105 protein-coding genes, 1 tRNA gene and 11 pseudogenes (2 of these 117 running past the window's edge) are annotated in these 111,678 nt (G+C 63.5%); 56 read left to right on the forward strand and 61 right to left on the reverse strand.

The window, feature by feature from the left end; genetic code table 11:
• The 5 genes from ABIF91_RS12405 to ABIF91_RS12425 form a co-directional block, all read left to right on the forward strand.
• Window positions 1-808: the 3' portion of a TRAP transporter substrate-binding protein gene (locus ABIF91_RS12405; RefSeq protein ID WP_028178498.1), read on the forward strand. 320 nt of this gene lie to the left of the window's left edge; the window shows 808 of its 1,128 coding nt (coding positions 321-1,128); the start codon falls outside the window, past its left edge; its stop codon occupies window positions 806-808.
• Window positions 809-924: 116 nt separating this feature from the next.
• Window positions 925-1,527, forward strand: a complete 603-nt coding sequence (locus ABIF91_RS12410; protein WP_028178497.1) for a TRAP transporter small permease subunit — start codon at window positions 925-927, stop codon at window positions 1,525-1,527.
• Window positions 1,524-2,873, forward strand: a complete 1,350-nt coding sequence (locus ABIF91_RS12415) for a TRAP transporter large permease (RefSeq protein ID WP_028178496.1) — start codon at window positions 1,524-1,526, stop codon at window positions 2,871-2,873. Before ABIF91_RS12410 ends, ABIF91_RS12415 begins: the two co-directional genes overlap by 4 nt.
• Before the next feature lie 31 nt (window positions 2,874-2,904).
• Window positions 2,905-4,305 carry an amidase gene (locus ABIF91_RS12420; protein ID WP_028178495.1) on the forward strand — a complete coding sequence of 467 codons (1,401 nt, stop codon included), beginning with the start codon at window positions 2,905-2,907 and terminating at the stop codon, window positions 4,303-4,305.
• Complete coding sequence (locus ABIF91_RS12425) at window positions 4,302-4,475, forward strand: hypothetical protein (RefSeq protein ID WP_155251853.1); 174 nt, start codon at window positions 4,302-4,304, stop codon at window positions 4,473-4,475. The genes ABIF91_RS12420 and ABIF91_RS12425 overlap by 4 nt, the downstream gene beginning before the upstream one ends.
• Window positions 4,476-4,520: 45 nt before the next feature.
• Here ABIF91_RS12425 and ABIF91_RS12430 read toward each other — a convergent pair.
• The 6 genes and pseudogenes from ABIF91_RS12430 to ABIF91_RS12455 form a co-directional block, all read right to left on the reverse strand.
• Window positions 4,521-5,490 (reverse strand): annotated as a pseudogene (locus ABIF91_RS12430) (ABC transporter ATP-binding protein).
• Window positions 5,487-6,482, reverse strand: a complete 996-nt coding sequence (locus ABIF91_RS12435; protein ID WP_028178493.1) for an ABC transporter ATP-binding protein — start codon at window positions 6,480-6,482, stop codon at window positions 5,487-5,489. The pseudogene ABIF91_RS12430 and the gene ABIF91_RS12435 overlap by 4 nt, the downstream one beginning before the upstream one ends.
• A complete protein-coding gene (locus tag ABIF91_RS12440) occupies window positions 6,482-7,399 on the reverse strand; it encodes an ABC transporter permease (protein ID WP_028178492.1) in 918 nt (305 codons plus the stop codon). The genes ABIF91_RS12435 and ABIF91_RS12440 overlap by 1 nt, the downstream gene beginning before the upstream one ends.
• Complete coding sequence (locus ABIF91_RS12445) at window positions 7,365-8,324, reverse strand: ABC transporter permease (RefSeq protein WP_028178491.1); 960 nt, start codon at window positions 8,322-8,324, stop codon at window positions 7,365-7,367. Before ABIF91_RS12445 ends, ABIF91_RS12440 begins: the two co-directional genes overlap by 35 nt.
• Window positions 8,325-8,353: 29 nt before the next feature.
• Entirely contained in the window at window positions 8,354-10,141 is a 1,788-nt protein-coding gene (locus ABIF91_RS12450; RefSeq protein ID WP_424579178.1) for a peptide ABC transporter substrate-binding protein, read from the reverse strand.
• A 259-nt stretch (window positions 10,142-10,400) separates the two neighbouring features.
• Complete coding sequence (locus ABIF91_RS12455; protein ID WP_424579179.1) at window positions 10,401-11,819, reverse strand: M20 family metallopeptidase; 1,419 nt, start codon at window positions 11,817-11,819, stop codon at window positions 10,401-10,403.
• Between the two features lie 278 nt (window positions 11,820-12,097).
• On the opposite strand from ABIF91_RS12455, the gene ABIF91_RS12460 reads away from it, so the two are divergent.
• From ABIF91_RS12460 to ABIF91_RS12470, 3 genes are all read left to right on the forward strand, one after another.
• Window positions 12,098-13,069, forward strand: coding sequence for a S1C family serine protease (locus ABIF91_RS12460; RefSeq protein WP_028178488.1), 972 nt, complete (start codon window positions 12,098-12,100; stop codon window positions 13,067-13,069).
• Window positions 13,070-13,106: 37 nt separating this feature from the next.
• Entirely contained in the window at window positions 13,107-14,177 is a 1,071-nt protein-coding gene (locus ABIF91_RS12465; RefSeq protein WP_028178487.1) for a phospholipase, read from the forward strand.
• An 81-nt stretch (window positions 14,178-14,258) separates the two neighbouring features.
• A complete protein-coding gene (locus tag ABIF91_RS12470; protein WP_018316294.1) occupies window positions 14,259-14,465 on the forward strand; it encodes a hypothetical protein in 207 nt (68 codons plus the stop codon).
• A gap of 77 nt (window positions 14,466-14,542) precedes the next feature.
• Here ABIF91_RS12470 and ABIF91_RS12475 read toward each other — a convergent pair whose 3' ends face one another.
• From ABIF91_RS12475 to ABIF91_RS12485, 3 genes and pseudogenes are all read right to left on the reverse strand, one after another.
• The gene (locus ABIF91_RS12475; RefSeq protein WP_028178486.1) at window positions 14,543-15,205 is read right to left on the reverse strand and encodes a DsbA family protein; all 663 of its coding nucleotides are present in this window, start codon (window positions 15,203-15,205) and stop codon (window positions 14,543-14,545) included.
• A gap of 86 nt (window positions 15,206-15,291) precedes the next feature.
• Window positions 15,292-16,014, reverse strand: coding sequence for an LrgB family protein (locus ABIF91_RS12480; protein WP_028178485.1), 723 nt, complete (start codon window positions 16,012-16,014; stop codon window positions 15,292-15,294).
• A pseudogene (locus ABIF91_RS12485) lies at window positions 16,011-16,253 on the reverse strand (CidA/LrgA family protein); the annotation flags it as partial. The pseudogene ABIF91_RS12485 and the gene ABIF91_RS12480, both read right to left, overlap by 4 nt.
• Before the next feature lie 39 nt (window positions 16,254-16,292).
• Between ABIF91_RS12485 and ABIF91_RS12490 the strand changes: the two are divergent.
• Window positions 16,293-17,357, forward strand: coding sequence for an IS630-like element ISRj1 family transposase (locus ABIF91_RS12490; protein WP_026192128.1), 1,065 nt, complete (start codon window positions 16,293-16,295; stop codon window positions 17,355-17,357).
• A 1-nt stretch (window position 17,358) separates the two neighbouring features.
• Here the strand turns inward: ABIF91_RS12490 and ABIF91_RS12495 are convergent.
• The 3 genes and pseudogenes from ABIF91_RS12495 to ABIF91_RS12505 form a co-directional block, all read right to left on the reverse strand.
• Window positions 17,359-17,514 (reverse strand): annotated as a pseudogene (locus ABIF91_RS12495) (CidA/LrgA family protein); the annotation flags it as partial.
• Window positions 17,515-17,548: 34 nt separating this feature from the next.
• Entirely contained in the window at window positions 17,549-18,034 is a 486-nt protein-coding gene (locus ABIF91_RS12500) for a PaaI family thioesterase (RefSeq protein WP_035679939.1), read from the reverse strand.
• A 3-nt stretch (window positions 18,035-18,037) separates the two neighbouring features.
• A pseudogene (locus tag ABIF91_RS12505) lies at window positions 18,038-18,465 on the reverse strand (acyl-CoA thioesterase).
• A 108-nt stretch (window positions 18,466-18,573) separates the two neighbouring features.
• Here ABIF91_RS12505 and ABIF91_RS12510 point away from each other — a divergent pair.
• Window positions 18,574-19,122 (forward strand): TetR/AcrR family transcriptional regulator, encoded by a 549-nt coding sequence (locus ABIF91_RS12510; RefSeq protein WP_028182004.1) that lies wholly within the window; start codon window positions 18,574-18,576, stop codon window positions 19,120-19,122.
• A gap of 102 nt (window positions 19,123-19,224) precedes the next feature.
• On the opposite strand, the gene ABIF91_RS12515 is transcribed toward ABIF91_RS12510, so the two are convergent.
• Entirely contained in the window at window positions 19,225-19,716 is a 492-nt protein-coding gene (locus ABIF91_RS12515; protein WP_028182003.1) for a hypothetical protein, read from the reverse strand.
• Window positions 19,717-19,916: 200 nt separating this feature from the next.
• Between ABIF91_RS12515 and ABIF91_RS12520 the strand changes: the two genes are divergently transcribed.
• Together ABIF91_RS12520 and ABIF91_RS12525 are read left to right on the forward strand one after the other, a co-directional pair.
• Window positions 19,917-20,219 (forward strand): PsiF family protein, encoded by a 303-nt coding sequence (locus ABIF91_RS12520; protein WP_028182002.1) that lies wholly within the window; start codon window positions 19,917-19,919, stop codon window positions 20,217-20,219.
• A 99-nt stretch (window positions 20,220-20,318) separates the two neighbouring features.
• Window positions 20,319-21,404 (forward strand): AbrB family transcriptional regulator, encoded by a 1,086-nt coding sequence (locus ABIF91_RS12525; RefSeq protein WP_028182001.1) that lies wholly within the window; start codon window positions 20,319-20,321, stop codon window positions 21,402-21,404.
• Window positions 21,405-21,538: 134 nt separating this feature from the next.
• On the opposite strand, the gene ABIF91_RS12530 is transcribed toward ABIF91_RS12525, so the two are convergent.
• Window positions 21,539-22,081 (reverse strand): disulfide bond formation protein B, encoded by a 543-nt coding sequence (locus ABIF91_RS12530; RefSeq protein ID WP_028182000.1) that lies wholly within the window; start codon window positions 22,079-22,081, stop codon window positions 21,539-21,541.
• Between the two features lie 155 nt (window positions 22,082-22,236).
• On the opposite strand from ABIF91_RS12530, the gene ABIF91_RS12535 reads away from it, so the two are divergent.
• Together ABIF91_RS12535 and ABIF91_RS12540 are read left to right on the forward strand one after the other, a co-directional pair.
• A tRNA-Leu gene (locus tag ABIF91_RS12535) sits at window positions 22,237-22,321 on the forward strand.
• A 714-nt stretch (window positions 22,322-23,035) separates the two neighbouring features.
• Window positions 23,036-23,530, forward strand: a complete 495-nt coding sequence (locus tag ABIF91_RS12540; protein ID WP_080660091.1) for a response regulator — start codon at window positions 23,036-23,038, stop codon at window positions 23,528-23,530.
• A gap of 35 nt (window positions 23,531-23,565) precedes the next feature.
• Here the strand turns inward: ABIF91_RS12540 and ABIF91_RS12545 are convergent.
• Window positions 23,566-24,695 (reverse strand): IS3-like element ISRj2 family transposase gene (locus ABIF91_RS12545; RefSeq protein WP_424579180.1). Its coding sequence is split into 2 segments (ribosomal slippage): window positions 23,566-24,443 and window positions 24,443-24,695, totalling 1,131 coding nucleotides; the frame shifts between segments, so codons are not numbered across the junction.
• Between the two features lie 82 nt (window positions 24,696-24,777).
• Between ABIF91_RS12545 and ABIF91_RS12550 the strand changes: the two are divergent.
• A pseudogene (locus ABIF91_RS12550) lies at window positions 24,778-25,037 on the forward strand (response regulator transcription factor); the annotation flags it as partial.
• A 180-nt stretch (window positions 25,038-25,217) separates the two neighbouring features.
• On the opposite strand, the gene ABIF91_RS12555 reads toward ABIF91_RS12550, so the two are convergent.
• Complete coding sequence (locus ABIF91_RS12555) at window positions 25,218-26,486, reverse strand: IS256 family transposase (RefSeq protein ID WP_038952271.1); 1,269 nt, start codon at window positions 26,484-26,486, stop codon at window positions 25,218-25,220.
• A 219-nt stretch (window positions 26,487-26,705) separates the two neighbouring features.
• On the opposite strand from ABIF91_RS12555, the gene ABIF91_RS12560 reads away from it, so the two are divergent.
• Window positions 26,706-27,770, forward strand: coding sequence for an IS630-like element ISRj1 family transposase (locus ABIF91_RS12560; protein ID WP_026192128.1), 1,065 nt, complete (start codon window positions 26,706-26,708; stop codon window positions 27,768-27,770).
• A gap of 82 nt (window positions 27,771-27,852) precedes the next feature.
• Here the strand turns inward: ABIF91_RS12560 and ABIF91_RS12565 are convergent.
• The 15 genes and pseudogenes from ABIF91_RS12565 to ABIF91_RS12635 all read right to left on the reverse strand — a co-directional run bounded on the left by ABIF91_RS12565 (window position 27,853) and on the right by ABIF91_RS12635 (window position 40,296).
• Window positions 27,853-29,293, reverse strand: a pseudogene (locus tag ABIF91_RS12565) (GntP family permease).
• A 74-nt stretch (window positions 29,294-29,367) separates the two neighbouring features.
• Complete coding sequence (gene yut / locus ABIF91_RS12570) at window positions 29,368-30,375, reverse strand: urea transporter (RefSeq protein WP_028180092.1); 1,008 nt, start codon at window positions 30,373-30,375, stop codon at window positions 29,368-29,370.
• A gap of 55 nt (window positions 30,376-30,430) precedes the next feature.
• A complete protein-coding gene (locus ABIF91_RS12575) occupies window positions 30,431-31,378 on the reverse strand; it encodes an urease accessory protein UreD (RefSeq protein ID WP_028180093.1) in 948 nt (315 codons plus the stop codon).
• The gene (ureG, locus tag ABIF91_RS12580) at window positions 31,375-32,019 is read right to left on the reverse strand and encodes an urease accessory protein UreG (protein ID WP_028180094.1); all 645 of its coding nucleotides are present in this window, start codon (window positions 32,017-32,019) and stop codon (window positions 31,375-31,377) included. Before ureG ends, ABIF91_RS12575 begins: the two co-directional genes overlap by 4 nt.
• 15 nt (window positions 32,020-32,034) lie before the next feature.
• Window positions 32,035-32,754 carry an urease accessory protein UreF gene (locus ABIF91_RS12585; RefSeq protein WP_028180095.1) on the reverse strand — a complete coding sequence of 240 codons (720 nt, stop codon included), beginning with the start codon at window positions 32,752-32,754 and terminating at the stop codon, window positions 32,035-32,037.
• Window positions 32,738-33,424 carry an urease accessory protein UreE gene (gene ureE, locus ABIF91_RS12590; protein ID WP_080659949.1) on the reverse strand — a complete coding sequence of 229 codons (687 nt, stop codon included), beginning with the start codon at window positions 33,422-33,424 and terminating at the stop codon, window positions 32,738-32,740. Before ureE ends, ABIF91_RS12585 begins: the two co-directional genes overlap by 17 nt.
• Window positions 33,425-33,434: 10 nt before the next feature.
• Window positions 33,435-35,156, reverse strand: a pseudogene (locus tag ABIF91_RS12595) (urease subunit alpha).
• A gap of 27 nt (window positions 35,157-35,183) precedes the next feature.
• A pseudogene (locus tag ABIF91_RS12600) lies at window positions 35,184-35,634 on the reverse strand (urease subunit beta).
• A gap of 20 nt (window positions 35,635-35,654) precedes the next feature.
• Window positions 35,655-35,959: pseudogene (locus tag ABIF91_RS12605) on the reverse strand (urease subunit gamma).
• A gap of 769 nt (window positions 35,960-36,728) precedes the next feature.
• A complete protein-coding gene (locus tag ABIF91_RS12610) occupies window positions 36,729-37,286 on the reverse strand; it encodes an HdeD family acid-resistance protein (protein ID WP_028180099.1) in 558 nt (185 codons plus the stop codon).
• Window positions 37,287-37,431: 145 nt separating this feature from the next.
• Complete coding sequence (locus ABIF91_RS12615; protein ID WP_028180100.1) at window positions 37,432-37,917, reverse strand: DUF992 domain-containing protein; 486 nt, start codon at window positions 37,915-37,917, stop codon at window positions 37,432-37,434.
• Complete coding sequence (locus ABIF91_RS12620) at window positions 37,918-38,517, reverse strand: hypothetical protein (RefSeq protein ID WP_028180101.1); 600 nt, start codon at window positions 38,515-38,517, stop codon at window positions 37,918-37,920.
• Window positions 38,514-39,644 carry an AI-2E family transporter gene (locus tag ABIF91_RS12625; protein WP_035693983.1) on the reverse strand — a complete coding sequence of 377 codons (1,131 nt, stop codon included), beginning with the start codon at window positions 39,642-39,644 and terminating at the stop codon, window positions 38,514-38,516. The genes ABIF91_RS12620 and ABIF91_RS12625 overlap by 4 nt, the downstream gene beginning before the upstream one ends.
• Window positions 39,645-39,701: 57 nt before the next feature.
• A complete protein-coding gene (locus ABIF91_RS12630) occupies window positions 39,702-39,938 on the reverse strand; it encodes a hypothetical protein (RefSeq protein ID WP_028180103.1) in 237 nt (78 codons plus the stop codon).
• Window positions 39,939-40,104: 166 nt separating this feature from the next.
• Window positions 40,105-40,296 (reverse strand): DUF6894 family protein, encoded by a 192-nt coding sequence (locus ABIF91_RS12635; RefSeq protein WP_028180104.1) that lies wholly within the window; start codon window positions 40,294-40,296, stop codon window positions 40,105-40,107.
• Window positions 40,297-40,552: 256 nt separating this feature from the next.
• Here ABIF91_RS12635 and ABIF91_RS12640 point away from each other — a divergent pair, with 256 nt between their 5' ends.
• Window positions 40,553-41,263, forward strand: a complete 711-nt coding sequence (locus ABIF91_RS12640) for a Bax inhibitor-1/YccA family protein (RefSeq protein ID WP_028180105.1) — start codon at window positions 40,553-40,555, stop codon at window positions 41,261-41,263.
• Between the two features lie 19 nt (window positions 41,264-41,282).
• On the opposite strand, the gene ABIF91_RS12645 is transcribed toward ABIF91_RS12640, so the two are convergent.
• The gene (locus ABIF91_RS12645) at window positions 41,283-41,786 is read right to left on the reverse strand and encodes a DUF1269 domain-containing protein (RefSeq protein WP_284278148.1); all 504 of its coding nucleotides are present in this window, start codon (window positions 41,784-41,786) and stop codon (window positions 41,283-41,285) included.
• Between the two features lie 701 nt (window positions 41,787-42,487).
• On the opposite strand from ABIF91_RS12645, the gene ABIF91_RS12650 reads away from it, so the two are divergent.
• The 5 genes from ABIF91_RS12650 to ABIF91_RS12670 all read left to right on the forward strand — a co-directional run bounded on the left by ABIF91_RS12650 (window position 42,488) and on the right by ABIF91_RS12670 (window position 47,041).
• Complete coding sequence (locus ABIF91_RS12650; protein ID WP_081494798.1) at window positions 42,488-43,681, forward strand: ATP-binding protein; 1,194 nt, start codon at window positions 42,488-42,490, stop codon at window positions 43,679-43,681.
• A gap of 82 nt (window positions 43,682-43,763) precedes the next feature.
• Window positions 43,764-44,396, forward strand: a complete 633-nt coding sequence (locus tag ABIF91_RS12655; RefSeq protein WP_028180108.1) for a response regulator — start codon at window positions 43,764-43,766, stop codon at window positions 44,394-44,396.
• Between the two features lie 164 nt (window positions 44,397-44,560).
• Window positions 44,561-45,196, forward strand: coding sequence for a response regulator (locus ABIF91_RS12660; protein WP_028180109.1), 636 nt, complete (start codon window positions 44,561-44,563; stop codon window positions 45,194-45,196).
• A gap of 351 nt (window positions 45,197-45,547) precedes the next feature.
• Window positions 45,548-45,850: a hypothetical protein gene (locus tag ABIF91_RS12665; protein ID WP_035669810.1), complete on the forward strand. Its 303-nt coding sequence runs from the start codon at window positions 45,548-45,550 to the stop codon at window positions 45,848-45,850.
• Between the two features lie 957 nt (window positions 45,851-46,807).
• Complete coding sequence (locus tag ABIF91_RS12670; protein ID WP_028180111.1) at window positions 46,808-47,041, forward strand: hypothetical protein; 234 nt, start codon at window positions 46,808-46,810, stop codon at window positions 47,039-47,041.
• Window positions 47,042-47,628: 587 nt separating this feature from the next.
• Here the strand turns inward: ABIF91_RS12670 and ABIF91_RS12675 are convergent.
• From ABIF91_RS12675 to ABIF91_RS12685, 3 genes are all read right to left on the reverse strand, one after another.
• Entirely contained in the window at window positions 47,629-47,868 is a 240-nt protein-coding gene (locus ABIF91_RS12675) for a hypothetical protein (RefSeq protein ID WP_028180112.1), read from the reverse strand.
• 527 nt (window positions 47,869-48,395) lie between these two features.
• Window positions 48,396-48,605, reverse strand: a complete 210-nt coding sequence (locus ABIF91_RS12680) for a cold-shock protein (RefSeq protein WP_028180113.1) — start codon at window positions 48,603-48,605, stop codon at window positions 48,396-48,398.
• Between the two features lie 343 nt (window positions 48,606-48,948).
• A complete protein-coding gene (locus ABIF91_RS12685; RefSeq protein ID WP_011084514.1) occupies window positions 48,949-50,013 on the reverse strand; it encodes an IS630-like element ISRj1 family transposase in 1,065 nt (354 codons plus the stop codon).
• A 692-nt stretch (window positions 50,014-50,705) separates the two neighbouring features.
• On the opposite strand from ABIF91_RS12685, the gene ABIF91_RS12690 reads away from it, so the two are divergent.
• Both ABIF91_RS12690 and ABIF91_RS12695 read left to right on the forward strand, forming a co-directional pair.
• The gene (locus ABIF91_RS12690; protein WP_028181394.1) at window positions 50,706-51,389 is read left to right on the forward strand and encodes a response regulator; all 684 of its coding nucleotides are present in this window, start codon (window positions 50,706-50,708) and stop codon (window positions 51,387-51,389) included.
• The gene (locus tag ABIF91_RS12695) at window positions 51,386-53,323 is read left to right on the forward strand and encodes a sensor histidine kinase (protein WP_028181395.1); all 1,938 of its coding nucleotides are present in this window, start codon (window positions 51,386-51,388) and stop codon (window positions 53,321-53,323) included. Before ABIF91_RS12690 ends, ABIF91_RS12695 begins: the two co-directional genes overlap by 4 nt.
• Window positions 53,324-53,456: 133 nt before the next feature.
• Here ABIF91_RS12695 and ABIF91_RS12700 read toward each other — a convergent pair whose 3' ends face one another.
• Window positions 53,457-53,747 (reverse strand): hypothetical protein, encoded by a 291-nt coding sequence (locus ABIF91_RS12700; RefSeq protein ID WP_027573323.1) that lies wholly within the window; start codon window positions 53,745-53,747, stop codon window positions 53,457-53,459.
• 235 nt (window positions 53,748-53,982) lie between these two features.
• Between ABIF91_RS12700 and ABIF91_RS12705 the strand changes: the two genes are divergently transcribed.
• Complete coding sequence (locus ABIF91_RS12705; protein ID WP_028181396.1) at window positions 53,983-54,207, forward strand: cysteine rich repeat-containing protein; 225 nt, start codon at window positions 53,983-53,985, stop codon at window positions 54,205-54,207.
• A gap of 162 nt (window positions 54,208-54,369) precedes the next feature.
• Here ABIF91_RS12705 and ABIF91_RS12710 read toward each other — a convergent pair whose 3' ends face one another.
• Window positions 54,370-54,792, reverse strand: coding sequence for a GFA family protein (locus ABIF91_RS12710; RefSeq protein WP_035669816.1), 423 nt, complete (start codon window positions 54,790-54,792; stop codon window positions 54,370-54,372).
• A gap of 91 nt (window positions 54,793-54,883) precedes the next feature.
• Window positions 54,884-55,672, reverse strand: coding sequence for a methanethiol S-methyltransferase (mddA, locus tag ABIF91_RS12715; protein WP_028181398.1), 789 nt, complete (start codon window positions 55,670-55,672; stop codon window positions 54,884-54,886).
• Window positions 55,673-55,805: 133 nt separating this feature from the next.
• Between mddA and ABIF91_RS12720 the strand changes: the two genes are divergently transcribed.
• On the forward strand, window positions 55,806-57,353 hold the full coding sequence (locus ABIF91_RS12720; RefSeq protein WP_028181399.1) for a winged helix-turn-helix domain-containing tetratricopeptide repeat protein: 1,548 nt from the start codon (window positions 55,806-55,808) through the stop codon (window positions 57,351-57,353).
• 19 nt (window positions 57,354-57,372) lie between these two features.
• Here ABIF91_RS12720 and irr read toward each other — a convergent pair whose 3' ends face one another.
• Window positions 57,373-57,861, reverse strand: coding sequence for a Fur family transcriptional regulator Irr (gene irr, locus ABIF91_RS12725; protein ID WP_028181400.1), 489 nt, complete (start codon window positions 57,859-57,861; stop codon window positions 57,373-57,375).
• Window positions 57,862-58,401: 540 nt separating this feature from the next.
• Here irr and ABIF91_RS12730 point away from each other — a divergent pair.
• The 11 genes from ABIF91_RS12730 (at window position 58,402) to ABIF91_RS12780 (ending at window position 70,516) form a co-directional block, all read left to right on the forward strand.
• Entirely contained in the window at window positions 58,402-59,952 is a 1,551-nt protein-coding gene (locus ABIF91_RS12730; RefSeq protein WP_028181401.1) for an ABC transporter substrate-binding protein, read from the forward strand.
• Between the two features lie 221 nt (window positions 59,953-60,173).
• Window positions 60,174-61,238 carry an IS630-like element ISRj1 family transposase gene (locus ABIF91_RS12735; RefSeq protein ID WP_011084514.1) on the forward strand — a complete coding sequence of 355 codons (1,065 nt, stop codon included), beginning with the start codon at window positions 60,174-60,176 and terminating at the stop codon, window positions 61,236-61,238.
• A 13-nt stretch (window positions 61,239-61,251) separates the two neighbouring features.
• Window positions 61,252-62,223, forward strand: a complete 972-nt coding sequence (locus ABIF91_RS12740; RefSeq protein WP_028178131.1) for an ABC transporter permease — start codon at window positions 61,252-61,254, stop codon at window positions 62,221-62,223.
• A complete protein-coding gene (locus ABIF91_RS12745) occupies window positions 62,220-63,059 on the forward strand; it encodes an ABC transporter permease (RefSeq protein WP_035669824.1) in 840 nt (279 codons plus the stop codon). The genes ABIF91_RS12740 and ABIF91_RS12745 overlap by 4 nt, the downstream gene beginning before the upstream one ends.
• A 1-nt stretch (window position 63,060) precedes the next feature.
• Window positions 63,061-64,680 carry an ABC transporter ATP-binding protein gene (locus tag ABIF91_RS12750; protein WP_028178133.1) on the forward strand — a complete coding sequence of 540 codons (1,620 nt, stop codon included), beginning with the start codon at window positions 63,061-63,063 and terminating at the stop codon, window positions 64,678-64,680.
• Between the two features lie 366 nt (window positions 64,681-65,046).
• Window positions 65,047-65,223: a hypothetical protein gene (locus ABIF91_RS12755; protein ID WP_162832007.1), complete on the forward strand. Its 177-nt coding sequence runs from the start codon at window positions 65,047-65,049 to the stop codon at window positions 65,221-65,223.
• Window positions 65,220-65,429, forward strand: a complete 210-nt coding sequence (locus ABIF91_RS12760; protein WP_028178134.1) for a hypothetical protein — start codon at window positions 65,220-65,222, stop codon at window positions 65,427-65,429. Before ABIF91_RS12755 ends, ABIF91_RS12760 begins: the two co-directional genes overlap by 4 nt.
• Before the next feature lie 195 nt (window positions 65,430-65,624).
• Window positions 65,625-65,945, forward strand: a complete 321-nt coding sequence (locus ABIF91_RS12765) for a hypothetical protein (RefSeq protein ID WP_028178135.1) — start codon at window positions 65,625-65,627, stop codon at window positions 65,943-65,945.
• 227 nt (window positions 65,946-66,172) lie between these two features.
• The gene (locus ABIF91_RS12770) at window positions 66,173-66,898 is read left to right on the forward strand and encodes an outer membrane protein (protein WP_028178136.1); all 726 of its coding nucleotides are present in this window, start codon (window positions 66,173-66,175) and stop codon (window positions 66,896-66,898) included.
• 164 nt (window positions 66,899-67,062) lie between these two features.
• Window positions 67,063-69,219 carry a methyl-accepting chemotaxis protein gene (locus ABIF91_RS12775; RefSeq protein WP_028178137.1) on the forward strand — a complete coding sequence of 719 codons (2,157 nt, stop codon included), beginning with the start codon at window positions 67,063-67,065 and terminating at the stop codon, window positions 69,217-69,219.
• Window positions 69,220-69,454: 235 nt separating this feature from the next.
• Window positions 69,455-70,516: an MBL fold metallo-hydrolase gene (locus ABIF91_RS12780; RefSeq protein ID WP_028178138.1), complete on the forward strand. Its 1,062-nt coding sequence runs from the start codon at window positions 69,455-69,457 to the stop codon at window positions 70,514-70,516.
• Between the two features lie 296 nt (window positions 70,517-70,812).
• Here ABIF91_RS12780 and aroQ read toward each other — a convergent pair whose 3' ends face one another.
• Entirely contained in the window at window positions 70,813-71,244 is a 432-nt protein-coding gene (aroQ, locus tag ABIF91_RS12785) for a type II 3-dehydroquinate dehydratase (protein ID WP_028178139.1), read from the reverse strand.
• Between the two features lie 335 nt (window positions 71,245-71,579).
• Between aroQ and hemA the strand changes: the two genes are divergently transcribed.
• Together hemA and ABIF91_RS12795 are read left to right on the forward strand one after the other, a co-directional pair.
• The gene (hemA, locus tag ABIF91_RS12790; protein ID WP_028178140.1) at window positions 71,580-72,809 is read left to right on the forward strand and encodes a 5-aminolevulinate synthase; all 1,230 of its coding nucleotides are present in this window, start codon (window positions 71,580-71,582) and stop codon (window positions 72,807-72,809) included.
• Between the two features lie 319 nt (window positions 72,810-73,128).
• The gene (locus ABIF91_RS12795) at window positions 73,129-76,638 is read left to right on the forward strand and encodes a PAS domain-containing hybrid sensor histidine kinase/response regulator (RefSeq protein WP_028178141.1); all 3,510 of its coding nucleotides are present in this window, start codon (window positions 73,129-73,131) and stop codon (window positions 76,636-76,638) included.
• 10 nt (window positions 76,639-76,648) lie between these two features.
• Here the strand turns inward: ABIF91_RS12795 and ABIF91_RS12800 are convergent, their stop codons facing one another.
• The 4 genes from ABIF91_RS12800 to ABIF91_RS12815 form a co-directional block, all read right to left on the reverse strand.
• Complete coding sequence (locus tag ABIF91_RS12800) at window positions 76,649-77,494, reverse strand: SDR family NAD(P)-dependent oxidoreductase (protein ID WP_424579181.1); 846 nt, start codon at window positions 77,492-77,494, stop codon at window positions 76,649-76,651.
• A gap of 16 nt (window positions 77,495-77,510) precedes the next feature.
• Window positions 77,511-78,074, reverse strand: coding sequence for a cytochrome P460 family protein (locus tag ABIF91_RS12805; protein ID WP_028178143.1), 564 nt, complete (start codon window positions 78,072-78,074; stop codon window positions 77,511-77,513).
• Between the two features lie 73 nt (window positions 78,075-78,147).
• The gene (locus ABIF91_RS12810) at window positions 78,148-79,176 is read right to left on the reverse strand and encodes an alpha/beta fold hydrolase (protein WP_028178144.1); all 1,029 of its coding nucleotides are present in this window, start codon (window positions 79,174-79,176) and stop codon (window positions 78,148-78,150) included.
• 35 nt (window positions 79,177-79,211) lie between these two features.
• Window positions 79,212-79,631, reverse strand: coding sequence for an organic hydroperoxide resistance protein (locus ABIF91_RS12815; protein WP_028178145.1), 420 nt, complete (start codon window positions 79,629-79,631; stop codon window positions 79,212-79,214).
• Between the two features lie 194 nt (window positions 79,632-79,825).
• On the opposite strand from ABIF91_RS12815, the gene ABIF91_RS12820 reads away from it, so the two are divergent.
• Window positions 79,826-82,657 (forward strand): ATP-binding protein, encoded by a 2,832-nt coding sequence (locus ABIF91_RS12820; protein ID WP_424579365.1) that lies wholly within the window; start codon window positions 79,826-79,828, stop codon window positions 82,655-82,657.
• A gap of 5 nt (window positions 82,658-82,662) precedes the next feature.
• Here the strand turns inward: ABIF91_RS12820 and ABIF91_RS12825 are convergent, their stop codons facing one another.
• The 4 genes from ABIF91_RS12825 to ABIF91_RS12840 all read right to left on the reverse strand — a co-directional run bounded on the left by ABIF91_RS12825 (window position 82,663) and on the right by ABIF91_RS12840 (window position 87,753).
• Window positions 82,663-83,343: a response regulator gene (locus ABIF91_RS12825; RefSeq protein WP_028178147.1), complete on the reverse strand. Its 681-nt coding sequence runs from the start codon at window positions 83,341-83,343 to the stop codon at window positions 82,663-82,665.
• Between the two features lie 249 nt (window positions 83,344-83,592).
• Complete coding sequence (locus tag ABIF91_RS12830; protein ID WP_038952271.1) at window positions 83,593-84,861, reverse strand: IS256 family transposase; 1,269 nt, start codon at window positions 84,859-84,861, stop codon at window positions 83,593-83,595.
• Window positions 84,862-84,924: 63 nt separating this feature from the next.
• The gene (locus ABIF91_RS12835) at window positions 84,925-87,072 is read right to left on the reverse strand and encodes a DUF294 nucleotidyltransferase-like domain-containing protein (RefSeq protein ID WP_424579182.1); all 2,148 of its coding nucleotides are present in this window, start codon (window positions 87,070-87,072) and stop codon (window positions 84,925-84,927) included.
• A gap of 72 nt (window positions 87,073-87,144) precedes the next feature.
• Window positions 87,145-87,753, reverse strand: a complete 609-nt coding sequence (locus ABIF91_RS12840; RefSeq protein ID WP_028178149.1) for a hypothetical protein — start codon at window positions 87,751-87,753, stop codon at window positions 87,145-87,147.
• Between ABIF91_RS12840 and ABIF91_RS12845 the strand changes: the two genes are divergently transcribed.
• From ABIF91_RS12845 to ABIF91_RS12870, 6 genes are all read left to right on the forward strand, one after another.
• Window positions 87,739-88,302 carry a DUF4212 domain-containing protein gene (locus ABIF91_RS12845; RefSeq protein WP_244429950.1) on the forward strand — a complete coding sequence of 188 codons (564 nt, stop codon included), beginning with the start codon at window positions 87,739-87,741 and terminating at the stop codon, window positions 88,300-88,302. The two genes, ABIF91_RS12840 and ABIF91_RS12845, sit on opposite strands and share 15 nt — an antisense overlap.
• 12 nt (window positions 88,303-88,314) lie before the next feature.
• Window positions 88,315-90,294: a sodium:solute symporter family protein gene (locus ABIF91_RS12850; RefSeq protein WP_028178151.1), complete on the forward strand. Its 1,980-nt coding sequence runs from the start codon at window positions 88,315-88,317 to the stop codon at window positions 90,292-90,294.
• 201 nt (window positions 90,295-90,495) lie between these two features.
• Window positions 90,496-90,816 (forward strand): hypothetical protein, encoded by a 321-nt coding sequence (locus ABIF91_RS12855; protein WP_050994946.1) that lies wholly within the window; start codon window positions 90,496-90,498, stop codon window positions 90,814-90,816.
• The gene (locus ABIF91_RS12860; RefSeq protein WP_028178152.1) at window positions 90,813-91,136 is read left to right on the forward strand and encodes a hypothetical protein; all 324 of its coding nucleotides are present in this window, start codon (window positions 90,813-90,815) and stop codon (window positions 91,134-91,136) included. Before ABIF91_RS12855 ends, ABIF91_RS12860 begins: the two co-directional genes overlap by 4 nt.
• Window positions 91,137-91,237: 101 nt before the next feature.
• Complete coding sequence (locus tag ABIF91_RS12865; protein WP_155251832.1) at window positions 91,238-91,606, forward strand: hypothetical protein; 369 nt, start codon at window positions 91,238-91,240, stop codon at window positions 91,604-91,606.
• A gap of 244 nt (window positions 91,607-91,850) precedes the next feature.
• A complete protein-coding gene (locus ABIF91_RS12870) occupies window positions 91,851-93,476 on the forward strand; it encodes an MFS transporter (RefSeq protein ID WP_193374331.1) in 1,626 nt (541 codons plus the stop codon).
• 63 nt (window positions 93,477-93,539) lie between these two features.
• Here the strand turns inward: ABIF91_RS12870 and ABIF91_RS12875 are convergent, their stop codons facing one another.
• From ABIF91_RS12875 to ABIF91_RS12885, 3 genes are all read right to left on the reverse strand, one after another.
• Window positions 93,540-94,013, reverse strand: coding sequence for a secondary thiamine-phosphate synthase enzyme YjbQ (locus ABIF91_RS12875; protein WP_028178155.1), 474 nt, complete (start codon window positions 94,011-94,013; stop codon window positions 93,540-93,542).
• Window positions 94,014-94,200: 187 nt separating this feature from the next.
• Window positions 94,201-94,716, reverse strand: coding sequence for a hypothetical protein (locus ABIF91_RS12880; RefSeq protein ID WP_028178156.1), 516 nt, complete (start codon window positions 94,714-94,716; stop codon window positions 94,201-94,203).
• Window positions 94,717-94,757: 41 nt separating this feature from the next.
• Window positions 94,758-95,000, reverse strand: a complete 243-nt coding sequence (locus ABIF91_RS12885) for a hypothetical protein (protein ID WP_162131045.1) — start codon at window positions 94,998-95,000, stop codon at window positions 94,758-94,760.
• A 75-nt stretch (window positions 95,001-95,075) separates the two neighbouring features.
• On the opposite strand from ABIF91_RS12885, the gene ABIF91_RS12890 reads away from it, so the two are divergent.
• From ABIF91_RS12890 to ABIF91_RS12910, 5 genes are all read left to right on the forward strand, one after another.
• A complete protein-coding gene (locus ABIF91_RS12890; protein WP_028178157.1) occupies window positions 95,076-95,450 on the forward strand; it encodes an AtpZ/AtpI family protein in 375 nt (124 codons plus the stop codon).
• A gap of 109 nt (window positions 95,451-95,559) precedes the next feature.
• Window positions 95,560-96,309 carry a F0F1 ATP synthase subunit A gene (locus ABIF91_RS12895; RefSeq protein WP_028178158.1) on the forward strand — a complete coding sequence of 250 codons (750 nt, stop codon included), beginning with the start codon at window positions 95,560-95,562 and terminating at the stop codon, window positions 96,307-96,309.
• A gap of 53 nt (window positions 96,310-96,362) precedes the next feature.
• On the forward strand, window positions 96,363-96,593 hold the full coding sequence (locus ABIF91_RS12900; protein WP_007599451.1) for a F0F1 ATP synthase subunit C: 231 nt from the start codon (window positions 96,363-96,365) through the stop codon (window positions 96,591-96,593).
• Window positions 96,594-96,658: 65 nt separating this feature from the next.
• On the forward strand, window positions 96,659-97,225 hold the full coding sequence (locus ABIF91_RS12905) for a F0F1 ATP synthase subunit B (protein WP_028178159.1): 567 nt from the start codon (window positions 96,659-96,661) through the stop codon (window positions 97,223-97,225).
• 5 nt (window positions 97,226-97,230) lie between these two features.
• On the forward strand, window positions 97,231-97,716 hold the full coding sequence (locus tag ABIF91_RS12910) for an ATP F0F1 synthase subunit B (RefSeq protein WP_028178160.1): 486 nt from the start codon (window positions 97,231-97,233) through the stop codon (window positions 97,714-97,716).
• A 158-nt stretch (window positions 97,717-97,874) separates the two neighbouring features.
• Here ABIF91_RS12910 and ABIF91_RS12915 read toward each other — a convergent pair whose 3' ends face one another.
• The 5 genes from ABIF91_RS12915 to ABIF91_RS12935 form a co-directional block, all read right to left on the reverse strand.
• Window positions 97,875-98,525: a hypothetical protein gene (locus ABIF91_RS12915; RefSeq protein ID WP_028178161.1), complete on the reverse strand. Its 651-nt coding sequence runs from the start codon at window positions 98,523-98,525 to the stop codon at window positions 97,875-97,877.
• A 135-nt stretch (window positions 98,526-98,660) separates the two neighbouring features.
• Window positions 98,661-99,248 carry a GNAT family N-acetyltransferase gene (locus ABIF91_RS12920; protein ID WP_028178162.1) on the reverse strand — a complete coding sequence of 196 codons (588 nt, stop codon included), beginning with the start codon at window positions 99,246-99,248 and terminating at the stop codon, window positions 98,661-98,663.
• Between the two features lie 37 nt (window positions 99,249-99,285).
• Window positions 99,286-100,575 carry a M16 family metallopeptidase gene (locus ABIF91_RS12925; protein WP_028178163.1) on the reverse strand — a complete coding sequence of 430 codons (1,290 nt, stop codon included), beginning with the start codon at window positions 100,573-100,575 and terminating at the stop codon, window positions 99,286-99,288.
• Window positions 100,572-101,990, reverse strand: coding sequence for a threonine synthase (gene thrC, locus ABIF91_RS12930; RefSeq protein ID WP_028178164.1), 1,419 nt, complete (start codon window positions 101,988-101,990; stop codon window positions 100,572-100,574). Before thrC ends, ABIF91_RS12925 begins: the two co-directional genes overlap by 4 nt.
• Window positions 101,991-102,536: 546 nt before the next feature.
• Window positions 102,537-103,181: a response regulator transcription factor gene (locus tag ABIF91_RS12935; RefSeq protein WP_028178165.1), complete on the reverse strand. Its 645-nt coding sequence runs from the start codon at window positions 103,179-103,181 to the stop codon at window positions 102,537-102,539.
• Between the two features lie 86 nt (window positions 103,182-103,267).
• Between ABIF91_RS12935 and ABIF91_RS12940 the strand changes: the two are divergent.
• From ABIF91_RS12940 to ABIF91_RS12960, 5 genes and pseudogenes are all read left to right on the forward strand, one after another.
• Window positions 103,268-103,897: pseudogene (locus tag ABIF91_RS12940) on the forward strand (HAMP domain-containing protein); the annotation flags it as partial.
• A gap of 109 nt (window positions 103,898-104,006) precedes the next feature.
• Window positions 104,007-105,764: an IS21-like element IS1631 family transposase gene (istA, locus tag ABIF91_RS12945; protein ID WP_100214066.1), complete on the forward strand. Its 1,758-nt coding sequence runs from the start codon at window positions 104,007-104,009 to the stop codon at window positions 105,762-105,764.
• Between the two features lie 4 nt (window positions 105,765-105,768).
• Window positions 105,769-106,536, forward strand: coding sequence for an IS21-like element IS1631 family helper ATPase IstB (gene istB / locus ABIF91_RS12950; protein WP_038952109.1), 768 nt, complete (start codon window positions 105,769-105,771; stop codon window positions 106,534-106,536).
• Between the two features lie 76 nt (window positions 106,537-106,612).
• Window positions 106,613-107,326: pseudogene (locus ABIF91_RS12955) on the forward strand (histidine kinase); the annotation flags it as partial.
• A gap of 188 nt (window positions 107,327-107,514) precedes the next feature.
• Window positions 107,515-108,457 (forward strand): IS630 family transposase gene (locus ABIF91_RS12960; protein ID WP_424579183.1). Its coding sequence is split into 2 segments (ribosomal slippage): window positions 107,515-107,850 and window positions 107,852-108,457, totalling 942 coding nucleotides; the frame shifts between segments, so codons are not numbered across the junction.
• 12 nt (window positions 108,458-108,469) lie between these two features.
• On the opposite strand, the gene ABIF91_RS12965 is transcribed toward ABIF91_RS12960, so the two are convergent.
• From ABIF91_RS12965 to ABIF91_RS12985, 5 genes are all read right to left on the reverse strand, one after another.
• Window positions 108,470-108,835 (reverse strand): YybH family protein, encoded by a 366-nt coding sequence (locus ABIF91_RS12965; protein WP_028179820.1) that lies wholly within the window; start codon window positions 108,833-108,835, stop codon window positions 108,470-108,472.
• 116 nt (window positions 108,836-108,951) lie between these two features.
• Entirely contained in the window at window positions 108,952-109,704 is a 753-nt protein-coding gene (locus tag ABIF91_RS12970; protein WP_028179821.1) for an SURF1 family protein, read from the reverse strand.
• Entirely contained in the window at window positions 109,701-110,102 is a 402-nt protein-coding gene (locus ABIF91_RS12975; RefSeq protein ID WP_028179822.1) for a DUF983 domain-containing protein, read from the reverse strand. The genes ABIF91_RS12970 and ABIF91_RS12975 overlap by 4 nt, the downstream gene beginning before the upstream one ends.
• Window positions 110,103-110,198: 96 nt before the next feature.
• On the reverse strand, window positions 110,199-111,092 hold the full coding sequence (locus ABIF91_RS12980) for a cytochrome c oxidase subunit 3 (protein WP_028179823.1): 894 nt from the start codon (window positions 111,090-111,092) through the stop codon (window positions 110,199-110,201).
• 77 nt (window positions 111,093-111,169) lie between these two features.
• On the reverse strand, window positions 111,170-111,678 hold the 3' portion of the coding sequence (locus ABIF91_RS12985; protein ID WP_028179824.1) for a cytochrome c oxidase assembly protein. It continues 151 nt past the right edge of the window; 509 of the gene's 660 nt are visible here — the last part of the coding sequence; the start codon falls outside the window, past its right edge — the gene reads right to left on this strand; it ends in the stop codon at window positions 111,170-111,172.

The following is a 111,678-nucleotide window of genomic DNA, read 5'->3' on the forward strand; positions in this document are numbered from 1 at the left end:
CGGCAAACACAAGGCAGCATCGCTGTTCGGGACAGGTCCCGTGTTCGGCTTCAACGCCAACGAAGGCCTCGGCTGGATCCACAACGGCGGCGGCAAGGAGCTGTTCGAGGAGCTCCAGACCCAGATCATGAACGTCAACATCAAGAGCTTCTTCGCCATGCCGATGCCGACCCAGCCGCTCGGCTGGTTCAAGAAGCCCATCACCAGCGACGCTGATCTCAAGGGCTTGAAGTATCGCACGGTCGGCCTTGCCGCCGATCTCTTCCAGGCGATGGGTGCATCGGTAGCGCAGCTACCCGGCGGCGAGATCGTGCCCGCGATGGAGCGCGGCGTGATCGACGGGTTCGAGTTCAACAATCCGACCTCGGACCGGCGCTTCGGCGCGCAGGATGTCGCCAAGAACTACATGATGGGCAGCCACCATCAGGCGACGGAATATTTCGAGATCATGTTCAACCGGACCAAATTCAACGCACTGCCGAAGGAACAGCAGGCGATCCTGCAATACGCCGCCGAAGCTGCTTCCTCCGCCAACGAATGGAAAGGCATGGACTATTACTCCAAGGACCTTCAGGAGCTGATCAACAAGGACAAGGTCAACGTCATGCGGACGCCGAAGTCGGTGTTCGACGCGCAGATCAAGGCGTGGGACGGTCTGATCGCCCAGCTCGGCGCGGATCCGTTCATGAAGAAGGTGATGGACTCGCAGAAGGCCTGGGTACGCCGCGTGGTTTACTACAACATGAACAACGCGACGGACTACCGCGGCGCCTTCGAGCATCACTTCCCGGGCGTGCTCAAGGTGTGACGGCTGTCGCTGCGCATCGCGTGAGGCCGTATCGTGAGGGGCGGCGCAATTGAAGCGCCGCCCGCGAGTTGGGAGGGGGACATCCGGATGTACTGCTCGCAGCGAGTTCAGCTCGCATGACGAAATTCCTGTTCTTCATCGATGAGCTCAGCACGTGGGTCGGCAAGGCGTTCGCCTGGCTGATTCTCGTCCTCACCCTGAGTGTCAGCTACGAGGTGTTCGTACGCTACGTGCTGCGTGCGCCGACCACCTGGGCTTTCGACATCAGCTACATCACCTATGGCGCGATGTTCCTGATGGCCGGCGCGTATACGCTCTCGCGCAACGGCCATGTGCGCGCCGACGTGGTCTACCGCCTCTGGTCGCCGCGCACCCAGGCGACGATGGACCTCGTGCTGTATATCCTGTTCTTCCTGCCGGCGATCGCCGCGCTGATGTATTCGGGCTGGAACTACGCCCAGATGTCGGTACGCTTCCGCGAAGTCAGTATCTTCAGTCCGGCCGGCGTGCCGGTGTTTCCGCTGAAGGCGCTGATCCCGCTCACCGGTTTCCTTCTGTTTCTGCAAGGGTTCGCTGAAATCATTCGCTGTGTGCTGTGCATCCGCACCGGCCGATGGCCGCAACGCCTGCACGACGTGGAAGAGACCGAGAGCCTCATCATCCGCGAACATCAGCAGCACGCGGCTGAGCCGCAGAACGGGAAGGGACCAGGCGCATGACCGATCCTCAACTCGGCATGCTGATGCTGGGGCTCTTCATCTTCATCATCATGCTCGGCTTCCCGATCGCGTTCACGCTGATGGCGATGGGCGTCTCGTTCGGCTACTATGCCTACTACACCCCCGGTCAGGACTTCTTCCAGAACCGCGTCTTCACGCTTCTGGTGCAGAAGACGTTCGAAGTCACATCCAGCGATGTGCTGGTTGCGGTTCCGCTGTTCCTGTTCATGGGCTATCTGATCGAGCGCGCAAACATTCTCGACCGCCTGTTCTACTCGCTGCAATTGTCGATGAAGAACGTGCCGGGCGCGCTGGCGGTGGCAACGCTCATCACCTGCGCGATGTTCGCGACCGCGACCGGCATCGTCGGCGCGGTTGTCACACTGATGGGCCTACTGGCCTTGCCGGCGATGCTGCGCGCCGGTTACGACGTCAAGCTGTCGGCAGGCGTCGTCTGCGCCGGCGGCTGCCTCGGCATCCTGATTCCGCCGAGCATTCTGCTGATCGTCTATGCGGCAACCGCCGGCGTTTCGGCGGTCAAGCTTTATGCGGCCGCTTTCTTTCCGGGGTTCCTGTTGGCCGGCCTCTACGTCCTCTATGCGATGGCGCGCGCGATCATCAATCCCGCGCTGGCGCCGAAGCTGCCGCCCGAGCAGACCAACGTGCCGATCGGCACGGTAATCTGGGCGCTCGCCACATCGTTCCTGCCGCTGGCGTTGCTGATCGTTTCGGTGCTCGGCGCGATCCTGCTCGGCCTGGCGACGCCATCCGAGGCGGCCGCGGTGGGTGCCCTCATGAGCATCGTTCTGGCCGCCGCCTATCGTTCGCTCAACTTCACGATGATGCGCGAATCGGTCTATCTGACCGTGCGTGCCACCGCGATGGTCTGTTACCTGTTCATCGGGTCGTGGACGTTCTCCGCGGTGTTTGCCGTCCTCGGCGGACAGACGGTGGTCGAACAGTTCTTCGCCGCGATGAACCTGTCGCCGATCGGGTTCCTGCTGCTGACCCAGGTGATCATCTTCCTGCTCGGCTGGCCGCTGGAATGGACCGAGATCATCATCATCTTCGTGCCGATCTTCCTGCCGCTGCTGCCCCAATACGGCATCGATCCGATCTTCTTCGGCATCCTGGTGGCACTGAACACGCAGACGGCGTTCAACACGCCGCCGGTCGCAATGGCGGCCTTCTATCTGAAGGGCGTGGCGCCGCCTCAAGTGAAGCTGACCGACATCTTCTCCGGCGCGCTTCCCTTTGTCGGCCTGGTCTTCCTCACCATGGCACTGGTCTACATCTTCCCGGGGATCGCATTGTGGTTGCCCACCTATCTCTATGGATCGCGATGAACGCGCCCGGCAAACCGCCGAAAGGCTGCGCATGAGTCTCAACGCGCTCGGCCTCATGGAAGCTGCGGCCGGCATCCGCGACGGCCGGCTCAGTTCGGCGGAGCTCGTCGGCGACTGCCTCAAGCGCATCGACGAGGTCGATCGCGATATCGATGCATGGGCGTTTCTCGATCGCGACCACGCGATGCGGCAGGCCGAGGCTGCAGACGATCGTCGTAAGCAGGGCAAGGCCGTAGGCCCGCTGCATGGCGTGCCCGTGGGCATCAAGGATATATTCGACACCGGCGACATGCCGACGGAATTCGGATCAGAGCTGTGGGCCGGACGCACGCCGCGGCGCGATGCGGCGGCCGTGGCGCGTCTGCGGGCGGCCGGTGCCGTGATCCTCGGCAAGACGGTGACCACCGAGTACGCGTACTACAATCCAGGCAAGACCCGAAATCCGCACAACCCGGATCACACACCCGGCGGATCGTCCTCGGGCTCCGCCGCGGCCGTCGCGGCGCTGATGGTGCCAGGTGCTGTCGGATCGCAGACCAACGGCTCGGTGATCCGTCCTGCCGCCTTCTGCGGCGTGGTCGGTTTCAAGCCCTCGCACGGCCTCATTCCGCGCAGCGGCGCGCTCGAATTGTCGCGCACACTCGATCATGTCGGCGTGTTCGGGCGCAGCGTGGAGGACGCGGCCCTGCTGGCCGAGGTCATGGTCGACTTCGACCGGGAGGATCCGGACACGCGGCCTGTTGCGCGCCCGCCATTCTCTGCGGTAGCGGCGAGCGAGCCGCCATTGCCGCCGCGATTTGCCTTCGTGCGCACTCCGGTCTGGGATCAGGCCGAGCCGGTGACGCGTGAGGCCTTTGCCGAGCTTGTCGAGGCTTTGGGCGCGGCGTGCAGCGAAGTCGAGCTTGGGCCGAGCTTCGATAGAGCCGTCGATATGCACCGTATCATCATGGAAGTTGATATGGCGCACAATCTGCGGCGCGACTACCAGCGAGGCGCCGACAAGCTGAGCACGCGTCTACGCCAGGCGATCGAGCGCGGCCGCGCACATCTTGCGGTGGACTACTGCAGCGCTCTGGCCGGGATTGCGCCGCTCAACCAGGCTCTGGACCATATTTTCGACGAGTACGACGCCGTGCTGACGCCTGCGGCGCCGGGCGCGGCGCCCGGCATTGAAACGACCGGCAACCCGGTTTTCTGCACGCTCTGGACCTATCTCGGCGTACCCGCCATCAGCCTGCCATTGATGCGTTCCGAAGCCGGCCTTCCGCTGGGCGTCCAGCTCGTCGGCCGCCGCGGCAACGATGCCCGCCTCTTGCGCACGGCGCGCTGGCTCGTCAGGAATATCGGGCGCGCTCGTGGCAGCGCTCGGCGCAACGTCCCGAGCGCTGGGTCGAACTCGGCTCCCGGCGCGGAGAAAAGGAAAGTGCGATGACCAATCTGATCACCGGGCTCATCGGCCTCGCGCTTATGATGACATTCCTTGGAATCCTGGTGGTTTGGATCAAGGCCATCCCGCTCATCGTCATTGTGGTTGGCGTGGTGATCCTGGCGGTGGTCGATTTCGTCCATTCACTGCGGACGCCGAACGGCACGCTTCGCTGAGCGCCGGCGCAAAATCGTCCTCGCATGGCATGTCGCGCCGCACCATCACGCCAGGTGGCACGCCACGAAGTGGCCGTTCGCCCCCTCCTTCAGCGCCGGAGCGCTTTCCGCGCAGCGCGGCTGGGCGATCGGACAGCGGGTGTGGAAGTGGCAGCCCGAGGGCGGCTTCATCGGGCTTGGCACGTCGCCCTTGAGGCGGATGCGCTCGCGCTTCAGCTTGGGATCGGGCACCGGCACCGCCGACAACAGCGCCCTGGTGTAGGGATGCTGCGGGTTGCGGTAGAGGTCGCTCGCCTTCGCCAGCTCGACGATGCGGCCGAGATACATCACCGCAACGCGATCGGAGATGTGCTCGACCACCGAGAGATCGTGCGCGACGAAGAGATAGGTCAGGTTCAACTCGGCCTGGAGGTCTTCCAGGAGGTTGATCACCTGGGCCTGGATCGACACGTCGAGCGCGGACACCGGCTCGTCGCAGACGATCAGCTTCGGCTCGACCGCGAGCGCGCGCGCGATCACGATGCGCTGGCGCTGGCCGCCGGAGAATTCGTGCGGGTAGCGGCGCATGTGCTCGGCCTTGAGGCCGACCTTCACGAGCAGGCTGGCGACGCGGTCCTCGCGCTCCTTGGCCGACGACCCGAGGTTATGGATGATCAGGGCCTCGCCGAGAATGGCGCCGACCGTCATGCGCGGATTGAGCGAGGCGAACGGATCCTGGAACACCAGCTGCATGTTCCGCCGCATCGCGCGCAGATCGTTGCCGCCGAGCTTGCGCACGTCCTGGCCGTCGAAGGTGACCTCGCCGTCGGTCGGCTCGATCAGGCGGAGCACGCAACGCCCCGTCGTCGACTTGCCGCAACCGGATTCGCCGACGAGACCGAGCGTCTCGCCGCGATTGACCGAGAACGACACGCCATCGACAGCATAGACGGTGCCGACCTGGCGCGACAGCAGGCCGCCGAGGACGGGGGAAGTGCTTCTTCAGGCCGCTGACGCGCAGCAACGGTTCGCTCATGCCGCGCCTCCCAGGCTGGTATCTCCCAAGTGACAGGCCATGCGATGGCCGGGCGCGACCTCGCGCAGCAGCGGCTCCTTCTCGATGCAGACGTTCATCGCGAACTTGCAGCGCGGGGCAAAACGGCAGCCGACCGGCGGATTGATCAGGATCGGTACCGAGCCGCCGATCGCCTCCAGCCGCGTCTTGTGCTCGCTGTCGAGGTCGATGCGCGGAATCGAGCGGATCAACCCTTGCGTATAGGGATGGCGGGGATCGCCGAAGAGCTCGTCGACGGCCGCCTCCTCCACCACCTTGCCGGCATACATCACGACGACGCGCTGCGCCGTCTCGGCGACGACGCCCATGGCATGGGTGATCAACATCACCGCCATGCCGAAGCGTTCCTTCATGTCCTGCAAGAGGTCGAGAATCTGCGCCTGGATGGTGACGTCGAGCGCGGTGGTCGGCTCGTCGGCGATGATCAGCTTCGGCTTGCAGGCGAGCGCCATCGCGATCATCACGCGCTGACGCATGCCGCCGGAGAACTGGTGCGGATAATTGTGCACGCGACCTTCGGCATTGGGGATCTGCACCAGCTTCAGCATCTCGATGGTGCGTTCCAGGGCCTGTTTCCTCGTCACCGCCTCGTGGCGGCGCAGGCTCTCGGCGATCTGCTCGCCGATGGTGAGCACCGGATTGAGGGAGGTCATCGGCTCCTGGAAGATGAAGCCGATCTCCTTGGCGCGGATCTCATCGAGCTGATTGCTGGTCAGCGGCACGAGATCGCGCCCCTCGAAGATGATCTGGCCCGCCGCGATCCGGCCCGGCGGCATCGCGATCAGCTTCAGGATCGACATTGCGGTGACGGTCTTGCCGCAGCCGGACTCGCCGACGACGCAGAGCGTCTCCCCCCTGTTGATGGAGATGTCGACGCCGTCGACGGCCTGGAGGATGCCGTCGTCGGTGGAAAAGTGGGTTTTGAGGCCCTTGATCTCGAGCAGCGGCGCCATCAGATCACCCGTCGCGCATCGAGCGCGTCACGCAGGCCGTCGCCGATGAAGTTGATGGCGACCACCGCGATGAAGATCGCGCCGCCCGGAAACAACGCCCAGTGCGGGCCGATATCGAGGAAATCCTTGGCATCGTACAGCAGTCGGCCCCAGGTCGGGGTGTCAGGCGGGAAGCCGAGGCCGAGGAAGGACAGCGTCGATTCCGCGATGATGGCGGCCGCAACGTCGATGGTGCCGGCGATGATCACCGGACCGAGCGCATTTGGCAGGATGTGCTTGACCACCTGCCGTAGCGGACTTGCACCAAGCGCACGTGCAGCCTCCACGAATTCCTTTTCGCGGATCGACAGGAACTGCGCGCGCACCAGGCGCGCGACCGGCATCCAGCGGAGCCCCCCGATCACCAGCACGATCAGGATGAAGATGCCGCCCTCGGGGCCGAACACCTGCTTCAGCCCATCGCGGAAGAGATAGATCAGCAGCAAGAGCAGCGGCAGTTGCGGCAACGACAGGAACAGATCCGTGAGCCACATCAGGCCATGGCCGAGCGCGCCGCGCGACATGCCGGCCAGCGCGCCGATCAGCACGCCGATAAAGACCGAGACCAGCATCGCGGCAAGGCCGACGGCGAGCGAGATGCGCCCGCCATAGATCATGCGGGCGAGGATGTCCTGCCCGAGATCGTCGGTGCCGAACGGATGGGCCAGCGACGGCCCCTGCATACCCGCCACAATGTCGATCTCGTCGATCTTGACCCGCCAGACGAACGGACCGAGCACCACCGCCAGGACAAGAACCAGGAGCAGGAACGCGCTGACAACGGCAAGCTTGTGGCGGCTGTAGCGCCGCCACGTCTCGCGCCAGGGCGAGTAGACCCGCCGCTCAGCGGAGGGAGATGCGAGGGTCAAGCCAGCCATAAAGAACGTCCGCGATGAGATTGAACAGCACGACCAGGCACGCGAAGACGAAGGTGACGGCCATCACCACCGGCGTGTCGTTGGAAAGGATGGAGGAGATCAGCAGCGAGCCGATGCCGGGAATGCGGAAGATCTGCTCGGTGACGATGGCGCCGCCGAACACCGCGGGCATTTGCAACGCGATCAGCGTCACGACCGGGATCATGGCGTTGCGCATCACGTGCTTGACGATGACCGTGGCCTGGCCAAGTCCCTTCGCACGCGCCGTGGTCACGTAGTCGAGCCGGATCACGTCGAGCATCGCCGAACGGACGAAGCGCGTCATTGACGCCGCCTGGAACAGACCGAGCACCGCCACCGGCATGATCGCCTGCCTGATCATCTCCAGCACCCAGCGGATGCCGGTTGCCTTGATGTCGGTCGTATAGACGAAAGGCAGCCAGTCCAACGTGACCGAGAAGATCAGGATGAACAGAATGCCGGTGAAGAAGGTCGGCAGCGAGAAGCCGACGAAGGCGAGCGTGTTCGCGATCTGGTCGAACAACGAATACGGCCTGGTCGCGGCATAGACCCCGACGGGGATCGCGATCAGGAGCGCCAGGATCTGCGCCGAGCCGATCACGTAGAGCGTGGCCGGCAGGCGCTGGAGGATCAACTGGTCGACGTCCATCCGGCTCACGAAGGAGAAGCCCCAGTCGCCGTGCAGCATGGCGTTCAGCCAGTGCAGGTAGCGGAGATAGATCGGATCATCGAGACCGAACTTGGCCCGAAGCGCGGCCTGCACCTCGGGGGGCACGTTCGGGTTGGTCGCCAGTTCAGAGAACGGATCGCCGGGAGCGAGCGCAAGCACGACGAACAGCACAACCGAGATTCCGAGCAGGCTCGGAATCGCGATCAGGAGGCGACGCAGGACGTATTGACTCATGAGGGAAGGCCCCGTCTAGAGCTGGGGGATCATTCCTCGCGGTACCAGTCGAACAGGTTGTCGGTCTCGTTGGCCCACCCCGAGATCACCGGACGCAGGTTGTTCGCGGCCGCCTCCACCTTGAGACGATGCATCACGGGGATGAACACCGTGTCTTGCCACATCAGATCGTTAGCCTTGATATAGAGCGCCGCGCGCTTGACCGGATCCATCTCCATATCGGCAGCGTTGATCACCGCGTCATAGTCCGTGTTGACCCAGCGCGGGAAGTTCGTGCCCTGCCACTTGTTCTCCTTGGTCGCGACGCTGGTGGACAGGTAGCGGCGCATGTGCTGCGACGGATCCGGTTGGCTGAGCGGGATCTGGAACATCTCGATGTCGGCGTAGAACTTCGGATAGGTGTCGGGGTTGGCGACGTCGGAGGAGAAAAACACCGAAGCTACCACCGACTTCAGCTCGACCTCGATGCCGGCCTTCTGGCAGGCCTGCTTGACGATGGCCTGGGTCTTCTGGCGCGGACCATTGATGGAGGTCTGGTACAGGATCTTCAGCTTCTTGCCGTCCTTCTCGCGGATGCCGTCGGCACCGGGCTTCCAGCCGGCGTCGTCGAGCATCTTGGCGGCCTTCTCGATGTTAAATTCCCAGCTCGTGTTCTTGGAGACGAACTTTTCAGGGCCGTTGAGGAAGTTCGCGGTGGTGCGGCCGGCGCGGCCGTAGATCGCCTTCTTGACGGACTCGCGATCGACCAGCAGCGACAGCGCCTTGCGCACGACGGGATCCGAGAACAGCGGATGCTTGGTCTTCATCGACGAACGTTCGCCGTCGACCTCGACGTTCGGATCGGTGAAATTGAGCGCGATGAACTCGGTATCGCCGCCGACGGCATAGACGGTCTTGCCCTTGCCGCCCTTTTCCAGGCGCAGCAGCACGTCGTCCTCGACCTGGATATTCCAGCCGAAATCATACTCGCCGGTCTGGATCACGGCGCGCGCTGCCGAGACGGCGTCACCGCCGCCCTTCATCTCGAGCGTATCGAAATAGGGCCGGTTGGCCATGTGATAGTCGGGATTGATCACGCCGCGGATGAGATCGCCCGGCTTGAACTCGACGAACTTGTAGGGCCCGGTCCCGACAGGCGCGAGGTTGGTCGGAGCCTCGCGCGATTTGGAGCCGATGAAATCGGCAAAGAGATGCTTCGGCAGGATCTGCCCGGTCGCACCGACGAAGGCGTCGGCCCAAAATGGCGTCGGTTTCGGGAAGGTAATCTTGACCGTGAGATCGTCGACCTTCTCGACAGTGAGGTCGCGATAGGTTGCGATGGTCACGGCCGCAGTGGCCGGATCCTTGATGTACTGCCACGTGAATACGACATCGTCGGCCGAGAACGGCTTGCCGTCATGCCACTTCACGCCGGGCTTCAGCTTCCACGTCACCGACTTGCCGTCGGCGGCCAGCAGGCCGTTTTGGGTCGAGGGAATTTCGGACGCCAGAACCAGCTTCATGTTGCCGTCCGGATCCCAGCAGGCAAGCGGCTCATAGAACAGGCGCGAGCCGTCCTGGTCCTTGGTGCCGGTGGCGAAATGCGGATTGAGCAAGGTCGGGCCCTGCCACCACAACAGCTTCAGCGCACCGCCGCCGCGTTTGGTCGGCTTGTAGGTGGACGCGCCCTGCGCCATGGCAACACCGCCGAGCGCGAGGATCTGGTTGGCCAGCGGTGCGGTCAGGCCAACGGCGGCCATGCGCTGGATAAAGGCGCGGCGATCCATCCGCACGTCCTTCACCTGGCCGATCATCGAACGCAGTTCTTTATCCAGCATGGTTGTCCCCCGTCTGGTTCCGACATGGATGCAGGCGGCGCAAGAGGCGACCGCCGGGTTTGGCTGGCGGTAGATGGCACACCGAATGGGGTGCACGTCAACTGGGACCGTGTGTATGCAAACGGTCTTCTGGCTGTCCGTTGGGCAAAATCGCGTTCCGCAGCCCATCCGTTCGGCAATCCAGCATCAAAACGTGCTGGATTGCGCGCTGCACTGCGGAAAATTTGTTCGCCGCATCCGACGAAGTATCGAGGTGAAGTTACCCGACGGACATGTCGAGCGGCGGCGCGACGTGATCCGGCAGCGGACAGATGTAAGGTGTCTTGGCCGTCCGCCTTTGAAGGTCCGCCTTGGCGGCCTTGATCAGCTCCGGTTCCGTCAGCGCCTTGATCCCGAGGCCGGCCATCGCCTTGGCCGCCTGCACCATGGCCTTGTGGGCATGTGGGCTCTTGCCCTGAGCGACCACCTGCCAGGTGTGGAAGGGCGTGCCGATCGCAACCGTGGGTGCGTGCACCTGCACGGTTGGCACTACCCAGCTCACGTCGCCGACATCGGTCGAACCGACCAGCGGGTTGCGCTTGGCATCGAGCGGCACCAGGAAGTCGGCCAGCGGCCGGTCGGTCGGCTCCATGCCGATCGCATAATAGACCGACGAGATGTCCTTGTCGCTCAGCGTCGCACGGATCTGGCTGGCAAAGCTCTTGTCCGCGTCGTCGAAATGCGGCGGCCCGAGTTCTTCCATCACCTGGTGCAGCGCCTGCTCCAGCGGCGCGTTCGGCAGGATGTTGGAGACCGCCGAGATGATCTTCATCTCGACTTTGGTCTCGGTCATCAATGCGGCACCCTGCGCGATCTTGGAGACGCGCTCGACCAGCTCGTTCATTTCGGGAAGATCACGGGCGCGAATCGAATAGCGCACGCGCGCATGCGCCTGCACCACGTTCGGCGCGATGCCGCCGGTGTCGAGCAAAGCGTAGTGCACGCGGGCATCGCTCGGCATGTGCTCGCGCATGTAGTTCACGCCGACATTCATCAATTCCACCGCGTCGAGCGCCGAACGGCCGAGATGCGGCGAGGCGGCCGCATGCGAGGTACGGCCGGTGAAGATGAAATCCGCGCGCGTGTTGGCGAGCGACGGCGTCACCGCGACTTCCCAGAAGCTGTGCGGATGCCAGGTGATGGCGATGTCGGCGTCCTCGAACGCGCCGGAGCGCACCATGAAGGCCTTTGCCGCGCCGCCTTCTTCCGCAGGGCAGCCGTAATAGCGCACGCGGCCCGGCACCTTGTTCTCGGCCAGCCAATCCTTCACCGCGGTCGCGGCGAGCAGCGCGGCGGAACCGAGCAGATTGTGACCGCAACCATGGCCATGGCCGCCGGTCTCGATCGGACGATGCTCGGCGACACCCGCCTCCTGGCTGAGGCCCGGCAGCGCGTCGTATTCACCCATGAAGGCGATGACCGGACCACCCTCGCCCCACTCGCCCATCACCGCAGTCGGGATGCCGGCGACGTTCTCGGTGATCCGGAATCCCTGATGGCGCAGCTCGGCGAGATGCTCGGCGGCGGACCGCGCCTCCGTGTAGCAGACCTCAGGCATGCCCCAGACCCTGTCGCTGAGGTCGATGAAACGTGCCTTGATCGTGTCAATGCCACGCCAGATGTCGCTGCGGTTGTCCATGCTTGTCGTCCGTGATCCCAAGGTCAAACGAAGCGGCAATGGTTAGCAGCTTCGCTATGCGGCGCCTAGCATTCCGCCGGACAGCAGCCATGCGGCCGGTGCCGGATCGCACGGACGCCCGATCCGCGAGGTATCTTCGCGCCTTTCGAAGATTTCACGCGGCGTTCTCCGGAATAGTTGGCGACGAGGCTTTCAAGACGGCCTGCCCCGGCCTAAATTATGCTTGCTCGTCGTTCCGCGCGCCATACCGGAGCGATGCTCTCAGCCAGGAGAACTCCATGCCCGCTCTGACCGAATGGAGAGTGCCGCCGGCGTACCAGCCGCGGGCGAGCGACTACGGCTTCGATCTCGACGGCGCGCTCGCATCCATCGTCGGCCTGCACGCCATTGTCCCGCCGGACGCCTTCAGCGCCGAGACGCTGGGCACCGAGCGCGCCGGCAACGGCGTCGTGATCGACGACGGGCTGGTGCTCACGATAGGCTATCTCATCACTGAGGCAGAGACGGTCTGGCTGCACCGTGCCGACGGACGCGTGGTGGAGGGTCACGCGCTCGGCTTCGATTCCGAGACCGGGTTCGGGCTGGTGCAGGCGCTCGGCCAGCTCGACGTCGCGCCGCTGCCGCTCGGCTCGTCGGCAGCAACCCGGATCGGCGATCGCGTCGTGGTCGGCGGCGCCGGCGGGCGCACGCGCTCGGTCGCAAGCCAAATCGTGGCCAAGCAGGAATTCGCCGGCTATTGGGAGTATCTGCTGGATGAGGCCATCTTCACCTGTCCCGCACATCCGAACTGGGGCGGCACGGCCCTTCTCAACGAACGCGGCGAGTTGATCGGCATCGGCTCGATCCAGCTCGACCGGGAACGTGACGGCAAGGCCGAGCACGTCAATATGATCGTGCCGATCGACCTCTTGAAGCCGATCCTCGAGGACTTGCGCAAATTCGGCCGGGTCAACAGGCCGGCGCGGCCCTGGCTCGGACTCTTCTCGACCGAGATCGACAACCGCGTGGTGGTGATCGGGATCTCCACCAACGGCCCGGCCGCCCGCGCCGAGCTCAAGACCGGCGATGTCATCCTCGCTGTGGACGGCGAGAAGGTCACGAGCCAGAGCGCGTTCTACAGAAAGATGTGGACGCTCGGCGCTGCCGGCGTCGACGTGCCGCTCACCGTGCATCATGAAGGCGTCACCTTCGACGTCACCGTGACGTCGACCGATCGCTTCAAGCTCCTGAAGGCGCCGAAGCTGCACTGACCCCAGGGACCGATCCCCAGGCTTGAGGAAGCAGGCGATGACCGAGGCCGTGGTGGACGACATCGTGGCCGTGCTGCCGCCGCTGCTCAATGCGCTGGAGGCGCTCGGCTACTTCCAGCGGCATTTGCACCCGCCGTCTTTTGCATCCGTTATGAATGCAATCGGCGCACCGGACGAGGCGCTGCAAACGACACAGGCTTCGATCGGTGAATGGCCGGAGCAGTTCGCCGAACTGCGCGCGCGACTGGATGGGGCCTGCAACGAGACACTCGCCGCCTTTGCCGGCATTCGCGAGGTCGAGCGCGGCCACGGCGATCGCGTTGCGGTCTTCCGCGCGCTGCGCCACCTGCCCCGCGCGCAGGAGGCGCTCTATCCTCTTTCGCTGCAGTTTCCGCCGGTGAGCAGCTTCTTCCTCAACGCGGCCAACCGCGGCAATACGAATTTGCTGTCGCGACTGGAAGCCGGCGCAGGCGAACACACCGGCATCTTCCACGATCACAATGAGCCCGGCAGCCGTGGCGGCTTCTCAGCCTATGTGCCCGAATACTACGTACCCGGCCGGCCAATGCCGCTGGTGATGGCGCTGCATGGCGGCAGCGGCAACGGACGCGGCTTTCTGTGGAGCTGGCTGCGCGACGCGCGCAGTCTCGGCGCGGTCCTGGTGGCGCCGACCGCGACCGGCCCGACCTGGGCTCTGATGGGCGACGACACCGACACGCCGAACCTCATGCGCATCCTCGAGACGGTGCGTGGCCGCTGGAGCGTCGACCCCTCGCGCATGCTTCTGACCGGCATGAGCGACGGCGGCACCTTCTGCTACGTCACCGGGCTCGACGGCGCCTCGCCGTTCACTCATCTCGCGCCTGTTGCGGCGACCTTTCATCCGCTGATGGCGGAGATGGCGGACGCAACGCGCCTGCAGGGCCTGCCGGTCTTCATCACTCACGGCAAGCTCGACTGGATGTTTCCGGTGCAGACGGCACGGCAGACGCAGGCGGCGCTCTCCACCGCCGGCGCCAATGTCACCTACCGCGAGATCGACGACCTCAGCCACACCTATCCGCGCGAGATCAATGCGGAATTGCTGCAGTGGCTGAATGGAGGATGAACGACCTCTCCTTAGATGCGCCGCATGGCCGGGGAACCATCACTCCGGGCCGACGTTATCGCCCGTCACCGGAGGTTCGCCATGCAGACTTTTTTCGGAATGATCCTGGGCGCATTGCTGCTTGCGGGCGGCGTCTACGTCTATGATTCCATGCAGACGTCGTCGGTCGCCAATGGCGAGGTCGCGACCACCAATCGCACCATCGTGAACTGGGATGTCGCCAAGGCCGATTGGGACGCACTGCGCGACCGCGCGCACAAGGACTGGGTCCGAATCTCGTCGAAGTAGCATCGCCCGACATGAATGAGGCGCCGTCGCGAACTCCGCGGCGGCGCCTTTGTGTCGGCTACGATCAAAGATGCGGGTCAGTTCATCTTGGCCTTGCGGGCGTCGGCGATGACCTGCTCGAACTCGGCCATGCTGAGCACGCCGGGCACGCGGTACTTGCCGACGATGAATGACGGCGTACCACTGAACCCGAAAGCTTCAGCCTGCTCGTTGTTGCGCTTGAGGATGGCGTCGATGTCCTTGGCGTGGCCGGTGAGATCGCGCTTCAACCGGTCGATGTCGACGCCGGCGGCCGCGAGCAGCTCGTTGATGCGCGGCTCGGTCAGGCGCGAGCTGACGCCCATCATGGCGTCATGGGCCTGATGGTATTTGTCCTGGAATTTCGCCGCCAGCGCAGTCCGCGCCGCCGTGACCGACACCGGCCCGAGGATCGGCCAGTCCTTCATCACCAGCCGCACCTTGCCATCGTCCTGGACGACCTGGCGCAGCTCGGGTTCGAGCTTGCGGCAATAGGGGCAATTGTAGTCGGACCATTCGACGATCGTGATGTTGCCGTCGGGATTGCCTGCGACGGGCGTGTCGGGATCGCGCAGCACCTTGGCTTCGGTGAGCACCTCGTCCTCACCGGTCGCCGCGCGCGCAAGGTTGATCCCGCTCGCTAAGACGGCGCCCGCTCCGATCAACGTCAGCGCCGCACGCCGGGTCGGCATCAGACGGCCCTTGTTCCCAAATTCAGTCATATCTTGTCCCGTTTCGGCCCCATCACCGCAAATACGGCTCAGGACCAGGAAATGTTACAGACATATAGAGCGTCGCGGCAGCGATGTCATCGCACCAGCAGTGTGACTGCCAGAGGGACCAGGAACGAGGTCACCAAGGCGTTCAGGCTCATGGCGATGCCGGAAAAGACACCGGCAATCTCGTCGACCTGGAACGCGCGCGCGGTGCCGATGCCGTGCGCGGCAAGGCCGGCGGCAAAGCCGCGAGCCCGGTAGTCGGTGACGCCGGTGCGGTTCATCAGCGGCGTCACGATGATGGCGCCCATGATGCCGGTGAGGATGACCGCGACCGCCGCGAGCGAAGGATCGGCATGCAGGGATTCGGCGATGCCCATGGCAACGCCGGCGGTGACTGATTTCGGCGCCAGCGACAGCACCACGTCGCGCGGCAGGCCGGCAAGCTCGGCCAGCAGCACGACCGACACTACCGCGGTGACCGAGCCCGCGACCAGCGCCACCAGCATCGGAACGATCGATGAGACGACGCGCCTGCGGTTCTCGTAGAGCGGGACCGCGAGCGCGACTGTCGCCGGCCCCAGCAGGAAGTGCACGAACTGTGCGCCGGCGAAGTAGGTCGTGTAGGAGGTGCCGGTCAACAGCAGGAACGCGCCGATGATCCACATCGCGTGCAGCACGGGATTGGCCAGCGGATGACGCCGCGTCGCCAGCGAGACCGCGTCCGTCGCTGCATAGACCAGCAGCGTCACGGTCAGCCAGAGCAGCGGCGATTGCGAGAGATAGACCCAGAGCGAGAACGGATTGTCCTTCATCGCGCGTCCTGTTGCTTCAGCAGGCGGCTGACGAGGCGAAAGGTCAGCACGGTCGCGAGCAGCGTGACGACCACGGACAGCGCGAGCACGAGGATGATGGCGATGCCGTGAGACGCGAGCAGATCGAGCTCCTGCACGACGCCAACGCCGGCCGGTACGAATAATAGCGAGAGATGCGCCAGCAGGCCCTTGCTCGCCGTCTCGACACCGTCATTGCGCAGCGGCCCGTGCGCTAGTACCCACTTTTCTTGGAACGTGAGTCGTGATTCAAGGTCGGGATGATACCCGAAGCAAGAGAAGTCCACCTTTCGAGGAAAGATCGCAAGGTGCTTGAGGCGTGCTGTCGCTCACCGGTGACGTTGCAGCGCGATTTGAAGCGGGCGCGGATAGTTCTGTTGGCGGCGGATGGGCGCAGCACCCGGTCGATCGCCAAGGAAGTTGGGGTCCAGCCGCGGATTGTCAGCCTTTGGCGGCATCGCTATGCCGACCATGGCCTTGAAGGGCTGCAAGACAAGCCGCGGCCTGGCAAGCAGCCGATCTATACGAAGACGACCGACAAGCGGATTCTGAAGCTGCTGGATAAGCCGCCACCGCAAGGGTTTGCGCGCTGGACCGGCCCCCTGCTGGCCGAGGCGCTGGGCGATGTCGATGTCCAATATGTCTGGCGGTTCCTGCGCAGCCACAAGATTGACCTGGTGGCTCGCAAGTCCTGGTGCGAGAGCAACGACCCGAACTTTACGGCCAAAGCCGCCGATGTTGTCGGCCTCTATGTCGCGCCGCCGGCGAAGGCCATTGTGCTGTGCGTGGACGAGAAGCCCTCGATCCAGGCTTTGGAGCGAGCGCAGGGTTATCTGAAGTTGCCCAATGGCCGCGCCTTAACCGGCCAAAGCCACGATTACAAGCGGCATGGCACCACAACATTGTTTGCGGCGCTCGAAGTCGCCACCGGAAAGATCATCGCGACCCATTCAAAACGCCGGCGCCGCGTCGAGTTTCTCGATTTCATGAACAGCGTCACCGCGGCTTTTCCGAACCGCAAGCTTCACGTCATCCTCGACAACCTCAACACCCATAAAAAGAACGAGGACTGGCTCAAGGCCCACCCCAACGTGCAATTTCATTTCACGCCGACAAGTGCGTCATGGCTCAATCAGGTCGAAGTATGGTTTTCCATCTTGCAGGGGCAGTCGCTCAGCGGCACCTCCTTCACGAGCCTCAAGCAGCTTCAGGAACACATCGATGCCTACGTCAACGCATACAACGACAGAGCCGAGCCCTTCGTCTGGACCAAGAAAAAGGTCCGTCAACGCCGTTTCAAAGGCCGCCGTATCACTCAGCTCTGATTCCGGGTACTAGTAGCGCAAAGCGGTCGCGGGCGAGCAGCAGGACCAGAAGCAGCAGCAGACCGAGCACGGGTCCTGGCAACGGCAGGCCGAGACCGCGCACGACGGCTTCGCCGATCAATTGGCAGAGCAGGATGAGGCCGAGACTTGCAAGCATGGCCATCGCATCAAGGGATGCGCTGGCACGCTTGTCAATCGCCGCCATGCGCAGACGTGCGCGGCACGTCCGAGGCCGCAATGCGGGGCAGCATCGCCATCAAGGTCCCGGTCATGGTCGCGATCAGCGTGGTCTTGCCGTCATGCTCGGCAATCGCCTTGGCCTCGCAGAAGGTCAGCGTGCGGCCGGGCTTGACGACTTCGGCCTTGAAGACGAAGCGCTCGCCCCGGGCCGGCGCAAGCAGCGTGGTCTTGAACTCGACGGTGAGGATATCGGCTTCGCGCGGCATCAGGGTGAAGGCGGCGACGCCGCAGGCATTGTCCAGGCCTGCGGTGATGATACCGGCGTGGACAAAGCCGTTCTGCTGCGTAAAGGCGGACGCATACGGCATCGCCAGTTCGACCCGGCCCGGCGCCAAGGAGACGATCGATATGCCCAGCGTGCGCATCGCCGGCTGGGCGGCAAACATCACGGTCGTGGCCGTGCGGTACTCGGGGTTTCTCGGCTCGAATGTGGCCATCGCTCATGCCTCAGCCGGCTCGGAAAGGTGCTTCACGGCGATCTCCCGGATCGCATCGGCGAATGGTGCGGACTTCCGCAATTGACGGTCCATGTGCACGCCGGTGATCTCGCACGTCGCTACGAGTTCGCCGGTCTCCGCATTCGTCATGTCGTGCCGGAAGCGGATCGACTGTCGCGAAGCTCGAGCAGATGGCTGCGGATCGCGACGATGTCGCCGGCCAGCAGCTCGCGCCGGTAGGCGATGTTCTGCTGCACGGCGGCCATGCCGCGGCCGGAGCTGCGCAGATAGCTCGGCGTCAGGCCCAGGCGGGCGAACAGATTCCAGTTGGCCTCGTCGAACTTGCCGACATACCACATGATGTTCATGTGGCCGACGTGATCGCATTGCCACGGATAGACCGTGCCACGATAGGTCGCCTCCTGCTCCATCGCACTTCCTCCCGCAATTTCGTCTTTGATCGTTGATACGGTAGCGTATCAAACCCGTGTCGCGTTAGCAATACGGTACCGTATCAAGAGCCGGTGGGGTTTCCTTTCATGAGTGACGGCAAGGGCGATGTCTGGGTCGAGGCAGGCTTTGCCGAACTCGCCCGAGCGGGGGTCGAGGGCGTCCGGGTCGAGGTGCTCGCCAAGAATCTTGGGGTCACCAAGGGCGGCTTCTACCGCCGCTTTGCCGACCGCGCCGCCCTGCTCGATGCCATGCTGGAAGGCTGGCGCGAGGGACGCGTCGCCGCAATCGCACAGCAGACGAGTCTCGACGGGCAAGAGCCCCGCGAGCGACTGAGAGCGGTGATCCAGCTCTATTCCGAGCGCCTCAATCCGGAGGGCATGGCGATCGAGCTCGCGATCCGGCAATGGGCCCGCTCGGAAGAGAACGCCGCGGCGGCGGTGGCGAGCGTCGACGCGGCGCGGCTCAAGCACGTCAGCGAACTCTATCGCGCCACCGGCCTTGCGGCCGAGGAAGCCGAGGCGCAGGCCTTCCTGTTCTACTGCTTCATCTTCGGCCAGAGCCTGTTGTTCGTCGAGAGCGGTCCGCGGAAGCGGTCGCAGCTCGTGGCGAGATCGGCCGAGAAGCTGCTCGACTGAGCATAATCCGGAAAAGTGTGCAGCGGCTTTCCGGAAGATTGTGCTCGAACAATTCAAGCAGATGGCCGGAGCGCTGCTCCGGCCATCGTCTCGATTCGAAGCTCAGGCGGCGCCCTTCAGCTTCTTGGTGCATTCGCTGTAATAGCCGCCGCCCTTCTGGATCCACTTCAAGCCGCCATTGCCGTTGGTGGCCTTGTTGGCATTGTACTGGTCGACGCAGGTGTGCAGCCGCGCCTTGCCGGGGGTCTCCTTGGCATATTTCGGATCGACCGCGTTCGGATACACCGCCGGACCGGCCGGCAGGGCCGGCGCGGCGGCGGGTGCCGCCTCCTTCGCCGCCTGCTTCGGCTCGGCAGGAGCGGCGGGCGCAGCCGGAGCAGCTGCGGTCGGTGCAGCAGCGGGCTTCGCATCGGCACCGCACTGGGCCTTGCGGAAGTCATTCCACTTCATGGTCCCGAGCGAGCCGTCCTTCTTGGCAGCCTGATATTTCGCGCTGCATTCCTGCGCGGTCAGTGCCTGCGCCGGCGCGCTCGCCAGCAATGCCGCGACACCGGACGCCGCAATCGCGCACAACAATCTTGTCTGAATGATCATCCCTGGGTCTCCTGCTTGGTCTTCCCCGACGGAAGTGAAACGAGGATTGCTATCCTAGCGTGTCGGCCGCTTGCGACAAGGATGCGATCGCTATCGCCGCCAAAATATAGTGATCCCGTCGCTCAGCTCATTCATGTCGCGTTCAGCAATGCAGGCCGACGTTCCAGCCCTTCGCCATTCTCCCAAGCAGAGTGCACCACATGACCTTCACGTCTCGCCTCGCCGCCATCGCCCTCGCCTCCCTGCTCGCCACCGGCACCGCCTTCGCACAGACCGCAGCGCCGGCAGCCAAGACCGAGACAAAGACCGATGCCGCCGCCACCGCCGACAAGAAGGCGCCGAAGGAGCGTTCGGCCGAGTCGCTCGAATGCTCCAAGCAGGCGGACGCCAAGGGATTGAAGGGCAAGGAGCGCAGGAAGTTTCCCCGTGAGTGCAAGAAGGAGGCGAAGGCCGGCAGCGTCGCTCCCGCCGCCCCCGCCGCTCCTGCCTCAGACAAGAAGTAAGTCCGTCACGATCCTCCGCGATCCTCCGCGAGAGGCGCGCGCATTGCGGCATGACGAGCCTGCAATTGTGCGCCTCCCGCCGATTTGCGATAAGGTGGTGTGAAGCAGATCACCGCCTCCCTGACGTTCGAATGGCCGAGCCGTGCCAGCATATTGAGCACGGTGGAGACGCTCGTCATCGGCACCGCCGGCGGCCTGGTGTTTCTCGTCGCGAACCTTCCCGGCGGGCTGATCTCGGGTTCGATGATCGCGGTCGGGATCGCCGCGATCGCCGGCCGCCAGCTGACGCTGCCGCCGATCCTGACCCAGACCGTGCTGGTGCTGCTCGGCATCTCGCTGGGCTCGGTGGTCTCGCGCCATTTGCTTCAGCAGGTCGGCGCCTATCCCCTCACCATCGGGCTGCTTGCGCTCGCCACCTTCTGCTCGACGTTCGGCTCGAGCTATTACCTCCAACGCATCCATGGCTGGGACCGCACCTCGGCTTTCCTGGCCGGCAGCCCCGGCGCGCTGTCGCAGATCACCATCCTGGCGGTCGAGCGCGGCGCCGACCTGCCGGGCATCGCGGTGGTGCAGACCATGCGCGTCATCATCCTGACCGCCGCGCTGCCGATGGTGCTGGCGATTGCGGGCGTGGCGTCCTCTGCTGCGCCGTCGCTGACGACGACGATCGCCTCGCCGCTCGACCTCCTCGAACTGGCCGCAGCCTCGCTGGCCGCAGCGCTGGTGTTGCGGCTGATCAGGTTTCCGGCGAGCTGGATGTTCGGCGCGATGATCGCCTCCAGCGTGCTGCACGGCGCCGGATGGGTCGAGGGCGGCCTGCCGGACTGGGTCCGCGGCGTGGCGCTGGTCGGTATCGGCGCATTGATCGGCAGCCGTTTCGCGCGGATGCGAATCAAGACGCTCGCCGGCCACCTCAGCGCGGCGCTGGGCTCGTTTGCCGTGGCCATCGCCGTCTCCGCCATCTTCGTCGGGATCGTGGCGCTGACCACGCAGGTGAAATTCTCCGACGTCGTCGTCGCCTTCGCGCCGGGCGCGATGGATGCGATGCTGGCCCTGGCGCTGACATTGCACATCGACCCGATCTTCGTCGGCGCCCACCACCTCTCGCGCTTCGTGTTCGTGACGATCGCAACGCCGGGCATCGTGCACCTGTTCGGGCGCACGCAGGACGACGTGGACGATTGATTGCTCTCCTCAGCCTGAGGAGCGAGCTCCTGTAGGGTGGGCAAAGCGAAGCGTGCCCACCAACGACTGATGCGAACATCGATAAATGGTGGGCACAGCGCGCGAGCAGCGCACCTTTGCCCACCCTACCGCAGCTATGTCCGCCTCGCCGTCCGCACCAATCCCCACGCCGCGATCGCGGCCATCAGCAGCGAGATCAGCACGTTGTAGCCGGCGAGCGAAAGGCCGAGGAAGCGCCACTGCACCTCGTCGCAGCGCACCACCTTGACGGTGTCGAGCTTCGACAGCAGATCAGCGGCGCTGCCAAGATTGACGACGGGCCCGGAGCAATCGGTCGGCCCTTTCCAGAAACCCCATTCGACGCCGGCGTGATAGGTGCCGAGGCCGGCATTGGCGAGCGTCGCCAGCGCCAGTATCGCGAGCCCCGCCAGCAGCAGCGGCCGCGGCGCACCGCTCCTCGCCGCCAGCGCCGTCAGCGCACCGAGCGGGATCACGAGGTAATAGGCGTAGCGCTGCTCCAGGCAGAGCGGACAGGGCAGGATCTCCAGCACGAGCTGGAAGAACCAGGCGCCGGCGATCGTGACTGCGGCGATCAGCGTCACCAGCAGCGAGGCGGTCTGCGCGGGACCCGCACTGGCCTGCTTGAACGCTGGTATGGCGGCACTCTGGATCGTCACGGCAGCCTCTTTCCGGTGGTCGCACCCTCAAGCCTCTAGCCCCGGCCCGTGCGGCTGTCGAGAACGGCCGGGATCACTTTGGCGCGGGTTGACCCCGCTTTGTCCATGGCTATAGTCCGCCGGCTTCGCGACGCCCCCCTCAGGGCCGACCGAGGGCCCCTGTGGCGGAACTGGTAGACGCGCTCGACTCAAAATCGAGTTCCGCAAGGAGTGCTGGTTCGATTCCGGCCAGGGGCACCATTTCCTGAACATTTGCGAACCGGGGTTCGGGCTTGGCCGTTTGGGCCGAGCCTTGTCACTGGAGCTGATGATGCGGACGGCGCTGTGGTTGCCACCGACGACCCTTCAGGATGGCGCTGAATAGGTCTTCCGAATCGCCAGCTCACCCAGTGTCCCCGAATTTGCGCGTCCTGATACCGCCTGCAGGTTCTTTTCGGCGATGTGTCCGCCGGTGCGCCTCCAAGCCCGACTTCCATCGCGGTTCGAATGCGTAGCAACACTGGCGCCGGCCGTCCGGTTGAACTCGTCCGAGAGAGCATGACGGCGGGCACCGCGCGGGTGGATGAGATGGGCTCGACAGGTGGATTTGGGCGCGGGCAAATACGGTGTCGTTGGACTGCAACCCTATAGGCCGCTCCCATCCATTCTCTGTAGCTCCCATCCATTCTCTGTAAATGGAACGGGCAGGAGTTGCCTCGGCGAATTCGCAGGGTCCTCCGGCATCGGCCACGGCTCTGCAGCTGCGGACTAAGCCGGCGCGTCTCCAGTGATAAATAGCGTCCGGTCCCCGCTGATCAGTTGATGAACGGACCAGAGACCATCGGGTATCCGCCGGATGATATCAGGGTTTTCTAGGATAACGCACTGAATGATAGTCGATATCGTCGACGAATCAACGGCGGGCAATCTTACGCAAAGCCCATAGGCCGCAAGCCGGCACACGAGAACACCACCGTGAAACGTATCGTGGTTGCGGATGATCACGAGGTTGTACGCGCTGGGCTCCGCGCCATCGTGGAGGCCCGCTCCGACTGGACTGTCAGCGGGGAGGCGACCAATGGCGAGGAAGCCATCGCTTTGGCACTGGAGACGCTCCCGGACATCGTGATCGTCGACTATTCGATGCCGATGATGAACGGACTGGAGGTCAGCCGTCGCCTCAAGTCTATGCATTTGCGCACAGAGCCGTTGATACTGACGATGCATGAAAGCGAGGAGCTGCTGACGGAAGCGGTTCTGGCCGGGGTTCGCGGCTTCCTGTTCAAGTCCGACGCAAGGAAGCACTTGATCTCCGCGATAGAGGCGCTGCTGGATGGCAATCCATATTTTACGGGTGTAAGAGCTGGCCCCGGTTGTTTGGACAGCGCCCCGCTGGATTTAAGTGGATTCCTGCCGGGTTATGCTGAACGCGGGGCTTTACGGTTTTGTCGTTGCGTCGGGAGGGCGTAGCCCGACCAGAGCGACGACAAAACCGTCGGCGACGGTCATGCGGCCATCACCATAGCTTGCGTGCCGAAGTAAGCCTCGTCGGGCGTGCGCCCGTCAAGGCTCGAGTGAGGGCGTCCCTGATTGTAGAAGGCCAGATACTTGGCAATTGACGCTCGCGCCTCGGACACGCTGTCGTAGGCGCGGAGATATACTTCTTCGTATTTGACCGTGCGCCAGAGCCGCTCGACAAACACGTTGTCGCGCCAGGCGCCCTTGCCGTCCATGCTGATGGCGATCTTCGCGTCCAGCAGCACATCGGTGAACTCGAGGCTGGTGAACTGGCTGCCCTGATCCGTGTTGAAAATCTCGGGCCTGCCGTGCTTCGCCAACGCCTCCTGGACCGCTTCGACGCAGAAGGCCGCCTCCATTGTGATCGAGACGCGATGGGCCAGGACCCGTCGGCTGAACACATCGACGACCGCCGCGAGATAGACGAAGCCACGCCGCATCGGAATGTAGGTGATGTCCATTGCCCACGCATAGTCGGGCCGCTCGATCTTCAATCCGCGCAACAGGTACGGGTAGATCTTGTGACCCGGAGCCGGCTTGCTCGTGTTCGGGCGACGATAGACCGCCTCGATCCCCATGCGCTTCATCAGCGTCGCGATGTGGCGGCGACCGGCGTATACGCCCTCCCGCCGCAGCAACGATCGCAGCATACGCGCTCCCGCGAAGGGATAATCGAGATGCAGCTCATCGAGCCGACGCATCAAGGCAAGGTCCTCGGCCGAAACTGGCCGAGGTTCATAGTAGACCGTGCTGCGAGCCAGCTTCAGGACCTTCGCCTGGCGCACGATAGAAAGATCATGACCGCGGTCGATCATCGCTTTGCGCTCAGCAGGCCCGCCTTGGTGAGCGCGCCGGACAAAAAATCGTTTTCCAACGCCAGCTCGCCGATCTTGGCATGTAACGCCTTCAAATCGACCGGCGTCTCGGCCGATGTCTTGTCATGCCCAAACACGCCGGCGGCGCCTTCCAGGAGCTGGTTTTTCCAGATCGTGATCTGGTTCGGATGAACATCAAACAGTTGCGCCAGCTCCGCCAGTGTCTTGTCGCCTTTGACCGCAGCCAAAGCAACCTTCGCCTTGAATGCCGGAGAATGCGTCCGGCGGCTCTTCTTCGTCATCTTCGCTCCTGATTCGCAGCAAGAATCCTCGCCGCTGTCAGGCAGAAAATCCACTCAAGCTACTGTCCGAATTTGCGGGGCCAGCTCTGTTCTCCTCGAGAAGTTGCTTCATGACTATCAGTCTACAGGCACAACAGGTCAGACATGCTGCTCACTTCGCGCGAGCAGAGCGTGGTTCAGCTCATTTCAGAGGGATACACCAATAGATCCATTAGTGCGATACTGAAGGTGCGCGTGAAGACGGTTGAGACGCACCGCGCATCGGTCATGCGCAAGCTGGGGATGTCGTCGACGGCCGAGCTGGTCCGCTATGCGATTCGCAAGAAGCTGGTCGGGCTCTGAAGCACGTGATCGGCGAGGAGCGCAACATGATGCGAGTACTGATCCGGCTCCTTCTAGTCGACCTTGCGACCACGACTTCCGTTACTGAGGTCTTCGCACAAAATCACGCCGCGCGGACAGCCGTTTCAGGTGCAATGGGCGGCATAGGAGCTATGGCTGATTTTGGGTGACGCGGCCTGATCAGGCGGCGTGGCTTTCAGTGTTCGGAATGACTTCGATTCCGTCGATGAACTTTACACCGGCGATGACTTTCGGCAACTGGTTCGTGCTCTTCAATCGCCGCCAGGTCTTCGATGCGGCGTCGATGAGCTTGAACACCATCAGCTTCGCAGTTTGTTGCGACAGCGATCCCTTGGTCCGCACCGTTCGGTGGCGCACCGTGGCGAAGACGCTCTCGATCGGGTTCGAGCTGCGTAGGTGGATCCAGTGCTCAGCAGGGAAGTCGAAGAAGGCGAGCAGCGCATGGCGATCCTTGATCAGGCACTCCACCGCACGTCCGTATTTGACGTGGTATTTCTCGACGAAGACGTCGATCGCGGTTTCAGCTTCGGCCCGGTGTGGGGCCAGATAGATGTTCCGCAGGTCGTTCTTCATGGGGCCCTGCACGGATTTGGCGACCTTGTCGAGTACGTTGCTCACTTTATGGCACCAGCATCGTTGGTGCCGCGTGCCGGGAAAGGCCTCGTCCAGTGCCTTCCAGAAGCCGAGGGCGCCGTCGCCGATGGCGAGTTGCGGGGCAATCCGTAACCCGCGTTGCCGCAGGTCGATCAGGAGTTCGCGCCAGCTCTGCGCGCTCTCGCGCACGCCGACCTGGAAGCCGATCAGCTCCTTCTTGCCTTCCGGCGTGGTGCCAATCAGCACCAGCATGCATTCGCTGTGATCTTCCATGCGGGCCTGCAGGTACACGCCATCGGCCCAGATGTAGACATAGCGACGCGCCGACAGATCGCGTCTCTGCCAGCGTTCGTACTCGACCTGCCAATCGGCCTTCAGGCCGGCGATCACCGAAGGCGACAGGTTCGGCGCATCCTTGCCGAGCAGCGCCGAGAGCGCCTCCTGGAAGTCGCCGGTCGAGATGCCGCGCAAATAGAGGACCGGGATCAAGGCATCCAGGCTCTTCGTCCGCCGCGCCCATAGCGGCAGGATTGCCGAACTGAAGCGGAGGCGGTCGCCTGGCCCGCTCGCTCCGCGGTCGCGGACCTTGGGACGAGCGACCTCCACCGGACCGATGCCGGTCGCAATCTCGCGCACCGGACCGTGCCCATGTCGGACCAGGCGCGCTCGACCGTCGGGCAGCGTCAGATTGGCCGTGCTGGCCAGAAACGCGCCAACCTCGATCTCGATCGCCCTGGCAAGCAGGTCCCGCGCGCCGGCACGAACGATATCGGTCAGTGGATCATCAACCGCGGACGGCTGACGGAAAGCAAGAACATTGGTAGTCTCGGTCATGGCGTATCGCTCTCCTCGAGAGGTTCTGGCAGGCTCGTCACCCGCCTCGATACGCCGCCTTCCTCACACCGTCATCACCCAGATTCCGCCATAGCTCGCGGCATAGTCAGTGCTGGTACCGCACCCGCAGCGGCCGCTCCCATCCTGTGTCCTCCAGATACTGTCGTTGATACCTAGTACCCACTTTTCTTGGAACGTGAGTCGTGATTCAAGGTCGGGATGATACCCGAAGCAAGAGAAGTCCACCTTTCGAGGAAAGATCGCAAGGTGCTTGAGGCGTGCTGTCGCTCACCGGTGACGTTGCAGCGCGATTTGAAGCGGGCGCGGATAGTTCTGTTGGCGGCGGATGGGCGCAGCACCCGGTCGATCGCCAAGGAAGTTGGGGTCCAGCCGCGGATTGTCAGCCTTTGGCGGCATCGCTATGCCGACCATGGCCTTGAAGGGCTGCAAGACAAGCCGCGGCCTGGCAAGCAGCCGATCTATACGAAGACGACCGACAAGCGGATTCTGAAGCTGCTGGATAAGCCGCCACCGCAAGGGTTTGCGCGCTGGACCGGCCCCCTGCTGGCCGAGGCGCTGGGCGATGTCGATGTCCAATATGTCTGGCGGTTCCTGCGCAGCCACAAGATTGACCTGGTGGCTCGCAAGTCCTGGTGCGAGAGCAACGACCCGAACTTTACGGCCAAAGCCGCCGATGTTGTCGGCCTCTATGTCGCGCCGCCGGCGAAGGCCATTGTGCTGTGCGTGGACGAGAAGCCCTCGATCCAGGCTTTGGAGCGAGCGCAGGGTTATCTGAAGTTGCCCAATGGCCGCGCCTTGACCGGCCAAAGCCACGATTACAAGCGGCATGGCACCACAACATTGTTTGCGGCGCTCGAAGTCGCCACCGGAAAGATCATCGCGACCCATTCAAAACGCCGGCGCCGCGTCGAGTTTCTCGATTTCATGAACAGCGTCACCGCGGCTTTTCCGAACCGCAAGCTTCACGTCATCCTCGACAACCTCAACACCCATAAAAAGAACGAGGACTGGCTCAAGGCCCACCCCAACGTGCAATTTCATTTCACGCCGACAAGTGCGTCATGGCTCAATCAGGTCGAAGTATGGTTTTCCATCTTGCAGGGGCAGTCGCTCAGCGGCACCTCCTTCACGAGCCTCAAGCAGCTTCAGGAACACATCGATGCCTACGTCAACGCATACAACGACAGAGCCGAGCCCTTCGTCTGGACCAAGAAAAAGGTCCGTCAACGCCGTTTCAAAGGCCGCCGTATCACTCAGCTCTGATTCCGGGTACTAGCATGCGGGGCGCGAGATGCCGAGATATTGGGGCATATCCACCGCCGATCAGGGCGACGACCCCTGCGGCTCAAAACGATCCGAAAATCGACCCCAGGACGAGGACGGCGGCAAGCGCGATGATGCAGCTGACGATCACCGTCATCACCATGTCCAGATAGCTCTCACGGTGAGTAAGACCGCTGATTTGCAGTAGTAGCAACACCGTGCCGTTGTGGGGCAGCGCGTCCAGGGTACCGGCGCTCATCGTCGTTATGCGATGCATCAACTCGGGATCGATATGATAATCAGTGGCAAGGCGCATGAAGTCAGCGCCAAATGCATTGAGCACAATCGCCATGCCGCCCGAAGCAGTACCGGTCAAGGCAGCCAGCACATTCATGGAGAGTGCCAATGAGACCAGTGGTCCTCCCTGAACCGAGAATACCGCATCGCGGACTAGCGCAAATGCCGGCACTGCGGCAACGACCGCGCCGAAGCCGACAAGACTGGCGATCATCAGCATCGGCATGGCAGCAGAATTCGCACCCGCGTCGAGAGTTTCGCGCACGGACGGCAAGCGTCGAAAGTTGATGAGCATGACCGTCAGATTTGCCAACGCGAGAGCCACCAAAACTGACCAGACGCCGGAGACTGCCCCGATCGTAATACCGCCCCAGCGAGGCTCGGACAGGTACGAAAAATCGAGCCGCGGGAATACGACGAGCGCCATCAGGAAATTGGTGACGATAACGACGACGATGGGCAGTATGGCCAGGACGAAGGGCGGCCCGCTCTCGGCCGGCTTGCCATGCTGCAATTCGGCAGGATCGAAGTCACCCGCCGGCGCCGCTTGCTCGCGGACCATCTCGTTGACGACCGGCGCGGTTACTGCCTCGCCAGCGTAGCCTTCGCCAGCTTTGCGCGCTGCAGCCTCGGCACGGCCAAGCCACCACATGCCGAAAACGATGATGATGGCCGACGCGATGAGACTCAGCCCGGGTGCCGCAAAGGTGGTGGTGCCGAAATATGGCATCGGAATCGCGTTATTGACCGAGGGGGTGCCCGGCATCACCGACATAGTGAAGGTGAATGCACCGAGCCCGACCGCTGCCGGTATCAATCGGCGCGGCAGATTCGCGGCCCGGAACATCTCGTGAGCCAGAGGGGCCAGCACGAAAAATGCGACGAACACGCTCACGCCGCCATAGGTCACGATCGCCGAGGCTGCCACCACCGCGAGCATCGTGTGGCTGGCTCCCCAATTTCCTGGTCAAATACTGCGCGATCGCGCTGACCGAGCCGCTGTCGCCCATGAACTTGCCGAACAATCCGCCGAGCAGAAACAGTGGGAACCATTGCGCCACAAATCGCGCCGCTCCCGGCATGAACGTCTGCGTCCAGTGAGCGAGCAGCGGTTCCTCCGAGAACATGGCGACGATGAGCGCCGCGATCGGAGACACCAGCAAGATACTCCACCCGCGGTAGGCGAGCCACATGAGGAGAGCTAAGCCGAGCAGTAAGAGTCCCATGATTGGCTTCTCCGATAGATCTGAGGTCAATGAGGGAGCTGTCGCTGTCTTGCTCACGCACAGCTCCATGAAAATCAGGCAGGCTTTTCCACATCGCGCACTACGGCGGATACCGGCTCGAGGCGTTGCCGCGGCAGCAGGAAGAGCCAAGTCACCAGGACGAAAGGTGCCGTCAGGGCCGGAATGGCGAACGGGGACAGCGCAACGTTCAAGGCCGACTGGACGATGACCGTGAACATCGTGCCAAGGGCGGTGTAGACCCCGACGCGCCAACTCGGCTGATAGAAGACGGTACCAAGCGCGATCGCAGTCAGGACCGGGCTGAACCCGAGGAGGCCGCCGGTAATCAGGTCGCTCTCCGCGCCGAAAAGATGGGCCGTCAGCACGGCTAAGATCGCGCCCCCGAGAGCGAAGGCCGCGGCTGCGAGCGAGCTCACGGCGAGCCCCGCAAACAGGAGCAGCGCGGCGATGCTGCTAGCCTTCAGGAAGACTTGCGAGATGCTGAGGAACACACCTTGGACAAGGTCAATCAGCTGGAGCGGGCTTCCTTGGTAGGCCTGGAATGCCGTAACAACCCTGCCGGTCGGCAGCGCTGCTCCCGCGAGGCCGGAAAATCCATACGTGGCCAGCAAGAGAAGCCAAGTTGTGAGCACGAACGGAAATGTGAGAGCGCCGCCCCACGGCTTGACGGCATTGGTTGTCCCCAGCATCACGACGACGGATACGGCCGCTCCCAGTACCACATACACCCAAAGGAGCAGCCCGGGGGCCAAGAACGTCGCCAGCGCAAGGCCGACGAGGATGCCGTTGAAGCCATAGAGTCCAGCATGGAGCGAGTCGGTATCGACGTGGAGCAGCTCTGCGGTCAGGTTTGCCGCGATGACCGCGACCACACCCGCAATTGCCACTCGTGGAGCGCCAGATGCATATGATCCCCAGACAATTGCAGCAAGGAAGAGCATCCCGGTCAGCGGGTTGTTCTGAAACATAACTTGCCCGATGCTGCGTAAATTGATGTCCAGGAACCGTAACATGGCGGAGGATCCGCAGAGGTTCTCCCACCCTGCCAAGATCTTTTCCATTGCTGCCTCCTCGAACGTGCAATCACTGCTATGGGCGATCAACGCTCGGTGCCCGCTAGCGCCAAAGATACGGCGGAGGTAGTGCGGCCCCGATGATCTCCTCGCGGACCACTGCCCAAAACTCGCGAACCTTGGCCTTCACTTGTGCGGTCTCGCGGCCCAGCACCTTGAACACCAGCCCGGCGTCATTGGGCAGGCGGCACGCGCCGAACGCCAAGTTGTTCACGAGGTCCACGTCGGCGCCGGCCCGCTCGTGGATCCGCTCGGCCTTGTCCTTGGGGACGCACAGAATCACGTTGGCGAACACGTCGAAGGCATCCATCACGCCGGTCTGCCGCATCGCATACCGCTGCGGCTCGATGACCAGCTTCTCCGCGAACAGGACACGACCATCGGGGCGCGCGCCGGACGTCGCGATCGACAAGATCGTGGCGCCGAAGCACTCGTCTGGATGATGGTGCTTGCGGCCGGGCTGAATGATCTCGGACATAAGCAGCGTAGCCGAAGGCGCCACTAAGATCTGCGTATCGCTGAGATAACGTGAATGCCGATGCGGGATCACGGGATCTGGAAGAAACTCCAGGTAGGCATCATCGGCTAGCGTGATGGTCTGGCTTTGCGCCGCATAGTTGGCGTCCATCGCGTGGATCTTGGTCGCGGATTGCGAGGTGATGTGCGCCTGTGCCCGCGGAGCGAGGGTGATGTCGAGTGCGAGCCTGTCTCCCTGCAGCACGCAACCCGTCGTCGTGATCAGGAAAAGGCAGGCCAGACCTGGCATTTCCTCGTCGCAATAGAGCGCGCGTTGCACCATGTAGGGCGCGCGCCGCTCCAGCTTCGCCAGAACAGTTCGACCAGAGCGGTGTTCCAGGCCCAGGCGCAGGAAGCCCGTCTTGCCGACCGCCCCGCTCCTCATCTGCGGCGGCTCGTCCTGGAACGGGGCAAACTCCGGGCTCGATGCAGCGATGGCTTCGGCGCGGGCCCAGGGAAAGGTCGCGGGTATCATGCCGGACGCCGTAGCTGCCGTTGGACATCGAACAAGAATTCCCGCTCGATCAGCGCGACCAATTCGGGAATGCCTTCGCCCGTCTTGCAGTTCGTGAACAGGAACGGCTTGAGGCCGCGCATCAACTGCGAATCTCGCTTCATGACCTCGAGGCTGGCCCCTACGTGGGGCGCAAGATCGGTCTTGTTGATGACCAGGACGTCGGAGTACGTGATGCCGGGACCGTTCTTTCGTGGTATCTTGTCGCCTGCGGCGACGTCGATCACGTAGATGAAGTAGTCCACCAGCGCCGGAGAGAATGTCAGCGTCAGATTGTCGCCTCCACTTTCGATCAGCACCACATCGCTGTCCGGAAAGCGCCGCTCCATGTCCTCGACGGCCGCGAGGTTCATACTCGGGTCTTCACGGACCGCAGTATGCGGGCACGCCCCCGTCTCGACGCCGAGGATGCGCTCCTGGATCAAAATACCCTTGAGCGTGCGCTGGACGTGCTTGGCGTCCTCGGTCGTGACCACGTCATTCGTGATGATGAGCACTTTGATGCCGAGATCGAGCAGACGGGGCGTGATGGCTTCCACGATCGCGGTCTTCCCTGACCCGACCGGGCCGCCGATGCCGATGCGCGTGATGTTCTTCGACATTCCGAGCTCCATTCGTCAGTTCATGAATAGCCGGACGTGCGCTCTGGTGTGGACGGCGGCCAGGATTTCCGTCAGCGGAGCAAAACTGGCCATGTCTGGAAGCCGTGCTGCCGCGGCGGCGGGGTATGCCTCTTCTGCCTTCCGAGTGAGCTCGTAGAGAATCTTCTGCGTATCGATGTGGCTGACCCTCATCAGCCTTAGGGCCGCTCCGAGGATTGTCGTCGCAACTCCGTACTGATGAACGACGAACGCCTGGCTGGCGGGCAGAAACTGTACGGCAAAGCCGATCGCCAGCGCTACTGGGTAGCAGCCCGGAGTCACGGACGCTTCAATGAGCTCACGCCATGTGCGAAGTAGCGGAGCGCCGACCACCTCCACACCCATCTCCGTGAACTTCTTGCCCATGCGAACCGACATCGACCGCGCCTCTCCGGAAAGCTTGCGGGCGTAGACCTGCGCGTCGATCCGGGAGAGCGTGTCAACGTCATTTGCCGTTGCCGCGCGATGCGCGGCGATCAGCGCGATGCAGTCGCTGCGTGCCGCCTGCTCGAGCGCAGTGTGTGTGAACGCGCGGAGCGTAGCAGCATTGGTGACGATGCCTTCCTGGATCGCGGATTCCACTCCGGAAGAAAATGAGAATGCGCCGATGGGGAACATTGAATCGCCGAACTGCAACATCCGCGAGAGAAATGCGGCGCTGTCTGCTGCTTTGGCGCCCTCATTCGCGATGGTCATGCGCGGCCCGGCCGTTTGCAGGCGATGCTTGCGTCGGATCTCCCGAGTCCACATCGCGGCGCGTCGGCGGATGTGCGTGAACGTGGCCGCCGTCGGGCTCGATGCCAGCGTCGCTCTCGTGCGTGTGGGAATGCACAGGTCCTTCCGCTCCACCGAAAAGCCGCCGCGATTCATGTGGAGCAAGATAGGGGATGACATCCCGGCCGGGTACGAACTCGTAGCGGAGTCCCTCGAAGCGGTGCGTGTTCATGACGGACGCCATCACCTTGCGGTCGACTGTGAGCGGGACATAGACGACCGTGTCCTTGACAAGCGCGGGCCAATGCTGGTTGCCCATTGCGTGGCCCAGTTCCACGCATGTCCGCATCGCCAGCTTCGGCGCAAGCCTCATCAGTTCGTCCAGATGCACGATCATCACGTCACGCAACTCGATTCGCGCAATGATCGCGGAGCGCGCATGGGCATCCCAAAGCAAGACGTCTCCATCGCGGATGTGGGTCCCGCGGTCGATCGAGATTGCGACTTGCACACCCTTGACCGTCGTCTTGCGGAAGCGGCTCTTCTGCGCTTCCCATTGGTCGATCTCGAGCAAGTCGGTATCGGCGGATGACAAGCGCTCCGCCCATTCATGGTCGTCGATGCTGCCCACGATTGTATCGATCAGGATCATGCCAGGCGCCTCAACTGAAGAAGTATTTCTGGTTCAACGACACCGTCTCTAGGGGTGGCACGGTCGCGTGCTTGCCGTCGACTGTCACGGCAAAGGTTTCCGGACTGACTTCGATCTTCGGCGTGCCAGTGTTTCGGACCATATTGCTCTTGCCGATATTGCGTACATTGCGCACCGGCATCACCTGCCTGCGGAGTCCCAGCCGTTCCTTGATCCCGGCGGCGTGCGCTGCGCCGGAGACGAACGTGATGCAGTTCTCCGCCAGCGCGCTACCCTGGGTTCCGAACATGGCCCGATAATAGGTGGGCTGGGGCGTCGGGAGCGACGCGTTCGGATCACCCATGACCGCCCAGCTGATGAAGCCGTTCTTGATCACGATCTTGGGCTTTGCGCCGAAGAACGCAGGCTCCCACAGGACGAGGTCCGCGATCTTGCCGACCTCCACTGAGCCGAGCACTTCGCTGAGGCCGTGTGCAATGGCGGGATTGATCGTGATCTTCGCTACGTAGCGCAGCACCCGGAAATTGTCGTTGCCGGGCGCGTCCTCCGGAAGCTTGCCGCGGCCGGTCTTCATTGCATCGGCGGTCTGGATGCAACGCAGCCAACATTCCCCGATGCGGCCCATGGCTTAGGAATCGCTCGAGAACATCGAGATAATCCCGAGATCCTGAAGAACGTTTTCCGCCGCGATGGTCTCAGCCCTGATGCGGCTCTCCGTGAACGCCACATCGGACGGAATGTCCGGACTGAGGTGGTGACAGACCATGATCATGTCGTAGAGCTCCGCCTGCGAGTTGATGCCGTAGGGAAGCGTGGGGTTCGTCGAAGACGGCAGGACGTTGGGAAGGCCAGCGATCTTGATGATGTCCGGCGCATGGCCGCCGCCGGATCCCTCGGTGTGGAACGAGTGGACCGTCCGTCCCTCGAACGCCTCGATCGAGTCGTCGATGAAGCCGGATTCGTTCAGGGTATCGGTATGAATGCAGACCTGCGTGTCCGTCTCGTCGGCTACGGTCAGAGCGGACCGCAGCACCGCCGGAGTGGTGCCCCAGTCTTCGTGACACTTCACGCCGACTGCGCCCGCCTCGATCTGTTCGATGAGGGCCGCCTTGCCGTGTCCGTGACCCTTGCCGAGGATGCCGACGTTGAGAGGCCAATCCTCGAACGCGCGCAACATCATGTTGATGTTGCCGGGACCGGATGTCACCGTCGTCGCATTGGAGCCGTCGGAAGGGCCAGTGCCACCGCCGATCAACGTCGTCGTGCCGTTTGAGAGTGCAGCCTGCGCCTGCTGCGGAGAAATGAAGTGAATGTGCGTGTCGATCCCGGCGGCCGTCAGAATGAGATGCGAACCCGAGATGGCGTCGGTGGCCAGACCTATCTCGAGCCCGGGCGTGACACGGTCCATGATCTGCGGATTGCCGGACTTGCCGATGGCACAGATGCGGCCATCCTTGATGCCCACATCCGCCTTCACGACGCCGAGCACCGCGTCGATCACGGTGACGTTGGTAATCACGAGGTCGGGAGCGCCACCCGCCCGCGTCACCTGATTGTCCATACCCATGCCTTCGCGCATGCTCTTGCCGCCGCCGAAAACGATCTCGTCGCCATATCCACCGCGCAAATCGCGCTCGATCTCGACGAATAGCCCTGTATCACCCAAGCGGATGCGATCGCCGGTCGTCGGACCGAACAGGCCGACATATTCTTGTCGCGATATGGTCGCCATGGTCGCCCCCGCTCGAGAATAGGAGTGTCAGGCCTTCGTCTTGACGGAGCGGAAGCCGCGCCCCGTCGCCTGTGCCACCGCCTTGGATTTGACCGTGGCGGCGTCCGGGCCGGCGGTAGGACCGTCGACGAGATTGTTGAAACCATAGACGGCACGCTTGCCGCCATATGGAACGAGCTCAACCTCGCGCTCGTCGCCGGGCTCGAATCTGGTCGCCGTCGAGGAAGGAATATTGAGGTGCAGCCCGAAGGCGGCTGCGCGATCGAATTCCAGCGCGCGATTGACTTCGAAGAAGTGAAAGTGCGATCCAACCTGTATCGGCCGGTCCCCCGCGTTGCGCACCTTCAGTGTCGTCACGGGGCGATCGGGCGTCGAACGAGATCGCAGACGGGCCGTAGATGTAGCCACCTATCGGTACATCGACCGTCGCCGGGTCGACATCGGCGGCAATCTTGGGACCGGCCTTGGGTCCAGCCATGTTGAGCTCCTGCTAGGCTGTCATTGGATCGGCGTATGTACGGTCACCAAACGGCTTCCGTCGGTAAACACCGCCTCGATCTGAACCATTGGAATGAGATCGGCGACGCCATCCATCACATCGGCCTTGCTCAGGACGGTGCGTGCTTCATTGGTCACATCTTCGATTGTCTTCCCTGCACGAGCACCATCGAGAGCGGTCGCCGAGATGACGGCTACGGCCTCTGGGTAGTTCAGCTTCAGGCCTTTGGCTTGTCGCTTCAGCGCAACGTCAGCCACCATGTAGACAAGCAGCTTGTCGAATTCTCTCGCGGCGTTAGTTGCATACAGTCCTCCTGAGCTGCTGGCGAAGGGCAGGCTGACATGGCTAGTCATGCAGACGCTCGCCGAAACAGGCAATGGGACTTCTACCTAGTCACGGATTGGGAAATACCTAGCGAGCGGAATGTCGTAGCGCTTGGCCTGGTAGCGCTTGATTTTCTCAGTATGGAGCGCGGGCCTTTATTTTGCGCTGGGCCATTCCACCGTCATGGTGGTCGCGACCATGCTATTCGCAGTCAGTGCCGTGAGTTTCGGCGGCGACGGCCTCCTCGGGTTGTTCGCGGTTGCCTGGCTCGTGTCCACGGCTTCGTGACGTACGCCCCCGCGCACGACCGCTGGACGACATCCTTCACACGCGCAGATTGTCGCCTTCGTTCTGTCAATGACGGCTGAATGGGGCACCGGGACGAAGCTGGCTCTTTGAATTTGCGCGGTTGGCAAGGGGCATTTCAGGCCTTACCGCCATCCGCACACCCGACGACCGCGATGCCACCAGCAGACCCAGCGGCGACGGCGTCGCCTATGTGGGTGTCCCCAGCCCGGGCGAGGAGGTGGAGGCGGGGGCGGTCCCCACCACTGCGCCCGCCGCACGAAGTCCGTCGGCTCCCGGGCTTTCGCGAGATCAGAGTCGATCGGCATCGCCTCCGCGACGCCAACGAGGTGGACACCGACGGCGCCGATCGCCGCGGCGACAACGGCATTCTGTGCAAGGCCAAGGAAAGCGCGTCGGGTTGGAGCGTTCATCGCTTTCTCCTTCATTGTCATGCGTCATTGTCATGCTGTCCTGCGCCCCGATTGCAGCGCGTAGCGCAGCCATGCCAGGCCATGCACGATCAAGTCGACACCGAGCAGGAAGCCGAGCGCCCAATCGCTGATCGTGGGGAAACGGAACAGGATCAGCACGCCCGCGAGGACCGCGAAGGCGCCAGAAATCAGCATGATCCAGCCGTTCTGCCCCCAATAGGCAAAGCTCAGAATGCATCGGATGATGCCCGATGCGAACAGCACCGCGCCGAGGACATAGGTCAGGATCAGCGCGCCGGAGGCGGGTTGGGCGAGCAGCACGAGACCGAAGGCGAGATAAAGCGCGCCGAGCACGATCTGCCAGAGGAAACCGCCCCACCCTTTCGTCCAGAACGCGTGTGCGATCTCGAACGCGCCGGCCGCGATGGCGGTCAGCCCGATGAACTTGACGCTGACGATAGTCGCAAACACAACATCGCCGAGGGCAGCGGCGCCGGCGGCGATCAAGATAATGCCAAGCAGAGCGCAAACCCAGACTGGCGGAGGCCCTAGAGCTTCGATTCCTGACCGGCTGTCAAAGACTGTCATCCCATCCTCCAGATCTGATCGGCACGTTTCGGATGCTAGTTTTTGATCAGCAAGATGGACATCCGACGAAACCCTGAACCGCGGATCGGGAATGTGCGTATGTGTGAATGGGGACCACAGCTTCCGGGAACGGCACGGTGACGGCTTATCGCCGGCCTCGCGGGCCCAACGTCAAGTGGGTCACCCCCGCCGCCAAGTTGATCCCGATCGACCGCTCTATCGACAGCGGCTGCAGGACGACGGTACGGCGAGAGCCGCCAATCAGAACGTTGGCGCCGAGGCCCGGGCCGACGGCGAGGCTGCCGCTCGCGCCCAAATAGCTGCCGCGCAATGTTCCGGGACCGATCCGCGAGTTCTTGGCAAACACGGCCCAGGACAACGTGCCCGCACTGGTCACGCCGAAATCAAGGCCGACGCGCCTGATCCGTCCCTCGTAGATGTACTGCCGGGGTGGACGCCGCGCGTAGAACACACAGCGCAACGACTGCGCCGATCCAAGCACCAGCCCAACTCGAGGCGTAGACAAGCACAACAGCCTGCCGACCCTGAACGTCTCGGCCCGCGCGGGCGAGGTGATAGCGCAAAGCCAGGTCGACACACCGATGACTGCAAGATATCGCAACTTCTGCATTCAATCCTCCGCCTGCTTGTTCATTCCGGCGGGGACCTGTGAGGGCCGCCGGTCCTGGCGCAGCCAGAACGAGATGGCGAGGCCGATCAGCAGTACGGCGCCGAGAAGGAAGAAAAAAACGGACTGTTTGAGCCAGGATATCGCTGGAACGGCGGCGGCCATCGCGAGACCTAGAAAGGAAATCTGCGGAGACAGCAGGTTCACGCCCGCAAGGAACGTGCCGAGTGCAAGCAACGTCAGCAGGACAAGGCTGGTCGCCGGGGTGGGAAGCAACTGCTGTACGCCGGAGATCAGCATGATGTTCATCGTGACCAGAACCGCGATCCAGTGCAGGGCCTGCGTCCAGATCAAGCGGAACTGGTTCTCCTTGCCTTCGATCTCCGACCACTTGGTAAGGACGCAGACCACGCCGAAGGCAAGTGCCAGGAATTCCCAATAGCCGGTCAGGGGTTGGTGCGAGATGTTGGTATAGGCGACGCCGGCGATGGCGAGCAGCAGCGCTACGGCATAGGGAAGCTGCTGCCACAGGAAACGGGACCTCCGGGAACGCGCCAAGGGACGTTCTGGAGTATGACTTTGCTGCGCATCAATCCCGCTCATGGCTGCTCACTCGCGGCTGTCAGGGCCGGCTTGAGATCATCGCCGATGTAATCTTCGACATAGAGCCTGATGATTGCGACGCGGCCGACGGCGACCAACGGCATGGCAACGGCGACCCCCATAACGCCGAACAGCGCGCCGAGGAGGACGATCGCAACCAATGTCCAGGCCGGAGGGGTCTCGACCGCCTGTCGTTGGATCAGCGGGCCGATCACGTGACCTTCGATCGACTGGATGATCGTGTAGACGACGACGGCCCAGATCAGCAGCGAGGTCCCCAGCGGCATCGCGACGAGCGCGATCGGGATCGCGGCGACGATCGGCCCGAGATAGGGAATGAAATTTGACAAACCTGCCTGAATCCCAAGCACGAAAGGAGCGGGCAGTCCTATGAGATAGAGCGCGATCCATACGCAGAGTGTCATCAGGATGACGCGGATCAATTGACCGACGAACCACAGCCGCATGACGCTGCCCATCTCGTCCATCACGGCGCGAGCGCGGGCGCGATACGAGTGTTTGACCAACACGACCACGCTCTCTCGATGACTGGTGGGATCGTAGGCAAAGAGAATCCCGAGGAACAGAATCACGAGCACGGCGGTCAAAAGGCTCGATGCCCCACCCAGCAGAAATTGAGCGTGGCTGAGGAAGCGCACCTGATCCGCGAACAGCCATTGCGCAAAGTCGCGGCCCCATTCCGGACCGAGCAGGTCCACGCCATATGACAGTAAGTGTGTCTGGAGCACGTCGATTTGGGCATCCATGACCTTCAACAGCAGGCGTGTCTGTTCCGGCAACTTGCCTGCGCCCCAGGCCAGTCCAAGACCGGACAGCAGGAACAGCAGCAAGATAACGAGCGTCAAGCGCCAGACGCGTTTGATGGGAATGACTGGGGCCAGAGCCCGCGTCAAAGCATCAAGAAAGGCTGCGAACAACACGCCCGCAAAGACAATCAGCAGACTGGAGACGGTTTGCCATACCAGGAAGAGAGCGACGCCCGTGGCAAGCAAGGTGAGGCCGACCGCCAGCATGCTCGGCCGTCCGGTTTTTCCGGCCTGGTCAGCAGGATTCTCGTGCAGAACGACCTCGCGGAATCTGTCTGTTCCCATCCTGGAATCGCTCATCGCTCGGTCCATTGCCATGGAGTGACGTTCAGATGTGACGACCAGGTCGGCGATCCCTCAGGTGCGAACGCGACGGCTGCCATAGTGCGGGTGCCTGCCGCCGCGATGGCGCCAGTAGCGGTGCTTGAAAGGACTGGTATTGGTGTTGGGTGCCGCCTCCTTTGGCGCAACCGCACCAGGCTCTTTTTGCGGCGTCGCGGTACTGTCCTTCGGCTGCGCGACCGAAAGGGACGGCATGATAACCGCCACCCATCCGCTCAGGACCAAGGCGCGCCCAATGATGTGAATGTTCATACTCGCCTCCTTGTGGCCGGGGGACCATGGCTCAGATCGCCTGGCTCCGTCGGCCTGCGCGCAGAGTCCGGCACCACCCCGCGACCTTAGGAGTGCGCGTCATGTGCGCACATCAGGGATTCTCTGTAGGCGGCGAGGGCAGGAAATCGGCAGGCGCGCCGGACGCTCAGGAAGCGGAGGTCGGATCCGGCTGCCGGGCAACGAGCACGACACTGCCGCGGAAGAACTCGCCGGCCCTGGCGAGCTCGGCGGCGAGATGCCGGGCGTGGCGGATGGCGGCATCCTGATCGGCGCAGTCTTGTCCAATCCCATCGGGACAGACACCGTACTTGTCGGCAATGTGAAAGAAGAAGCGCATGCCCCGGATTAGGGCAGACGGGCTGCTGCTTCCAAGTGACAAAGGCGTAAGGAATCTACGCCAAAGGGCTCAGCCGACTGGGCAGGTTCCTGTCTTGCGGGACTGTAACGCGAGCAGCGGGCGACGCTTGGGGGCGCCGCGAGCGCATCCGGAGCAGGTGGTTTTCACCGCGGCAATTCGGGTCATCGTCCGATGCCGCTCCGCAGGCCGAAAGGATAGCGTGGCCTCGCTGGGGCAAGTTCCAGAGGAGGCAGCGATGTCCAATTTTGACCAGAACCTGGCGGCCGCGGAGACGGCGGGCAGCGCGATTACGGTGGATGCCGGATTGCGTGACTACATGCTGCGCATCTACACCTACATGGGCGCCGGCGTCGGCTTTACCGCCGTCGTCGCCTGGCTCACCTATCAGATTACCGATCCGTCCTGGCTGGAGAGCCCATTGATGTGGGTCGTCATCCTGGCGCCGCTTGCGCTGGTGTTCTTCATCGGCTCGCGCATCAATACGCTGTCGGCACCGACGGCGCGGCTTCTGTTCTTCGTCTATGCAGGCTTGATCGGCATATCGCTCTCGATGCTGCTGCACATCTACACCAGCTCGTCGATCGCTCGCGTGTTTTTCATCGCAGCCGCCAGTTTCGGCGCGCTCAGCCTTTTTGGATATACGACCAGACGCGATCTCTCCGGGCTCGGCACCTTCCTGTTCATGGGCCTGATCGGAATCATCATCGCGAGCCTGGTCAATCTGTTCCTGTGGTCGAGTGCGCTCGACTGGCTGATCTCGATCGTCGGCGTCGGCGTGTTTGCCGGGCTCACGGCCTACGATACGCAGCGGATCAAGGCGATGTACGACAGCGCAGATGACCAAACCTCCGCAGGTCGCAAGTCAGTCTTGGCCGCGCTGTCGCTCTATCTCAATTTCATAAACCTGTTCATGATGCTGTTGCGGCTGGCGGGCGGCCGACGCTGAGGCGAGGAAAGCCGGCGGCTCATGCCGCCGGCCGCTCGACGGCGCTGGCCAAGGCGTCGCGCAAAGCCTTTTCCTTGGTGTCGTCGAGAGATGTTTTGAGCACGACGCCGCCTGCGTCCTTGATCTCCTTGATCACCTTGTCCGCGGTCATGTGCTTGATCAGGACGAACAGGGCCGCGTTTCCGGTCTGGAGATTTGCGGCCAATTCCTTCATGAATTTGTCATCGATGCCGAAGTCCGACAGAGCGCCACCGAGAGCACCCGAGGCTGCGCCCACAGCGACGCCCAGGATCGGATTGAGAAAGAGAACGCCGATTAGAAGCCCCCAGAAGCTTCCTGTCATCGCGCCCACGGCGGTCGTGTTGACGAGTTGATTGAGCTTGATGCCGCCCGAGTCCGTCTTCACGGCGATCACGGCGTCGCTGATCGTAATCAGATATTCCTTCTGCAGCCTGAGCAGTCGTTGACGCACCTCTTCGGCCTTCGCCTCGGACGGATAAACGATCGCAACCAGATCGGACATGGAGGCCTCCTGTAAGTTCTAGAACATGCGGAGCGGAACATCAGGGCCGACGTTACGGTGCAAAGGTCAGCTTCGGAATCGGAGGAAACCCTAGGCGTGGTGGCTGAATGTCCCCATGTCGTGGGCTCGCACATGCAATTGAGCACTCCCTGTTCTTGAGCACGACGCCTGCGTGTGCCCAGGCGTCGCCGAGCCGCTGACGCTCGGCGTCATGAAGCCTCCGGCCGGCAGCAAAGCCGGCTTTCTCATTTGATCGCCCACCATCGTCGCGTGGATGCTTCGGATCTCCTATGGTCCGCTCCGCCGACCCAGACAAGCCGTCATGCGGACGAAATCGGCCGGCAAAATTCGCGCAAAGAAAATCCCGCTGCGACACTAGATCGAAGCGCGCATTTTCAACGGCTGCAACGACCCGAAAATGATGTTCTCGAGTGCATCTATGCATCTATTATGTGTGAGCGAAGCCTTTCCGAAAACATCTTCGCGACGATCACGCCATATTTGTTTATCCGAATTTTGAGATCGTCGCGCCCGTGGCAAGAGTCTCCCTGGCTGCTCCCGCGGACCGCCCGCCTGTGCAAGGTCCTATTGAGGGTTTTAATCTAAGGTAGTGCTACCCTCTGGTGTGGTGCTACCTTCAGGTGTATGATCTGGTCTTGGGGATAAGCTCTCGGGCGGGGCCACAGAGAGGAGCGCGTACAATGCTGCATGGCTCCCGCAATCCTAAATTGAAGAAAGCCGCCGTCTGCGAATGGCAGCAAATCAGTCCGGCAGCGGCGAACGACCAGCTCTATTGGCGGTCTTCGACGGATCTTCTTTTCCTTGTACGCCCTTCTTACGGAGGGCGCTTCATATACGAGGGAGCCAATCCCGCGTTCGAGGCTTGTCTTGGGCTGTCTTCTGAGGACATTTACGACAAGGATATCTCTGATTTTATGAGCAAGGACGACGCTATATCGGTATCCGAAGCCTTTCGGGCGTGCGTCGCACAAGGCAAAGAGGTCAGAGTTCGCCAGCATCTTGCGTTGGGCGGCCCGCGGCGGATGGTGGAGACCACTGTTGTACCGATCGTCGATCCCATGGTCGGTCGCGTTATCCGGCTCATGGGACATCATCGTGACGCGTGTGACGGTCGTTGTGAAATTGTTACTGAAGCTGCCGATCAGGCGCATGCCAACATCAGCTTGATATCGATCCAGGATGGCATTCAGGAGCGGATAGCGTCCGATCTCCACGATTCGACTTGCCAATATTTGATTGCTGCGAGTCTGGGCCTCATGCGGTTGCGGACCAGCCTAACGGACAAGTCCCGGTCGCAGCAACTTTGCGACGAAATCGATACGTCAATTGATAAAGCTCTCAAGGAAATCCGTGGCTTTGCCTATCTGCTGCATCCACAAAATCTGACGGTCCATGGTCTGAAGGCGGCAATCGAGCAGTGCGCAGAGGGAATTGCGGCGCGTACATCGCTGCAGATTCATACGAGGATCGTATCCGACGTAGATCAATTGTCCCATCAAGCGAAGCACGCACTGCTGCGTGTCGTTCAGGAGGCTCTCACGAACGTAGTTCGCCATGCCAGAGCGACGGAGGCGAGAATTGTCATCAACACGGCGGGCCTCCATTTCCGGCTGACGATCAGCGACAATGGACGCGGGTTTGCGACCGATCCTGCGAGGAAGGGAGCGAGCTCCATGCCGATTGGGGTGGGAATTCCCGTCATGAGGGCGAGGCTGCAACAGGTCGGAGGCACCCTGGATATCAGGTCTACGTCGGCAATGGGGCAGTCCGGCACAAAGTTGTGCGCAATCGTTCCGCATGGTCCCGTTGGGAATACACATAGCCGGCGAAAGCCCATACCGCGCTTGCAGGTACGCAATAGGGAAGAACATTGATCACCGGCGCCGACTGGGAAATCGCTTGGAACCTTCAACTTGGGACCGCGCCGTCAAGAAAAAGACCTTGGAGTACTTTGTCATGAAGCGGCTTCTTATCGCGGACGACCATGATGCGGTGCGGTCTGGCTTGCGCGCAGTGCTGGAGCAACGGCCAGGTTGGGAGGTGGTGGCTGAGGCCAGTGATGGCGGCAAGGCGATCGCCGCGGCCATTGAAAGCCGGCCGCACGTCGCGATTCTCGACTTTTCGATGCCGCGAATGACTGGCGTGGAGGTCGCGAGGCGGATCAGAAACTATCCATTACAGACCGAAGTCCTGATCTTCACGGTGCATAACTCCAGCCTGCTCGCTCATGAGGCCTTTGAGGCCGGTGCCCGTGCGTTCCTCTCGAAGTCGGACGCCAACAAGCTGCTGTTGGCGGCCGTTGAGTCGCTTCTGCTGCACAGGCCATTTTCCAGCGGGGTTTGCCCGAACGAATTCGATAGCAGACGACTGGGCGGGGATGACGGCAAGAATCGTCCACTCACCCCGCGGGAGCAGCTTGTCGTCAAGCTGGTTGCGGAGGGGTACAGCAACAAGAACATTAGCGTCATCTTGAACCTCAGCCTCAAGACAACCGAAGCTCATCGGGCGGCTGCAATGCATAAACTGAATGTGAATTCCACGGCGGGGTTGGTCCGGTACGCGGTTCGTGCAGGACTGGTCGACGCATGACGGTGTTTTTGGCGGACTTCGGTCGCGTCAGTATCTTGGCCGGGAGACCTCAGGGTTATCCGGGATAATCCTATTGGGCGGGATCGGTATAATCGCTCGCAAATGCTGCCGGTCGTCTCCGTCGCCTGCCCGACAGGCCGGAGTCGGCAAACGGGAACGACGCCGTGAAACGCATCTTGGTTGCGGATGACCATGAGGTCGTACGTTCCGGGCTTCGCGCGATCGTGGAGACGCGCTCCAACTGGATCGTGTGTGGAGAGGCGATCAACGGCGAGCAGGCCGTCGCATTGGCCCTTGAGACGAGGCCGGACATCGCGATCATCGACTACTCGATGCCCCTCATGAACGGCTTGGCTGTCAGCCGTCGGCTCAGGTCGCTTCATCTGCGCACGGAAGTGCTGGTTCTGACGATGCACGAGACGGAGGAACTCCTGACAGAAGCGATCTCGGCAGGCGTTCGCGGGTTCTTGTTCAAGTCTGATGCCCGGAAACACCTGATTTCGGCGATTGAAGCGCTGCTTGACGGCAAACCCTATTTCACCAGCGTCCTGCTCGAAAAGCTGCTCCATGAGTACCAGGTCAATGCGCGGAACGAATCAGGCAGGCTGCTGACATCGCGCGAGCAGAACGTGGTTCAGTTGATTGCGGAGGGACATACCAACAGGTCCATAAGTGCGATCTTGAAGCTGAGCGTGAAGACTGTGGAAACGCATCGCGCCTCGGCAATGCGCAAGCTCGGCATGTCGTCGACCGCTGAACTGGTACGCTATGCGATCCGCAAGAAGTTGGTTTCGCCATGATCGAATGCCTGATCTTGGGGCAGAGCTGATGACCCGCCGCTTGCGGGGAACGGTCCTGGTTGGGCCGGCTTGGGATGGTTGGACTGTGCCAGGTGACGTGGCGACGCGCTGAGGCCGCCAATTCCAGGGCGGGAGTCGTGGATGCGCTTGGCTGGAGTTCGATCAGGCACCACGCTTCGCCCTTCGGGCTACGCGTGGCGCGGCCATGCGAAGCCCGAAGGGTGAAGCGTATCCCGTCCGGCGAAGCCACTTGGCGAAGACGGACAGCAATATTCGACCTTCCCTCCCTAGCCATCTCCCCATGCCCCCTATATAAACCGTCAGCTTCTTCCGTCACTTGAAGGAGCTCACATGAACGACCTGCACGCGTGGCTTTCGCAGCAACACCACGGCTTGCGGACCTTCCAGACCTTTCAGCAAAAGCTCGAGACGCTCGGCCGGGACGATCCCGCCCAGCGCGGCCTGTGCCGCCTGTTAAGCGGCCTCGTGGGCAACTATGTCGAGGCCTTTGACGAGGCTCCGCTGCCGGTCGAGGTCGCCGATCGCGCTTACCGGCGCCTGCTGACGCTGGTTGGCAGCCTCGATCTGCGCGGAAACGCCGACCGCCGCCTCGCCGACATCAACCGCGTGGCGACCTGCGACTTGTGGCGCTGACTGGCAGGATGAGCGGGCACACGTCAATTTTCAAACAGCAAGACAGGCCTCTTCGGCCTCGCGACGCATAACGCCCGAGTCTTGTGCTTCTCTCGACGCCCCTTCGTTGGAAGGGCGCAGGGAAGACCGGGCGCCGGCTGGCACCCGCGGTCCGCTGTGCGCAAATTGCGCGAAGACAAATGCACAGCGGCATACAGGGCAGCCTGGACATCCCGGCCTTCCCTGCGCAGTGGTTTGACGGCTTATGGCGCGCTCTCCCCGGGGAGCGATGCACTATTGCCCCCGTCGCCTTGCGAATAGCCGATGCGCGCGCCCGGTCGGGCAGCACGCACCACCGCAAGCCTTGACGCACAGACCCCGGGCGTCAGGACCACACGCTTTTGCCGTACGCGATCGCACCGGTCGTGTGCGCGCCGCTCAACCGCTCACGGGCCAAACCCGCCCTGCGATTGCATGCGCGCCGATGCGCTCCACGCCCACCGCCACCCGGCCCACGTATCGTGACGATCGCGAAACGCCCCTATCCTTGGGCCGGGGTGAGCGACACATACGATATTTCCGAATTTCGGTCAATCGGAATTTTTGAAGCCACGAAGCGGCGAGCGTTCGGACAGACCTCGTTCCGGCCGAGAATCATCTTCTGCAGCCCGATAGCTTCATTCTTGCCCCCGCGTGTCTCCGCACCGTCATTGCGAGCGCAGCCAGGCAATCCAGGAATGCATCCGCGGAGATAGTCCGGATTGCTTCGTCGCCAGAGCTCCTCGCAATGACAAGGAGGAGAGATTACGCGTCTGACCGCCGTGTCGGCGCGGAGACCCCCAGGAGCGAAGTGGGCACCTGCTGCTCGAGCGTCGAACTATCGATAGGGATTAGATACCGTACCGCCGCGAGGCATCCGACTTCTCACGGCCGCTCCCTATATCCTCTCGCAAACGATGGATGCAGCGGACAGCTTTGATGGCCAGGCGACGCACGACGGACAGGGACGCTGACGACCTTCCCCGCTATTTCGTCTGGGTTCGAGGGCTAGAAGGGCCCGAGCCGCAAAAATGGACCGCGATGGATTTCGGCATCGGCGATTGGAAGCGGCCGCTGGTGCTGGCTTATCTGGAGCTGCCGGAAGACGAGCGGCATCTATCCCTGTCGGTGTTGGCCCGGCGCTATCCGCCGCCGCGGGTTGATCTTTCGTGAGCGGGGCTAAGGTGTGTGCTCACAAACGTCGGCTGCGCAAGGCAAAGCGGAAGTCACGTCGCTTGAGCGTGATCGGCGGCTTTTGGACCCACTGCGGACGTCGAGATGGCTTAATTCAAAATTGGGCATCTGGTGGGCCGGCTGATTGACGTGCCAGCGTGCCGCCACGTCCGAACCAAAGGGTAAACCGGATCTCGCAGATGCCGTCCAAAGTCGGCCCGAATGACCCGAGACCACATCCGCCCCCCGTCAGAATCTCTTGTCAGGTGTTGTTTCGGTCGGAAGGTTATTGAAAATGCGAAAGTTGATCTTCCGTAACGACTCGCTCGATCTTCTCGGACTTGCCCCTGATGCGGTATCGAACTCGTCCATCGGACTCGATGGGCATATGTTGAATGATGGTATAGATCATCGGCGGTTCAGCGGTGGCACGTCCTTGTGGACCTTGGGGTTGGTGGCGAACGTCTTCATTCAACTTATAAGCATACGACATGTGTGACCTCAATGTTTGCTGCTGCTCTAGCTTGGAGTGACGTAACGCGTACTGTCGCCTTCGGCTCTGGCTCGTAAAATCGAATCGAGATGCTCTAGTCCTCGAGAATGGACTTTGTACCCTCGAATATCTGCTCCGCTGTGCCTTTGATCGTGCCCTTGGCCCAGGCCTGAAACACGGTCACGTAGGCGTTCTTGTAAGCCTCTTCGTCTGCAGAGAAGTAGACCTCATCTGTGGCGGTATCCAAGACAAGCGCTCCTTTATCGATGCAAATTTCTTCGATCAGAACCAGTCGCTCTTCTTGCTCGGCGAGATGCCGCTTGACAATGCTCATTGAATCTCCTGCTTTGCGCGGATCCACGTTCTTCGGATGCACAGCCGCCCAATGCATACGCGAATGACTTCATAGAGAGCTGCAACAAGTCGCTGCCTAGCACGAGACAAACATGGGTCAGCCGAGGGAGTTGGCGGACGAATGCGCCATGAACGTCCAATCCGATTGCCGGCTACTGGTCCAATCTGCCAGTTGCATCATCCTTCGGACGGGGAATTCCGTACGGGACCGACAATCAACCTGTAGGTGGGCAGCGAAGCAGAGTTCCACGATTCCAGGGTCGTGCTGCAAACCGAGCACTCGAAGCCGGCGATCTGCCGACTGGGGCTATTTTACCTTTTCGGTCCGTTCAAGTTTTTAGCTGGGCAACCGCCGGGCCGAATGTCGAAGACAAGCCACGGCAAACTCACTTGACGATCGCCTTCACGGATTGAAGCAAAAACCCCGCCCCTGATGACTCAGGCGCGGGGGACCACAAGCTCTGCCAGTACATCCGTGGCTAGAGCGACAGGTCTGTCGTGCCTCAACTAGGCAGCACGAAGATTTTCGGCAGCGGACTTGCCCGTACGGCGGTCTGCGACGACGTCGTAAGACAGCGTCTGACCTTCGTTAAGGGTGCCCATTCCGGCGCGTTCGACCGCGCTGATATGAACAAAAACGTCGTTGCTGCCGTTTGCCGGCTGGATAAAGCCGAAGCCCTTTTGGGTGTTAAACCATTTCACTGTACCTGTGTTCATCGGGTCTTCCTTTCGCATACGCGCAGGAGCTGGCACGCGGACTTGCGGCCAGTGTTCCAGTTTGTCGATGTTGGAGAATGTCTGAAACGTGCGCGCCGTCAGGACCTGAGGCGAAAGCGGAACAGTTGTTCGGCCAGTATCGATGCTTGAGACCATACATCAATAGTTGCGAGACCACAAGAAGAAGCCAATAGCTCTTCTCATCATGGTTGGTGTATTTGTCCGTAGCTGAAGCCCGTGGTGACTGATGCGGAAGCGACCTCGGGCGCTCGGAACTATAAAAGGCTCTTCCTCTGCCCGACAGAACTAACCGCCGGCCGGGGCTGGCGACTAGTACCCGGAATCAGAGCTGAGTGATACGGCGGCCTTTGAAACGGCGTTGACGGACCTTTTTCTTGGTCCAGACGAAGGGCTCGGCTCTGTCGTTGTATGCGTTGACGTAGGCATCGATGTGTTCCTGAAGCTGCTTGAGGCTCGTGAAGGAGGTGCCGCTGAGCGACTGCCCCTGCAAGATGGAAAACCATACTTCGACCTGATTGAGCCATGACGCACTTGTCGGCGTGAAATGAAATTGCACGTTGGGGTGGGCCTTGAGCCAGTCCTCGTTCTTTTTATGGGTGTTGAGGTTGTCGAGGATGACGTGAAGCTTGCGGTTCGGAAAAGTCGCGGTGACGCTGTTCATGAAATCGAGAAACTCGACGCGGCGCCGGCGTTTTGAATGGGTCGCGATGATCTTTCCGGTGGCGACTTCGAGCGCCGCAAACAATGTTGTGGTGCCATGCCGCTTGTAATCGTGGCTTTGGCCGGTTAAGGCGCGGCCATTGGGCAACTTCAGATAACCCTGCGCTCGCTCCAAAGCCTGGATCGAGGGCTTCTCGTCCACGCACAGCACAATGGCCTTCGCCGGCGGCGCGACATAGAGGCCGACAACATCGGCGGCTTTGGCCGTAAAGTTCGGGTCGTTGCTCTCGCACCAGGACTTGCGAGCCACCAGGTCAATCTTGTGGCTGCGCAGGAACCGCCAGACATATTGGACATCGACATCGCCCAGCGCCTCGGCCAGCAGGGGGCCGGTCCAGCGCGCAAACCCTTGCGGTGGCGGCTTATCCAGCAGCTTCAGAATCCGCTTGTCGGTCGTCTTCGTATAGATCGGCTGCTTGCCAGGCCGCGGCTTGTCTTGCAGCCCTTCAAGGCCATGGTCGGCATAGCGATGCCGCCAAAGGCTGACAATCCGCGGCTGGACCCCAACTTCCTTGGCGATCGACCGGGTGCTGCGCCCATCCGCCGCCAACAGAACTATCCGCGCCCGCTTCAAATCGCGCTGCAACGTCACCGGTGAGCGACAGCACGCCTCAAGCACCTTGCGATCTTTCCTCGAAAGGTGGACTTCTCTTGCTTCGGGTATCATCCCGACCTTGAATCACGACTCACGTTCCAAGAAAAGTGGGTACTAGTTGCTCGAAATGCTTCCCACAGGTTCCCTTTTCGCGCGCTTTTCTGCATAGTTCGGCATGGCAAAAGTAAAAGTGAGCTTCAAACCACTCCGTAACTCAGAGGGCGACTGGACTATTGTTGCCGAGTACCCCGGCGCAGAACCCCGAGAAATCACGGGCTTCACGAGCAAAGCCGAAATCGATGATTGGATGAACGGGGAGCGCCGGATCGCTTGGCTCCGATCACAGGGCTACGCGAAGTGACATGATGATCCTTTCTTCCAGCCATCGCGTCGTCACTTTCGGCTTGTGGTGAAGGTCTGGCCGTCATCTCTATTCTAGCCTGCCTAATTGGCGGGCGTTATCGCTGACGGTCGAAGTTCTCGTCGCGGCAAGGTAGGCGCATCACCGCTTCTGGCCCAACGGACATCTGGTGAGATGCCTCAATGGGCCGGTGCCAGAGGCAGAGCAGACCTCATACGCGCCTCGAGTGCAGCGCGGATTGTGAGCACGCGCTCTAGCTCAGGCGCAAACCTACGACTGTAAATCCGCGCTTGGCGCCGGACCGAGTTATCGTCGCCCCCATGATTATGGGTGTCGCGGCATCCGCGCTGCGGTTAAACTTGGCTCGCGCCGCGGGGGACACGCGGGTCGCGGGACGATGATCATGACCGAACAGGGCGAGACGGGTGAGGCCATCACCATCCTCCTCGTCGAGGACGACGCGCCGACCTGCTGGCGGCTCCAGGATGCGCTGGTCAAGGCCGGTTACGAGGTGCGTAGCGCCGGCACGCTCGCGGAGGCGCGGCAGGCCCTGAGCGTCGGCGCGCCGCGCGTGCTGCTGACCGATCTGCGGCTGCCCGACGGCCACGGCGTCGAGCTGATCCGCGAGACCCGGCAGCGCCTTCCAGACACCGAGATCATGGTGATCTCCGCGCTCGGCGACGAAGAGAGTGTGATCTCCGCGATCACGGTCGGCGCCACCGGCTATCTGCTGAAGGACGCCTTCCCCACTGACATCGCCACCACCGTGCGCGACCTGGTCGCCGGCCATTCGCCGATCTCGGCCTCGATCGCCCGTTTCATCGTGCGCAGAACACAGGGAGCCGCACAGAATTCGGCCGAGCCGCCGCCCGGGCCCGCGCTCAACACGGCCAGGCTGACCCCGCGCGAGATCGACATCCTGTGGGGCATCGCGAAGGGCTTCAGCTATGCCGAGATCGCGAGCCATCTCGGCCTGTCCAGGCAGACCGTGCCCGGCCACATCAAGAACATCTATCGCAAGCTCGAAGTGCACACGCGCAGCGAAGCGGTGTTCGAGGCGGTGCAGCAGGGCCTGATCAAGCTGTGAGCGAAATCGCGGCCAAAGCACCTACGGAGGCACCAGCCACACCCGCGCGGCGCCGTCTGCTGGCCTCGCGCCTCGTGCCCTATCTGCTATTTCAGGCGCTGATCGTGATCGCCACCATTCTCGGCTTGCGGCTGCTCCAGCCGAGCGACCCCGAGGATTTTGCGCTCAGCGGATTCGCGCTGCGGGAGGACGGCGTCACGCGCCCCGTGACGCTGCCGCATTTCACGTCGTCGCGCTACTCCCTGGCCGACCCGCCGTTCTACACCGGCGTCTTCATCTTCCGGAGCGGCGATGCGGCCTCGGGCTGGTCGGTGTTCCTGCCGCGCTTCAGCAACGCGGTGGAGGTCGCCGTCAACGGCGTCGTCGTGCTCGACTCCCGGCGCGATGCCAACGCCAACCGGCCCGACCGCAATACGCCGCAGATCGCGCTCATCCCCGCTTCGCTGCTGCGCGAGGGCGGCAACGAGATCACGGTGCGGCTGTTCGTGTGGGGGCCGCTCAAGGGCTTCCTGGACACCGTCTATGTCGGACCGGATGCCGCCTTGCGCCCGGCCTACGAGACACGCACGCTGCTGTTCGTCACGCTGCCGGTGGTGTTCTCCGCCTGGCAGGCGATCCTGGCCGTCATCCTCGCGATCATGTGGCTGATGCGGCGCCGCGAGCCGGTCTATGGCGTGCTGGCGGTGGCGATGGTGCTCGGCGTGGTGCAGGCGTTCGCGCAGGCGCCCGTGCCGCCGGCCACCGCATCCCGGCTCGCCGCGGTGCTGCTGGCGTCCGCGCCGATCGAGAGCGCGCTGGTCGTCGTGTTCGGCGTGCTGTTCTTCGGCTGGCGCTGGCCGCGCTACGGCACGCTGCTGTTCGTGCCCGGCGTCGTCGTGTTCGTGGTCGGGCTGATCGGGGGCCCGCCGCTGCCACGCATCCTCTTCCTGGTGCTCGGCATTCCCACCGTCGGCCTCTGCCTGTTCCTGATGGCCTGCGTCACGGCAGCCGCGGTGGTACGGCGGCAGGACGCGGCGAGCTTCATGATCGGCTGCGCGGTGACCATCGTGCTGGTCTGCTGGATCCAGGACATGCTTACGGTGCTCGAGATCGAGACCAGCGATCGCATCTTCGTCTCGCGCCTGTCCTATTCGGCGATGCTGGTCGCAATCGGCGCCGGGCTGACCTGGCGCTTTGCCCGCGCGTTGAACCAGGTCGACAGCTTTGCCGGCCAGCTCGTGACGCGCGTGCGTGAAGCCGAGGAACGGCTGAAGGCGAGCTTCGCCCGCGAGGAGGAGCGCGCCCGCGCCGCCGCGCTCGCCAACGAGCGCACGCGCCTGATGCGGGACCTGCATGACGGCCTCGGCGGCCAGCTCGTGAGCATCGTCGCATTGTCCGAGCGCGGCAGTGAGGGCACGACCATCACGGACGCGGCCCGCGCGGCGCTGAAGGACCTGCGCCTCGTCATCGACTCCATGGACGACATCGGCGGCGACCTGATGCTCGCGCTCGGCTCCTGGCGCGAGCGCGCGACCGCCCAATTGCGGCCGCACGACATCGCGCTCGACTGGCGCGTGGCGACGCCGCAGGGCCTGCCGCTGCATCCCGAGCTCAGGCCATGGCACGTCATCCAGATCGTGCGCATCCTCGACGAGGCCGTGACCAACGCGGCCAAGCACGCACAGGCCCGGCATGTCGCGGTCACCATCGAGACGCATGACGGAAGCCAGGGGCCTTACGGCGTGATCAGCGTCACGGATGACGGCCGCGGCTTTGCGCTGGCCGGCAATTGCGAGGCCGCGGCCGCAGGCCAGACCGCCCGTGGCCTGCGCAACATGAGAAGCCGTGCCGCGCGCTGCGGTGCGGTGCTTGACCTGAGCTCGGATGCCTCCGGCACCCGCGTGCGCCTGCAATTGCCGCAGCACTTTCCCGACAGCGACATGGCTGCGGGCTGAAAAGCCCCCTCTCCGGACGTGTGGGGCGCACGGAGAGAGGGGACGGGCCCGGTGATTGCCTGCGGAGGACGGGGGGTTCGCCCGCAGGCTCCGTTGGCCCGAAGCAATGCAATCAAATCAATCGAATGGAATATCAGCGCACGCCGACGCGATTGACCGGGCCGCCGCGATTCATCGGCGTACCTGCGCGCACGCCGACGCCGGGCGCGCCGACACCGGGGGTCGCCACCGCAGCTCGCGCAACCGGAGCTCCCGGCGCGACCACCACCGCTGCGGTCGGCCGTACCACGCAGCCCTTGGGCACCCCGACGGTCTTGCAATAGACCACCGCCTGCGCCGGGCTCGTACCCAGCGACACCATCGCCGCGCCCGCCAGGGCCATGATCGTCAGCCCGGCGCCCAGCGCTCCAGCTCTCTTCGACATCTTGCTCTCCTGCTTCCCGTTCGGCGTCCCGATGCAATCACCGGGTTTCGCAGCCGAGGTGCAGCCTGAATGGCAAAAGTCGGCGCTGGGATACATGCCATGAAGATGGGGGTACGGCGCTCGGGACACCGAGCCGGTGCCATGAACATGGCATGGACCCACGCCTGGGCTTCGCGAGATGGTCCGGCCGGCGTGATCCCGGTCGGGACCAACCACGATTCCAATGAGGTGCCTTATGAAGATTTCGGTTCTTGCCGCGCTGCTGCTCACTGCCGTCGCCCTGCCCGCTGCTGCACAGTCCGGCCCATCGATCCAGGAGCAAATGGCCTGCCGCGGCGACGCCAGCAAATTCTGCGCCGAACATGTCGGCAAGCCGCCGCAGATGAACGCCTGTCTGCGCGAGAACAAGGCGAAGCTCTCGGACTCCTGCCGCAAGGTCGTTGAATCCCGCGGCGGCTAGTCTTTCGTCCTTCTCCCTTTGGAGAAGGCAGCGAGGGCGGCGCTCTGCCGCCCTCTCGAGAGACAGCTTCGGCATTGGGAGAGGCCTCAGCACACGCCTCGTCCTTCGAGACGGGCGTCTCGAAGGATGGCCACAGGGAGGAACCTTCAACTGAAGGCGCCGCTACTCCTGCATCATCTCGCCGCTGCCGCCGAACTCGGCCGGAAAATCCTTCAGCTTGGGCAGGCCGTCGCGCATCGGCAGCACGGTTTCGGCATAGTTGACGTGGACGCCGGGCGTGAACGCGAGCGTCGGGATGGTGGCGGCGAAGACGTCGACCAGACCGAGCGGCGGATGGTTGGTCATGAGATGGCCGCCGCACTTCCTGCAATATTTGCGCTGGCTGGCCGGCGTCTTGACGAAGGTCTCGACGTTCTGGGCACCTTCGGTGATGCGCACCGCTTCGGGCTTCCACAGGCTGAAGGCGTTGACCGGACCGCCCGACCAGGAGCGGCAGGAGCGGCAATGGCAATAGCCCATCGCCTCCGGTGCACCCGTGACCTCGACCGTGACCGCGCCACAGAAGCAGTTTCCGACATGTTTCATTTGGGCGTCTCCGTTCTTTTTTTGGGATCATCATTGCGCGTCGGCGCCCCGCGCGTCCTCCTTTCGGTGGACGCGCGGGGCGAGGCCGAGACTATACCGACCGGCGCCAGGGGATAAGCATGGAGACGCGTTGCCTGTATTGCCGATACTCCTCGCCGAAGAGATCGACGAGATCGTTCTCCTCAAGCGCGATGCCGACGAAGATATAGAGCGTGGTCACGGCCGCGAACAGCAGATGGCCCGCGGTCATGGTCGGCGCCGCCCAGAACGCGATGATGAAACCGAGATAGATCGGATGGCGGACGAACTTGTAGAGCAGCGGCGTCTTGAAGCGCGGCGGCGCCGCCTCCTTGCCGGCGAGATGGTCGGTCACCTGATGCAGTCCGAACAATTCGAAATGGTTGATCATGAAGGTCGAGGTGAACACCAGCACCCAGCCGGCGAAGGACAGCGTGACCAGTGTCACGGCAAGATCCGGATTCTCGACGTTCCATATGACCGACGGCAGCGGGCGCCATTGCCAGAACAGGAGCAGCAATGACAGGCTCGCGAACAGAACATAGGTCGAGCGCTCAACCGCCTTGGGCACGAATTGCGTCCACCAGGCCTTGAACTGCTTGCGTGCCATCACGCTGTGCTGAAGGGCGAACAGCGTCATTAGGAGGAGATTGACGATGAGGGCCTCGACCGTCGACGAGTCGCTTCCGGTGTCGATGGTCTTGGGCACCATCACCCCCATGACGAAGCCGATGGCGTAGAGAATGGTGACGAAAAACACGAGATATGCCGCAATTCCGTACAGAAAGGCGATGAACTTGAAAATGCGAGAGCCCGTCACCTCCGGGCCGATGGAATGAACCTGTTGATCAATTTGGGTCATGAAATGCTCCGTTGTGCCGAGACATCGACACGGTTTGGTCGTCGCACCATGCCGGATCGGACGTCCCGGGACTTTCGCGGATGGTTGATTTTCGCCTGAGACGACTTTGATTTTTGCTTGAGACGATGAAAACGTGCGATTTCGCTTTGAAAACAACGTGCTCGACAGTGACCTGCGGGAGCTCACTTGCGACGGGGCGGCCGTTCCATTGCAGCCGCAAGTGTTCGATCTGTTGCTTTATCTGGTCACGCAACGCGCGCGTTTGGTCAGCAAGGATGACCTGATCAGCCAGATCTGGGGCGACCGCATCATCTCGGATTCCGCCCTGAACAGCCGGATCAACGCCGCGCGCAAGGCGATTGGCGACGACGGCGCGACCCAGCGGTTGATCAAGACCATTCCGCGCAAGGGCTTTCGTTTCGTCGGCGAGGTCCGGGAAGAAGCGGCAGCGTCCCCCGCGCGGGCGGGAACCAGGCTCACTCCCCCGCGCGCGGCCGACCGCCCGGCGATCGCGGTGCTCGCCTTCGAGAACATGAGTGGCGATCCCGCGCAGGACTATTTCGGCGACGGGATCAGCGAAGACATCCTCACCGCGCTGTCGAAGCAGCGCTGGTTCATGGTGATCGCCCGCAACTCGTCCTTCACCTACAAGGGACGCGCGGTCCACATCAGGCAGATCGCCGAGGAGCTCGGCGTCCGCTACGTCGTCAAAGGCAGCGTGCGCAAGGCGGACAACCGGGTGCGCATCACCGCGCAGCTCAACGACGCCGTGTCGGGAAACCATCTCTGGGCCGAGCGTTATGACCGCGAGCTCGTCGACGTCTTCGCCGTGCAGGACGAGATCACCAACTCGATCGCCGCGGCGATCGAGCCGCAGATCCACGCGGCGGAGAATTTTCGTGCCCATCGCAAGCCGCCCGCGAGCCTGGACGCCTGGGACCTGCTGATGCGCGCGCTGTCGCACTATTGGCGCGTGACCCGGCAGGATCACGACGCTGCACGGGCGCTGCTCGAGCGCGCGATTGCAATCGATCCGAACTACGGCCAGGCGCTGTCGGTGCTGGCCGTGAACGACATGTTCGGCGTGCATCTCGGCTGGGCCGAGCTGGCCGCGGTTGCCCCGGTCGCGGAAGCCGCCGCGCTCGCCGCGGTGCGCTGCGACCACGAGGACGCCTGGGCCCATGCCGCGCTCGGCAGCGTCTGCTTCTCGACACGCAGGCTTGCGGACGCGCTGTCCGAGTTCGAGCAGGCGCTCGCGCTCAATCCGAACTTCTCGCTGGCGCAGGGTTATTACGCGCTGGCGCTGTCCTATGCCGGACGTTCCCGGGATTCGTTCGAGGCCGCGCAAAGGGCGATCCGGCTGTCGCCGCGCGATCCGTCACTGGCGATCTATCACGGCATCGCCGCCTATGCCCGCTTCACCGAGCGGCATTATGACGAAGCCATCGCGCTGGCGCGCGAGGCGATCCGCCACCGCGGCGACCTCACCGGCGCCTACCGCGTGCTGGCGGTCTCCGCCGGCATGACGGGCGACGGAGTGCTTGCGGAGATGGCGCTCGGCGAGCTCCGTCGCACCCAACCCAATATCTCGCTGCACTGGATCGCGACGCAACTGCCGTGGGCCAATGACGGGGATCGCGAACACTATCTGGAGGGATTTCGGCGCGCGGGGTTGCAGTAGGAGATTCGCCAAGCCCGGGTTACGCCATGCGCTTGCGGCGCAGGTGGACGATGACGTCGAGCCGCGCGATCTCGTGGCCGGGAAGCGCCTCGGGCACTTTTGTGAAGGCCAGGCCATCGGTAACGTCGACCAGCATATCCTCGCCTTCGAGATAGAAGTGCGGATGCACGGACGTGTCGGTGTCGAAGAACGACTTGATGCCGTCGGCCGCGATCCGGCGCAGCAGGCCGGCTTCGGTGAACTGGTTCAGCGTGTTGTAGACGGTCGCGAGCGACAGATACGCGTTCGTCGCCATCGCCTCTTCGTAGAGGCTCTCCGCGGTGACGTGACGATGGCCGCCCAGGAACAGCAATTGGCCGAGCGCCAGGCGCTGGCGCGTCGGACGCAGGCCGGCATTGCTCAGCAATTGCAGGCAGTGCTGCACGCCCGCCTCCGACGAGGGATCGAGGCCGGCGACATCAGGCCCGCTATCGTCATCCGCAGGGTTGGTCGTGGCCTGAATGTCCATGGATCGTCTCACAGCTCAAGGAAACGGGACGCGCAGTGCCGTCCCGCCAGTTGCCATTCGATCGCAAAAGCCGTGGCTCGGCTTTGATCCGGATCAAATTCGCAGCAGATCCGCCACTGACCGATCGCGGGGGGCGGTCATGAGCTCACCGGCAGCGTCGCGGTCCTTTCCGAGGACGATATTTCGTACTACGGACAAATTGGCAGAGGTGCTTGCGGAGCTGCAGCGGGCCCTCGGCGTAGAATGACGGCCTGATGCTTTTGGTCGCAGGCGCAGGCTTGTGCAATCACGACCGACATTGCCGCGAGGCCGCCTGGTCGCCCGGCGCGAGCCAGCCTGACGTCGCAGAAGGACTCGCGGCAAAAACAGGACGCGCTGTACATTTTTTGTGCGAACACTGTCGAGACTTTCATCTTGCGGCGCCGAACGAGACTGTGTGAGCCTCGATATCGGATGGGGACTGGGATGGGCCGACCGTCGCTTTGCGCGCCAGGACGTTGCGAAGCGTTCACGGCTGGCCTCGCTTGAGAAAGATACGACATGTCAAAACGAGTGTTGCTTGGTCTTCTCCTGGCTTGCGGCCTCACGGCCTCGGCGCTGGCGCAAGAGCCGAAAACAGGGGGCACGATCAATGCCGTGATCCAGCCCGAGCCACCCGGCCTGATGCTTGCGCAGATCCAGAATGGCCCGACCCAGATGGTATCGGGCAACATCTTCGAAGGCCTGCTTCGCTACAGCCCCAAGCTCGAGCCGCAGCCGGAGCTTGCCGAGAGCTGGAGCGTCAGCGAGGACGCCAAGACCTACACCTTCAAGCTCAAGAAGGGCGTGACCTGGCATGACGGCAAGCCCTTCACCGCCGCCGACGTTCTGTTTTCAATCGAGATGCTGAAGCAGACCCACGCGCGCGCCCGCAACAATCTCGCGCAGGTCGAGAAGGTCGAGGCGCCCGACGACTACACGGTGGTGTTCACGCTGAAACAGCCGTTCGGCCCATTCCTCGGCATCTTCGAGGTCGGCTCGATGCCGATGGTGCCGAAGCATCTCTACGAAGGCACCGACTGGAAGACCAATCCCTACAACAACGCGCCGGTGGGCACCGGCCCCTTCATGTTCAAGGAATGGCAGAAGGGCTCGTTCATCCGCCTGGTCAAGAACCCGAACTATCACGAGAAGGGCAAGCCCTATCTCGACGAGATCTACTGGCAGGTCATTCCCGACGCCGCGGCACGATCAGTGGCGTACGAGACCGGCAAGGTCGACGTGCTGCCCGGTGGCTCGGTCGAGAATTTCGACGTGCCGCGGCTGTCCAAGCTGAAGGACACCTGCGTCACCGGCGCCGGCTGGGAGTTCTTCTCGCCGCTGGCCTGGCTGTGGCTGAACAACCGCCAGGGGCCGCTCGCGGACAAGCGGGTGCGGCAGGCGATCATGTATGCGATCGACCGCGACTTCGCCAAGGACGTGATCTGGAACGGGCTCGGCAAGGTCGCGACCGGCCCCTCAGCCTCGACCATCAAGTTCTACACCGACGACGTGAAGAAATATCCGTACGATCCGGCCAAGGCCAAGGCGCTGTTGAAGGAAGCCGGCTACAAGGGCGAGAAGATCCGCCTGCTGCCGCTCGCCTATGGCGAGACCTGGCAGCGCTGGGGCGAAGCGGTGAAGCAGAATCTCCAGGACGTCGGCATGACCATCGAGACGATCGCCACCGACGTTGCCGGCGGTAACCAGAAGATCGCGGAGTGGGACTACGACATCGCCTTCACCTATCTCTACCAGTACGGCGATCCCGCCCTCGGCGTCGGCCGCAACTACGTCTCCAGTGCCATCGCCAAGGGCCAGATGTTCAACAACGTCGAGGGCTATTCCAACCCGGAGATCGACAAGCTGTTCGCCGACGGCGCGGTCGCGACGCCGGATTCCAAGCGCAAGGAGATCTACGAGAAGGCGCAGAAGATCCTGGTCGAGGACGTGCCGGTGGCCTGGATGCTCGAGCTGCAGTTCCCGACCATCATGCGCTGCAAGGTCAAGAACCTGATCACCACGGGGATCGGGGTCAATGACGGCTTCAAGGACGCATGGCTCGACAAGTGACGAGATGCATGTGACACCGCGATAGAATCTCGGTCGCGGCGTCGCGCTCCAGGGCACGAACTGCTTCACGATGAAAACCATATCGAGACGCTGAGGCATCGGCGGCGCTCACCTCTCCCCGTCGGGGAGAGGTGTTCCTCGCGGCGAGACCGCCTCGATCAACTGACATACGAGTCTAGTACCCACTTTTCTTGGAACGTGAGTCGTGATTCAAGGTCGGGATGATACCCGAAGCAAGAGAAGTCCACCTTTCGAGGAAAGATCGCAAGGTGCTTGAGGCGTGCTGTCGCTCACCGGTGACGTTGCAGCGCGATTTGAAGCGGGCGCGGATAGTTCTGTTGGCGGCGGATGGGCGCAGCACCCGGTCGATCGCCAAGGAAGTTGGGGTCCAGCCGCGGATTGTCAGCCTTTGGCGGCATCGCTATGCCGACCATGGCCTTGAAGGGCTGCAAGACAAGCCGCGGCCTGGCAAGCAGCCGATCTATACGAAGACGACCGACAAGCGGATTCTGAAGCTGCTGGATAAGCCGCCACCGCAAGGGTTTGCGCGCTGGACCGGCCCCCTGCTGGCCGAGGCGCTGGGCGATGTCGATGTCCAATATGTCTGGCGGTTCCTGCGCAGCCACAAGATTGACCTGGTGGCTCGCAAGTCCTGGTGCGAGAGCAACGACCCGAACTTTACGGCCAAAGCCGCCGATGTTGTCGGCCTCTATGTCGCGCCGCCGGCGAAGGCCATTGTGCTGTGCGTGGACGAGAAGCCCTCGATCCAGGCTTTGGAGCGAGCGCAGGGTTATCTGAAGTTGCCCAATGGCCGCGCCTTAACCGGCCAAAGCCACGATTACAAGCGGCATGGCACCACAACATTGTTTGCGGCGCTCGAAGTCGCCACCGGAAAGATCATCGCGACCCATTCAAAACGCCGGCGCCGCGTCGAGTTTCTCGATTTCATGAACAGCGTCACCGCGACTTTTCCGAACCGCAAGCTTCACGTCATCCTCGACAACCTCAACACCCATAAAAAGAACGAGGACTGGCTCAAGGCCCACCCCAACGTGCAATTTCATTTCACGCCGACAAGTGCGTCATGGCTCAATCAGGTCGAAGTATGGTTTTCCATCTTGCAGGGGCAGTCGCTCAGCGGCACCTCCTTCACGAGCCTCAAGCAGCTTCAGGAACACATCGATGCCTACGTCAACGCATACAACGACAGAGCCGAGCCCTTCGTCTGGACCAAGAAAAAGGTCCGTCAACGCCGTTTCAAAGGCCGCCGTATCACTCAGCTCTGATTCCGGGTACTAGATGCTCTCCTTTGTTGCCCAGCGTGTCGTGAAGGGCGTGGTCGTCCTGCTCGCGATCGTCGTCCTCAATTTCTTCCTGATTCGCCTTGCGCCCGGCGACCCCGCGGTGGTGATGGCGGGCGAGGCCGGGGCCACCGATCAGGTCTTCGTCAAGCAGCTCAGGGAGAAGTTCGGGCTCGACAAGCCATTGCCCGAGCAGCTCTTCATCTACGTCAAGGGCGTCGTGACGCTGGACCTCGGCTTCTCCTTCCGCCAGCAGGCGCCGGTCGCAAAGCTGATCGGCGAACGGCTGCCGGCGACGCTGCTGCTAACACTGACCGCCTTCGCGATCTCGCTCGCGCTCGGCGTCCTGTTCGGCACCTTCGCCGCGCGCTTTGCCGGCACCTTCCTCGATACCGCCATCACCGTGTTCGCGCTGATCTTCTACGCCATGCCGATCTTCTGGGTGGCGCTGATGGGCATCCTGTTGTTCTCGGTCACTATGGATTGGTTGCCGAGCTTCGGCTACGACACGGTCGGCGGCAACTATACGGGGCTTGCCCATGTGATCGACGTCGCCCAGCACCTGATCATGCCGGCGATGACCCTCGGCCTGTTCTTCATGGCGACCTATACCCGCATGACGCGCGCCTCGATGCTGGAGGTGAAACGGCTCGACTTCGTCAAGACGGCGCGTGCGAAAGGTCTCTCCGACGCCGTGATCCAGCGCCGCCACGTGCTGCGCAATGCGCTGCTTCCCGTCGTGACGCTCGCCGGCGTCCATTCGGGCACGCTGATCGGCGGCGCCGTCATCACCGAGACCGTGTTCGCCTGGCCGGGCATCGGGCGCCTGATGTACGACGCGCTGCTGCAGCGGGACTACAATCTGCTGCTCGGCGTCTTCGTGATCTGCTCCGCCATGGTCTTGATCTTCAACCTCATCACCGACCTGGTCTACCGACTGGTCGACCCACGCATCGAATTCGCCTCATGAAACAGTTCTGGAAATCGATGCTGAAAAGCCCGAGCGGCGTCATCGGGCTCATCATCCTCCTGCTTGCGATCTCCGTCGCGGTGTTCGGACCAATGCTGTTCCCGAACTCGCCGTGGCGCATGGTGCAGCGGCCGTTCCTGCCGCCGTTCACGCTCTCGACCGTGCCGCTCGGCACCGACGCGCTCGGCCGCGACGTGTTCGCCGGCATGATCTTCGGCGCACGGGTATCGCTGCTGGTCGGCCTCGTCTCCACGCTGGTCGCACTGATCGTCGGCGTGCCGATCGGCGCCATGGCCGGTTATTTCGGCGGCAGGGTCGATGACGCCTTGATGCGCTTCACCGAGTTCTTCCAGACCATTCCGAGCTTCGCGCTCGCGATCGTGCTGGTCGCGATCCTGCAGCCCTCGATCTATTCGATCGTGGCCTCGATCGCGGTGGTGAGCTGGCCGCCGGTGGCCCGCCTCGTCCGCGGCGAGGTGCTGTCGTTGCGCACGCGCGAATATGTCCAGGCCGCCGTGGTCACCGGCCAGAGCAACAGCTGGATCATCCTGCGCGAGATCCTGCCGAACGCGTTGTCGCCCGTGATCGTGCTCGCCTCGCTGATGGTGGCGACCGCGATCCTCCTGGAATCCTCGCTGTCGTTCCTCGGCCTCGGCGATCCCAATCTGATTTCCTGGGGCTACATGGTCGGCGCCGGCCGTACCGTGATCCGCCAGGCGTGGTGGATCACGGTGTTTCCCGGCATCGCCATCCTGATTTCGGTGCTCGGCCTCAATCTGATCGGCGAAGGCCTCAACGACGCGCTCAATCCGCGCCTGTCGCGCGAGGGACGCTGACATGACCGCCCCCGCCACTGTCTCCATCAAGAACCTGCGGATCGCGCTGCCCAAGAGCGCCGAACGGCCGTACGCCGTCGACGGCATCTCGCTGGACCTGCGGGCCGGCAAGATCGTCTGCGTGGTCGGCGAATCCGGTTCCGGCAAATCGATGTGCGCGCACGCGCTGATGGGCCTCTTGCCCGATACGGTCGACGTCACGGCCGGCGAGATCATGTTCGAGGGCCGCGACCTGCTCAAGCTCGACGACGACGGCTGGCGCGATCTGCGCGGCCGCCGGCTGGCGATGATCTTCCAGGAGCCGATGACGGCGCTGAATCCGTTGATGCGGATCGGCGACCAGATGGCGGAGATGTTCGAGGCGCACGGCCTGCTGACGCCGAGGGAGCGCCGCGCGAGGGCGCTCGCATTGGCACGCGAAGTCGGCCTGCCCGATCCCGAACGAATCGTGCGCGCCTACCCGCACCAGCTCTCCGGCGGCCAGCGCCAGCGCGCCATGATCGCGATGGCGCTCGCGCTCGAGCCGGCCGTGCTGGTCGCGGACGAGCCGACGACCGCGCTCGACGTCACCACGCAGGCGCAGATCCTGAAGCTGATCCGCAATCTGCAGCGCAACCGCAACATGGCGGTGATGTTCATCACCCATGATTTCGGCGTCGTCGCCGACATTGCCGACCAGGTCGTGGTGCTCAGGCACGGCAAGGTCGTCGAGGAAGGTCCTGCCGCGACCGTCTTCAGCGCGCCGCAGCACGACTACACCAGGGCGCTGCTCGCCGCCGTGCCGTCGATGGATCCGCCGGCGCGCGCTCCTCTCGACGATCGGGCCAGGGCCGTCGAGGTGATCGGGCTGGACAAGACCTACGTCACCTCGGGCGGCTGGTTTCGCGAGGACCGCCGCGTCGATGCGGCGCGCGCGGTCAATTTCAACATCCTCAAGGGCGAGACGCTCGGCCTCGTCGGCGAATCCGGCTCCGGCAAATCGTCCGTGGCGCGCCTGGTGATGCGGCTGATCGAGGCCGACCGCGGCACGGTGCGGATCGGTGAGACCGACCTGACCTCGCTTTCCGGCAAGGCGCTGCGCGCCGAGCGTCATCGCATCCAGATGATCTTTCAGGATCCATTCGCCTCGCTCAATCCGCGCCGCAAGATCGGTCACATCATCGCCGACGGCCCGATCGCGGCCGGCATCGATCCGAAGGTCGCGTTCGACCGCGCTCGCGATCTCCTCAAGATGGTCGGCCTGGACGCCGGTGCGCTCGAACGCTATCCGCACGAATTCTCCGGCGGCCAGCGTCAGCGCATCGGCATTGCGCGCGCGCTTGCGCTCGAGCCGGAGATCATCGTCGCCGACGAGGCCGTGTCCGCGCTCGACGTCTCGGTGCAGGCGCAGGTATTGAAGCTGCTCGAAGACCTCAAGGCGCGCCTCGGCCTCTCGATGCTGTTCATCACCCACGACCTGCGCGTCGCAGCCCAGATCTGCGACCGCATCGCGGTGATGCAACGCGGCGCGATCGTCGAGTTGAAGCCGACCGCGCAGCTGTTCGCCGCGCCCGAGCATGCCTATACGCGCGAGCTGCTCGCGGCGGTGCCGGGACGAAAGGAGCAAGCGCCGGCGGCCTGAGGGACTGGTCGGGCGGATTCACCGGATTCGAGATCGTTCCAAGAACTTGCACGCCGCAGAGGCGAAACATATTCGCTCCGGCAGCATTTCTTCGTGAGACTTTTCTTGCCGACGAGCGCAAGGACAGGCCGACACAAGCATTCCCCCGCTCGGCTGCTGAAGCCGCGCAACTGACATGAGGTGGTGCGCGGGCTTGCAACCCAACGCGAGAAACACCGGGACGTTGGGGTGCAGCAGCGCGGTCACGCGCTTTTTATTCGGTCGTGACTGCCGCGCCGCTTCAAGGTCGACGGCGGCACCATAGATAATGATTGAATGTTTTGCGTCATCTCATGACAGACTCATGAGTTGAAATTTGGAGCCACCATGGGCGAAGTCATTCGATTTGTCTCGAAATCCGAGCGCGAGCGAGCGCGCCTCATCCAGGAGGCACGCGCCATTTACGACAGCATCTTCCCGCCGGCGGACCTGGCCGGCGAGGAGCAGGACGAACCGGCAACCGGTCGCACGTTCATCGGCCGTGACGGAGGTAACGTGTCGTGATCAAGATCATCGCCGTGCTTTGCAGCCTCGCCTCTCCCGCCAATTGTCACGAGCAGATCGTCACCACTTCGGACTTTGCGCAAATCTCGGTGCAGTCCTGCCTGATGGGTGCCCCGCAACTCGCCGAATGGATGAACCAGCATCCGGCCGAGCGACTGGCCGCATGGCGCTGCGTGATCGGCAACCAGGGTGGCAGGGGCATCTGAGGCCGAAGGCGGCAGCATCTGCCCACCGTCTTTGGATGGACCCGAATCAGCGCTAAAGAGCGATGCGATTAGGATGAATCGTCATCGCGCTTCAGGTTATTGTTTGGGCATGATCTTTCTCGGAAAACCGCCGCACACTTTTTCGGATCATGCGGTAGCGCTTTGCGTTCGGCGACTTCCCTGGACGCAAGCAGCATGACCGGCCCCGAACTGAAGCAGCTCCGCGCCGACCTCTCCGATGCCCTCGAGCGGAAGCTCACTGCCGCCGACATGGCGAAGCTGTGCGGATTGCCGGAGAAGGGTGGCGCCGACACCATCCGACGCTGGGAGGTCAGTGGCCCGACGCCGGCGGCGACCAGGGTTCTGCGCGTGCTCGCGATGGCGAGCGAGCGCTATCCGATCCTGGAGAAGTTCGACATCTTCGATCGTCATGACGTGCGCGAGGAAGACCGGCCGGCAAAGCGCGCGGCCTTTCGCGAACAGATGCGCGATGAGGTGCGGCGGCGTCTTGGTTAACAAGAGGCGGCGCGCAAGTTACCTGCGATGCGCGAAATTAAGCCTTCCTTCACCACTTCTTAAGCCGCCATTAAGCACGAAAATCATTTACAGCCCAACAAGTTAGGTTGGCTGTCGCTGTGCCACGCATGTGACAGCATTTTCATCAAAAGCGAGCTATCTGCAAAACCAACGACGGCGCCGGAAAGCGCGCCTGCCGGGGACCTTACGTGTTGGAGTTCAAGACGATGAAGAAGATTCTGTTTGCGACCGTGGCGCTGCTCGTGGTGGGCGCGGCTGCGCCGGCCGTCGGCGCCGACCTCGGCAATCGCAGCTACTACAAGTCGCCCGCGCCGGCCTACGCCGCGCCGATCTACAATTGGACCGGCTTCTATATCGGCGGCCATGTCGGCGGCGCGTTCTCCAGCGACAACAATTTCAACGGCCTCTCCACCGGCAGCAACGGCAATGGCCGCTTCCTCGGCGGTGTGCAGGTCGGCGCCGACTGGCAGTTCAACCCGAACTTCGTGGTCGGCGTCGAAGGCCAATATTCCTGGCTCACGGGCAGCGTCGGCGCAGTGTTTCCGGGCGGCATCGCCTATACCAATGACCAGCGCGGCCTCGGCTCGATCACCGGCCGGGTCGGCTATACTTGGGGCCCCGGCCTGCTCTACGTGAAGGGCGGCTACGCCTATTCGGACAACAACGAGAAGGTGACTGTGGGCGGCGTGCCGACCGGCTTCATCATCGATGGCGATCACCGCAACGGCTACACCGTCGGCGCCGGCCTGGAATACATGTTCGCTCCGAACTGGTCGGCCAAGGCCGAGTACCAGTACTACAATTTCGGCGATGCGCACTTCACGGCGGGGCCGCTGGTGGGCACCGGCAACTTCACCACCGACGACCATACCTTCAAGGCAGGCGTCAACTACCGCTTCAACTGGGCAGGCTCGGCGGTCGGGCCCTACTGACCGGTTATCAAAATCTTATCACGATGAAGGGCCGGCCTCGTTGCCGGCCCTTCTTTTTTCGCTCTGCGGAACATGCGCAACCAATTGTGCCAAGGGCGATTTTTTAACCGGTGCTGCCGATACTGCGCTCACAAACAGAAGCAAGAACATTGGGGGAATTTTCGATGGCGATCCGTCTGGGCCTTGGCCGTTTCCTTGGCCGTTTCCGTCCTCGTTTCAGAATGCCGAAATGGGGCGTGCGCGGCAGCCTGTTCGCGGCCTTCGCGGTGATCGCGGGCATGGGCCTCGTGATCGCGGCCGGCGCCGGCCTGGCGCTGCAGAATCTCGGCGGACGCATGACCGAACTGAGCGGGCGGGACATTCCGCGCCTTGCCGCCAGCCTGCAACTGTCGGCACTGAGCGCCAGCCTTGCGGCCCAGGGGCCGGCTCTGCTTGCGGCGCAAAGCGACGACGCCCTGAACGAGCGCACCAAGAAGCTCAGGGAATTGCAGGAGCAGACGCAGCAGAAGCTCAACGAGATCATCGAGCTCGGCGGCGACAAGAGCGTCGTCTCCGGCCTCAGCGACACGATGAAGAGCATCAACGAGGCGGCCCAGAGCCTGGCGAAGGCCGCCCGCGAGCGGCTCGATATCGCGGCCCTCCACGACAAGCAATATGACGCCCTTCGCAGCGCGCAGAGCGCGTTCGTCGGCGCCGCAAGCCCGGCGATGCTGGACGCCCAGACCCGCGTCAACGCCATCCTCGGTTCAGCCGACCTGTCCGCCGCAGATGCAACCGAGGCCGCGCAGACCGTCGGCCAGCTCGGCAACGTCGTCGCCAGCGGCAATCTCGCCGCCGCCAACATGAGCGCGGCGCTGTCGGCGAACACGAGCGACAAGCTCGACGACATCCAGAAGGAATTCAAGACGGCGCAGGGACGCCTGCGTTCCAACCTCGACCTGTTGCCGGACAACCAGGGCAACAAGATGCTGCGCGAGACGGCGGAAAAGCTGCTTGCGCTCGGCACCGGCAAGACCGGCGTGTTCAATCTGCGCGAGAAGGAACTCGACTCCGTCGACTACGGCCAGACCATCCTAGACGAGACCCGCAAGCTCAATGTCGGTCTCGGCATCAGCGTGCAGCAGCTCGTCGACGGCGTGCAGAAGGAGACCAACGCCTCGACCTTCCAGGCGCGACAGGAGATTTCGCTCGCGACGTCGGTCATGCTGGCGATGGGCGCGTTGATGCTGGTCGGCTCGGCACTGTTCGTCTGGCTCTATGTCGGACGCAGCATCCTGCGCCGGATCGGCGCCCTGCATCAATCGATGCAGCTGCTCGCGAACGGCGACCTCGAAACCGAGATCTACCGCTCGAAGAACCACAACGACGAGATCTCGGTGATGGCGAACACGCTGCAAGTGTTCCGGGAGAGCATGATCGAGGCCCGCGCGCTGACGAGCGAGCAGGACAGGGACCGTATCGCCAAGGCCGAGCGTGCCGCGCGCATGGAAGCGAAGATCGCCGAATTCGAAAGCACGGTGCGCTCCGCGCTCGATAATCTCGCGCAGTCGGCCAATTCGATGCAATCGACCGCGCAGAGCATGTCGAACACCGCCGACCAGTCCAACGCGCTCGTGAACGCGGTCGCCTCCGCCGCGGAGGAAACGTCTGTCAACGTGCAGACCGTATCGGCCGGCACCGAGCAGCTGTCCTCCTCGATCCAGGAGATCAGCCGCCAGGTCGTGACCTCCGCCGAGATCGCCAAGAAGGCGGTCGACGAAGCGGGAGCGACCGACGCCACCGTGCAGAGCCTCGCCGACAGCGCGAGCCGCATCAGCGTCGTCGTCGATCTGATCCAGACCATCGCCTCGCAGACCAACCTGCTCGCGCTCAACGCGACCATCGAGGCCGCGCGCGCAGGCGAGGCCGGCCGCGGCTTCGCCGTGGTGGCCTCCGAAGTGAAGAGCCTGGCGAGCCAGACCGCCAAGGCGACAGACGAGATCCGCACCCAGATCGCCAGCATGCAAGAGGTCACGACCTCCGCGGTCGGCGCCATCCAGGGCATCGGCCGGATCATCGGCGAGATCAACGACGTCACCACGACGATCGCAGCCGCGGTCGAGGAACAGGGCGCCGCCACGCGCGAAATCGCCCGCAACATCCAGCATGCCGCCGGCGGCACCAGCGAAGTCTCCAGCAACATCGTCGGCGTCTCCACTGCGTCCGCCGAAGCGGGCGCTGCGGCAGGCGACGTGCTGAGCGCCTCGGACGCGCTCCGGCGCGAGGCCGATATGCTGCGCGGGGAAATCGACGCGTTCCTCAACGACATGCGGGCGGCCTGATCGTCATTCCGGCGACTTCGAAGCGGCGACGCCGGGATCCGCACCACGATCTCCGGATTCTCAGGTGCGCAACCGCGCACCAGAGGTCGCGCTTACGCGCGCCCCGGAATGACGGCATGTTTTGGCGACTTCAAACCGGGAGGCGGAAAACACGGCCGGTATGACGGCCATGCGGCGCCCGCCAGGCGTGCTTTTTCGGCTGGCGCCCTGCGCGCGCTGGGTTTAAGCGGGTAGCATGAGCTCAAAAACCGACATCGCACAGTCCTCGGCCGAGGCCCTGCGCTACCCCTGGGAACAGCACCCCGGCCCCGAAGAGGTCGTGGAGATCAGGCCCGGCGTGTTGTGGGCGCGGCTGAAGCTGCCGTTCCGCCTCAACCACGTCAACATCTACCTGCTCGCCGACGGCGACGGCTATGCCATGATCGATGCCGGCTTCGGCAACGAGGAGACGATCGAGGCCTGGACCAGGCTGTTCGACGGACCGCTGAAGGGCATCAACATCACGCGCCTGATCGTCACCCACTCCCACCCCGACCATGTCGGGCTTGCAGGCTGGGTGGTCGAGCGGTTCGACTGCCCGCTGGTGATGTCGCAGGTCGAATATCTGCAATCGGTCTATCACCAGAACCGCGGCACCGACGAGCGGCGCGAGGCTCAGCGGCTGTTCTTCCGCCGCCATGGCATGGACGAGTCGCTGACCGAGAAGCTGCTCGGGCGCGGCCAGGATTATCTCAAGCGCGTCTCGGTGCTGCCGCCGTCCTACCGCCGCATCTCGCATGGCGACGAGGTCGTGATCGGCACGCGCCGCTTCAAGGTGATCACCGGCGGCGGCCACGCGCTCGACCAGGTCATGCTGTATTGCGCCGACGACAAGCTGTTCCTCTCCGCCGACCAGGTGCTGAGCAAGATCTCGCCGAATGTCAGCGTCTGGGCGGTCGAGCCCGACCAGAACTCGCTCGGCGAATACCTGGCCTCGCTCGCGAGCCTCACCACCACCCTGCCCTATGATCTGCTGGTGCTGCCCGGCCATGGCGTGCCGTTCTATGGACTGAAGACCCGCATCAAGCAGCTCGCCGACCACCACGAGGAGCGCTGCCGCCTGATCGCGGAAGCCTGCCGCGAGGTGCCGCAAACCTCCCGCGCCTTGGTGCCTGTCGTGTTCAACAAGCACGTGCTGGACGAGCACCAGATGGGCTTTGCCGCCGGCGAACTCGTCGCCCACGTCAACTATATGATCGTCGAGGGCCGGCTGACGGCCGAGACAAGGGACGGCGTGCTGCAATTCAGGACGACGTAATTTCTTCGCCTCTCCCCGCAAGCGGCAGGGCAATCGCATATGGTGTGCAGAATGCAGCGGCATCAGCAGTGGGCTCCCTCCCCCGCTTGCGGGGGAGGGTTGGGGAGAGGGTGTCTCCGCGCTGGGATTATTGAGATTAACTGAGGACTTCCCTGTGCGGCGAGAACCCTCACCCGCCTCGCTCTGCGAGCGCGTCGGCCTCTTCCGCAAGCGGGAGAGGCCGAGCAAGTCTGCAGACAGTCCCCGTGCAATTCATATGCGATAGCCCTGCCGCAAGCGGGGCGAAGGAGACGTTCTCACTTCATGTTCGCAATCGCGTGCAGCGCCGCGACGTAGCCGAACGGTCCCAGCCCGCAGATCACGCCGGTCGCCACGAACGAGATCTTGGAATGCCGGTGATATTCGTCGCGGGCGTGGATGTTGGAGATGTGGACCTCCAGCACCGGGCCCTCGAACGTCTTGATCGCGTCCATGATCGAAACCGAGGTGAAGGAGAGACCGGCCGGGTTGATGACGATGGCGTCGGCATCCTGCCGCGCCGACTGGATCAGATCGACGAGCACGCCCTCGTGGTTGGACTGGTGGAAGGCGAGCTTGAGCCCGAGCTTGGCGGCGGCGTCCTCGCAGCTCGCGTTGACCTCAGCGAGCGTCGTCGTGCCGTAGATGTGCGGCTCGCGGATGCCGAGCATATTGAGGTTGGGACCGTTGAGGATCATGACACGCTTCATCGGGGCTTCCTTTCGCATGGGCTGTCCGACTGACCGGCGCGGTGCCCCAGCCGGGCAAGGCTATGGCGTCGGTGCAGCCAGCTTGGCCATCATGGATGGTGCGCGCGCCATGGACAAAATGTCCACGGCAGCCCTGCCTCCCCCAGTCGGGCCGGTCGCGGCCGGCAGTCCCGTGTTAGGCGCTTGATCCAAATCAACAATCACCGCCGGACCGGCGGTTATCAATTGGCACGCTCGCCTTGCCTCAAATGTGTGCTGGCGCATAGACATTGAAGCTTGAAAAGCTCTAAAAAATGAGCGGCCGTCATGGCCGGGTTCCGTTGCAGGTCTTGCCGATGGATTACAACCAGTTCTTCAATTCCGCTCTCGATCGTCTCCACACTGAGCGGCGCTATCGCGTGTTCGCCGACCTCGAACGCACGGCCGGCCGGTTCCCGCACGCGGTGTGGCACTCGCCCAAGGGCAAGCGCGACGTCGTGATCTGGTGCTCCAACGACTATCTCGGCATGGGCCAGCACCCGAAGGTGGTCGGCGCCATGGTCGAGACCGCGACGCGCGTCGGCACCGGTGCCGGCGGCACCCGCAACATTGCCGGCACGCACCATCCGCTGATCCAGCTCGAAGCCGAGCTCGCCGATCTCCACGGCAAGGAAGCCGCGCTGCTGTTCACCTCGGGCTATGTCTCGAATCAGACCGGCATCCCGACCATCGCAAAGCTGATTCCGAATTGCTTGATCCTGTCGGACGAGCTCAACCACAATTCGATGATCGAGGGCATCCGGCAGTCCGGCTGCGAGCGGGTCGTGTTTCGCCACAACGACGTTGCGCATCTCGAAGAGCTGTTGAAAGCGGCCGGCCCGAATCGGCCGAAGCTGATCGTTTGCGAGAGCCTCTATTCCATGGACGGCGATGTCGCCCCGCTCGCCAGGATCTGCGATCTCGCCGAGACGTATGGCGCCATGACCTATGTCGACGAAGTCCACGCCGTCGGCATGTACGGCCCGCGCGGCGGCGGCGTTGCCGAGCGTGACGGCGTCATGCATCGCATCGACGTGCTCGAAGGCACCTTGGCGAAAGCGTTCGGCTGCCTCGGCGGCTATATCGCCGCCAACGGCCAGATCATCGATGCCGTGCGCTCCTACGCGCCGGGCTTCATCTTCACCACCGCGCTGCCCCCGGCGGTCTGCTCGGCTGCAACTGCTGCGATCAGGCACCTGAAGAGCTCGAACTGGGAGCGCGAGCGCCACCAGGACCGCGCCGCCCGCGTCAAGGCGATCCTCAATGCCGCCGGCCTGCCTGTCATGTCGAGCGACACCCACATCGTGCCGCTGTTCGTCGGCGATCCCGAGAAGTGCAAGCAGGCCTCCGACCTCCTGCTCGAAGAGCACGGTATCTACATCCAGCCGATCAACTATCCGACCGTCGCCAAGGGCACCGAGCGCCTGCGCATCACGCCCTCACCCTATCACGACGATGGCTTGATCGATCAGCTCGCCGAAGCGCTGCTGCAGGTGTGGGACCGCCTCGGCCTGCCGCTGCGCGAGAAGTCGCTGGCAGCGGAGTAGGGTTCTTACCCTCCCCTGGAGGAGGGGGAGGGTCGGCTCACATGGAGCGCAGCGAAATGTGAGACGGGGTGGGGTGACGGTCCCTCCACCTCCAACAGTGCCCGTGTGGAGAGATCACCCCACCCCGCTCGCGCTGCGCGCGATCGACCCTCCCCCTCCAGGGTAGGCACCCGCGGTGCATGCTTGCACCTTAACGACAACCCCGGTTCCTCCCCCCACCCCGGCATTTCGCTATCGCTTGCGACCGTCCAACGCGCTAGGTTTGCAGGGAAAATGAGCACGGGCGCTGGCAGCGCCCAGGGAGAGAAGCACGCTCACCATGCTGCACGACTGGGGCGTGATCGCCGCCGCGTTCGGTTATATCGGCTTCCTGTTCCTGGTGGCGAGCCATGGCGACCGCCGCTCGCCGGCCGGGCGCGGTCGCGCCTCCGGGCTGATCTATCCGCTGTCGCTGGCGATCTACTGCACCTCCTGGACCTTCTTCGGCTCGGTCGGCTTCGCCACCCGCACCTCGACCGACTTCCTCGCGATCTATCTCGGCCCGATCCTGATGATCGGGCTCGGCGCCGGCGTGTTGCGCCGCGTGATCCAGCTCGCCAAAACCCACAACATCACCTCGATCGCCGACTTCATCGGGGCCCGCTACGGCAAGAGCCAGGCGGTGGCGGCGACCGTCGCGCTGATGGCGATCATCGGCTCGGTGCCCTATATCGCGCTCCAGCTCAAGGCGGTTGCCTCCTCGCTCGAAACGATCCTGAGCGAGGACCAGGCCTTCTCCCACATCCCGATCGTCGGCGACGTGGCGCTGATGGTGACGCTGTCGATGGCGGCCTTCGCGGTGCTGTTCGGCACGCGGCAGACCGATGCCACAGAGCACCAGCACGGCCTGATGCTGGCGGTCGCGACCGAATCCATCATCAAGCTGATCGCCTTCCTCGCCGCCGGCATCTTCGTCACCTTCTGGATGTTCTCGCCACATGAGCTGATCGAGCGCGCGATGAAGACGCCGGAGGCGGTGCGCGCGATCAACTACTCGCCGTCGATCGGCAACTTCCTGACCATGACGCTGCTGTCGCTGTGCGCGATCATGCTGCTGCCGCGCCAGTTCCACGTCAGCGTGGTGGAGAATTCCTCCGATGCCGAGGTCGGTCGCGCGCGATGGCTGTTCCCGCTCTACCTCGTCGCCATCAATCTGTTCGTGATCCCGATCGCGATCGCCGGCCTCGTGACCTTCCCGTTCGGCGCCGCCGACCCCGACATGTACGTGCTGGCGCTGCCGATGGAAGGCGGCGCCGATCTGCTCAGCGTCGTCATCTTCGTCGGCGGCCTGTCGGCGGCGACCGCGATGGTGATCGTCGAATGCGTCGCGCTCTCCATCATGGTCTCGAACGACCTCGTGGTGCCGCTGGTGCTGCAACGTCGGCCGGAGGGGCGCGCCGGCGGTGCCGATTTCAGCGACTTCCTGCTGCGCTCGCGGCGGCTCGCGATCTTCGCCATCATGGTGATGGCCTATTTCTACTATCGCGCGCTCGGCAATACCCAGCTCGCGGCCATCGGTCTGCTCTCCTTTGCCGCCATCGCCCAGCTTGCACCGAGCTTCTTCGGCGGGCTGCTCTGGCGGCGCGCGACCGCACGCGGCGCCATCGGCGGCATGCTGGTGGGCTTTGTGGTGTGGCTCTACACGCTGTTCATTCCGAGCTTCATGGATTCCTCGACATCAGGCATCATGCTGCTCCAGCACGGCCCGTTCGGCATCGAGGCGCTGCGGCCGCAGGCACTGTTCGGCGCCGACCTGCCGCCGCTGATGCACGGCGTCATCTGGTCGCTGTCGCTCAACATCCTGACCTATGTGCTGCTGTCGCTGGCGCGCCAGCCGTCGTCCATCGAGCTGTTGCAGGCCGATCTGTTCGTGCCCAATACGCTCGCACCGATCTCCCCGAGCTTCCGCCGCTGGCGCACCAGCATCACCGTGCAGGACATCCAGACCACGGTGGCGCAATATCTCGGACCCGACCGCGCGCGGCATTCCTTCGAGGCATTCTCGGCGCGGCGAAACGTGCGGCTGGAGCCCGGAGCACCTGCCGATTTCGAGCTGCTGCAACACGCCGAGCACCTGATCGCGTCCTCGATCGGCGCGGCCTCCTCCCGCCTCGTGATGTCGCTGCTGCTGCGCAAGCGGACGGTCTCCGCAAAGGCCGCGCTGAAGCTGCTCGACGACTCGCACGCGGCGCTGCATTTCAACCGCGAGATCCTCCAGACCGCGCTCAACCACGTGCGCCAGGGCATCGCCGTGTTCGATGCCGATCTGCAACTGATCTGCTCCAACCGGCAGTTCGGCGATCTCCTCAACGTTCCCCCGCATCTGATCCAGTTCGGCACGCCCCTGCGCGAAATCCTGGAATTCATCGGCGCGGGCGATCCGGACCATCGGCTCGAGAGCGAGGCCCTGCTGGAGCGGCGTCTCGCCGCCTACACCACCGACAGCGAGCCTTATCTCGAACGCCTGCCGGAACGCCACATGGTGATCGAAGTGCTCACCAACCATATGCCCGGCGGTGGCTTCGTCATCACCTTCACCGACGTCACGCCCACTTTCGAAGCCGCGGAAGCTCTGGAGCGCGCCAATGCGACGCTGGAAAAGCGCGTGCGCGACCGCACCGAGGAGCTGACGCGGCTGAACTCCGAGCTGGCACTGGCCAAGAGCGCGGCGGAAGACGCCAGCATCTCCAAGACGCGCTTCCTCGCCGCCGCCAGCCACGACATCCTCCAGCCGCTGAACGCGGCGCGGCTCTATGTCACGAGCCTGGTCGAGCGTCAGCACGAAGGCGAGGAGACGCGGCTGGTCGAGAACATCGACGAATCGCTGCAGGCCATCGAGGAGATCCTCGGCGCGCTGCTCGACATCTCCAGGCTCGATGCCGGCGCGATGACGACCTCGATCTCGAGCTTCAAGATGGCCGATCTGATGCGCTCGCTGGAGATCGAGTTCGCGCCGATCGCGCGCGCCAAGGGCCTGGAGCTCACCTTCGTGCCCTGCTCGCTGCCGGTCGAGTCGGACCGGCTCTTGTTGCGGCGCCTGCTCCAGAACCTGATCTCGAACGCGATCAAGTACACCCCGCGCGGCCGCGTGCTGGTCGGCTGCCGCCGCCGCGGCACCTCGCTCAAGATCTGCGTCTACGACACCGGCGTCGGCATCCCCCCGGTCAAGCGCGGCGAGATCTTCAAGGAATTCCATCGCCTGGAGCAGGGGGCGCGGATCGCGCGCGGCCTGGGGCTGGGGTTATCGATCGTCGAGCGGCTGGCACGCGTGCTCAAGCACGGCATCGCCATCGACTCCAATGCCAGCGGCGGCTCGGTGTTCTCCGTGACGGTGCCGACGGCGAAGGCGATCACCCATACCGCGGCCGTGACCAGCGCGACTCCGCTGGCGCGCACGCCGATCTCGGGCGCGCTGATCGTCTGCATCGAGAACGATGCGGCGATCCTCGACGGCATGCGCACGCTGTTGAAGGCGTGGGACGCCGAGGTGATCGCGGTCGCCGACCCCGAAGGCGCGATCGCCGCAATCGAAACAGCCGGGCGACGCGTCACCGGCCTGCTCGTCGACTATCACCTGGATCGGGGCAACGGCATCGCCGCCATCCGCGAGATCCGCCGCCGCTTCGGCGACGCCATCCCTGCGATCCTGATCACAGCCGATCGCAGTCCCGCCGTGCAGGTCGCCGCGCGGGACGAGAAGATCGCGGTGCTCAACAAGCCCGTGAAGCCGGCTTCGCTCCGTGCCCTGCTGGGTCAGTGGCGCACGCAGCAGATGGTGGCGGCGGAGTGAGACGCGCGGGTCAGTAGTCGGTCGATACGCTGAGCGCGCGCCACCTCTCCAATTCATCGAGACGAAGCCTGTCCGCCGCCGCGATGGCGTTCACGGCGTCGCTGCCGAGCGCAATCCGCAGGGGTGGGCGATCCATGTCGACGAGCTTCAACACGACGGCTGCAGCCTTGGCCGGGTCGCCGGGCTGGCGGCCATCGTAATCGCGCTGCATCCTGACGGCAGCGCCAACGACCGCGTCGTACTCCGGCCGTCCCTCGCCGGCCGCATGCGCGGCCTGGGCAAAGCCGGTGCGAAAGCCGCCGGGCTCGACGATCGTCACGCTCACGCCGATCAACGCCATCTCCCGCGCCAGCGATTCCGAAAAGCCCTCGATCCCCCATTTCGCGGCCGAATAGGCTGCGCGGGCCGGAGCACCAATGCGCCCGCCGACGGATGAGACCTGCACAATGTGCCCACGGTGCTGCCGACGCAGCACGGGAATCGTCGCTTTGGTGACGATGATGGTGCCGATCAGGTTGACCTCGATCTGATGACGGAACGTCTCGAGGCTGGTGTCCTCGACCGATCCGAGATCGCCGTAACCGGCGTTGTTCACGACCACATCGACGCCGCCAAATGTCTGCACCACCAAGCCGACCGCTGCTTGCGCTGCCGCCTCGTCGGTCACGTCGAGGGTTGCAAGCCGAAGCCTTTCACCGAAGCGCTCAAGCAACGGTTCGAGTGGCCCTGGATCCCGGGCCGACGCAAGCACTCGATCTCCCGTCGCAAGCACTCGATCTCCCGTCGTGAGCGCGGCTTCCACGATGGCCCGGCCAAGCCCGCGCGAGCTCCCGCTGATGAACCAAGTCTTGGACATGACGGTCTCCGGATGCTCAGGGCGCCAGGCGTGTGAAGACGTAATCGCGGCTCCTGGCGCGAGCCTCGTGGCAGGCGAAGCAGGTGCGATGCTGGGCCTCGTCCACCGGCCTGCCGTTGATGAAGCGGCCGAAACCCCAGCCGCCGGTGGCAGCGTATTTCTTGGAATCCTTGACCATCACCTGGACCGTGGTGGCGGCGCCGGGAATGGTTGCGGATGCGAACTCCGGCGATTGCTTCCGCTTCCAGGCGCGCTTGACCAGAATGGTGCCGTCCGGGAACGGGAGTTTCCCGGCCTGATAGGCGTCGATTGCGGTCTGGTTGCCGACCACAGCGCGAAGCTCGTCGAGCGGCGCCGCCTCTTCGGCCGGCGCGACCAGCTCCCACTGCTTGTAGCCCGGCGGAATCGTGACGCCGAAGATCGGCGAAGCATCCGCCGCGCTGCGTTCCACCGGCCCCTCTGCGGAGGCGATCGTGACCAGATACGGCGCGCAGGTCAGGAGCACGACAAGCAGCACTACCGTCAGCACGATCATCGTGGCGTAGAAGGACTTCTTCTTTTCAGGTTCGGTTGACGACATGACGTTCCTCAAGCAGGGATCAACGGGGCGATCCTCGATCCAGCCGGGCTGGACCGAGGGTGCTGACAGATGCTCAGGCGCCATCGGCCTCGATGACGGCCTTGGCAAAGGCTTGTGGCGCTTCCTGCGGCAGATTATGGCCGATGCCGCCGGTGATCAGGCGAAACTCGTAACGGCCCGAGAATTTCCTGGCATAGGCGCTCGGATCGGGATGCGGCGCGCCGTTGGCGTCGCCTTCCATCGTGATCGTCGGCACCTCAATCTGCGGAGCCGCCGCGAGCTTCTTTTCGAGATGCTCGTACTTCGCCTCGCCCTGGGCGAGCCCGAGCCGCCAGCGGTAATTGTGGATCGTGATCGCGACATGATCCTTGTTGTCGAGCGCCGCCGCGCTGCGATTGAAGGTGGCGTCGTCGAATTTCCATTGCGGCGAGGCGAGCTTCCAGATCAGCTTGGCGAAATCGTGCGTGTACTTCTCGTATCCGGCGCGGCCGCGCTCGGTGGCGAAGTAGAACTGGTACCACCATTGCAGCTCCGCCTGCGGCGGCAACGGCGCACTGCCGGCAGCCTGGCTGGAGATCAGATAGCCGGAGACCGACACCAGTGCGCGGCAGCGGTCGGGCCACAGCGCGGCGATGACGTCCGCGGTGCGCGCGCCCCAGTCGAACCCGGCGACGACGGCTTTCTTGATATCGAGCTTGTCCATCAGCGCGATGATGTCGACGGCCATCGCCGCAGGCTCGCCGTTGCGCGGCGTCTCACTGGAGAGAAAGTGCGTCGTGCCGTAGCCGCGCAAATAAGGGACGATCACGCGATAGCCGGCCTTCGCCAGGATCGGCGCGACATCGACGAAGGCGTGAATGTCGTAGGGCCAGCCGTGCAGCAGGATCGCGACGGGACCGTTCGAGGGCCCCACCTCCGCATAGCCGACGTTGAGAACGCCGGCGTCGATCTGCTTGATCGCCCCGAAGGACGCATTCGATGCGGAGGATCGTAGCGGTTCCGTCTCGGCGCGTGCGAGATCGATCACGCCGAGACCGACGGCGACGGCTCCTGTGGCGACGCCGAGAAACTGGCGGCGGTGTTGATCGATGATCTGCTTCATGGTGTTGCTACCTCGTGGTGGTTGATGATGCTGCGTCAGACCAGCGCGACCTTGACGTCGATGTTGCCGCGGACGGCCTTGGAGTAGGGGCAGGATTGATGCGCTTCATCGACGATGCCCTGTGCGGTCTCGCGATCGAGACCCGGCAGGCTGACATTGAGGCGCGCCCGGAGGGCATAAGTGCCTTCATCGAGAAGAAGATCGATTTCCGCATCGATCGCACTTTTCCTAGGAAGCACGATTTTCAGCTTGCGGGCCGCCATTTCCATCGCGCCTTCGAAGCAGGCCGACCAGCCGGCTGCGAACAATTGCTCGGGATTGGTGCCGATGCCTGCGCCGCCTGGCGGCGACAGCTTGACGTCGAGGCGACCGTCGGAACTGCGCGACATGCCGTCGTGCCGCCCGCCGCTGGTGTGCGTCCTGGCCGTGTAGAGCAGTTTTGCCGCTTGCGTCATGAAGGTCTCCTTGCCGTCGCACAACTGACTATCAGCGGTGCGCCCGGGAGACGCGTTTAGACTTGTGAGAAGTTGTGAGGCTGGCGGAGAACCTGTTACGAGGCCTGCAAACGTGGTCTGATGCCGATGCAAAGCTGGCCTTGCTGGATCGCTGCCTGCTGGCTATCCGGTTCCCCAATGAGCAAGATTTCGCGATGACTACGCCGACCGGGCCAAGACTCTCGTTCGGACCATTCACTGTGGCGCCACATGAAAGGCTCGTGACGCGCGACGGCGTCGCGGTGTCGCTGGGCGCGAAGGCCTTCGACGCGCTGATCGCGCTGATGTCGCGGCCGAACGAGGTCGTCAGCAAATGGGATCTGATGGCGCTGGTGTGGCCCGGCCTCACCGTTGAAGAGGCCAATCTGCGCTTTCACATCGCGGCCCTTCGCAAGGCGCTCGGCGACGGCAAGGACGGCGCGCGATACATCACCACGCTCTCAGGCCGCGGCTACTGCTTCGTGGCGCCGATCTCGCAAGCGGAGCTTCCGGCACTACGGCGGACCGCACCGCGGATGGAATTGCCTCCGGTCAAGCTGCCGAACCGGCTGCAACGGATGGTCGGACGCGACGAGGAGATGGCCGCCATCTCCGACAAGCTCCTCAACTCGCGCTTCGTCACGATCGCCGGACCAGGCGGCGTCGGCAAGACCGCCGTCGCGGTGGCGATCGCCCACGAGCTGCTCGAGACATTCTCCGATGCCGCGCACTTCGTGGACCTTGCCGCACTCAGCGATCCCGATCTCGTGATCACCTCGATCCTGCTGATGCTTGGCTTGCCGGCCCAGACCGACGATCCCCTGCCCGCGCTGCTCGCGCATGTCAGGGACAAGCGGATGCTGCTGATCCTCGACAATTGCGAGCATGTCATCGTCGCGGCGGCGCCGCTGGCCTCGGAGATCTTCCACGCTGCGCCGGATGTCCATATCCTCGCCACCAGCCGCGAAGCCCTGCGCGTCGAGGGCGAGCAGGTCTATCGACTGGCACCGCTCGCGGTTCCGCCCGAGGGCTCGGGTCTGACGGTCGCCGCGGCACAGACCTACCCCGCACTTCAACTCTTCTTCGAACGTGCCATGGCCGGCGGCGCGCAGATCGCGCTCGACGATGCCAATGCCGCGATCATCGCGCGGATCTGCCGCCAGCTGGACGGCATGGCTCTGTCGATCGAGCTCGCCGCCGGCCGGGTCGAAGCTTACGGCCTGGAGCAGACGGCCGCGCTGCTCGACGAGCGCCTCAATCTGCTCTGGCAGAGCCAACGCACCGCGCCGCCGCGGCAGAAGACGTTGCAGGCGACACTGGACTGGAGCTACGGGCTCCTGTCCGACGTCGAGCGCCTCGTGCTGCGGAGGCTGGCGGTCTTCGTAGGCCACTTCACTATCGACGCGGCACTCGAGGTCGTGACGGATGAGCGCGCCGATCGCTCCCACCTGTTCGGTGCCATCGACAGTCTCGTCGCCAAATCGATGGTCGCACCGCGGCCGATCGGCGCGATGATGCGCTATCGTCTGCTCGATACCACGCGCGCCTATCTGCTCGAGATCGAGCCGAACGACGCCGCGCTCGCCGCCCGCCACGCGAGCTACTACCGGCGATGGCTGGAACAGGCCGGCAGAACATGGGCGGCAACGCCGAACGCCGACGAACGGGCGATCCACTTCTCCGCGCTTCACAACGTGCGTGCCGCGCTGGACTGGTGTTTTGGCGCGGGCGGCGACCCCAACACCGGCATTGCGCTCGCCGCCGCGGCAGCGCCGATCTTCCTCGCGATGTCCCTCCTGACCGAATGCCGGCGCTGGTCGGAACGGGCGCTGCTTGCGATTGCCCCCTCCTCGCGCGGCGGCGCCGAGGAAATGCACATCCAGGCTGCCCTCGGACTGAGCCTGATGTTCACGCGCGGCGGCAGCGAGGCGGCACGCGTGGCCTTGAACAGGAGCCTTGCGATCGCCGAGGCGCGCGGCGACGCGCCGAACCAGCTCCAGCTGCTCGGCCGCATGCACATCTTCCACGAACGGATGGGACAGTTCGACGCCGCGCTTGGCTACGCGCAGCAGAGCCTTGCGGTCGCGAGGTCGCTCGGCGATCCCGGCTCGACCGCCCTCGCCCATTCGCTCCTCGGAGTTTCGCTCCACCTGGCCGGCGAGCATCGCGACGCGCTGAAGATGCTGGAGGTCGCCTGGCAAGCGCCGGGCACGGAACGAATCAGCACGATTCACGGCTTCGATCATCGCAACCGGGCCGGCATCACGCTGGCGCGCGAACTCTGGCTGCAGGGCCGGCCCGCGGACGCACTGCAACTGGCGCAACAGACGGTCGCCGAGGCCACGCAGATGGAGCACCCGATCACGCTCTGCATCGCGCTGATCTGGGCGGTCTCGATCTCGCTCTGGGGCGGCGATCTCGACGGCGCAGAAGAGAGCATCGACCAGTTCATCGCACATGCCGAATCTCGGTCGATGGGTCCCTATCTCGTGGTGGGCCGCGGCGTGAAAGGCGAGCTGGCGATCCGGCGGGGAGACGCCGCGCATGGCGTCGAGACAATCAGGGCTTGCCTGCGCGAGCTCCACGAGGCCGGCTACGAACTGCTCACCACGACCTTCAACATCGCGCTGGTTCAGGGCTTGCTGGCGCTTGGACAGTTCGAGCAGAGCGCGGGCCTGATCGACGATGCGATCCGGCTCGTCGAGCAGAGCGGCGATCATCTCTACATGCCCGAGCTGTTGCGGATGAAGGGCAAGGTCCTGCTGTCGTCGCCGCAGCCCGGGGCTGAGCAAGCAGAGGTCTACCTGATGCAATCCCTGGGTTTGAGCCGCCGCCAAGGCGCCACAGCCTGGGAGCTGCGCGCCGCGATCGATCTCGGCGGACTATTTGCCGAACGCGGGCAGCGCGAGGATGCGAGGCAATTGCTCCAATCGTCCCTCGAGGACTTTGCCGAGGGCTCGGAAACGGCGGATATCAGAGCGGCCAACGTACTTTTGAGCACACTGTAGCGGCCTCACGCCGTCGGCGAGCCCTGCGTCCACTGGCCGCCGGCGATCTTTGCGGCGGCGATTACGGCCTGGGTGCGGCTTTCGACGCCGAGCTTTTGCAGGATGGCCGAGACATGCGCCTTGATGGTGGCCTCGGAGACGCCGAGCTCGTAGGCGATCTGCTTGTTGAGAAGGCCCTCCGACAGCATCATGAGGACCCGGACCTGCTGCGGCGTCAGCGTCACCAGGCGGTCGCGCAGGCGCGTCATGTCGGGGTCGGACGCGGCGGACAGATCGGTGTCGGCGGGAACCCAGACGTCGCCGTCCATCACCTTGAGGATGGCGTCACGCAACGTCTCGACGCCGAAACGCTTTGGAATGAAGCCGGACGCGCCGAAATCGAGCGAGCGGCGGATCGTGGTGCTGTCGTCGGACGCCGAGACGATCACGACCGGAATCGCCGGATATTGCGCGCGCAGATAGATCAGACCCGAAAAGCCGGAGATCCCGGGCATCGAGAGGTCGAGCAGGATCAGGTCGACCTCGGAGGTCTGCTCCAGCAGCCCGGTCAGGTCCTCGAACGATCCGGCCTCGTCAATCCTGGCCGACGGGAGAACACCTGCCACCGCCTGTCGCAGCGCATCGCGGAACAAGGGATGGTCATCGGCGATGACGAGGTGGGTGCTTGCATTCGCTGTTGCAGTCATCTGTTCCGCAGGCCGACGAAAGATCGGGAAAGAATATCAACTCGTTGCTGATCAAGCAGCAATTGACGATTGTTCACTGACTGGAGCCGTCTTGCAAGGCAACCTTGCGCCCGCACTCGCAAGGCAGTTAATCACGGCTGCGAACCAATTGATGCTGCAGCGCAAAAAGCCGCTGACGGGTCTCATCAATCCCTGAACAGCAGGTCTCGGGTCAAAGAGCTATGGCTGATTTTGGGTGACGCGGCCTGATCAGGCGGCGTGGCTTTCAGTGTTCGGAATGACTTCGATTCCGTCGATGAACTTTACACCGGCGATGACTTTCGGCAACTGGTTCGTGCTCTTCAATCGCCGCCAGGTCTTCGATGCGGCGTCGATGAGCTTGAACACCATCAGCTTCGCAGTTTGTTGCGACAGCGATCCCTTGGTCCGCACCGTTCGGTGGCGCACCGTGGCGAAGACGCTCTCGATCGGGTTCGAGCTGCGTAGGTGGATCCAGTGCTCAGCAGGGAAGTCGAAGAAGGCGAGCAGCGCATGGCGATCCTTGATCAGGCACTCCACCGCACGTCCGTATTTGACGTGGTATTTCTCGACGAAGACGTCGATCGCGGTTTCAGCTTCGGCCCGGTGTGGGGCCAGATAGATGTTCCGCAGGTCGTTCTTCATGGGGCCCTGCACGGATTTGGCGACCTTGTCGAGTACGTTGCTCACTTTATGGCACCAGCATCGTTGGTGCCGCGTGCCGGGAAAGGCCTCGTCCAGTGCCTTCCAGAAGCCGAGGGCGCCGTCGCCGATGGCGAGTTGCGGGGCAATCCGTAACCCGCGTTGCCGCAGGTCGATCAGGAGTTCGCGCCAGCTCTGCGCGCTCTCGCGCACGCCGACCTGGAAGCCGATCAGCTCCTTCTTGCCTTCCGGCGTGGTGCCAATCAGCACCAGCATGCATTCGCTGTGATCTTCCATGCGGGCCTGCAGGTACACGCCATCGGCCCAGATGTAGACATAGCGACGCGCCGACAGATCGCGTCTCTGCCAGCGTTCGTACTCGACCTGCCAATCGGCCTTCAGGCCGGCGATCACCGAAGGCGACAGGTTCGGCGCATCCTTGCCGAGCAGCGCCGAGAGCGCCTCCTGGAAGTCGCCGGTCGAGATGCCGCGCAAATAGAGGACCGGGATCAAGGCATCCAGGCTCTTCGTCCGCCGCGCCCATAGCGGCAGGATTGCCGAACTGAAGCGGAGGCGGTCGCCTGGCCCGCTCGCTCCGCGGTCGCGGACCTTGGGACGAGCGACCTCCACCGGACCGATGCCGGTCGCAATCTCGCGCACCGGACCGTGCCCATGTCGGACCAGGCGCGCTCGACCGTCGGGCAGCGTCAGATTGGCCGTGCTGGCCAGAAACGCGCCAACCTCGATCTCGATCGCCCTGGCAAGCAGGTCCCGCGCGCCGGCACGAACGATATCGGTCAGTGGATCATCAACCGCGGACGGCTGACGGAAAGCAAGAACATTGGTAGTCTCGGTCATGGCGTATCGCTCTCCTCGAGAGGTTCTGGCAGGCTCGTCACCCGCCTCGATACGCCGCCTTCCTCACACCGTCATCACCCAGATTCCGCCATAGCTCCGGGTCAAATCATCGATCACGGTGACCGCTTGAAGCGCTGCCCTCAATCGCTCGCGGTCACGGGCCGACAATCGCTTGACCAACACCGCATTGGAGGGCGGCGTCCCCTCCGCCACATCCGCAATCTGTTGCGACACGATCAGCTCCAGAAAGACACCATGGGCCTCGTCGAGCGCATCGAGATCGGTGTCGCCACGGCCAACCACGGCCTTCACACCCGCGAGTCGCTGCGATGTCGACCGGCCCATCACATGGTAGCGAATCGCCATCGCACGCGCTGCAGCGACCAGGCCGAACAGCCCTGCCGCCTTGAGGTCGATGCGACCGCCTTCAGTGCGGATGCCGCCGAAGAATTTCAGGCTCGCAGGAACGCTGATCCCCTCGACCAGAAGCTTGGCGAAAGCGACCTGCCCCTCGGCTGCCGCGAAGGCCGCCTGCCTGACGGAGACGGCAAGGCTGCCGTCGCCATGAACGGCCCGGAGATCGAAGAAGATATCCACCGACAACAGATCCTTTGGACTGGAGCGCCAGACCCAGTGCTCGATGCGGTCCCGCCACGTTGCAACAGAGCCGCGCCAGGGCGGATTTTTCGCCATGACGCCCCCCTTGCAATAGGGCACACCGGCCTCGTGCAGAATATCTGCAACGTGCGCCCCGAACGCCTCAAACCAGCGATCCTCGCCGCCTCCCGGTTCGCCTTGCTCGAAGATCACGGCATTGTCCTGATCCATCGCCAGCAGGCTTTCGCCGCGTCCGGCAGACCCGAGCACGACCAGCGTGTATGGGGTTGGGGGGTCGCCCTCGCCGCGTTCCCGCATGAGCCGCTCGGCAATCACGGCGGCCTGACGGGTGAGGGCGCAGAGCTCGCTGGAAATCACGTCCGCAACCTGACGGCCGGACAATCCTTCCGCCAGGAGCACCTCTGCAACCCGCGGCAGCTTCGCCCAGGCCAGCGCCAATGCCTGCGTATCCGCGGCATCCTCGATCTCGTCCCCGAGCGAGATGGCCTCCCCTGCCCGCAGACGCAGCAGGTCCCGCGCGGACAACGCACCGACCACCCGGCCGGCCTCATCGACAACGCCGAGATGACGGGTCTTGAGCCGATTCATCCGGCCAATCGCGCGATAGACGAGCGCGTCCTCGGGAATCGACGCCAGCGGCCTGCTCATGATCCGGTGCACCGGCAGCTCCAGCGCCGGGGCACCGAGCCGGGCGATCGCCCGCAGCACGTCGCGCTCGGTAACGATCCCGGCCTCGACGGCCTTGACGTCGTCTGCGGCCGTATCCGGCGCGCCGACGTACACAGCCGATATTCTCTCGCTCGTCATTCGCTCCAGGGCGTCGCCTACCAGAACGTCCGCACCGACGAAAATGGCGGGATACCGCATGATGTCGCGGTTGCGGTGGCGATAGGCATAGGCGTCGAACCGCTTCAGCGTTTGTTCTGCATCGATGCGGGCTGTCGCTTCGACCGCCTCGATCCAGCCCATCCGCACCTGATCGTCGAGCACGGCGGTGAGCGCGCGACAGACCCGCTCGGCTTGAACAACGGTCCGGATGCCGTGCTCGCGCAGCCTCGGCAGCAGCGCCAGGAAGATCCGTGCCGTCGTGATCGCATCGCCGAGAGCGGAATGCCGACCGGCCACGTCAATGCCAAGCCAGGCCGCAAGATTCTCCAGCTGGTATCCGCCGAGGTCCGGCGCAACGATCTCCGCGAGCAGTCTGGTATCGAGCGTTCGAGGCCGGGACCATGGCAATCCCGCCAGATCGCATTCGCGCTTCAGGACCGCCAGATCGAAACCGATCATGTGCCCGATGACGACCGCCCGGCCGAGGAACGCCTCGAAACTTGGCCAGACATCCACAAACAGCGGCGATTCAGCGACCGTGGCATCATCGATGCCGTGAATGCGCGTCGTCTCCGCTGGGATCAGTTGATCGGCCGGCCGCAGCAATTGAACGAACGAACCGCCGTCGACCAGCTTTCCGGCCGACAGACGCACGCCGGCAAGCTCGATCACCCGCGCCTTGCGCGGATCGAGCCCGGTCGTTTCGGCATCGATGACAACGGCGTCGAGCGACAAAAGCGGGGCAGCACCACTTGTCGTATCCATTGTCCTCCCTCGGAAGGCCCGGACCGTGCGATGCCGGCCGGCAAACCGGGCATTGGCAGAAGCCGGGCGATCCTACGCCAGCAGCGTGTTGGTCACCGCAGCCGCATCGATGCGATCGACCAACTCGTCATGGATGTTGCACAGGCTGACGCGCAGGTAATTGCGTATCGTCTCGAAATCCCGTCCGCGCAGTTTTTCGTGGATCGGCATCATCGCAAAATAGGTTTCCGCCAGCGGCTCGGGAATGTCCATCACGCGCTTGGGCGCATGCCCGCCAACGAGGTCGAGCCGCTGCTCCAGCTCGCGCCGGGCCTGAAACCAGCCATCCTCGCCGATCGACGGCGGCACTGGATAGCGGTCGAAAACAGAGAGGACGACGAGGATCATCTGGTCGAGAACCGCCCGGCGCTGCATGCCGGCATGTGGGCGCAATACCCCCTCGACCATCTCGCCGACCATCGCAAGCCCGAGCGGATAAGCCTGCCAGCGCGAACGTTCGACGGCTAGTGCAAACCCTTCCTCGGCAAACAGCACCTTGGCGTAGTGGCCGGCGCGGGCACGCGAATACTCGTAGATGCCCTTCTGCGCGATGAACGCAGATTGTGCGTCGATGAAGTCGGCAAGCGCCTCGCGGTCGCCAATCGGCGGCCGGGGACGAAAGAATTTTTGCAGCAGCTTCATCGCAGTCCGATCCTGCCAGACGGAAACGCCGTGCTATCCCGCGCTCGCCGCGCCCGAATTGTCAACGGCCGCAACGCTGTTCGCATCCGCAGCATCGGTTCCCTCCGAAAGTATTATAAAGACCTCGGCACTCCTGATGTTAGCCTGCGACATTCCAAATTGGCGAAAGACCGGTTGGAAGGCGGCACGGGGGGGGCCGCAGCGACGGGTATGCAACCCCTCGATTCCTCCGGCTCGCATGCCGGAGTGCTGACAGAGGAAATGCAGCCCATGCCAGACTCCCACAATCTCAGAGAACGAGAAGAAGCCCACTGGCGGAAGACCTCGCGCCTGATGCTGATCAACCTCGGCATCTGGTTCTTCTTCGGATACGTCATCCACATGTTCGTGGTTCCGCTCAACACCATCCAGTTGCCGATCCTTGGCTTCCCGCTCGGCTTCTATATGGCCGCGCAGGGTTCGCTGATTGCCTTCGTGGTCATCCTGTTCGTGTTCGCCAGACAGCAGGACAAGATCGACCGAGAATTCGGCTTTGCAGAAGACGACTAGGGGGGATTGAACATGGCTACGCAGGCCTCAACCGGCGGCTCTGACTTTCTCAGCAACCTTGGGCGGATCTACGGCTTCTACACCGGTGGATTCGTCGCGTTTGTGCTTCTGCTCGCCGTCCTCGAGATGATCGGGGTGCCGAACAAGGTCCTCGGCTACCTGTTCGTGTTCTTCACGCTCGCGGTCTACGCCATCATCGGCATTCTGTCGCGAACGGCACAAGTTTCGGAATACTACGTGGCAGGCCGCAGCGTGCCGGCGTTCTACAACGGCATGGCCACCGGTGCCGACTGGATGTCGGCAGCGTCGTTCGTCGGCATGGCGGGCACGCTGTTCCTGCTCGGCTATGACGGACTTGCCTGGGTGCTCGGATGGACCGGCGGCTTCGTGCTGGTCTCCATCCTGATCGGGCCTTATCTGCGCAAATTCGGCGCCTATACGGTGCCGGACTTTCTGTCCTTCCGTTATGGCGGCAATTTCGCCCGGGGGCTGGGCGTTATCGTGCTCGTCGCCTGCTCGTTCACCTATGTGACGGCGCAGATCTACGGCACGGGCATCATTGCCTCGCGCTTCCTTGGAATGCAGTTCGAGCTCGCAGTTTTCGCAGGACTGGTCGGCATCCTGGTTTGCTCGATGCTGGGCGGCATGCGCGCGGTGACCTGGACGCAGGTGGCCCAATACATCGTGCTGATCATAGCCTACCTGACACCGATCGTGATCCTGTCGACCAAGATCTACGGGATACCGATTCCCCAGCTGACCTATGGACACGCGATCGCGGACATCACGGCGCGCGAACAGGAGATGCTCGCCAACGGACTAGCGGCGGCAGCAAGCCTCAAGCCGCACATTCAGCCGTTCCTCAGCTATAGTCCGCTGAACTTCTTCGCGATCATCCTGTGCATGATGGTCGGCACGGCCTCGCTGCCGCACATCCTGATGCGCTACTTCACGACACCGTCGGTGCGTGAGGCGCGGCAATCCGTGGCATGGTCGCTGCTGTTCATCTTCCTCCTGTACTTCTCGGCGCCTGCCTACGCGGCGTTCTCGAAACTGGAGGTGTACACGAACATCATCGGCCGCGATCTGTCCGCGATCAGACCCTGGCTGTTCAGCTGGGGCGAGCTCGGGCTGATCCAGATCTGCGGCAAGAACGCCGTCAACATCGACGCCGTCATTGCCGCGTGCAAGGCCGTTGCCGGTCACCCCGGTGTGGTCCGGCTGCAGGACTTCGTCATCAACACCGACGTGATCGTGCTCTCGACACCGGAGATCGCGGGGCTTCCCTACGTGATCTCCGGCCTCGTCGCGGCCGGCGGCCTGGCTGCGGCTCTGTCCACCGCCGACGGGTTGCTGCTCGCGATTGCGAACGCATTGTCGCATGACGTCTACTACAAGATGATCGATCCGAACGCGCCGACGGCACGCCGGTTGATCATCGCGCGCGTGCTGCTGCTGGCGGTCGCCGTCGTTGCTGCGGCGACGGCCGCCACCAAGCCCGGGGATATCCTGGCCATGGTCGGCTGGGCGTTCTCCCTGGCGATGGCAGGCAACTTCCCGGCGCTCGTGATGGGCGTCTGGTGGAAGCGCACGACGTCCGCAGGCGCGGTCTGCGGCATCATCGCCGGGTTCGGGCTCTGCCTGTTCTACCTCGTGACCACGCGCTATTTCCCGGGCGCGGGCGTCAAGTATTTCGGCATGACGTCGCTGCTCAATCCGGCCACCGGCGCGCCACTCGTCGACATCGCCAAGGCCATGGCGTTGCCCAACGCGATGGAGAGTTGGCCGACACTGGCCCACCCGCTGGCCAACAAGGTGGGGTGGTTCAACCTCAACAACATCGCCTGCGGCTTGCTGGGTGCGCCCTTCGGCTTCGCCGTGATCGTCATCGTGAGCCTGCTGGGACGGGCGCCGTCGCGGGAAATGCAGGCCTATGTCGACGAGATTCGCAAGCCGCGAGGCCGCACGGTGCTCGAAGAGAAAACCACCTGAGCGGATCGGATCGATTGCGACAACGGGGCCTTGCGAGGCCCCGTTTTTGTTTGCGACCGGTGGCGCTCGCTTGCCCCGAACCGTCTGCCTTGACATTGTTGCGTGCGGAAGCTGGCGCAGAATACCCGACGGCGTGGACGGAGCGAGCGACCCTCGCAAGACCATGCTGCTTCCAGAGCGAGGCCCGGAGGAGGATAGATTTTGGACATTGCCGACTCGTTCGCCAGATACTGGTATTTTCACCTGCCGAACTTCGTTCTGGCGGCACTGATGTACACCATGCTCGGCCGCTTCCTGCTCGGCCTCTTCGTCGACGCCGACTCGCCAAACTATATCTGGCGCTTCTTCTGCCGCTTCACCGATCCGGTGCTCACCGCCATTGCAACCGTCACGCCGAAGGCAGTTCCTCCAGCCGTCGTGTGGCTGTTCGGTTTTGTCTGGATGTTCTGGTTGCGGATCGTGCTCCACTACACATTGCTCGTGCTCAATCTCGCGCCGCGGCTAGCGGGAGGAGGATCATGAGCCGCAACTTCTTCCTGATCGGTATTGCCTTCTTCGGAATGATCAACGGCCTCTTCAACCAGCTTTGGCTGATCTTCGCCTTGCTCTATGTCCAGCCGCTCGCAGGCCCTCTTCTGTTCGGAAGCATGTCGCTGACGCTGATGTTCGCCTCGCTGATGGTCTCGACTGCCACCGTCATCCTGGGCGGCATTCCCGCCGCCATCTACGAACGCGTCACCGGCGCACCGGAGTCGAACGGCGTCTCGCTTTGGATCTGGCTGGCCGGCACGGCGATTCTGGCGCTCCCCGCCGCCGGCAATTTCATCAGCATCGGCCTCTGAACGACGGGCGGGAACCATTGAAGGCAGGCCCCGCAGGGACTACCCTAGGCCGCATCCCGATCCTCTCGATCCCAATGAGCCAGGCGACGGAGTCCCTCCTCATGGAAGAAATGCGCCGCATCGCCTTTGAAACGGTCCTGCGCGCGTGCGGATTTGCCTCCCTCGCCATATTCTGCGTCATGATCGGCCTTTCGTTTCTGCCGGGCTCCGCGTTTCAGGCGGGAGGCTTTCTGAGCCTGATCATGACACTGGTGCTTCTCCTGAAGGCGGAGGAAGCGCGGACCAAAGACCACCGCCGCACCGAGATGTGGCTGTATCTTCCAAAAGACAGGCGCCCGCCTCAGCCGCATGCACAAAAAACAGTCTCAGCGGTGATGCGCGAGACCTATCTGGTGTTTGCATACTGGTCTGCGCTGGTGTCCGTCGTGATGTGGATTGTCGCGGTGGGCTTTTCCGTCCTTGGACTTTAGTTTGAGGCTGCAGACCCCACGGTATTTCGTTCCCGCGGCTCCGTGATTTCCCGTCCGATATCTCCACGGTGCTCCCGATTCGCGTCGAAAGTACTATTGGGCCGGATGCGGTAGGCATGTAATTGCTCGCCATCGATTGGTGGCGCGCCCGCGTGGCGCGGATCGGTTCTTGAAAAGAAAACAAGCGGGAGCGAATCGGATGACGACAGTAACTGCAACATCTGCACCATCTGCCGGGGCCGGCATGACGAAGGACGAACGGTTCGTCATTCTCGCCTCCTCGCTCGGTACCGTGTTCGAGTGGTACGATTTCTATCTCTACGGTTCGCTGGCAAGCATCATCGGCGCCCAGTTCTTCTCGGCCTATCCGCCCGCAACCCGCGACATCTTCGCGTTGCTGGCGTTCGCCGCCGGCTTCCTGGTTCGCCCCTTCGGCGCCATCGTGTTCGGCCGCATCGGCGACATCGTCGGCCGCAAATACACCTTCCTCGTCACCATCCTGATCATGGGTCTGTCGACCTTCATCGTCGGCCTGCTGCCCAACGCCGCGACCATCGGCATCGCGGCGCCGATCATCCTGATTATCTTGCGTCTTGCCCAGGGTCTGGCGCTCGGCGGTGAATACGGCGGTGCTGCGACCTACGTCGCGGAGCATGCGCCGAACGGCAAGCGCGGCTACTACACCTCCTTCATCCAGACCACTGCGACGCTCGGCCTGTTCCTGTCGCTGCTCGTGATCCTGTTCACCCGTTCCGCGCTCGGCGAAGCGGACTTCGCGGCCTGGGGCTGGCGCATTCCGTTCCTGGTGTCGGTGCTGCTGCTCGGAATCTCGGTCTGGATCCGGCTTCGCCTCAACGAATCGCCGATCTTCCAGAAGATGAAGGACGAAGGGAAGGGTTCGAAGGCGCCGCTGACGGAAGCCTTCGGCAACTGGCAGAACGGCAAGCTCGTGCTGCTCGCCCTGCTCGGCGGCGTGATGGGCCAGGGCGTGGTCTGGTACACCGGCCAGTTCTACGCGCTGTTCTTCCTGCAATCGATCCTGAAGGTCGACGGCTATACCGCCAACCTGCTGATCGCCTGGTCGCTGCTGCTCGGCACCGGCTTCTTCATCGTATTCGGCATGCTGTCCGACAAGATCGGCCGCAAGCCGATCATTCTCGGCGGCTGCCTGATCGCGGCGCTGACCTTCTTCCCGATCTTCAAGATGATCACCACCAACGCCAACCCGGCGCTGGAGAAGGCCATCGAGCAGACCAAGGTCGAAGTGGTCGCCAATCCGGCGGACTGCGGTGACCTGTTCAACCCGGTCGGCACCCGCGTCTTCACCGCACCTTGCGACACCGCGCGCGCCTTCCTGTCGCAGTCGTCGGTCAAGTACTCGACGACATCCGGTCCCGCCGGCTCCGGCGTAAAGATCATGATCAACGGCAAGGAGCTGCCCTACACGAACGCCAAGGACAGCAACCCGGCGGTTCTCGCCGCGGTGCAGGCGGCGGGCTATCCGAAGGCGGGCGACGCCGGCATCGTGAAGATGTCGCATCCGCTCGACATCTTCCGTCCGCAGGTGGCGGCGATCATCGGCCTGCTGTTCATCCTGGTGCTGTTCGTCACCATGGTGTACGGCCCGATCGCGGCGATGCTGGTCGAACTGTTCCCGACCCGCATCCGCTACACCTCGATGTCGCTGCCCTACCACATCGGCAACGGCTGGTTCGGCGGCCTCTTGCCGGCGACCGCCTTCGCCATCGTGGCCTCGACCGGCGACATCTATGCCGGCCTCTGGTATCCGATCATCTTCGCGTCCATCACCGTCGTGATCGGTTTCTTCTTCCTGCCCGAGACCAAGGACGTCGACATCAAGGCGACCTGATCGAAGCAGCGATCGACGACACGAACCGGCCGCGGTCTCCGCGGCCGGTTTTGTTTTGTGCGCTTACTGATTGCTGCCGATGAATTGCAGCACGATCTCGCGGCGGTGCGGGCGGCTGCGATGCTCGACCAGATAGATCGCCTGCCAGGTGCCGAGCGCGAGCTTCCCCTTCAGGACCGGGACCTGGAGCGAAGTCTGCGTCAGCATGGTCTTGATATGCGCGGGCATGTCGTCGGGCCCCTCGGTGTCATGGGTCCAGCCGGCGTTCTCCGGTGCGAGTCGTGACAGTGCCGTGGTGAGATCGACCAGCACGGAGGGATCGGCGTTCTCCTGAATCGTCAGCGAGGCCGAGGTGTGGCGGATGAACAGCGTCAGCGCGCCGTCGCGCGCGCAGGCCTCGACGATGAATTTTGCGGCTTCGCTGGTGAGGTCGGTGAAACCGCGACCGGGGGTCTGCACGGTGAGCAGCGACGATGCGACGGTGGTGGCCTGTACCGAGGATGGCGCTGAATGCGTGACGGACTTGCCTGATGTCATCAAAAATCCCTCAACTCCGGACGCGCCCCCACAAGGGTACGGGGTGGGCAAAGGCGCAAAGCGCCGTGCCCACGTCTTCTCTCGTCCACGTCTTCTCTCATCATCGTGGAAACATGGTGGGCACGGCGCAAGGGCGCCTTTGCCCACCCTACAAGAGCTCAATGCTTTGACCGCGCGAAGGGGGTCTTCAAATCTTGCCCGACACGTCCTTCTGCACGCGGTTGGCCATGTCGATCAGCCGCCGCCAGGCCTTTTCCAGGAACGACATCACGCGATCGACGTCCTGGTCGCTCGGCAGCGGGATCTCGATCTTGCGCTCGCCCTCGGCGGCCTTGGGCTCCGCCTTCTTCAACTGGTCGGATTTCGGCAGGGCCTCGTCGATCTTGCCCGACACCGTCGGCCCAGCCGCGAGTTGTCCCTTCAGCCTCTCGACCTCGGCCTGGAGCCTGCCGATCTCGGCGTCGAGTGCGGTCCGCTCGTCGGGCACCGCGTAGCAGGCCCAGCCGGCGTCGTTCTTGGTGCAGGTCGATACCGTGCCGGTGCGCGTATCGAGCCGCAGCACGCCCTCGGCGATGGGCGTCATGCTGTAGCGGCCATTTTCGCCGTCGGGCGCGGATTGGGCGGCCACGAGGCCGCCGCTGACGACCATCACCGCGGCGGCCGCCGCAAGCCATGATGTTGTGGATGACGTCGCTGGTCTCATCGCCCTCTCCGCCACGGCACCGGTGCGGCTTTTGTGCAATTCTACACCCGCGTCAGGCAATCCGCCGCCAAAAACCCGCCTCTGAAATCAACGAACGCGGTGGCTTCTTTGATCCAGGCGGTGAGGCGAAAGGACAGCCGCGTCCGCCGATCGTGAGGAGACCTGCTGCGGTGCGGCGTCACGCTGTGCGCAGCGCTGCCGCGCACGCCGATATCATCAAATAAATCAGCCACATAACCGAAAGCGACGCAATCGTGACTTGGCTTGACTTGATTATGGGCCATCAGTATGGTCCGCGCGGCTTTTGAGGGTGACGGGCGCAATTTCCATTCAGCCGCAGCGTTTCGGGTCTTCGTTGCATGACACAGGGCACGGGACACGGCGACGATGGAGATCGCGATAAATCGTCCGAGGAAGCCGCGCTTTCCGAACGGCTCGGAAGTCTTGATCAGCGGTTGTCCGAATTTCGCGACCGCCGTACCAAGACCGAGCAACCCGCAGGTGACGGTGGAGACAGAGCGGCCAGAGCCTCGGCGATGGCGCTTGGTTTCCGGTTATCCTCGGAGTTGATCGCCGGCGTCGCTGTCGGAGCGGGGATTGGCTGGGGGTTCGACCGCTTGCTGTCGACGTCGCCCTTCGGATTTATCGTGTTCCTGCTGCTGGGCTTCGTGGCTGGCGTGGTGAATGTGGTGAGAACGGCGGGCGCGGGTCAAAACAGGCGCGGCGATTCCTAGCGGATCCCACCAGGAGGAATGATCGTGCCGGCCTCGCCGGTACGGGCCGGCCCGGCCGGCAGACCGAGACCCGCCGGCATTGCCCGGCAGACCAAGAGATGCCGCGCTGATGAAAATCGATCCGATCCACCAGTTCAACATCGAGCCTCTCTTCACCCTGGGCCACATCGGCAATCACACGATCGCCTTCACCAATTCGTCGCTCTACATGCTGGTGGCGGTGGCTATCATCTCGATCCTGATGCTTGCCAGCGGCACGCAGCTGGTTCCCGGGCGCCTCCAGTCGGTCGCTGAAATCTCCTACGAATTCGTCGCCTCGACCATCCGTTCGACGGCCGGCGCGGAAGGCATGAAGTTCTTCCCGCTGATCTTCTCGCTGTTCATGTTCATCTGCGTCTCGAACCTGGTCGGCATCATCCCCTACACCTTCACGGTGTCGAGCCATCTGATCGTTACCGCGGCGCTCGCGCTGCTGGTGTTCTTCACGGTCCTGATCTACGGCCTCTACAAGAACGGCCTGAAATTCTTCAAGATCTTCGTTCCCCACGGCGTCCCCATCTACATCCTGCCGCTGGTCATGTTCATCGAGATCCTGTCGTTCTTCCTGCGGCCGGTCTCCCACAGCGTTCGTCTCTTCGCCAACATGCTGGCCGGCCACATCGCGCTGAAGGTGTTCGCGGGCTTCGTCGCCATGCTCGGCTTCTCGCTCGGCGCCATAGGCTGGATCGGCGGCGTGCTGCCGCTGGCGCTCACGGTCGCGCTGACCTCGCTGGAAATCCTGGTCGCGTTCCTCCAGGCCTATGTGTTCGCGATCCTGACCTGCATCTACCTCAACGACGCCATTCATCCGGGACACTGAGCGGTCCGGGGAATTTCCACCCACAACCCCATCTTTCTTCCAAGGAGTCTAAAATGGATCCGGCAGCAGCAAAACTTATCGGCGCGGGCATCGCGTGCATCGGCATGGGCGGTGCGGGCGTCGGCGTGGGCGTGATCTTCGGCAACTACCTCGCCGCAGCCGTGCGCAACCCGTCGGCCGCTCAGGGCCAGTTCGGCAACCTGATCTTCGGCTTCGCCGTGACCGAAGCGCTCGGCATCTTCTCGCTGCTGATCGCGCTGCTGCTGCTGTTCGTTCCGCTCTGAGGACGACGTTTTTCGCGCCGTTCCAGTCCTTGGAACGGCGCGTGTGACAGCAACAGGAGAACTCCATGGCTGAGAGTCATGGCGGCGCGAAAGGTCCGGCGGCGGGCGCTCACACCGAGGCTGACGGTGGTCACCACGGTGGCGGTTTTCCGCCGTTCGAGAGCAGCAGCTTCGCTTCACAGCTGGTGTCGCTCGCGATCTTCTTCGTCCTGCTTTACGTGATCGTGTCCAAGCTCGCCCTGCCGCGCATCGGCGGTGCGATCGAGGCGCGTCAGAACAAGATCGAGGGCGACCTCGCCGAAGCGCAGAAGCTGAAGGACCAGTCCGACGCAGCGCTGAAGGCCTATGAAAGCGAGCTCGCTTCGGCGCGCACGCGGGCGCAGGCGATCGGCAACGAATCCCGCGACAAGGCGAATGCGCAGGCGGAAGCTGAGCGCAAGGTGCTGGAAGAACAATTGGCGGCCAAGCTCGCCGGGGCGGAGAAGACCATCGCCTCGACCCGCGCCGCCGCCATGAGCAACGTCCGCGGTATCGCGGCCGATGCGGCAGGTCAGATCGTGCAACAGCTCACCGGCGTCGTTCCGGACGCCGCGTCGGTCAATGCCGCGGTCGATGCGTCCTTGAAGGGTTAGTCGAGATGTTCTTCGAACCTGAATTTTGGGTCGCCGTCGCCTTCGTGATCCTGATGGTCGTGTTCGGCTATCTCGGGGTCTTCAAGACGGCGATGACGGCGCTGGATCATCGCGCCGAACGCATCAAGGCCGAGCTCGACGACGCCGCGCGCCTCAAGCAGGAGGCGGCCAAGGTGCTCGCCGACTACAAGTCGCGCAGTGCCATGGCCGAGCGCGAGGCTGCCGACATCATCGCCAACGCCAGGGCCGAAGCCGAGCGCATCGCGACCGAGGCCAAGGCGAAGATGGAAGACTTCGTGGCCCGCCGGACCAAGACTGCGGAGAGCAAGATCGCGCTCGCCGAGGCCCAGGCGCTGGCCGACGTCCGCGCCGCAGCCGCGGAAGCCGCCGTCCAGGCCGCTTCCACGATCCTGTCGCAGTCGGTCAGAGGCCAGGTCGCCGACGACCTGCTCGCCAAGGGCATCAACGAAGTCAGGCAGAAGCTGAACTGAGGGGTGCGCTCTCATCAATCAAAAAGCCGGCGCGATGAGCGCCGGCTTTTTTGTTGTCTGAACGACCTCGTGTCCCGGACGCGGCGCGGCATGCAATGACGCGACGCTCAGCCGGGACCCAGTTATGCCGCGGCGTGGGCCCCGGACGAAGCCTCACCCTACTTCTTCTTCCGCGCCTTCGGCTCGGGCGAGAGCGCCTGCGGGTCGAAGCCGACATAGAAGATGTAGGAATCGGCATCCTTGGCCGAGGGCACCGGATAGCTCAGATCCTCGGCGACAAAGGTGAAGGGCACGCTGCCGCCCTCCGACATCGCGACCGTGGTCCGGTAGGCCTTCGAGGCGATCACCTTCTCGCCGACGCCGCCCTGCACCACCGCGATGCGCAATGGGACGTCGACCGTAGCAGGCGCACCGGCGGGACCAGCGATGACGCGGCCCTGGATTCCGATCCGGGCGGTGATGTCGCCGCCGCTCCGGGCGCATTCGCGCGCCATTTTGGTGATCGTGGCCTGGAAGCGGATGTCGTTACCGACGGCCTGCTTGCCGTTCGCACCGATGGCGTAGGTAGAGGCGCCGGCGCGCACGGTGACCTGCGGGCAATCGAGCTCGTCGTCGGCCGGCTGGCCGGGCGCGGGCGCCGGATTGGGCTGCGCCGGCTCGTCCGACTTGCCGCCGAACAGGCTCTTGAAGCGGTCGCTCAAGGATTGGGCCGCCACCGGCGAGACGCACACGAGCGCAATCGACAGCGCCAACGCGACCGCTGTCCCCCGCCGCAACGCCTTCCGCGATGACCGAAGCTCCTTCACCATCGACACCCATACTCCATCACAAGATCCGGACCCAACCACACCGGCCGGCCCGCGCCGTTATATCGTCAAAATCGGCGAACCCAAGGCAGCAAAAAGGTGGCAAGCAGGGAGACCTAGCCCTCACGGGATGGCAGCTCAGCCGCGGAAATCCTCGTGCAGCAGGCCGAACAGCAGGTGATCCTGCCAGACCCCGTTGATGCAGAGATAGCGGCGCGCCAAGCCCTCGCGCGAGAAGCCGCACTTCTCCAGCACCCGGATCGACGGCGCATTGGTGGGGATGCAGGCGGCCTCGACCCGGTGCAGATTGAGCTCGCCGAACAGCGTCGGCAGCAGCACCCGCAGCGCGGCCGTCATGTAGCCGCGATGGGCATGAGGCTGGCCGACCCAATAGCCGATGGTGCCGGCCTGCACGATGCCGCGCCGGACATTGGCAAGCGTGATGCCGCCGACCAGGGCGCCGTCGAGCTCACGGAAGATCAGGAAGGGATAGGAGCGGTCCGCGGCAATGTCCTCGGAATAGCGGCGCAGGCGGCGCCGGAAGCCGGACCGGGTGAGATCGTCGGACGGCCAGATCGGCTCCCAGGGCGTGAGATAGTCGCGGCTGGTTTCGCGCAAATGAGCCCATTGCAGGAAGTCCGACATTTGCGGCGCGCGCAGCAGCAGCCCGTTGCCGCGCGGCGCGAGGGTGGCGGGTCCACTGGATGGCAGGCGAAAGAGGGCCATGGTGATGCTTTCCGGGGTGGGCTCCCTAGCACAGCTCCTAATGCAGCCGCGCCTTGGCGCGCGCCCGGGTCAATCCTTCCGCAAAAGATACTGCCGTGTCCAGACCCCTGCCACTGCCCAATGCGACAACGGCGGGCCGGCTCCGTAACAGCAGCGCACGCGCCGCGTCCCTCGTCGATTCGATGCTGACGGCATCGATCCGGGCCACCAGTTCCTGCGCCGTCTGCGGCCGCCCATAGGCGAGCACATGCCGGGCAAGCTGCTCGGCACGGGAGGAGCAACTCTCCAGGGCCATCAGCAGGCCCGCCTTCATCTGCGCCTTGGCCCGGGCGATCTCGGCCTCGGTCAGCGTCTCCACCGAATCATTCATGATGTCGACCACGACCTCCATCATCTCCGGCGCGTCGGCCGGGTCGGTGCCGGTGTAGAGGCCGAAGAAGCCGGTGTCGGTATAAGGCGCGTGGAAGGTGTAGATGGAGTAGCAGAGGCCGCGCTTCTCGCGCACCTCCTGGAACAGGCGCGACGACATTCCGCCGCCGAGGATGTTGGTGAAGACCTGGAGCGAGAACAGCGACGGGTCGCTCTGCGGCACGCCTTCCAGCGCCAGCGTCAGATGCGCCTGCTCGAGCTCGCGATGCACCACCTTGGTGCCGCCCTTGCCGAATTGAGCGGTTTGCGGCTTCGGCCCCGGCGTCCCCTCGAAGCTGGCAAAGCGTCTCTCGACCTCGGCGACCACCTGGCTGTGATCGACCGCGCCGGCCGCCGCCACCACCATGTCGGGCCCGCGATAATGCGTCGAGAGGTAGCCGCGCAGCATGTCGCGGTTGAAGGCGCGCAGCGTCTTGGCCGTGCCGAGCAGGGAACGGCCCATCGGCTGGTCGGGATAACAGAGCTCGTTCAGATGCTCGAACACGACATCGTCGGGCGTATCCTGCGCGGCACCGATCTCCTGCACGATGACGTTCTTCTCGCGCTCCAGCTCGTCGGGCTCGAAGGCGGGATTGGCGAGGATGTCGGCGAGCACGTCGAGCGCGAGCGGCACGTCGGCCTTCAGCACCCGCGCATAATAGGACGTGGTCTCGGTCGAGGTGCCGGCATTGAGGTCGCCGCCGACCGCCTCGATCTCCTCGACGATCTCGCGCGAAGAGCGCTTGGTCGTGCCCTTGAACGCCATGTGCTCGAGCAGGTGCGAGATACCATGCTCGTTCGGCTTCTCGTCGCGTCCGCCGACGCCGGCCCAGACGCCGAGCGCCGCAGTCTCGAGATGGGGCATCTCGTCGGTGACGACGGTCAGGCCGGAGGCAAGTTTGGTCATCTCGACGCTCATCCGGCAACTCCTTGCTTTGCGGCGCGGCTGACCGACAGCACGAACCGCTCGACCTCGGCCTGATCGTTCTTCATCACCCTCATGTGTTCGGATTTGGTCATCAAGCCGTCCAGCCAGGCCGGCAATTGCGGCCGCTGGCCGCAGGCCGCCTCGACAGCGTCGGGGAATTTGGCCGGATGGGCGGTGGAGAGCACGATGCTCGGCACCCTCGTGTCGGTGGTATCGCGGTCCGCGACAGCAAGCGCCACCGCCGTGTGGGGATCGACCAGTTCGCCTGCTTCGCGCCAGGCGGCGCGGATCGCAGCCGCAGTCTCGGTCTCGTCGGCGCGCCCTGCATCGAACTCCTCGCGGATCGCGGCGAGCGTCGCATCGGGCAGCACGAAACGTCCGGATTGCTTCAGCGACTCCATCAGACGACGCACGCCTGCCGCATCGCGCCGGCTCGCCTCGAACAGCAGCCGCTCGAAATTGGACGAGATCTGGATGTCCATCGACGGCGACGCCGTCGCGTGCACCTCGCGCACCTCGTAGATTCCGGTCTTCAGCGTCCGCGCCAGGATGTCGTTGACGTTGGCGGCGATGCGCAGGGTCCGCACCGGCAGCCCCATGCGCTTGGCGACGTAGCCGGCGAAGATGTCGCCGAAATTGCCTGTCGGCACGACGAAATCGACCGCGCGCGCCGGCGCACCGACGGCAACGGCGGAGGTGAAGTAGTAGACCACCTGGGCGACGATGCGAGCCCAGTTGATGGAATTCACGCCAGACAGCGAGGTCGCGTCGCGGAAGCGGTGGTTGTTGAACATCCCCTTCACGATCGCCTGGCAATCGTCGAAGGTGCCTTCGATGGCGAGCGCATGGACGTTGGCCGCGCCTGTCGAAGTCATCATCCGCCGCTGCACCTCGGAGATGCGGCCGTGCGGAAACAGCACGATGAGATCGACATTCTCGAGTCCCGCAAAGGCTTCGACCGCGGCACCGCCGGTGTCGCCGGAGGTGGCGACCACAATGGTGGTGCGCTGGCCGCGCTTGGCGAGCACATGGTCCATCAGCCGCGAGATCAGCTGCATCGCGACGTCCTTGAAGGCGAGCGTCGGACCGTGGAACAGCTCCAGCACGAACTGGTGCGGCGACATCTGGCGCAGCGGCACCACCGCGGGATGGCGGAAGGTAGCATAGGCCTCGTTCGCCATACGACCAAGCTCGGCATCCGTGATCTCCCCGCCGGCGAAGGGACGAATCACATCGACCGCGACCTCCCAATAGGGGCGGCCGAAGAAGCCGGCGATCGTCTCGGTCGGGAGCTGCGGCCACGTCGCCGGCACATACAGGCCCCCGTCGCGGGCGAGCCCGGTCAGCATCACGTCACAGAAGCCGAGTTCGGGGGCCTCGCCCCGGGTCGAGATATAACGAGTCAAACTGCCCTCCAAAGGCCGGGCCGAACCGAGGCTCGGTCCTTAAGCCTTTGATTTTACGAAATTACTTGATAACAGCCAGAGGCTTTGGGCCACCATAAAGTGTTTTGCGGCATCGGGAAACCGCTTCCGACGCTCCCCCCGCCCAATGAAAAAGGGCTGCGGCATTGCCGCAGCCCTTCTCTTGGAAGGTCTGTCGTTGTGTGCAGACCGGTTTGCTTCGTCGGGATCGCGCCCGTCAAAACTGTTCTGGCAAGCTTTCGTCGCCTGTCACGAAATCGTCAAGGGCCAAAACCGCGCCGGCCGAAGAGTTCCTATTTTTCCCGACCCGTGTCGGGCGCCTACTGGTACAATGCAGCCGGCAACATATTTCGAACTGCTGCTTTTTCCCGAAATATTGCCTGATGCAGGAACGAATACAGATCCGGCCCATTGTGTCCGCGGATGGGCGTGAGCCCGTTGCCCATGCATTGCCCGGCCAACGGCGGCGTCGATCCGTCGACCGAACCGCTGCATTCTGGAGCAGCCGGTTCGGTCGCTGGCAGAAGGTCAGTTCATCCCGATTTCCACTGCGATCCGGATCAGGTCGGAGTGGTTCTTGGCGCCCAGCTTCTGCTTGAGCAGGGATGTGGTGTTGGCCACGGTCTTGTAAGAGATTCCGAGCGCCTCGGCGACCTCGACGATCTTGTCGCCGCGTCCAAGCAGGCGCAGGATTTCGAGCTCCCGCGGCGTCATCTGCGAGGCCGGATTGGCTTTGATGGCCGCACCGGAAAACGTCACGGCTTCCGCAAGCTGCGGCGAGATGAAATTGTCGCCCGCAACCACCTTGCGCACAGCTTTCAGCAGGATCCGGGGATCGTCGCCCTTGGAAACATAGCCCTGCGCCCCGAGCTCGACTGCCCGCACCACGAAAGCCGGATCGTCGTTCATGCTGAACATGATGATCTTGGCGTCGGGATCGTCCTTGCGGATGCGTCGCATCAGCTCGAAGCCGGAGACATCGGGCAGGCTGATGTCGATCACGGTGACGTCGGGCCGCTTGCTGACATAGGCGCGATGCCCGGATTTGGCGTCGCTCGCCTCGTCAATGCGAATTGAATGGTCGGACGCGAAAAGGGTGCGGCAACCGGACAGCACCACGGGATGGTCGTCGACGATCAGGACCCTGGTCGCCAGCTTGGCGGTATCTTGCATCGCGCACTCTCTCGTTTTTCGACTCATAGACCGGCGGGAATAAATGGAAAGGGTAAATCCCGCCGATGCGCGTTAGAATTGGCCTAATGTGGCAACGACTTTCGTTCAGGACGCAACTGTTTCTTCCGCTCGGCGCCAGCTTTCTGGCGGCGCTGATTCTGGCGGGCGTGCTGCTCCAGATATTCGCAACGGACCAATTGGCGGCGGAGAACGAGCCGAGACGGCGTTCGACAGCGGCCATCGCCGCCGCGCTCAACGACACGCTGCGCACATCGGACAATCCACGGCGGACGCTCGACGCCTTTGTCCACTCTTTGGACACCTCCTCCGATATCCAATTCCACGCCTTGGATGCGGGTCCCGCGCCGTCACCGAAGGACGGACTGCACAAGCCGCATGGCGTGCCGCAATGGTTCATCGACCTTCTCGCCACCCCCGACATGGACGCGGCATCCCCGGTGATGATCGACGGCAGACGTATCGGCGATATCGTATTCCTGCAGGACATGTCGGCCGATCTGTTCGAGAAATGGATCGGCTTTCTCGCGCTCACCAGCCTGGTCGCCGTGCTGATGGTTCTTACCGGCACGATCGCCTATGTCTTGGCAGGATCTGTCCTGCGACCCTTGCAAGATCTCGGCCAAGGTCTCACGCGGATACGACGGGGCGATTACACCAGGCCGATACCGGTCGGGGGTCCGCCGGAAATCCGGCAAGGCCCCGTGGGTCGGTCAAAATCCCCCGGGTATGGTCACTTGAAACTCCCCCACCTGATGATCGCCGTCAGCGCCGCTGAACAGCAGTAGCCGGTCAGGCAGGACGTTTATGTTCGACCCCTTTAGCCAGCAAGGGGCCGGGGAGTTGAACGTCTTGAAGCGACATCTGCAAAGCACCGTACTTACATTACTTGATCGCAACACCAGCCAGCGCGAGATTCACCGGCTGACGGGTGTCGATCGCAAGACGATCCGGCGTTATCAGGCGCTGCGGGCCGGTGCGGAGGCAAATTCCCCCGGGGAAGTGACCACCGGCTCGGTGAGCGCGGACGGCCAAATTCCTCCACCCCGACCACCGGCTTTTGGGACATCGGAAGCGACGGTCACCAGCAGCCTGGCCCGTTCGGCTTGCGAAGCGCATCGGACGTGGATCGAAGAACAGGTCCGGCTGAAGCGGAACGCGCAGGCGATTTACCAGGACCTGGTTGATCAATTTGGCTTTCCGTCCAGCTACCAGAGTGTCAAGCGGTTTGTGCGCCGGTTGCGGCACGCTGATCCTGAGCAGTTTGATCGTCTTGAGTTCCTCCCCGGCGAGGAAGCTCAGGTCGACTATGGCGAGGGCGCGCCGACGGTTGATCCGAAGAGCGGGCGGTACCGTCGTCCCCGCCTGTTCGTGATGACGCTACGCTACTCGCGGCGCAGCTTCCGGCGGGTAGTCTGGAAGTCCAGCCAACAAGTCTGGGCGCAGCTCCACGAAGAGGCGTTCCGGTATTTTGGCGGGGTCCCCAGCTATGTCGTGCTCGACAACCTGAAGGAAGGCGTCCTCAAGCCGGATTTGTACGAGCCCCAGCTCAACCCGATTTACAGCGCGATGCTGGCTCATTACGCCGTGGTCGCCGATCCCGCGCGCGTGGCCGATCCAAATCGGAAAGGATGCGTCGAGAATGCGATTCAACATACCCAGGGCACTGCGCTGGCCGGACGGCGCTTCGAGACGCTGGAGGCGCAAAACGAGTTCTTGAGGCACTGGGAGGAGAACTGGGCTTCCAAACGCATCCACGGCAGCACGCGCCGTCAGGTCGAGGCGATGTTCCAGGAAGAGAAGCCGCACCTGCGGCCGCTGCCTGTCGCTCCCTTCCGCATCTTCACCGAAGTCGTCCGGACTGTCTGCGACGACACCACCGTACGCGTCGACAACAGCTATTACGCCGCGCGGCCCGCGCCGATCGGCAGCCAGGTCGTCGTGCGCATCTACACCACCACGATCGAGATCCGTGATCGCCACACCCGTGCGCTGCTGCGTGTTCATTCCCGGATGGCGCACCCCGGTTCTGTCGTCCTGCCGACCAGCGAACGGCCGTTCAACCCGTCGCGGCAAACCGCCGTGCTGCTGGCGAGCGCCGAGCGCATCGGACCGCAGACCAGGGCCTTGTGCCAGCAGGTGTTCGACACCGAAGGGCGCCCCGGACAGCGCGCGATGTGGGGCATTGTCGGGCTGGGCCGGAAGTATCCGGCGCGGCTGGTCGAGCAGGCCTGCGCGCACGCCATCGACAACCGCATCTACCGCTACAAGCACGTGCGTGCGACCGTCGAGCGGTTGTTCGAACAGGCGATCGAGCAGGTTGGAGTGACGCCACAGCCGGCATCGCCGCTCACCCAGGATCATCCGCTGATCCGTACCCCCGCGGAATACGGCGACCTCTTCAGCCGCGCTGTGCGGCGCGACGCCGACGACAATGGTCGGCAGGCCGAGGCTCACGACGATCACGCCACGGCAATCCGCGCTCGTGTCGCCTGCGCAACCCCGGCCAACTCCGGCGCCACGAGCGCTCCCGCTGCACCTTCTCACCTTAAACTGGAGACCTAGCCACATGATGACCATGCCGGAAATTGAGCGTTGCCTACGACAGCTGCGCCTGTCGGGTGTCCGCGACACGCTGCAGACGCGCGTGCTCCAGGCGCAGGGCGCCAACCAGCCCTTCCTCGAGACCTTCTCCCTTATCCTGCAGGATGAACTGGACCGTCGTCAGTCCCGTCTTATCGAGCGGCGATACCAGCAATCCGGGCTCGACGAAAAGCTGACGCTCGCCGAGTTCGACTGGTCCTTCAATCCCAAACTGCCACGTCAGACCTGCTTCCAGCTCCACACCCTGGCGTTCATTGCCGCTGGCGAGAACGCTCTGCTTGTTGGCAAACCTGGCACCGGGAAGTCGCACATCGCCAAGGCGATTGCCTATCAGGCGATCCTGCAAAGCCACAAGGTCCAGTATCTTGAGACCGACGACTTCTTCCACCGCTACGCCCTGAACTCTCCGGCACAACGCGAGGTCCGGCTGCGAACCATCATCGACTGCGATCTCCTCGTGCTGGACGATCTATTCCTCGCACGCGCCATCCCCGACGACGCCGGCACTTTGCTGCAGACCCTGATCCATCAGCGTTACAAACTGCGCCGCAGCGTCATCGTCACCTCCAATCGCGTCGTGCAGGATTGGGGGGCATACCTTGGGGACAACACTATGAGCACGACGATCCTCGATCGCCTTATGCATCATTGCCATCTGCTTGAGTTCGACGGACGCAGCTATCGGCTCAAAGAAGCCGCTGAAGCTCTTGCCCGGGAAACAAACTCAAACTAACAGTCCCTTGTCCTGCCTCGCGGGTGGAGGAATTTGACTGACCACACCCGGAGGAATTTGAAGTGACCCGCGGGGGCAAGGCTGCGAAGAGGCGAATGCGCTGGCTGTAACGCTGGCGCAACTGAGCCAGGACAATCGCGATCTGATGCACCGGCTGGTGTCGCTCCAGGACGACGAGCGGCGCGATCTCGCCCGCGAATTGCACGACGAACTCGGACCGCTGCTGTTCAGCATCCGTGCCGGCACGATCGCGCTGGTCGAGGCGGCGCCGCCGGTGGGACATTTCGGCAGTTCCGCACAGGACCTGCTGCAATCAGTCGAGGCGCTCCAGCAGACCAATCGCCGTATCCTCGACCGGCTGCGGCCGCTCTATATCGAGGAGCTCGGCCTTTCGACCAGCGTACAGACGCTGCTCCGGACCTTTCGCAATCAGGCACCGCATATCATCCTGACGGACACGATCGACGCCGATCTGAACGTGATCGACGGGCCGTTGGCCCAAACCGTGTATCGGCTGATCCAGGAGGCGCTGACCAACGTGCTGCGCCATGCCAACGCCAGCAGCGCCCATGTAGGGGCGACCGTCGCCAGCGAGATGCTCGCGATAGAGATCTCCGACGACGGCGGCGGCTTTCCTGCGGGCAACGTCTTCGGCCGGGGCTTGACCGGCATGCATGAGCGCGTGCGCGCGCTCAGCGGATCGCTGTCCCTGTTGCGCGTGGATGAGCGAACTTACGTCCGCTGCCGTCTTCCTGTCGAAACGACGCGGGACGCGCCGTCATCAGGCTGAAGCATGATCCGGAAAAGTGCGCAGCGGTTTTCCGAAAAGATCATGCTTGAACGACAACCTAAAGCGCGATGACGATTCATCCCAATCGCTTCGCGCTTTAGAGCGTGATGTTTTTGACTGGAATCGGGGTTCCCAGAGCGGGCGATTTCTGATTCAAGCTCCATGCTGGAGTGCGGAGGCCAGCATGGATGACGCGCCCCTATTCGGAAGACATCCGTGAACGCGCCTTGGCTCGCGCTGACGCGGGCGAGACGGTTCGTTCGATCGCAGAGGCGCTACAGATCAGCCCCTCGTGCGTGACGAAGTGGAAGAACCTAAGGCGTGATACCGGAGGCCTGGCGCCCGGCCAGATCGGCGGCCACAAGAAGCGGGTTCTGTCGGATGCCAACGCCGACTGGCTGCGCAAACGCATTCGCTCGGGGCCATTCACCTTGCGCAAGCTGACGCAGGAGCTGGCTGCACGGGGGATCAAGACAGACGTGCGGGCGGTGTGGACTTTTGTTCACGCCGAGGGGCTCAGCTTCAAAAAAAACGCTTCTACCAGCCGAGCAGGATCGCCCAGACGTCGCCCGTAAGCGGACCCGATGGAAAGCGCATCAAGGCAGGATTGACGTCACGCGGTTGGTTTTCATCGACGAGACGTGGATCAAGACCAATATGGCGCCGCTACGCGGCTGGGGGCCTTGTGGGCAGCGCCTCCAAGCATCTGCACCTTTCGGCCATTGGAAGACCATGACCTTCATCGCGGCGCTGCGTCATGATCGGATCAGTGCGCCTTGGGTGATTGATGGTCCCATCAATGGTGAACTCTTCACGCTGTACGTCGAGAAGGTGTTGGCACCCACCCTCGCACCGGGCGAGATCGTCGTTCTCGACAATCTTGGCAGCCACAAGGGCAAAGCGGCTCGCCAAGCTATCCGCGCCAGAGGAGCCCACCTTATCTTCTTGCCGCCCTACAGCCCTGACCTCAACCCGATCGAGCAGGTCTTCGCCAAACTCAAACACCTCATGCGATCCGCAGAACCTCGTGACGTGGAGGCAACCTGGCGGAAGGTTGGTGAACTCCTCGATCTCTTCTCCCAGGAGGAGTGCACCAACTACTTCAAAAACTCAGGCTATGGTTCCGTGTAAATACATCATGCTCTAGCATACGCAGCCGTCATGCGCGTTCTGGCGCGCGGGCTCGCATACCGTGCTGCGGATCTTGCCTTCCGGGTTGAAACGAAACGAAGCCTGAATGCGCAGCGCGCCGGCGACGGAATATTCGAGATCGACGCCGTGAGGCGTCGGATGGATTTCCTCCAGCCCGAAACCTGCCGACGAGAAGGCGCTGAGCCGCGGCTGCCAATAGGCTTCGAGCTCGCCCCGTCCCTGATATCGCTGCATGCCGTTGCACGTGCATTCGAGCTGGGCGTCGTCGGCATAGAGGTCGAGCAGCGCCGTGAGGTCACCCTTCCGGCAGGCGTCCACCCAATCGACGATAATTCCCATCTGGTCGAAATCACTCACGCCGCAATCCTGTCTGCCGCGGAAAGAACCAGCGGCTTAGGACCACACTCGTGAATATGCGCTGAATAATAAACCCCGGGCGATACCGGGTTCCCTCAAGCTGGTTCCGAATAAGCTCAGCTCTGCCTCCGGCCTCTTGCCCACACGGCGAAGGCGATCAGAACGGCGCCGGCAAGCGTGAACCAGGTCATGGCATATTGCAGGTGATCGTCCTTCAGATTCACGTCGAGCGGTCCCGGGCGCGGAATGCCATTCGCGGGCGCGGGATGCTCGAGATCGACGTAGAACGGCGCGACCGCGCCCCAGCCGAGCGCACTTGCGATTCCCAGGTGATCGCGCACGAACCAGAGCCGCTTGTCGCGATCCTCCGCCGGCGTCAGCCAGCCTGGCGCCTCGGGAAAGCGCAGATAGCCGGTGAGCGCCACCGGCTGGCCCGTGACGAGCTTCTTCACCGCGCGATCCTCGACACCGCGATCCTGCATCGTGTTCTCGACGAAGCCCGCATCGATCACGACCGTCTCGCCCGTGGGTAGCCGCGCCGGCAGAAACGCCCAGGTCCCGGGGCCGGAGGCGTCCTTGCGCACCGCCGAGCCGGAGGAATAGACCATCGCATCGGGCAGGGCCGCGTAGGTGGCGGTGAACCTGACGCGGCGGAATTCATCGCGAGCAGGATTCAGCGAGGCCCACAGCGCCGGCGGCGGCAGCGCGACGGGCGCCGCCGCAAGCCGCTCGGTGAGTGCCGCGATCAGCTCATGCTTGGCGGTCCGGCGCTGCAACTGCCAGACACCGAGCGCGACGAACGCAGCCGTCAGCAACAGCGTGAACAGCGCGAAGCCGCCCACGCGGGCCTTGCGCGCAGGCTCGCTCATTTCGCGCGGTCGACCAACTTGCCCGGCGCCGCCTTGTGGTGGAACTGCAGCGCGATCAGCAGCGATTTCATCGCACGCAGCGGCAACAGCGTGGTGGCGAGGATCAGCGGCAGCCAGAGCGCCGCATGAAGCCAAAACGGCGGCTGGTACTTGACCTCGACGACGAGCGCGCAGCCGACCACGATGGCGCCGGCAAGCATGATGATGAAGATCGCCGGACCGTCGCCGGTATCGATGAAGGCATAGTCGAGGCCGCAACGGTCGCACGCGGGCGCTAGCGTCAGGAAGCCCGCATAAAGCTTGCCCTGGCCGCAGCGGGGGCATTTGCAGGCAAGCCCGCGCATCGCGCTTTGCAGGACGGTGGTTTCGGGCTGGGGTGTGCCGGCGGTGTCGTTCATGATGACGGACCCTATCACAGTTTCCGCCGAACTTTCGGCGGCCGGCAAGCGAAAGGGCGGCCCTGCGGCCGCCCTTTCTGATCGGTTCGATACGGCTCAGTGCGCGCCGGCCATGGATGCCGCGCCCCGCCCCCAGACATAGATGCAGAGGAACAGGAACAGCCAGACCACGTCGACGAAATGCCAGTACCAGGCGGCAAACTCGAAGCCGAGATGCTGCTTCGGCGTGAAATGGCCGGCATAGGCGCGGAACAGGCAGACCAGCAGGAAGATGGTGCCGACCAGCACGTGGAAGCCGTGGAAGCCGGTCGCCATGAAGAAGGTTGCGCCGTAGACATTGCCGGCGAAGGAGAACGCCGCGTGGCTGTACTCATAGGCCTGCACGCAGGTGAAGAGCGCGCCGAGCACGACGGTGAGGATCAGGCCGTACTTCAGGCCCTGGCGGTCGTTCTCGAGCAGCGCGTGGTGCGCCCAGGTCACGGTGGTGCCGGAGGTGAGCAGGATCAGCGTGTTCAGGAGCGGCAGATGCCAGGGATCGAAAGTCTCGATGCCCTTCGGCGGCCAGGTGCCGGGGACCGGGCAGGCGCCGGGCTGCGTGCCGAGGCCGCAGCCGAACACTGCATCGCGCGTGGCATGGACGGCGTCGGCCGGAAACAGCGCGGCATTGAAATAGGCCCAGAACCAGGCGACGAAGAACATCACCTCGGAGGCGATGAACAGGATCATGCCGTAACGGTGGTGCAGCTGCACGACGCGGGTGTGGTCGCCCTTGTACTGGGCTTCCTTGATTACGTCGCCCCACCAGCTCGCCATGGTGTAGAGCACGCCCACGGTGCCGACACCGAACACGATCGGCGCAGCGGAGAACATGTGGTGCATCCAGGCGATCGCGCCGACCGCCATGATGAAGGCCGAGAGCGAGCCGACGGCCGGCCAGGGAGAGGGATCGACCAGGTGATAGTCGTGATGCTTGGTGTGCGCCGTAGCCATTCCGTCTCTCTCCTCAATCCCGTGCCTGTCAGGCACTTATCCCCTTGTTTCCAACCGCCTGACCGTGAGCCCGGCGGTCAAAGATTTCCCTTGCGTTTGTCGTCCTCGCTGGCGGCGAGCGGCTTCACCACGGGGTCGCGCACCGGATAGAACGTGTAGGACAGCGTGATCGTGCTCAGCCCGTCATTCTCGTGGTCGTCGACGATCGAGGGATCGACGTAGAACACGACCGGCATCTCGCGCTTCTCGCCGGGCGCCATGGTCTGCTCAGTGAAGCAGAAGCAGTTGATCTTCTGGAAATAGGAGCCGACCGTCAGCGGCGCGACGTTGTAGGCGGCCTGGCCCGCGGTGGTGCGCGCGGCCTGGTTGGTCACGGTGTAGAAGACGGTCACGACCTGGCCGATATTGACCTCGATCTCGTTCTGCTCCGGCTCGAACTTCCAGGGCAGGCCGGGCGCGACGTTGGAATCGAAGCGCACCGATATCCTCCGCGCGATCGGGCCGGTGGCCGGCGCAGAGGTCGCGACCTGCGTCGTGCCGTTGAAGCCCGTGGCACGGCAGAACCAGTTGTAGAACGGCACCGCTG

The sequence above is a fragment of the Bradyrhizobium sp. USDA 241 genome, from assembly GCF_049739505.1.
GTDB classification, from domain to species: domain Bacteria; phylum Pseudomonadota; class Alphaproteobacteria; order Rhizobiales; family Xanthobacteraceae; genus Bradyrhizobium; species Bradyrhizobium liaoningense.

Excerpts from the sequence above, each read along its gene's own strand:
- ABIF91_RS12410 (WP_028178497.1), top strand. The coding sequence starts at position 925 with ATGACGAAATTCCTGTTCTTCATCGATGAGCTCAGCACGTGGGTCGGC.
- ABIF91_RS12415 (WP_028178496.1), top strand. The coding sequence starts at position 1,524 with ATGACCGATCCTCAACTCGGCATGCTGATGCTGGGGCTCTTCATCTTC.
- ABIF91_RS12420 (WP_028178495.1), top strand. The coding sequence starts at position 2,905 with ATGAGTCTCAACGCGCTCGGCCTCATGGAAGCTGCGGCCGGCATCCGC.
- ABIF91_RS12425 (WP_155251853.1), top strand. The coding sequence starts at position 4,302 with ATGACCAATCTGATCACCGGGCTCATCGGCCTCGCGCTTATGATGACA.
- ABIF91_RS12435 (WP_028178493.1), bottom strand. The coding sequence starts at position 6,482 with ATGGCGCCGCTGCTCGAGATCAAGGGCCTCAAAACCCACTTTTCCACC.
- ABIF91_RS12440 (WP_028178492.1), bottom strand. The coding sequence starts at position 7,399 with ATGGCTGGCTTGACCCTCGCATCTCCCTCCGCTGAGCGGCGGGTCTAC.
- ABIF91_RS12445 (WP_028178491.1), bottom strand. The coding sequence starts at position 8,324 with ATGAGTCAATACGTCCTGCGTCGCCTCCTGATCGCGATTCCGAGCCTG.
- ABIF91_RS12450 (WP_424579178.1), bottom strand. The coding sequence starts at position 10,141 with ATGCTGGATAAAGAACTGCGTTCGATGATCGGCCAGGTGAAGGACGTG.
- ABIF91_RS12455 (WP_424579179.1), bottom strand. The coding sequence starts at position 11,819 with ATGGACAACCGCAGCGACATCTGGCGTGGCATTGACACGATCAAGGCA.
- ABIF91_RS12460 (WP_028178488.1), top strand. The coding sequence starts at position 12,098 with ATGCCCGCTCTGACCGAATGGAGAGTGCCGCCGGCGTACCAGCCGCGG.
- ABIF91_RS12465 (WP_028178487.1), top strand. The coding sequence starts at position 13,107 with ATGACCGAGGCCGTGGTGGACGACATCGTGGCCGTGCTGCCGCCGCTG.
- ABIF91_RS12470 (WP_018316294.1), top strand. The coding sequence starts at position 14,259 with ATGCAGACTTTTTTCGGAATGATCCTGGGCGCATTGCTGCTTGCGGGC.
- ABIF91_RS12475 (WP_028178486.1), bottom strand. The coding sequence starts at position 15,205 with ATGACTGAATTTGGGAACAAGGGCCGTCTGATGCCGACCCGGCGTGCG.
- ABIF91_RS12480 (WP_028178485.1), bottom strand. The coding sequence starts at position 16,014 with ATGAAGGACAATCCGTTCTCGCTCTGGGTCTATCTCTCGCAATCGCCG.
- ABIF91_RS12490 (WP_026192128.1), top strand. The coding sequence starts at position 16,293 with ATGATACCCGAAGCAAGAGAAGTCCACCTTTCGAGGAAAGATCGCAAG.
- ABIF91_RS12500 (WP_035679939.1), bottom strand. The coding sequence starts at position 18,034 with ATGGCCACATTCGAGCCGAGAAACCCCGAGTACCGCACGGCCACGACC.
- ABIF91_RS12510 (WP_028182004.1), top strand. The coding sequence starts at position 18,574 with ATGAGTGACGGCAAGGGCGATGTCTGGGTCGAGGCAGGCTTTGCCGAA.
- ABIF91_RS12515 (WP_028182003.1), bottom strand. The coding sequence starts at position 19,716 with ATGATCATTCAGACAAGATTGTTGTGCGCGATTGCGGCGTCCGGTGTC.
- ABIF91_RS12520 (WP_028182002.1), top strand. The coding sequence starts at position 19,917 with ATGACCTTCACGTCTCGCCTCGCCGCCATCGCCCTCGCCTCCCTGCTC.
- ABIF91_RS12555 (WP_038952271.1), bottom strand. The coding sequence starts at position 26,486 with ATGACCGAGACTACCAATGTTCTTGCTTTCCGTCAGCCGTCCGCGGTT.
- ABIF91_RS12560 (WP_026192128.1), top strand. The coding sequence starts at position 26,706 with ATGATACCCGAAGCAAGAGAAGTCCACCTTTCGAGGAAAGATCGCAAG.
- yut (WP_028180092.1), bottom strand. The coding sequence starts at position 30,375 with ATGGAAAAGATCTTGGCAGGGTGGGAGAACCTCTGCGGATCCTCCGCC.
- ABIF91_RS12575 (WP_028180093.1), bottom strand. The coding sequence starts at position 31,378 with ATGATACCCGCGACCTTTCCCTGGGCCCGCGCCGAAGCCATCGCTGCA.
- ureG (WP_028180094.1), bottom strand. The coding sequence starts at position 32,019 with ATGTCGAAGAACATCACGCGCATCGGCATCGGCGGCCCGGTCGGGTCA.
- ABIF91_RS12585 (WP_028180095.1), bottom strand. The coding sequence starts at position 32,754 with ATGACCATCGCGAATGAGGGCGCCAAAGCAGCAGACAGCGCCGCATTT.
- ureE (WP_080659949.1), bottom strand. The coding sequence starts at position 33,424 with ATGATCCTGATCGATACAATCGTGGGCAGCATCGACGACCATGAATGG.
- ABIF91_RS12610 (WP_028180099.1), bottom strand. The coding sequence starts at position 37,286 with ATGACAGTCTTTGACAGCCGGTCAGGAATCGAAGCTCTAGGGCCTCCG.
- ABIF91_RS12615 (WP_028180100.1), bottom strand. The coding sequence starts at position 37,917 with ATGCAGAAGTTGCGATATCTTGCAGTCATCGGTGTGTCGACCTGGCTT.
- ABIF91_RS12620 (WP_028180101.1), bottom strand. The coding sequence starts at position 38,517 with ATGAGCGGGATTGATGCGCAGCAAAGTCATACTCCAGAACGTCCCTTG.
- ABIF91_RS12625 (WP_035693983.1), bottom strand. The coding sequence starts at position 39,644 with ATGAGCGATTCCAGGATGGGAACAGACAGATTCCGCGAGGTCGTTCTG.
- ABIF91_RS12630 (WP_028180103.1), bottom strand. The coding sequence starts at position 39,938 with ATGAACATTCACATCATTGGGCGCGCCTTGGTCCTGAGCGGATGGGTG.
- ABIF91_RS12635 (WP_028180104.1), bottom strand. The coding sequence starts at position 40,296 with ATGCGCTTCTTCTTTCACATTGCCGACAAGTACGGTGTCTGTCCCGAT.
- ABIF91_RS12640 (WP_028180105.1), top strand. The coding sequence starts at position 40,553 with ATGTCCAATTTTGACCAGAACCTGGCGGCCGCGGAGACGGCGGGCAGC.
- ABIF91_RS12645 (WP_284278148.1), bottom strand. The coding sequence starts at position 41,786 with ATGTCCGATCTGGTTGCGATCGTTTATCCGTCCGAGGCGAAGGCCGAA.
- ABIF91_RS12650 (WP_081494798.1), top strand. The coding sequence starts at position 42,488 with ATGCTGCATGGCTCCCGCAATCCTAAATTGAAGAAAGCCGCCGTCTGC.
- ABIF91_RS12655 (WP_028180108.1), top strand. The coding sequence starts at position 43,764 with ATGAAGCGGCTTCTTATCGCGGACGACCATGATGCGGTGCGGTCTGGC.
- ABIF91_RS12665 (WP_035669810.1), top strand. The coding sequence starts at position 45,548 with ATGAACGACCTGCACGCGTGGCTTTCGCAGCAACACCACGGCTTGCGG.
- ABIF91_RS12670 (WP_028180111.1), top strand. The coding sequence starts at position 46,808 with ATGGCCAGGCGACGCACGACGGACAGGGACGCTGACGACCTTCCCCGC.
- ABIF91_RS12675 (WP_028180112.1), bottom strand. The coding sequence starts at position 47,868 with ATGAGCATTGTCAAGCGGCATCTCGCCGAGCAAGAAGAGCGACTGGTT.
- ABIF91_RS12680 (WP_028180113.1), bottom strand. The coding sequence starts at position 48,605 with ATGAACACAGGTACAGTGAAATGGTTTAACACCCAAAAGGGCTTCGGC.
- ABIF91_RS12685 (WP_011084514.1), bottom strand. The coding sequence starts at position 50,013 with ATGATACCCGAAGCAAGAGAAGTCCACCTTTCGAGGAAAGATCGCAAG.
- ABIF91_RS12690 (WP_028181394.1), top strand. The coding sequence starts at position 50,706 with ATGACCGAACAGGGCGAGACGGGTGAGGCCATCACCATCCTCCTCGTC.
- ABIF91_RS12700 (WP_027573323.1), bottom strand. The coding sequence starts at position 53,747 with ATGTCGAAGAGAGCTGGAGCGCTGGGCGCCGGGCTGACGATCATGGCC.
- ABIF91_RS12705 (WP_028181396.1), top strand. The coding sequence starts at position 53,983 with ATGAAGATTTCGGTTCTTGCCGCGCTGCTGCTCACTGCCGTCGCCCTG.
- ABIF91_RS12710 (WP_035669816.1), bottom strand. The coding sequence starts at position 54,792 with ATGAAACATGTCGGAAACTGCTTCTGTGGCGCGGTCACGGTCGAGGTC.
- mddA (WP_028181398.1), bottom strand. The coding sequence starts at position 55,672 with ATGACCCAAATTGATCAACAGGTTCATTCCATCGGCCCGGAGGTGACG.
- irr (WP_028181400.1), bottom strand. The coding sequence starts at position 57,861 with ATGGACATTCAGGCCACGACCAACCCTGCGGATGACGATAGCGGGCCT.
- ABIF91_RS12730 (WP_028181401.1), top strand. The coding sequence starts at position 58,402 with ATGTCAAAACGAGTGTTGCTTGGTCTTCTCCTGGCTTGCGGCCTCACG.
- ABIF91_RS12735 (WP_011084514.1), top strand. The coding sequence starts at position 60,174 with ATGATACCCGAAGCAAGAGAAGTCCACCTTTCGAGGAAAGATCGCAAG.
- ABIF91_RS12740 (WP_028178131.1), top strand. The coding sequence starts at position 61,252 with ATGCTCTCCTTTGTTGCCCAGCGTGTCGTGAAGGGCGTGGTCGTCCTG.
- ABIF91_RS12745 (WP_035669824.1), top strand. The coding sequence starts at position 62,220 with ATGAAACAGTTCTGGAAATCGATGCTGAAAAGCCCGAGCGGCGTCATC.
- ABIF91_RS12750 (WP_028178133.1), top strand. The coding sequence starts at position 63,061 with ATGACCGCCCCCGCCACTGTCTCCATCAAGAACCTGCGGATCGCGCTG.
- ABIF91_RS12755 (WP_162832007.1), top strand. The coding sequence starts at position 65,047 with ATGGGCGAAGTCATTCGATTTGTCTCGAAATCCGAGCGCGAGCGAGCG.
- ABIF91_RS12765 (WP_028178135.1), top strand. The coding sequence starts at position 65,625 with ATGACCGGCCCCGAACTGAAGCAGCTCCGCGCCGACCTCTCCGATGCC.
- ABIF91_RS12770 (WP_028178136.1), top strand. The coding sequence starts at position 66,173 with ATGAAGAAGATTCTGTTTGCGACCGTGGCGCTGCTCGTGGTGGGCGCG.
- ABIF91_RS12775 (WP_028178137.1), top strand. The coding sequence starts at position 67,063 with ATGGCGATCCGTCTGGGCCTTGGCCGTTTCCTTGGCCGTTTCCGTCCT.
- ABIF91_RS12780 (WP_028178138.1), top strand. The coding sequence starts at position 69,455 with ATGAGCTCAAAAACCGACATCGCACAGTCCTCGGCCGAGGCCCTGCGC.
- aroQ (WP_028178139.1), bottom strand. The coding sequence starts at position 71,244 with ATGAAGCGTGTCATGATCCTCAACGGTCCCAACCTCAATATGCTCGGC.
- hemA (WP_028178140.1), top strand. The coding sequence starts at position 71,580 with ATGGATTACAACCAGTTCTTCAATTCCGCTCTCGATCGTCTCCACACT.
- ABIF91_RS12795 (WP_028178141.1), top strand. The coding sequence starts at position 73,129 with ATGCTGCACGACTGGGGCGTGATCGCCGCCGCGTTCGGTTATATCGGC.
- ABIF91_RS12800 (WP_424579181.1), bottom strand. The coding sequence starts at position 77,494 with ATGTCCAAGACTTGGTTCATCAGCGGGAGCTCGCGCGGGCTTGGCCGG.
- ABIF91_RS12805 (WP_028178143.1), bottom strand. The coding sequence starts at position 78,074 with ATGTCGTCAACCGAACCTGAAAAGAAGAAGTCCTTCTACGCCACGATG.
- ABIF91_RS12810 (WP_028178144.1), bottom strand. The coding sequence starts at position 79,176 with ATGAAGCAGATCATCGATCAACACCGCCGCCAGTTTCTCGGCGTCGCC.
- ABIF91_RS12815 (WP_028178145.1), bottom strand. The coding sequence starts at position 79,631 with ATGACGCAAGCGGCAAAACTGCTCTACACGGCCAGGACGCACACCAGC.
- ABIF91_RS12820 (WP_424579365.1), top strand. The coding sequence starts at position 79,826 with ATGACTACGCCGACCGGGCCAAGACTCTCGTTCGGACCATTCACTGTG.
- ABIF91_RS12825 (WP_028178147.1), bottom strand. The coding sequence starts at position 83,343 with ATGACTGCAACAGCGAATGCAAGCACCCACCTCGTCATCGCCGATGAC.
- ABIF91_RS12830 (WP_038952271.1), bottom strand. The coding sequence starts at position 84,861 with ATGACCGAGACTACCAATGTTCTTGCTTTCCGTCAGCCGTCCGCGGTT.
- ABIF91_RS12835 (WP_424579182.1), bottom strand. The coding sequence starts at position 87,072 with ATGGATACGACAAGTGGTGCTGCCCCGCTTTTGTCGCTCGACGCCGTT.
- ABIF91_RS12840 (WP_028178149.1), bottom strand. The coding sequence starts at position 87,753 with ATGAAGCTGCTGCAAAAATTCTTTCGTCCCCGGCCGCCGATTGGCGAC.
- ABIF91_RS12850 (WP_028178151.1), top strand. The coding sequence starts at position 88,315 with ATGGCTACGCAGGCCTCAACCGGCGGCTCTGACTTTCTCAGCAACCTT.
- ABIF91_RS12860 (WP_028178152.1), top strand. The coding sequence starts at position 90,813 with ATGAGCCGCAACTTCTTCCTGATCGGTATTGCCTTCTTCGGAATGATC.
- ABIF91_RS12865 (WP_155251832.1), top strand. The coding sequence starts at position 91,238 with ATGGAAGAAATGCGCCGCATCGCCTTTGAAACGGTCCTGCGCGCGTGC.
- ABIF91_RS12870 (WP_193374331.1), top strand. The coding sequence starts at position 91,851 with ATGACGAAGGACGAACGGTTCGTCATTCTCGCCTCCTCGCTCGGTACC.
- ABIF91_RS12875 (WP_028178155.1), bottom strand. The coding sequence starts at position 94,013 with ATGACATCAGGCAAGTCCGTCACGCATTCAGCGCCATCCTCGGTACAG.
- ABIF91_RS12880 (WP_028178156.1), bottom strand. The coding sequence starts at position 94,716 with ATGAGACCAGCGACGTCATCCACAACATCATGGCTTGCGGCGGCCGCC.
- ABIF91_RS12885 (WP_162131045.1), bottom strand. The coding sequence starts at position 95,000 with ATGGCCCATAATCAAGTCAAGCCAAGTCACGATTGCGTCGCTTTCGGT.
- ABIF91_RS12890 (WP_028178157.1), top strand. The coding sequence starts at position 95,076 with ATGACACAGGGCACGGGACACGGCGACGATGGAGATCGCGATAAATCG.
- ABIF91_RS12895 (WP_028178158.1), top strand. The coding sequence starts at position 95,560 with ATGAAAATCGATCCGATCCACCAGTTCAACATCGAGCCTCTCTTCACC.
- ABIF91_RS12900 (WP_007599451.1), top strand. The coding sequence starts at position 96,363 with ATGGATCCGGCAGCAGCAAAACTTATCGGCGCGGGCATCGCGTGCATC.
- ABIF91_RS12905 (WP_028178159.1), top strand. The coding sequence starts at position 96,659 with ATGGCTGAGAGTCATGGCGGCGCGAAAGGTCCGGCGGCGGGCGCTCAC.
- ABIF91_RS12910 (WP_028178160.1), top strand. The coding sequence starts at position 97,231 with ATGTTCTTCGAACCTGAATTTTGGGTCGCCGTCGCCTTCGTGATCCTG.
- ABIF91_RS12915 (WP_028178161.1), bottom strand. The coding sequence starts at position 98,525 with ATGGTGAAGGAGCTTCGGTCATCGCGGAAGGCGTTGCGGCGGGGGACA.
- ABIF91_RS12920 (WP_028178162.1), bottom strand. The coding sequence starts at position 99,248 with ATGGCCCTCTTTCGCCTGCCATCCAGTGGACCCGCCACCCTCGCGCCG.
- ABIF91_RS12925 (WP_028178163.1), bottom strand. The coding sequence starts at position 100,575 with ATGAGCGTCGAGATGACCAAACTTGCCTCCGGCCTGACCGTCGTCACC.
- ABIF91_RS12935 (WP_028178165.1), bottom strand. The coding sequence starts at position 103,181 with ATGCAAGATACCGCCAAGCTGGCGACCAGGGTCCTGATCGTCGACGAC.
- istA (WP_100214066.1), top strand. The coding sequence starts at position 104,007 with ATGTTCGACCCCTTTAGCCAGCAAGGGGCCGGGGAGTTGAACGTCTTG.
- istB (WP_038952109.1), top strand. The coding sequence starts at position 105,769 with ATGATGACCATGCCGGAAATTGAGCGTTGCCTACGACAGCTGCGCCTG.
- ABIF91_RS12970 (WP_028179821.1), bottom strand. The coding sequence starts at position 109,704 with ATGAGCGAGCCTGCGCGCAAGGCCCGCGTGGGCGGCTTCGCGCTGTTC.
- ABIF91_RS12975 (WP_028179822.1), bottom strand. The coding sequence starts at position 110,102 with ATGAACGACACCGCCGGCACACCCCAGCCCGAAACCACCGTCCTGCAA.
- ABIF91_RS12980 (WP_028179823.1), bottom strand. The coding sequence starts at position 111,092 with ATGGCTACGGCGCACACCAAGCATCACGACTATCACCTGGTCGATCCC.